This is a genomic window from Burkholderia sp. AU16482, from assembly GCF_002223285.1.
Classification (GTDB): domain Bacteria; phylum Pseudomonadota; class Gammaproteobacteria; order Burkholderiales; family Burkholderiaceae; genus Burkholderia; species Burkholderia semiarida.
The window spans coordinates 55,014-170,356 of sequence record NZ_NKEY01000001.1; the positions used below are offsets into that span (position 1 = coordinate 55,014).

General features: G+C 67.3%; 96 protein-coding genes, 1 tRNA gene, 1 pseudogene and 2 riboswitches (1 of these 100 only partly in view). Of the genes and pseudogenes, 57 read left to right on the forward strand and 41 right to left on the reverse strand.

The genetic code is table 11. The annotated features are described in order from the left end of the window. Nucleotides 1-617: the 5' portion of a response regulator transcription factor gene (locus CFB35_RS00285; protein ID WP_006401494.1), read on the reverse strand. Its footprint begins 76 nt before the window's first position; only the first 617 of its 693 coding nucleotides appear in the window; it begins with the start codon at nt 615-617; its stop codon lies beyond the left edge, outside the window. Between the two features lie 122 nt (nt 618-739). On the opposite strand from CFB35_RS00285, the gene CFB35_RS00290 reads away from it, so the two are divergent. Further along, the gene (locus tag CFB35_RS00290; RefSeq protein WP_006401493.1) at nt 740-970 is read left to right on the forward strand and encodes a DUF3717 domain-containing protein; all 231 of its coding nucleotides are present in this window, start codon (nt 740-742) and stop codon (nt 968-970) included. Between the two features lie 92 nt (nt 971-1,062). Here CFB35_RS00290 and CFB35_RS00295 read toward each other — a convergent pair whose 3' ends face one another. Together CFB35_RS00295 and phhA are read right to left on the reverse strand one after the other, a co-directional pair. Continuing rightward, nucleotides 1,063-1,440 carry a 4a-hydroxytetrahydrobiopterin dehydratase gene (locus tag CFB35_RS00295; protein WP_256939962.1) on the reverse strand — a complete coding sequence of 126 codons (378 nt, stop codon included), beginning with the start codon at nt 1,438-1,440 and terminating at the stop codon, nt 1,063-1,065. A 60-nt stretch (nt 1,441-1,500) separates the two neighbouring features. After that, on the reverse strand, nt 1,501-2,427 hold the full coding sequence (gene phhA / locus CFB35_RS00300) for a phenylalanine 4-monooxygenase (protein WP_089464417.1): 927 nt from the start codon (nt 2,425-2,427) through the stop codon (nt 1,501-1,503). A gap of 106 nt (nt 2,428-2,533) precedes the next feature. Between phhA and CFB35_RS00305 the strand changes: the two genes are divergently transcribed. Next, entirely contained in the window at nt 2,534-3,019 is a 486-nt protein-coding gene (locus CFB35_RS00305) for an Lrp/AsnC family transcriptional regulator (protein WP_006408082.1), read from the forward strand. Nucleotides 3,020-3,073: 54 nt separating this feature from the next. Here CFB35_RS00305 and CFB35_RS00310 read toward each other — a convergent pair whose 3' ends face one another. From CFB35_RS00310 to CFB35_RS00330, 5 genes are all read right to left on the reverse strand, one after another. Beyond that, nucleotides 3,074-3,607, reverse strand: a complete 534-nt coding sequence (locus CFB35_RS00310; RefSeq protein WP_089464419.1) for a class IV adenylate cyclase — start codon at nt 3,605-3,607, stop codon at nt 3,074-3,076. 134 nt (nt 3,608-3,741) lie between these two features. After that, nucleotides 3,742-4,548, reverse strand: a complete 807-nt coding sequence (locus CFB35_RS00315) for a hypothetical protein (protein ID WP_089464420.1) — start codon at nt 4,546-4,548, stop codon at nt 3,742-3,744. Then, on the reverse strand, nt 4,548-5,354 hold the full coding sequence (locus tag CFB35_RS00320; protein WP_059580467.1) for a hypothetical protein: 807 nt from the start codon (nt 5,352-5,354) through the stop codon (nt 4,548-4,550). Before CFB35_RS00320 ends, CFB35_RS00315 begins: the two co-directional genes overlap by 1 nt. 1 nt (nt 5,355) lies before the next feature. Continuing rightward, a complete protein-coding gene (locus CFB35_RS00325) occupies nt 5,356-6,357 on the reverse strand; it encodes a hypothetical protein (RefSeq protein ID WP_059580468.1) in 1,002 nt (333 codons plus the stop codon). A 151-nt stretch (nt 6,358-6,508) separates the two neighbouring features. Continuing rightward, nucleotides 6,509-7,408: a LysR family transcriptional regulator gene (locus CFB35_RS00330; protein WP_089464421.1), complete on the reverse strand. Its 900-nt coding sequence runs from the start codon at nt 7,406-7,408 to the stop codon at nt 6,509-6,511. Nucleotides 7,409-7,572: 164 nt separating this feature from the next. Between CFB35_RS00330 and CFB35_RS00335 the strand changes: the two genes are divergently transcribed. The 26 genes from CFB35_RS00335 (at nt 7,573) to CFB35_RS00465 (ending at nt 36,622) form a co-directional block, all read left to right on the forward strand. Beyond that, entirely contained in the window at nt 7,573-9,258 is a 1,686-nt protein-coding gene (locus tag CFB35_RS00335; protein ID WP_089464482.1) for a GMC family oxidoreductase, read from the forward strand. Between the two features lie 420 nt (nt 9,259-9,678). After that, a complete protein-coding gene (locus CFB35_RS00340) occupies nt 9,679-10,458 on the forward strand; it encodes an ABC transporter ATP-binding protein (protein ID WP_006477266.1) in 780 nt (259 codons plus the stop codon). Beyond that, nucleotides 10,455-11,210: an ABC transporter ATP-binding protein gene (locus CFB35_RS00345; protein ID WP_059580474.1), complete on the forward strand. Its 756-nt coding sequence runs from the start codon at nt 10,455-10,457 to the stop codon at nt 11,208-11,210. Before CFB35_RS00340 ends, CFB35_RS00345 begins: the two co-directional genes overlap by 4 nt. 76 nt (nt 11,211-11,286) lie before the next feature. Next, nucleotides 11,287-12,486 (forward strand): ABC transporter substrate-binding protein, encoded by a 1,200-nt coding sequence (locus tag CFB35_RS00350; protein WP_059580476.1) that lies wholly within the window; start codon nt 11,287-11,289, stop codon nt 12,484-12,486. 128 nt (nt 12,487-12,614) lie between these two features. Continuing rightward, complete coding sequence (locus CFB35_RS00355) at nt 12,615-13,499, forward strand: branched-chain amino acid ABC transporter permease (RefSeq protein ID WP_059580692.1); 885 nt, start codon at nt 12,615-12,617, stop codon at nt 13,497-13,499. Then, nucleotides 13,499-14,476: a branched-chain amino acid ABC transporter permease gene (locus tag CFB35_RS00360; protein WP_059580695.1), complete on the forward strand. Its 978-nt coding sequence runs from the start codon at nt 13,499-13,501 to the stop codon at nt 14,474-14,476. The genes CFB35_RS00355 and CFB35_RS00360 overlap by 1 nt, the downstream gene beginning before the upstream one ends. Nucleotides 14,477-15,274: 798 nt before the next feature. After that, the gene (locus tag CFB35_RS34870) at nt 15,275-15,556 is read left to right on the forward strand and encodes a hypothetical protein (RefSeq protein WP_059580478.1); all 282 of its coding nucleotides are present in this window, start codon (nt 15,275-15,277) and stop codon (nt 15,554-15,556) included. Continuing rightward, a complete protein-coding gene (locus CFB35_RS00370; RefSeq protein ID WP_089464424.1) occupies nt 15,557-16,714 on the forward strand; it encodes an ABC transporter substrate-binding protein in 1,158 nt (385 codons plus the stop codon). 200 nt (nt 16,715-16,914) lie between these two features. Continuing rightward, on the forward strand, nt 16,915-17,970 hold the full coding sequence (locus CFB35_RS00375) for a branched-chain amino acid ABC transporter permease (protein ID WP_059580483.1): 1,056 nt from the start codon (nt 16,915-16,917) through the stop codon (nt 17,968-17,970). Between the two features lie 4 nt (nt 17,971-17,974). Next, nucleotides 17,975-19,759, forward strand: coding sequence for an ATP-binding cassette domain-containing protein (locus CFB35_RS00380; RefSeq protein WP_059580486.1), 1,785 nt, complete (start codon nt 17,975-17,977; stop codon nt 19,757-19,759). Further along, nucleotides 19,759-20,514 carry an ABC transporter ATP-binding protein gene (locus tag CFB35_RS00385; protein WP_059580489.1) on the forward strand — a complete coding sequence of 252 codons (756 nt, stop codon included), beginning with the start codon at nt 19,759-19,761 and terminating at the stop codon, nt 20,512-20,514. Before CFB35_RS00380 ends, CFB35_RS00385 begins: the two co-directional genes overlap by 1 nt. Nucleotides 20,515-20,905: 391 nt before the next feature. Further along, nucleotides 20,906-22,876, forward strand: coding sequence for a tRNA uridine-5-carboxymethylaminomethyl(34) synthesis enzyme MnmG (gene mnmG / locus CFB35_RS00390; protein ID WP_059580493.1), 1,971 nt, complete (start codon nt 20,906-20,908; stop codon nt 22,874-22,876). Next, nucleotides 22,873-23,559, forward strand: a complete 687-nt coding sequence (rsmG, locus tag CFB35_RS00395; RefSeq protein ID WP_059580496.1) for a 16S rRNA (guanine(527)-N(7))-methyltransferase RsmG — start codon at nt 22,873-22,875, stop codon at nt 23,557-23,559. Before mnmG ends, rsmG begins: the two co-directional genes overlap by 4 nt. Before the next feature lie 51 nt (nt 23,560-23,610). After that, entirely contained in the window at nt 23,611-24,390 is a 780-nt protein-coding gene (locus CFB35_RS00400; protein WP_059580499.1) for a ParA family protein, read from the forward strand. Nucleotides 24,391-24,421: 31 nt separating this feature from the next. Continuing rightward, nucleotides 24,422-25,315, forward strand: coding sequence for a ParB/RepB/Spo0J family partition protein (locus CFB35_RS00405; protein ID WP_006482728.1), 894 nt, complete (start codon nt 24,422-24,424; stop codon nt 25,313-25,315). A 10-nt stretch (nt 25,316-25,325) separates the two neighbouring features. Further along, on the forward strand, nt 25,326-26,456 hold the full coding sequence (locus CFB35_RS00410; protein WP_059580501.1) for an SLC13 family permease: 1,131 nt from the start codon (nt 25,326-25,328) through the stop codon (nt 26,454-26,456). 557 nt (nt 26,457-27,013) lie between these two features. Then, nucleotides 27,014-27,538, forward strand: coding sequence for an ATP synthase subunit I (locus CFB35_RS00420; protein WP_059580504.1), 525 nt, complete (start codon nt 27,014-27,016; stop codon nt 27,536-27,538). Nucleotides 27,539-27,648: 110 nt separating this feature from the next. Beyond that, entirely contained in the window at nt 27,649-28,500 is an 852-nt protein-coding gene (atpB, locus tag CFB35_RS00425) for a F0F1 ATP synthase subunit A (RefSeq protein WP_012492242.1), read from the forward strand. A 75-nt stretch (nt 28,501-28,575) separates the two neighbouring features. Beyond that, nucleotides 28,576-28,845 (forward strand): F0F1 ATP synthase subunit C, encoded by a 270-nt coding sequence (gene atpE, locus CFB35_RS00430; protein WP_006482730.1) that lies wholly within the window; start codon nt 28,576-28,578, stop codon nt 28,843-28,845. Nucleotides 28,846-28,974: 129 nt separating this feature from the next. After that, nucleotides 28,975-29,445 (forward strand): F0F1 ATP synthase subunit B, encoded by a 471-nt coding sequence (locus tag CFB35_RS00435; protein WP_006477283.1) that lies wholly within the window; start codon nt 28,975-28,977, stop codon nt 29,443-29,445. Between the two features lie 2 nt (nt 29,446-29,447). Next, complete coding sequence (locus CFB35_RS00440; RefSeq protein ID WP_034188172.1) at nt 29,448-29,987, forward strand: F0F1 ATP synthase subunit delta; 540 nt, start codon at nt 29,448-29,450, stop codon at nt 29,985-29,987. Between the two features lie 44 nt (nt 29,988-30,031). Then, nucleotides 30,032-31,573, forward strand: a complete 1,542-nt coding sequence (gene atpA / locus CFB35_RS00445; protein ID WP_059580508.1) for a F0F1 ATP synthase subunit alpha — start codon at nt 30,032-30,034, stop codon at nt 31,571-31,573. A gap of 119 nt (nt 31,574-31,692) precedes the next feature. Next, on the forward strand, nt 31,693-32,568 hold the full coding sequence (atpG, locus tag CFB35_RS00450) for a F0F1 ATP synthase subunit gamma (protein ID WP_034209645.1): 876 nt from the start codon (nt 31,693-31,695) through the stop codon (nt 32,566-32,568). A gap of 66 nt (nt 32,569-32,634) precedes the next feature. Next, a complete protein-coding gene (atpD, locus tag CFB35_RS00455) occupies nt 32,635-34,029 on the forward strand; it encodes a F0F1 ATP synthase subunit beta (RefSeq protein ID WP_011350527.1) in 1,395 nt (464 codons plus the stop codon). A 151-nt stretch (nt 34,030-34,180) separates the two neighbouring features. Next, nucleotides 34,181-34,606, forward strand: coding sequence for a F0F1 ATP synthase subunit epsilon (locus CFB35_RS00460; RefSeq protein WP_006477288.1), 426 nt, complete (start codon nt 34,181-34,183; stop codon nt 34,604-34,606). Between the two features lie 288 nt (nt 34,607-34,894). Beyond that, nucleotides 34,895-36,622, forward strand: coding sequence for an AMP-binding protein (locus CFB35_RS00465; protein WP_089464483.1), 1,728 nt, complete (start codon nt 34,895-34,897; stop codon nt 36,620-36,622). Between the two features lie 738 nt (nt 36,623-37,360). On the opposite strand, the gene CFB35_RS00480 is transcribed toward CFB35_RS00465, so the two are convergent. Further along, complete coding sequence (locus CFB35_RS00480; RefSeq protein WP_089464426.1) at nt 37,361-38,161, reverse strand: transporter substrate-binding domain-containing protein; 801 nt, start codon at nt 38,159-38,161, stop codon at nt 37,361-37,363. 148 nt (nt 38,162-38,309) lie between these two features. Here CFB35_RS00480 and hemE point away from each other — a divergent pair, with 148 nt between their 5' ends. The 4 genes from hemE to CFB35_RS00500 all read left to right on the forward strand — a co-directional run bounded on the left by hemE (nt 38,310) and on the right by CFB35_RS00500 (nt 47,677). After that, a complete protein-coding gene (gene hemE / locus CFB35_RS00485) occupies nt 38,310-39,404 on the forward strand; it encodes a uroporphyrinogen decarboxylase (RefSeq protein ID WP_059580517.1) in 1,095 nt (364 codons plus the stop codon). 451 nt (nt 39,405-39,855) lie between these two features. Then, nucleotides 39,856-42,117 (forward strand): primosomal protein N', encoded by a 2,262-nt coding sequence (locus tag CFB35_RS00490; RefSeq protein ID WP_089464427.1) that lies wholly within the window; start codon nt 39,856-39,858, stop codon nt 42,115-42,117. A gap of 403 nt (nt 42,118-42,520) precedes the next feature. Further along, on the forward strand, nt 42,521-46,453 hold the full coding sequence (putA, locus tag CFB35_RS00495; RefSeq protein ID WP_060310235.1) for a trifunctional transcriptional regulator/proline dehydrogenase/L-glutamate gamma-semialdehyde dehydrogenase: 3,933 nt from the start codon (nt 42,521-42,523) through the stop codon (nt 46,451-46,453). An 84-nt stretch (nt 46,454-46,537) separates the two neighbouring features. Continuing rightward, a complete protein-coding gene (locus tag CFB35_RS00500) occupies nt 46,538-47,677 on the forward strand; it encodes a branched-chain amino acid ABC transporter substrate-binding protein (protein WP_089464428.1) in 1,140 nt (379 codons plus the stop codon). A 208-nt stretch (nt 47,678-47,885) separates the two neighbouring features. On the opposite strand, the gene CFB35_RS00505 is transcribed toward CFB35_RS00500, so the two are convergent. The 6 genes from CFB35_RS00505 to CFB35_RS00530 form a co-directional block, all read right to left on the reverse strand. Then, nucleotides 47,886-48,296, reverse strand: coding sequence for a hypothetical protein (locus tag CFB35_RS00505; RefSeq protein WP_089464429.1), 411 nt, complete (start codon nt 48,294-48,296; stop codon nt 47,886-47,888). Continuing rightward, nucleotides 48,289-48,957 carry a M35 family metallo-endopeptidase gene (locus tag CFB35_RS00510; RefSeq protein ID WP_089464430.1) on the reverse strand — a complete coding sequence of 223 codons (669 nt, stop codon included), beginning with the start codon at nt 48,955-48,957 and terminating at the stop codon, nt 48,289-48,291. The genes CFB35_RS00505 and CFB35_RS00510 overlap by 8 nt, the downstream gene beginning before the upstream one ends. A gap of 4 nt (nt 48,958-48,961) precedes the next feature. Further along, entirely contained in the window at nt 48,962-49,507 is a 546-nt protein-coding gene (locus tag CFB35_RS00515) for a hypothetical protein (RefSeq protein ID WP_089464431.1), read from the reverse strand. A 10-nt stretch (nt 49,508-49,517) separates the two neighbouring features. Continuing rightward, nucleotides 49,518-50,177, reverse strand: coding sequence for a PAAR domain-containing protein (locus tag CFB35_RS00520; protein WP_089464432.1), 660 nt, complete (start codon nt 50,175-50,177; stop codon nt 49,518-49,520). Nucleotides 50,178-50,347: 170 nt separating this feature from the next. Beyond that, the gene (locus tag CFB35_RS00525) at nt 50,348-51,856 is read right to left on the reverse strand and encodes a class I adenylate-forming enzyme family protein (protein WP_089464433.1); all 1,509 of its coding nucleotides are present in this window, start codon (nt 51,854-51,856) and stop codon (nt 50,348-50,350) included. 50 nt (nt 51,857-51,906) lie between these two features. Continuing rightward, nucleotides 51,907-53,559: an acyl-CoA dehydrogenase family protein gene (locus CFB35_RS00530; RefSeq protein WP_059580533.1), complete on the reverse strand. Its 1,653-nt coding sequence runs from the start codon at nt 53,557-53,559 to the stop codon at nt 51,907-51,909. 118 nt (nt 53,560-53,677) lie between these two features. On the opposite strand from CFB35_RS00530, the gene CFB35_RS00535 reads away from it, so the two are divergent. The 4 genes from CFB35_RS00535 to CFB35_RS00550 all read left to right on the forward strand — a co-directional run bounded on the left by CFB35_RS00535 (nt 53,678) and on the right by CFB35_RS00550 (nt 58,003). After that, nucleotides 53,678-54,346 carry a TetR/AcrR family transcriptional regulator gene (locus CFB35_RS00535; RefSeq protein WP_059580535.1) on the forward strand — a complete coding sequence of 223 codons (669 nt, stop codon included), beginning with the start codon at nt 53,678-53,680 and terminating at the stop codon, nt 54,344-54,346. Nucleotides 54,347-54,554: 208 nt separating this feature from the next. Further along, the gene (locus tag CFB35_RS00540; protein WP_059580538.1) at nt 54,555-55,709 is read left to right on the forward strand and encodes a pyridoxal phosphate-dependent aminotransferase; all 1,155 of its coding nucleotides are present in this window, start codon (nt 54,555-54,557) and stop codon (nt 55,707-55,709) included. Nucleotides 55,710-55,757: 48 nt separating this feature from the next. Beyond that, entirely contained in the window at nt 55,758-56,546 is a 789-nt protein-coding gene (locus CFB35_RS00545; protein ID WP_059580541.1) for an ABC transporter substrate-binding protein, read from the forward strand. Nucleotides 56,547-56,560: 14 nt separating this feature from the next. Next, nucleotides 56,561-58,003, forward strand: coding sequence for an FAD-binding oxidoreductase (locus tag CFB35_RS00550; protein WP_089464484.1), 1,443 nt, complete (start codon nt 56,561-56,563; stop codon nt 58,001-58,003). Nucleotides 58,004-58,055: 52 nt separating this feature from the next. Here the strand turns inward: CFB35_RS00550 and CFB35_RS00555 are convergent, their stop codons facing one another. Together CFB35_RS00555 and cadR are read right to left on the reverse strand one after the other, a co-directional pair. Next, complete coding sequence (locus tag CFB35_RS00555) at nt 58,056-58,628, reverse strand: PadR family transcriptional regulator (RefSeq protein WP_059580544.1); 573 nt, start codon at nt 58,626-58,628, stop codon at nt 58,056-58,058. A 68-nt stretch (nt 58,629-58,696) separates the two neighbouring features. Then, entirely contained in the window at nt 58,697-59,128 is a 432-nt protein-coding gene (cadR, locus tag CFB35_RS00560; RefSeq protein WP_059580548.1) for a Cd(II)/Pb(II)-responsive transcriptional regulator, read from the reverse strand. A gap of 81 nt (nt 59,129-59,209) precedes the next feature. Here cadR and CFB35_RS00565 point away from each other — a divergent pair, with 81 nt between their 5' ends. Next, nucleotides 59,210-61,834, forward strand: coding sequence for a heavy metal translocating P-type ATPase (locus CFB35_RS00565; protein ID WP_089464434.1), 2,625 nt, complete (start codon nt 59,210-59,212; stop codon nt 61,832-61,834). 10 nt (nt 61,835-61,844) lie between these two features. Then, a complete protein-coding gene (locus CFB35_RS00570; RefSeq protein ID WP_089464435.1) occupies nt 61,845-62,186 on the forward strand; it encodes a zinc ribbon domain-containing protein in 342 nt (113 codons plus the stop codon). Between the two features lie 168 nt (nt 62,187-62,354). Here CFB35_RS00570 and CFB35_RS00575 read toward each other — a convergent pair whose 3' ends face one another. Continuing rightward, nucleotides 62,355-63,236: a GyrI-like domain-containing protein gene (locus CFB35_RS00575; RefSeq protein ID WP_089464436.1), complete on the reverse strand. Its 882-nt coding sequence runs from the start codon at nt 63,234-63,236 to the stop codon at nt 62,355-62,357. A gap of 276 nt (nt 63,237-63,512) precedes the next feature. Here CFB35_RS00575 and CFB35_RS00580 point away from each other — a divergent pair, with 276 nt between their 5' ends. From CFB35_RS00580 to eutC, 4 genes are all read left to right on the forward strand, one after another. After that, on the forward strand, nt 63,513-64,976 hold the full coding sequence (locus CFB35_RS00580) for a mechanosensitive ion channel (protein ID WP_059638472.1): 1,464 nt from the start codon (nt 63,513-63,515) through the stop codon (nt 64,974-64,976). Between the two features lie 235 nt (nt 64,977-65,211). Further along, nucleotides 65,212-66,624, forward strand: coding sequence for an ethanolamine permease (gene eat / locus CFB35_RS00585; RefSeq protein WP_059638470.1), 1,413 nt, complete (start codon nt 65,212-65,214; stop codon nt 66,622-66,624). Between the two features lie 100 nt (nt 66,625-66,724). Then, entirely contained in the window at nt 66,725-68,122 is a 1,398-nt protein-coding gene (locus CFB35_RS00590) for an ethanolamine ammonia-lyase subunit EutB (RefSeq protein ID WP_089464437.1), read from the forward strand. Next, nucleotides 68,119-68,916, forward strand: coding sequence for an ethanolamine ammonia-lyase subunit EutC (eutC, locus tag CFB35_RS00595; protein WP_059638465.1), 798 nt, complete (start codon nt 68,119-68,121; stop codon nt 68,914-68,916). Before CFB35_RS00590 ends, eutC begins: the two co-directional genes overlap by 4 nt. On the opposite strand, the gene CFB35_RS00600 is transcribed toward eutC, so the two are convergent. Next, nucleotides 68,909-69,793 carry a LysR family transcriptional regulator gene (locus CFB35_RS00600; RefSeq protein WP_059638463.1) on the reverse strand — a complete coding sequence of 295 codons (885 nt, stop codon included), beginning with the start codon at nt 69,791-69,793 and terminating at the stop codon, nt 68,909-68,911. The genes eutC and CFB35_RS00600 overlap by 8 nt on opposite strands. Before the next feature lie 155 nt (nt 69,794-69,948). On the opposite strand from CFB35_RS00600, the gene CFB35_RS00605 reads away from it, so the two are divergent. Further along, complete coding sequence (locus tag CFB35_RS00605; protein ID WP_089464438.1) at nt 69,949-71,562, forward strand: MFS transporter; 1,614 nt, start codon at nt 69,949-69,951, stop codon at nt 71,560-71,562. A gap of 161 nt (nt 71,563-71,723) precedes the next feature. On the opposite strand, the gene CFB35_RS00610 is transcribed toward CFB35_RS00605, so the two are convergent. After that, on the reverse strand, nt 71,724-72,152 hold the full coding sequence (locus CFB35_RS00610) for a pyridoxamine 5'-phosphate oxidase family protein (protein WP_089464439.1): 429 nt from the start codon (nt 72,150-72,152) through the stop codon (nt 71,724-71,726). A 320-nt stretch (nt 72,153-72,472) separates the two neighbouring features. Here CFB35_RS00610 and CFB35_RS00615 point away from each other — a divergent pair, with 320 nt between their 5' ends. From CFB35_RS00615 to CFB35_RS00625, 3 genes are all read left to right on the forward strand, one after another. Continuing rightward, nucleotides 72,473-73,999 carry an aldehyde dehydrogenase family protein gene (locus CFB35_RS00615; protein WP_059580582.1) on the forward strand — a complete coding sequence of 509 codons (1,527 nt, stop codon included), beginning with the start codon at nt 72,473-72,475 and terminating at the stop codon, nt 73,997-73,999. 178 nt (nt 74,000-74,177) lie between these two features. Further along, on the forward strand, nt 74,178-74,726 hold the full coding sequence (locus tag CFB35_RS00620) for a hypothetical protein (RefSeq protein ID WP_089464440.1): 549 nt from the start codon (nt 74,178-74,180) through the stop codon (nt 74,724-74,726). A 223-nt stretch (nt 74,727-74,949) separates the two neighbouring features. Next, nucleotides 74,950-75,966, forward strand: a complete 1,017-nt coding sequence (locus CFB35_RS00625; protein ID WP_059638453.1) for a helix-turn-helix domain-containing protein — start codon at nt 74,950-74,952, stop codon at nt 75,964-75,966. Between the two features lie 221 nt (nt 75,967-76,187). Here CFB35_RS00625 and CFB35_RS00630 read toward each other — a convergent pair whose 3' ends face one another. Together CFB35_RS00630 and CFB35_RS00635 are read right to left on the reverse strand one after the other, a co-directional pair. Beyond that, the gene (locus tag CFB35_RS00630) at nt 76,188-77,285 is read right to left on the reverse strand and encodes an ADP-heptose--LPS heptosyltransferase (protein ID WP_089464441.1); all 1,098 of its coding nucleotides are present in this window, start codon (nt 77,283-77,285) and stop codon (nt 76,188-76,190) included. Then, entirely contained in the window at nt 77,282-78,985 is a 1,704-nt protein-coding gene (locus tag CFB35_RS00635; RefSeq protein WP_089464442.1) for a thiamine pyrophosphate-binding protein, read from the reverse strand. The genes CFB35_RS00630 and CFB35_RS00635 overlap by 4 nt, the downstream gene beginning before the upstream one ends. A 298-nt stretch (nt 78,986-79,283) precedes the next feature. Between CFB35_RS00635 and CFB35_RS00640 the strand changes: the two genes are divergently transcribed. From CFB35_RS00640 to CFB35_RS00655, 4 genes are all read left to right on the forward strand, one after another. Beyond that, nucleotides 79,284-79,745 carry a hypothetical protein gene (locus CFB35_RS00640; RefSeq protein ID WP_059580590.1) on the forward strand — a complete coding sequence of 154 codons (462 nt, stop codon included), beginning with the start codon at nt 79,284-79,286 and terminating at the stop codon, nt 79,743-79,745. Beyond that, nucleotides 79,742-80,026, forward strand: a complete 285-nt coding sequence (locus CFB35_RS00645; RefSeq protein ID WP_089464443.1) for a type II toxin-antitoxin system RelE/ParE family toxin — start codon at nt 79,742-79,744, stop codon at nt 80,024-80,026. The genes CFB35_RS00640 and CFB35_RS00645 overlap by 4 nt, the downstream gene beginning before the upstream one ends. Nucleotides 80,027-80,145: 119 nt before the next feature. Continuing rightward, a complete protein-coding gene (vapB, locus tag CFB35_RS00650; RefSeq protein ID WP_059638580.1) occupies nt 80,146-80,382 on the forward strand; it encodes a type II toxin-antitoxin system VapB family antitoxin in 237 nt (78 codons plus the stop codon). Beyond that, nucleotides 80,382-80,783 carry a type II toxin-antitoxin system VapC family toxin gene (locus CFB35_RS00655; RefSeq protein WP_089464444.1) on the forward strand — a complete coding sequence of 134 codons (402 nt, stop codon included), beginning with the start codon at nt 80,382-80,384 and terminating at the stop codon, nt 80,781-80,783. The genes vapB and CFB35_RS00655 overlap by 1 nt, the downstream gene beginning before the upstream one ends. Nucleotides 80,784-80,849: 66 nt before the next feature. Here the strand turns inward: CFB35_RS00655 and CFB35_RS00660 are convergent, their stop codons facing one another. The 8 genes from CFB35_RS00660 to CFB35_RS00695 all read right to left on the reverse strand — a co-directional run bounded on the left by CFB35_RS00660 (nt 80,850) and on the right by CFB35_RS00695 (nt 91,323). Continuing rightward, the gene (locus CFB35_RS00660) at nt 80,850-82,238 is read right to left on the reverse strand and encodes an L-serine ammonia-lyase (protein WP_059638442.1); all 1,389 of its coding nucleotides are present in this window, start codon (nt 82,236-82,238) and stop codon (nt 80,850-80,852) included. Between the two features lie 30 nt (nt 82,239-82,268). Further along, nucleotides 82,269-83,411 (reverse strand): alginate lyase family protein, encoded by a 1,143-nt coding sequence (locus CFB35_RS00665; protein WP_059638578.1) that lies wholly within the window; start codon nt 83,409-83,411, stop codon nt 82,269-82,271. 154 nt (nt 83,412-83,565) lie between these two features. Continuing rightward, nucleotides 83,566-86,493, reverse strand: a complete 2,928-nt coding sequence (gcvP, locus tag CFB35_RS00670) for an aminomethyl-transferring glycine dehydrogenase (protein WP_089464445.1) — start codon at nt 86,491-86,493, stop codon at nt 83,566-83,568. 58 nt (nt 86,494-86,551) lie between these two features. Continuing rightward, nucleotides 86,552-86,932: a glycine cleavage system protein GcvH gene (gcvH, locus tag CFB35_RS00675; RefSeq protein WP_060008850.1), complete on the reverse strand. Its 381-nt coding sequence runs from the start codon at nt 86,930-86,932 to the stop codon at nt 86,552-86,554. 127 nt (nt 86,933-87,059) lie between these two features. Beyond that, nucleotides 87,060-88,178 (reverse strand): glycine cleavage system aminomethyltransferase GcvT, encoded by a 1,119-nt coding sequence (gcvT, locus tag CFB35_RS00680; protein WP_089464446.1) that lies wholly within the window; start codon nt 88,176-88,178, stop codon nt 87,060-87,062. A gap of 83 nt (nt 88,179-88,261) precedes the next feature. Then, nucleotides 88,262-88,395: riboswitch (glycine riboswitch) on the reverse strand. Nucleotides 88,396-88,428: 33 nt separating this feature from the next. Continuing rightward, nucleotides 88,429-88,531, reverse strand: a riboswitch (glycine riboswitch). Nucleotides 88,532-88,645: 114 nt separating this feature from the next. After that, nucleotides 88,646-89,011, reverse strand: a complete 366-nt coding sequence (locus CFB35_RS00685) for a hypothetical protein (protein WP_027811833.1) — start codon at nt 89,009-89,011, stop codon at nt 88,646-88,648. Between the two features lie 208 nt (nt 89,012-89,219). Beyond that, a complete protein-coding gene (locus CFB35_RS00690; protein ID WP_059580610.1) occupies nt 89,220-90,272 on the reverse strand; it encodes an oxidoreductase in 1,053 nt (350 codons plus the stop codon). Between the two features lie 343 nt (nt 90,273-90,615). Beyond that, nucleotides 90,616-91,323 carry an SGNH/GDSL hydrolase family protein gene (locus CFB35_RS00695; RefSeq protein WP_089464447.1) on the reverse strand — a complete coding sequence of 236 codons (708 nt, stop codon included), beginning with the start codon at nt 91,321-91,323 and terminating at the stop codon, nt 90,616-90,618. A 313-nt stretch (nt 91,324-91,636) separates the two neighbouring features. Here CFB35_RS00695 and CFB35_RS00700 point away from each other — a divergent pair, with 313 nt between their 5' ends. Beyond that, a complete protein-coding gene (locus tag CFB35_RS00700) occupies nt 91,637-93,724 on the forward strand; it encodes a UvrD-helicase domain-containing protein (protein ID WP_060966419.1) in 2,088 nt (695 codons plus the stop codon). A 111-nt stretch (nt 93,725-93,835) separates the two neighbouring features. On the opposite strand, the gene CFB35_RS00705 is transcribed toward CFB35_RS00700, so the two are convergent. After that, nucleotides 93,836-94,723, reverse strand: coding sequence for a cytochrome c5 family protein (locus CFB35_RS00705; protein WP_059580617.1), 888 nt, complete (start codon nt 94,721-94,723; stop codon nt 93,836-93,838). Nucleotides 94,724-94,974: 251 nt separating this feature from the next. Between CFB35_RS00705 and CFB35_RS00710 the strand changes: the two genes are divergently transcribed. Continuing rightward, nucleotides 94,975-95,050, forward strand: a tRNA-Arg gene (locus CFB35_RS00710). Nucleotides 95,051-95,104: 54 nt separating this feature from the next. Here the strand turns inward: CFB35_RS00710 and CFB35_RS35235 are convergent. Beyond that, nucleotides 95,105-95,263: pseudogene (locus CFB35_RS35235) on the reverse strand (site-specific integrase); the annotation flags it as partial. A gap of 217 nt (nt 95,264-95,480) precedes the next feature. On the opposite strand from CFB35_RS35235, the gene CFB35_RS00715 reads away from it, so the two are divergent. After that, on the forward strand, nt 95,481-95,966 hold the full coding sequence (locus CFB35_RS00715; protein WP_059638428.1) for a hypothetical protein: 486 nt from the start codon (nt 95,481-95,483) through the stop codon (nt 95,964-95,966). 313 nt (nt 95,967-96,279) lie between these two features. Here the strand turns inward: CFB35_RS00715 and CFB35_RS00720 are convergent, their stop codons facing one another. The 6 genes from CFB35_RS00720 to CFB35_RS00745 are packed head-to-tail and all read right to left on the reverse strand — an operon-like array spanning nt 96,280 to nt 104,411. Beyond that, nucleotides 96,280-99,648 (reverse strand): glycosyltransferase, encoded by a 3,369-nt coding sequence (locus tag CFB35_RS00720; RefSeq protein WP_089464448.1) that lies wholly within the window; start codon nt 99,646-99,648, stop codon nt 96,280-96,282. Between the two features lie 2 nt (nt 99,649-99,650). Then, nucleotides 99,651-100,808 carry a dTDP-4-amino-4,6-dideoxygalactose transaminase gene (gene rffA / locus CFB35_RS00725; protein WP_060008829.1) on the reverse strand — a complete coding sequence of 386 codons (1,158 nt, stop codon included), beginning with the start codon at nt 100,806-100,808 and terminating at the stop codon, nt 99,651-99,653. A gap of 58 nt (nt 100,809-100,866) precedes the next feature. Further along, nucleotides 100,867-101,514 (reverse strand): class I SAM-dependent methyltransferase, encoded by a 648-nt coding sequence (locus tag CFB35_RS00730; RefSeq protein WP_059638422.1) that lies wholly within the window; start codon nt 101,512-101,514, stop codon nt 100,867-100,869. A gap of 10 nt (nt 101,515-101,524) precedes the next feature. Next, nucleotides 101,525-102,247, reverse strand: coding sequence for a WbqC family protein (locus CFB35_RS00735; RefSeq protein ID WP_089464449.1), 723 nt, complete (start codon nt 102,245-102,247; stop codon nt 101,525-101,527). Then, entirely contained in the window at nt 102,244-103,629 is a 1,386-nt protein-coding gene (locus CFB35_RS00740; protein ID WP_089464450.1) for an FAD-binding oxidoreductase, read from the reverse strand. The genes CFB35_RS00735 and CFB35_RS00740 overlap by 4 nt, the downstream gene beginning before the upstream one ends. After that, nucleotides 103,626-104,411 (reverse strand): class I SAM-dependent methyltransferase, encoded by a 786-nt coding sequence (locus tag CFB35_RS00745; protein WP_089464451.1) that lies wholly within the window; start codon nt 104,409-104,411, stop codon nt 103,626-103,628. The genes CFB35_RS00740 and CFB35_RS00745 overlap by 4 nt, the downstream gene beginning before the upstream one ends. 405 nt (nt 104,412-104,816) lie before the next feature. Between CFB35_RS00745 and CFB35_RS00750 the strand changes: the two genes are divergently transcribed. From CFB35_RS00750 to CFB35_RS00765, 3 genes are all read left to right on the forward strand, one after another. Further along, nucleotides 104,817-106,604 carry a tetratricopeptide repeat protein gene (locus tag CFB35_RS00750; RefSeq protein WP_089464452.1) on the forward strand — a complete coding sequence of 596 codons (1,788 nt, stop codon included), beginning with the start codon at nt 104,817-104,819 and terminating at the stop codon, nt 106,602-106,604. 241 nt (nt 106,605-106,845) lie between these two features. Then, entirely contained in the window at nt 106,846-109,044 is a 2,199-nt protein-coding gene (locus tag CFB35_RS00760) for a tetratricopeptide repeat protein (RefSeq protein WP_089464454.1), read from the forward strand. Further along, entirely contained in the window at nt 109,041-111,527 is a 2,487-nt protein-coding gene (locus CFB35_RS00765; RefSeq protein WP_089464455.1) for a tetratricopeptide repeat protein, read from the forward strand. Before CFB35_RS00760 ends, CFB35_RS00765 begins: the two co-directional genes overlap by 4 nt. Before the next feature lie 239 nt (nt 111,528-111,766). On the opposite strand, the gene CFB35_RS00770 is transcribed toward CFB35_RS00765, so the two are convergent. The 3 genes from CFB35_RS00770 to CFB35_RS00780 all read right to left on the reverse strand — a co-directional run bounded on the left by CFB35_RS00770 (nt 111,767) and on the right by CFB35_RS00780 (nt 114,528). Beyond that, nucleotides 111,767-112,063: a flagellar protein FliT gene (locus tag CFB35_RS00770; RefSeq protein WP_089464456.1), complete on the reverse strand. Its 297-nt coding sequence runs from the start codon at nt 112,061-112,063 to the stop codon at nt 111,767-111,769. Between the two features lie 33 nt (nt 112,064-112,096). Further along, nucleotides 112,097-113,515 carry a flagellar filament capping protein FliD gene (fliD, locus tag CFB35_RS00775; protein WP_089464457.1) on the reverse strand — a complete coding sequence of 473 codons (1,419 nt, stop codon included), beginning with the start codon at nt 113,513-113,515 and terminating at the stop codon, nt 112,097-112,099. A gap of 194 nt (nt 113,516-113,709) precedes the next feature. Continuing rightward, entirely contained in the window at nt 113,710-114,528 is an 819-nt protein-coding gene (locus CFB35_RS00780; protein ID WP_059580654.1) for a flagellin domain-containing protein, read from the reverse strand. A gap of 542 nt (nt 114,529-115,070) precedes the next feature. Here CFB35_RS00780 and rpsU point away from each other — a divergent pair. Next, a complete protein-coding gene (gene rpsU, locus CFB35_RS00785) occupies nt 115,071-115,283 on the forward strand; it encodes a 30S ribosomal protein S21 (RefSeq protein ID WP_006401410.1) in 213 nt (70 codons plus the stop codon). Nucleotides 115,284-115,343: the final 60 nt, after the last annotated feature.

Consider the following 115,343-nt stretch of genomic DNA (forward strand, 5'->3'; position numbering starts at 1 on the left):
TGCTCGAGTTTCTTGCGGACGCGGTGCACGTAGACTTCGATCGCGGTGTCGCCGAGATCGCCGCCGAAGTGCGTGAGGTGATCCTGCAACTGGGCCTTGCTGACGACGCGGCCGTGACGCAGCAGCAGCATTTCCAGCACCGCGAATTCGCGCGGCGACAGTTCGAGCGGCTTGTCGTCGTTGAAGATGCGGCGGTCGACGCCCGACAGGCGGACGCCGCCGAGCGACACTTCCGGGCGCGGCATGTCGCTGTGCGGGCCGCTGCGGCGCATCACCGCGCGGATGCGCGCTTCGAGCTCGGCCGGCTCGAACGGCTTGAGCATGTAGTCGTCGGCGCCCGAGTTGAGGCCCTGGATCCGGTCGTTCAGCTCGTCGCGCGCGGTCAGCACGATCACGGGCGTGTGGCGGTTGGTCTGGCGAAAGCGCGTGAGCAGCGTCATCCCGTCGATGCCCGGCAGGCCGAGGTCGAGGATCACGAGTTCGTGGCGATTCTGTGCCAGCGCCTGTTCGGCAAAAATGCCGTCATGCACCATGTCGACGGTGAAGCCAGCCTGTTCGAGGCTGCTCTGGATACCGCGTGCGATGGGGCGGTCGTCTTCGATCAGAAGGAGTCGCATGAAGTTCGCTCAAGTACAATGGGTTGGCGGTTCAGGCACGCGGACAGCACGAAGCCGTTTCCACAGGGGCGCCGCATCGCCTGACATCAAGCATGGCGGCCAGCGAACGATTAAATCCAATCATGTCCGATATTTCGATCCACGACCTCGAAGCCGCGATCAATTTCTGGCGCGCCCGCTCGCCGTCGAGCGGCGACGAACTCAAACTCTGCGAAGAGGCTAGCGCGCTTTCCAAGCCGTATGCGCTGCTGATTGTACAGCGCGAAAGCGCGCTGCAACTGGAAGGTTTGGACCCCAAGGCGCGGAAAGCGTACGAGACTTACGTGCGCCTTAAGGATGGCTTGGAAAGCTGAAGGCTTTCGCTGAGTACATCCTAGAAAACGTTCAGCGAAATGAAAAGTTGACGCGCCGCGCAACGAACGATGCGCGGCGGTGCAGGCGGGACTCAGGCACCCGGTTGCGCGTGCGCGGCGGCACCGTCGATGAACCGCGCGAGTTCGATGTCGCGTTCGGTCAGGCCGTCGGCGTCGTGGGTCGACAGCGTGACGTCGACGCGGTTGTACACGTTGAACCATTCCGGATGGTGGTTCATCTCCTGCGCCTTGATCGCGACACGCGTCATGAAGCCGAATGCCTCGTTGAAATCGGCGAAGCGCAGGCGGCGCTGGATTGCGTCGCGGCCCGCCACGGCCGTCCAGAGCGGCAGGCCTTCGAGCCGCGTCTTGCGTTCTTCGGATGTGAGCTTGTGGATCATCTTGCACCTCTCGTTCGGTAACGGCGCCCGCGCGCGGCTGCGCCGCGCGGCGCAGCCGGCATCGTTCATTGTTTCATAGTTGCGCGAAGGACGACGGGCGGGCGGCGGTTCGCGCGGGCGCCCGGCGCGTCACGCGTCGGCGTCGTCGGGCCAGCCTTCGCCCGTGCCGCGATGCAGCACGCGGTCGGTTTCGAGCACCGCGCCGGCCGCGAATTCGGGCAGCGCCGCGAGCCGGTCGGCCAGCGCGCGGCCGTCGACGTCGGCGAGCGCGAACAACTGCGCGAAATCGTCGATCACGAAGTAGGTCTTCTGGAACGTGTCGATCCGGTACTTCGTGCGCATCACGCGCTCGAGGTCGAACCCGAGCCGGTTCGGCGCCGCGCTTTCGAGGCTGTACAGGCTTTCGCCCTTGCTCGACACGATGCCGGCGCCGTAGATCGACAGGCCGTTCGTCCCGCGCGGGTCGCGAATCAGCCCGAATTCCACCGTATACCAGTAGAGGCGCGCGAGCCGCGCGAGCGCTGCTTCGTCGTCGGCGACCGCGAGCGCGACGCGGCCATACGCCTGCATGTAGTCGGCGAACACCGGCTCGATCAGCAGCGGCACGTGGCCGAACAGGTCGTGGAAGCAGTCGGGTTCCTGCAGGTAGTCGAGCTGGTCGGGACGGCGCATCCACCAGGTGACCGGGAAGCGCCGGTTCGCGAGGTGCGCGAAGAACACGCGGTCGGGCACGAGGCCCGGCACCGCGACGATTTCCCAGCCGGTCGCGGGCTTCAGCTGGCGGTTCACGTCGGCAAACGACGGCACACGATCGGCCGGCAGCGCGATCTTGCCGAGCCCGCCGACGAACGCGTCGCACGCACGGCCACGCAGCAGCGCCGACTGGCGCGCATAGAGCTGCTTCCACACCGCGTGGTCGACTGGGCCGTAGCGCTGCAGTGGCTGGTCGATGGTGAAATCGGCACGGGTTTCGAGGCCCGCGTCGAACTGCTCCTGCAGTTTCGCGGTGACGACGGTGGACATGATCAGGCTCTGCACGCTGTGGTTGGTAACCATGCAAGTGTAGAGCGGGATGCGCGCGGATTGGGCGCATAATTGGCGAAGATTGGCATGATGATGCGATAATCGCGCATCAAATCACGAATCAATGCGGAGAACACTCATGCTGGAACTCGATCACTTCGATCTCGCGCTGCTGGACGTGCTGCAGCGCTTCGGTCGCGCGACGCATCAGCAGCTGGGAGAGGAGGTGCCGCTGTCGCCGTCGCAGATCGGGCGACGGCTGCAGCGGCTCGAGGCGGCCGGCGTAATCGAAGGCTACCGCGTGATGCTGCGCCCCGAAAAGCTCGGGCTCGGCGTGACCGCGTTCACGAGCCTGAAGCTCAAGCATCACGGCGATTCGATCATCGAGCAGTTCCAGCAGCAGATCGACGTGTTGCCCGAAGTGCTCGAATGCCACGCGGTGGTGGGCGATGCCGACTACCTGCTGCGGATCGTCGCGCCCGATCTCAACGCGCTGTCGCAGTTCGTGATGAAGAAGCTGATGCGGGTGCCGGGCGTCGATAGCGTGCGCTCGAACATCGTGCTGACGACTTTCAAGCGCAACGGTGCGCTGCCGCTGGCGCACCTGGCGCCGGGGGCCGCGTGACGGCGCGCCGACGCTGACGGCAGGGCGCGCGGCCCCGCCGCTCGTGGGGCCGGATCAGGCCGCTTCGGATTGCGCGTCGGCGTTCAGCAGGTCGACGTAAGCGACCGCGACGAGGTCCTCGTGCGCGACGCCGAGCTTCGCGAACACGTCATGCGCCTCGGCCTCGCCGCCGGCTTCGTCGTCGTCCGGGCCGAGCACGACCTCCAGCTCGATGAAATCGCCGAGGCCGTCGACGCGGTCGAGGTGAATGCGCGTACGGCCCGCGAGGTACACGTGCCGCTCCTTCGTCACGATCCCGCGCGTGGTCAGCGCGGTGGCGAGCAGCGCATGCATCGCGTCGGGGTTCGTCACCGGGCTGCGCGTGTAGTACGACGCTTTCGGGCCGTCGCGGTCGTCGCGCTGGTAGAAGATCAGCTCGGCCGGCGTGCCGTCCTCGAAGCGGCGCAGCTTCAGCCGGCCGCGCGGCACGTCGTAGAAGAAATCCTGCTGGCGGTAGAAGAGCGGCGCTTCGGTCGCGAGCTTCGCCGCCTGTTCGCGCAGCCGGTCGAATTCGCGGGCGTGGGCTTTGATCTCGATGTTGCGGGCCATGCGGGTCTCCTTCAATCGGGGTCTCGCGGTGTGCGAACGCACAATCTAGCAAAAAGCCTGGGAAGGTGGCGTGACGAGCGGGCGGCGAGCCGACTGCTGCGGAGGGTAGGGGCGCAATGCGGGGCTCGCAGGGATCAGCGCGCGCGCCGAAGCGATGCCAGTTTCGCCGACAGGCGGCACAGCAGGAAGGTGCGGCGGAGCGCTTGAACTTTCTCGTATTCCTGATTGATGAAGCGTCGGCCGGTTTGGCGTTCGTACCGGTATAACTCGTACAGGTAGGCCACTCTCGGCCCGATGGAGACGGCAGTGACGTAAGAAAATGTCAGCGTGTACAGCGATGTCACGATCAGAATCGCGCCGCTGCTTTCGCCGATGTAGGTATTCAGCGCAATCGGCAGGTTGACGGTCAAGGCGATGGTCGCCGGTGCGAGCCTGTTGGTGGGAACGGTCTTGCCGCAATTGGGATCGATCGTGAACGAACGGATATCAGCGAGGTATTCGTTATTTCTGAAACGGCGACCGGGATGGCGCTTGAGTTCGCGGAGCTTGAGGGCAAACGGAAACGCGAGCGAGGCCAGCACGGCCGCGTGATAGAGGAAGACGAAAAGTAGGTACGGCTTGGTGGATGCTGGTTTTTCGATGAATGACCACACGCTCAACATAGCGGTACCCATCAGAAGACCGAATACGGCAACGATATAGACTGTGAACGCCGCCAGAAAACGTACGGACAGCGTGGAGCGATACTTGATCTGGTATCCGGCAGCCATCCCTGCGACAAGAATCGCAAGCATGGGCCAGCTCATGATCTGGAACGCGATGCCGTTTGCCTTCGCGATGGCGTACAGGCAGAAGCCGACGATCATGACGCTGCAAGGGCCGAGGCAAAGCGGGGCATGGCAGAGAAGCGGCCGCGCGCGCTCGAGGTCGGGAAACATCATCAGTGCGCGCGCCGAAACGATGCCAATTTCGCCAACAAGCGGCACAGGAGGAAGGTGCGGCGGAGCGCCTGTACTTTCTCGTATTCCTGGTTGATGAAGCGTCGGCCGGTTTGGCGCTCATATCGGTACAACTCATACAGGTAGGCCAGTTTCGGCCCGATGAAGACGGCGGCGACGTAAGAAAATAACAGCGCGTACAGCGATGTCGCGATCAGAAGCGCGCTGCTGTTTTTGCCGATGTAGGTATTCAACGCAATCGGCAGGGTGACGGTCAGGGCGATGGTCGCTGGCGCGAGCCTGTTAGTGGGAACGGTCTTTCCGCAGTTGGGATCGATCGTGAACGTGCGGGTATCGGCGAGGTATTGGTTATTCCTGAAACGGCGATCGGGATGGCGCTTCAGTTCGCGGAGTTTGAGGGCAAACGGCAACGCGAGTGCGGTCAATATGGTTGCGTGATAAAGAAACACGAAAAGCAGGTACGGCATGCTGGACGCCGGTTTTTCGATGAGCGACCACGCACTCAACAAAGCGGTACCCATCAGGAGACCGAATCCGCCAACGATATAAATCATGATCGCCGCCAGCGAGCGTACGGACAGCGTGGAACGGTATTTGATGTGGTATCCGGCAGCCGGTCCCGCGACAAGGATCGCCAGCATAGGCCCACTTATAAGCTTGAACGCGATGCCGTTAGCTTTCGCGATGACGCTCAGGCAGAGGCCGACGAGTATGAAGTTGACGAGGCCGAGGTAAATCGGCGCATGGCGAAGAAGCGGGCGGGCGCGCTCGAGATCGGGAAACATCATGTCAGTTATCCAGCAGGCGTCGGGCTTGCGATTCTGCAAGGTCGGGGCCGATGGAGGCGTTCCAGAGCACTTGTATGCCGAATCCGACTCCGAACGAGAACAGAATGACCGGGAGCGCACTGGCGCCGGCCCAGAGGAGAATAGCGGACGTTGCCGTCGAAAAACCAAACCCGAGTAGATTCCCGCTTTGACTCCGCGCAGACGCGAGCATGAACGCACGACTGTCGAATCTCAACGCGCCCTGCGTATCCCGGCTGATACTCGCCGCCATGTCGAGTGCCAGACTCGGCGCAAACGTCAGAACACCGCTGCCGATCAGGCTGCCGGCGTACAGGTGCCTGAGTGGCGAAATCCTGGGCGTGAGCTGTTTGAGATCCGCCGCCTTGAGCGCGGCAGTCGTGGTTTGCGTGCGCGGATTGTGCTTCGCATGCGGCCCGAGCGCCGGCTGGACGCTCTGGATCGGCAGGTTGCGTATCCGCAGCTTCGGACGGGGTTTTCCCTTTCCCGTGGTGTTGGCGTCATAGAGCGTGACGGAATGGTTGATCTTCACGCTTGGTGCAGCGCGGCGGAGCAACGTCTGCGCGCCCGCGTCGATGTTGCGTTTCAGGGACAGCGCATGCGCAGCATGGGCCGCACCGAGCCCGGTGTTGAGGTTTCCGACGATGCTTCCCGGCCCCACCAGGTTGTTGCGGCCTTCTTCGTAAAGCCGGGCGAGCGTTCCTGGATCGCCGGTATGCCCGCTGTCCGCGACGTCATGCACCCAGTCGGACGCGGAACACTGGCCCGATGTGACGAGCGCGTGCAGAAGCTCGCTCGCAAGATGCGGATCGAGATCGAAATCGCCACTGAAGGAATCGTCGCCGATCAACCAGCCGTTGCGTTGATGCGTGCGAATGCTGGTATGGGGAGGCAGGTTTTCAGCGAGCGTGCGGCGATGGCGTCGCAACGCATCGCATACCGCGAAGCTTTGCGATCGCGCGTGATCGGCGAGCGGACCGGTCATGTCTGGATTTCCCGTGTTCGATAGACGAATCAACGAGATTACAAACGTCTTTCACTCGCTTCAATTGGACCGGAACGAAAGTTGAACCGCCGGTCGATCTATCCGCGCGATCTTTTCACCCGCCAGCCCGATCACGCACGATGAGCGCCGCTCATATCGCCCACTGCGCTTCGATCAGCCGCAGCGCGGCCGCGATCGCCGGCTCGTCGCGCCGCTCGGCGAGCGTCACGAACGTCAGTTCGGTGGGCACCGTCACGCGTTCGACGATCGTCAGCGCATGTGCGTGCGCTTCGGCCAGCGCGGTCGAATCGCGTGCGAGCGTCAACCCGATCCCCGATTTCACGAGGTCGAGCATCGACTGCTCCTGGTCGACCTCGGCCACCTTGACCGGCTGCGCGCCGGCCGCCGCGAACAGCCGCGACAGCAGCCGGTGGTGCGCGGACGCGGGCGGCGTCCAGATCCACGGCAGCGCGGCGAGCGCGCGCCAGTCGTGCGCGCGCTGCACGCGCTCCTTCCAGCCGGCCGGCGCGAGCACGCGGTACTGGAAATGCGTGAGCGTGACGGTGTGGAACAGCGCGTTGTCGCGCGGCGCGTCCTCGTCGGGCCAGCCGATGTAGTAGCCGACGTCGAGCGCCTGCGCGCGCACCTGTTCGAGCACCCAGCCCGACATCCCGTGCCGCAGCGCGGTCTCGATCTGCGGATGGGTCTCGACCAGCGCGCGCAGGAAGCCGCCGAGCCGCAGGAACGCCGGATCGAGGATCGTGCCGATCCGCAGCCGGCCGCGCACCTCGTGACGCAGCGCGGCAGCGGCGCGCTGCACGTCGGCGGCCGCGGCGAGCGCGCGTTCCGCATGCGGCAGCAGCGTCTGGCCGTCGCGCGTGAGCGCGAGCCCGCGCGACGTACGCGTGAACAGCACGACGCCCAGCGTTTCCTGCAGATGCTTGATTTGCAGGCTGACGGCCGGCTGTGTCAGATGCAGCTGTGCGGCGGCGCGCGTCAGGTTGCCTTCGCGCGCGACCGTCGCGAACGCGCGGAGCAGGGTGAGATCCATCGTCGTGATATGAGCGCGGCTTATAACGCAGTTCAGCATAACTCATTGGATCGGCGGACGGCGGCGGGAGTACGCTTCATCGGTCGCGTCGGCCCCGGCGCACTATGCCGAAAATGACGCGCGGGAACACACGCGCGGCACACAAGAACGAAGGAGACAACACCGTGAGTACACCACGCACGCTCGAGGGCGAATTCGACTACGTGATCGTCGGCGCGGGCACCGCGGGCTGCGTGCTCGCGAACCGCCTGACCGAGGATCCCGACATCCGCGTGCTGCTGCTCGAAGCGGGCGGCAAGGACGACTATCACTGGATTCATATCCCGGTCGGCTATCTGTATTGCATCGGCAACCCGCGCACCGACTGGCTGTACAAGACGCAGCCCGAAGCGGCGCTCAACGGCCGTGCGCTGTCGTATCCGCGCGGCCGCGTGCTCGGCGGCTGCTCGTCGATCAACGGGATGATCTACATGCGCGGCCAGCGCGAGGACTACGACAACTGGGCGCAGGAAACCGGCGACGCCGGCTGGTCGTGGGACAGCGTGCTGCCGATCTTCAAGCGCAGCGAGGATCACCATGCGGGCGCGAGCGACGCGCACGGCGCGGGCGGCTACTGGCGCGTCGAGAAGCAGCGGCTGCGCTGGGAAATCCTCGAATCGTTCGCGCAGGCCGCGCAGCAGACGGGCATTCCCGCCACCGACGATTTCAACCGCGGCGACAATGCCGGGGTCGGCTACTTCGAGGTGAACCAGAAGCGCGGCGTGCGCTGGAATACGTCGAAGGCGTTCCTGCGGCCCGCGATGGCGCGCCCGAACCTGACCGTGATCACCGGCGCGCATGCGCAGCGCGTGATTTTCGACGGGCGGCGCGCGGTCGGCGTCGAATACCACGGCGGCGGCACCGATTACGTCGCGCGGGCGAGCGCGGAAGTGCTGCTGACGTCGGGCGCGGTGAATTCGCCGCAACTGCTCGAACTGTCGGGTATCGGCGACGGCCGGCGGCTGCAGGCGCTCGGCATCGACGTCGTGCACGATCTGCCGGGCGTCGGCGAAAACCTGCAGGATCACCTGCAATTGCGGATGGCGTTTCGGGTCGACGGCGTGCGTACGCTCAATACACTCTCCGCGCGCTGGTGGGGCAAGCTGATGATCGGCGCCGAATATGCGCTGCTGCAGCGCGGGCCGATGTCGATGGCGCCGTCGCAACTGGGCGCGTTCGCGAAATCGGATCCGGACGATCCCGCGCTCACGCGCCCCGATCTCCAGTACCACGTGCAGCCGCTGTCGCTCGAACGCTTCGGCGAACCGCTGCACGGGTTCAACGCCTTCACGGCGTCGGTGTGCCACTTGCGGCCGAGCTCGCGCGGCAGCGTGCACGTGACGAGCGCCGATCCGCGCAGCGCACCGGCGATCGCGCCGAACTATCTGTCGACCGATCACGATCGGCACGTCGCCGCGAACGCGTTGCGCCTCACGCGCCGCATCGCGTCCGCGCCGGCGCTCGCGCGCTATCGCCCCGAGGAAATCCTGCCGGGCACGCAGTACCGGACCGAGGCCGAACTGGTCGATGCGGCCGGCGTCGTCGGCACGACGATCTTCCACCCGGTCGGCACGTGCCGGATGGGGCGCGCCGACGACGAGCGGGCGGTGGTCGACAGCCGGCTGCGCGTGCGCGGCATCGCCGGGCTGCGGATCGTCGATGCGTCGGTGATGCCGTTCATCACGTCGGGCAACACCAATTCGCCGACGCTGATGATCGCCGAGCGCGCGAGCGACATGATCCGCGCCGACCGCCGTGCGGCGCGCGAAACGACGTCGGTGCGAACCGAGGCCGCGGTGACGGCGGCATGAAGGCCCGCTGACATGCGCACGAGCGGGCGGTTGCGCGAACGCCCGCTGATTCGCGATGCGAAACAAGCTGCCGGTGCGCAAGATCCGTGCGAGCCGCGCGTCGTCGCGCGGCTTTTTTCGGCGCGTGCGTACCATGTCCTGCAGCAGCTCAACCGGTAATGATGCACGTGTCAAAAAAGCACGGTGAAATTCGCGCGCGGTCGCATCCGACAGGGTGGCCATCCCTATAAGTGCAAATCCCGATGATTGCACTGCACCAACGGCGCGACAATGTTGCGCAATGTGCATACGCGTCGGCGCGGGAGACCACCCTCGAGGCGTACCACGGCGCCCGGGGGCAGCCGGCTGATCCGCTGACCTGTTCGCGGCCGCTTGCGCCAGGCTTCCCGGTGCTTCGCCTGACTTCGTACGGAAGGGAACATGATTCTCGGCGACACGATTCTGGAAACACGCGGACTGACGAAGGAATTCAGGGGCTTCACCGCCGTGAACGGCGTCAACCTGCGTGTGCGGCGCGGTGCGATCCATGCACTGATCGGGCCGAACGGCGCGGGCAAGACCACCTGTTTCAACCTCCTCACCAAATTCCTGACGCCGACGGCCGGCCAGATCGTCTTCAACGGCATCGACATCACCGACGAGCGGCCCGCGCAGGTCGCGCGGCGCGGCATCATCCGCTCGTTCCAGATCTCGGCCGTGTTCCCGCACCTGACCGCGTTGCAGAACGTGCGCATCGGACTGCAGCGCGCGCTCGGCACCGAATTCCATTTCTGGCGTAGCGAACGCACGCTGAAGCGGCTCGACGATCGCGCGATGGATCTGCTCACGCAGGTCGGCCTCACCGATTTCGCGCACGTGCCGACCGTCGAGCTCGCGTACGGCCGCAAGCGCGCGCTCGAGATCGCGACGACGCTCGCGATGGAGCCCGAGCTGATGCTGCTCGACGAGCCCACGCAGGGCATGGGCCACGAGGACGTCGACCGCGTGACCGCGCTGATCAAGAAGGTCGCGAGCGGCCGCACGATCCTGATGGTCGAGCACAACATGAACGTGATCGCGGGGATCTCCGACACGATCACCGTCCTGCAACGCGGCGAGGTGCTGGCCGAAGGCTCGTATGCGGAAGTGTCGAAGAATCCGCTCGTCATCGAGGCCTACATGGGCAGCGCCGACGCGGCGCTCGCGGGGGCGCACGCATGAAGCACAGCGAACGGGAGGAACGCGAATTGAGCGGCGTCGAGAGCGGTACGCCTGCGCTGGAGATCACGGGCCTGGAGGCCTGGTACGGGGAATCCCACATCCTGCATGGCGTCGACCTGACCGTGCATCGCGGCGAGGTCGTCACGCTGCTCGGTCGCAACGGCGCGGGCCGCACGACGACGCTGCGCGCGATCATGGGCCTCACGGGCCGCCGCAGCGGGTCGATCAAGGTCGCCGGCCACGAGACGATCGGCCTCGCGACGCATCGCATCGCGCATTACGGCATCGGCTACTGCCCGGAGGAGCGCGGGATCTTCTCGAGCCTGTCGTGCGAGGAGAACCTGATGCTGCCGCCGCTGATCGGGCCGCGCGAGCATGCGATGTCGCTCGACGAGATCTACGCGATGTTCCCGAACCTCGCGTCGCGCCGGCAGAGCCAGGGCACGCGGCTGTCGGGCGGCGAGCAGCAGATGCTCGCGGTCGCGCGGATCCTGCGCACCGGCGCGAACCTGCTGCTGCTCGACGAGATTTCCGAAGGCCTCGCGCCGGTGATCGTGCAGGCGCTCGCGCGAATGATCGTCGCGCTGAAGGCGCGCGGCTACACGATCGTGATGGTCGAACAGAATTTCCGCTTCGCCGCGCCGCTCGCCGACCGCTTCTACGTGATGGAGCACGGCAGCATCGTCGAGCATTTCCGCGCAGCCGAACTGGAAAGCAAGATGCCGACCCTGCACGACCTGCTCGGAGTATGACGCCCCCCGTTTCCCTTGCCGCTGGCCGTGGCGGCCCTCGAACAACCACAACGCATCAGAACAACAGGAGACGTCAATGAAAATGAAGACCCTCGCACAGGCCTGTCTCGCGCTCGCGAGCGCCGCGTTCACCGCCGGCGCCGCCCACGCGGCGGATACCGTGAAGATCGGCTTCATCACCGACATGTCGGGGCTTTACGCGGATATCGACGGGCAGGGCGGTCTCGAGGCGATCCGCATGGCGGTCGCGGACTTCGGCGGCAAGGTGCTCGGCAAGCCGATCGAGGTCGTCTATGCCGATCACCAGAACAAGGCCGACATCGCCGCGTCGAAGGCGCGCGAATGGATGGACCGCGGCGGGCTCGACCTGCTGGTCGGCGGCACGAACTCGGCCACCGCGCTGTCGATGAACCAGGTCGCGGCCGAGAAGAAGAAGGTCTACATCAACATCGGCGCGGGTGCCGACACGCTGACCAACGAGCAGTGCACGCCGTACACGGTCCACTACGCGTACGACACGATGGCGCTCGCGAAAGGCACCGGCTCGGCGGTGGTGAAGCAGGGCGGCAAGACGTGGTTCTTCCTGACGGCCGACTACGCGTTCGGCAAGGCGCTCGAGAAGAACACGTCGGACGTCGTGAAGGCGAACGGCGGCCAGGTGCTCGGCGCGGTGCGCCACCCGCTGTCCGCGTCGGATTTCTCGTCGTTCCTGCTGCAGGCGCAATCGTCGAAGGCGCAGATCCTCGGCCTCGCGAACGCGGGCGGCGACACGATCAACTCGATCAAGGCCGCGAAGGAATTCGGCATCATGAAGACGATGAAGCTCGCCGCGCTGCTGATGTTCATCGACGACGTGCACAGCCTCGGCCTCGAAACGACGCAGGGCCTCGTGCTGACCGACAGCTGGTACTGGAACCGCGACGCGGCGTCGCGCCAGTGGGCGCAGCGCTACTTCGGCAAGATGAAGAAGATGCCGTCGAGCCTGCAGGCGGCCGACTATTCGTCGGTGACGACCTACCTGAAGGCCGTGCAGGCCGCCGGCACGACCGACTCCGACAAGGTGATGGCCGAGCTGAAGAAGATCAAGATCAGCGACTTCTACGCGAAGGGCTACATCCGCCAGGACGGCAGCATGATCCACGACATGTACCTGATGGAAGTGAAGAAGCCGTCGGAATCGAAGGAGCCGTGGGACTACTACAAGGTGCTCGCGACGATTCCGGGCGAACAGGCGTTCGGCACCAAGCAGGAGACGCGCTGCGCGTTGTGGAAGTAGGCATCGCGTAGCGGCGCGCACGGGCGCGTCGCACGGTGGCGGCTGCAGCGACGTGCCCGCTGCGCCGCCGGCATGCGCGCTGCATGAAAGTTGCGTGCGCAACGAAACTCATTCTGACGGCTAAGTCGATGGAAATCTTTGGCATTCCGTTGCCGGCGATGCTGAGCCAGTTGCTGCTCGGGCTCGTCAACGGCTCGTTCTACGCGATCCTGAGCCTCGGGCTCGCGGTGATCTTCGGGCTGCTCAACGTGATCAACTTCGCGCACGGCGCGCTGTTCATGCTGGGCGCGATGCTCGCGTGGATGGGCCTGTCGTATCTCGCGCTGCCGTACTGGGCGATGCTCGTGCTGGCGCCGCTGATCGTCGGCGTGTTCGGGATCGCGATCGAGCGCTCGATGCTGCGCTGGCTGTACAAGCTCGATCACCTGTACGGGCTGCTGCTCACGTTCGGGCTCACGCTGGTCGTCGAAGGCGTGTTCCGGTCGATCTACGGATCGTCGGGTCAGCCGTACGACGTGCCGTCGCAGCTGTCCGGCGCGACCAATCTCGGCTTCATGTTCCTGCCGAACTATCGCGCCTGGGTGGTCGTCGCGTCGCTCGCGGTGTGCCTCGCGACGTGGTTCGTGATCGAGAAGACGCGGCTCGGCGCGTACTTGCGCGCGGGCACCGAGAACCCGAAGCTCGTCGAGGCGTTCGGCGTGAACGTGCCGATGATGATCACGCTCACCTACGGCTTCGGCGTCGCGCTCGCGGCGTTCGCGGGCGTGCTGGCCGCGCCGGTGATCCAGGTGTCGCCGCTGATGGGCCAGCCGATGATCATCACCGTGTTCGCGGTGGTCGTGATCGGCGGGATGGGCTCGATCCTCGGCTCGATCGTCACGGGCCTGCTGCTCGGCGTGATCGAGGGCTTCACGCGCGTGTTCTATCCCGAAGCATCGGCCACCGTCGTGTTCGTGATCATGGCGATCGTGCTGCTGTTCCGCCCGGCGGGCCTCTTCGGCAAGGAAAAATGATGCAGAGAAAAGTGCTCTACGGCGTGCTGCTCGCCGCACTGCTCGCCGCGCCGTTCATCGGCGCGTATCCGGTGTTCGTGATGAAGGTGCTCGCGTTCGCGCTGTTCGCGGCCGCGTTCAACCTGCTGATCGGCTATACGGGGCTGCTGTCGTTCGGCCATGCGATGTTTCTCGCGACGGCCGGCTATGCGACCGGCTATTCGATGCAGACGCTCGGTTTCACGCCCGAGCTCGGCGTGCTGGTCGGCACCGTCGCCGCGACGCTGCTCGGGCTCGTCGTCGGGCTGTTCGCGATCCGCCGGCAAGGCATCTACTTCGCGATGATCACGCTCGCGTTCGCGCAGATGGTCTACTTCATCTATCTGCAGGCGCCGTTCACGCACGGCGAGGACGGCCTGCAGGGCGTGCCGCGCGGCCGCCTGTTCGGGCTGCTCGACCTGTCGAACGACGTCGCGCTGTACTATGTCGTGCTGGCGGTGGTCGTGGCCGCATGCGCGTTCATCGTGCGGGTCGTCCATTCGCCGTTCGGCCAGGTGCTCGTCGCCATCAAGGAGAACGAAGCGCGTGCGATCTCGCTCGGCTACGACACCGACCGCTTCAAGCTGCTCGCGTTCATCCTGTCGGCCGCGCTCGCGGGGCTGGCCGGTTCGCTGAAGGTGCTGGTGCTCGGCTTCGAGACGCTGTCGGACGCGTACTGGACGATGTCGGGCCTCGTCGTGCTGATGACGCTCGTCGGCGGGATGGGCACGCTGTTCGGGCCGCTCCTGGGCGCCGCGCTGATCGTCGCGCTGGAAGACCGGCTCGGCGACATCGGCGAATGGCTCGCGTCGACGACGGGCGTCGCGTGGTTCCATTCGCTCGGCGAATCGGCGACGATCGTCACCGGGCTGATCTTCATCGCATGCGTGCTCGCGTTCCGGCGCGGCATCGTCGGCGAGATGGTCGCGCGGATCAAGCCGCTCAGGGCGACGTCGTGAGCATGCCGTGCGCGTCGCCGCGCGTTGATGCGCAGCACCATCCGGCGCGCCCGGAAAGGGCGGCGCGGCCGCTGGGGCCTGCACCGCGCGGCCCGCTGGTGCCCCATTTTCGTGCGGCGATGCACCATAGGGGTAAATGCTAAGTTGTCGTGGTGCTTAAGCCTCTTTAAGATTCAACCTAGTTCTGATGCACCGCGAAACGAATTTGCAGGTGGAGAACGAGGAGACAATCGAGGCACAAAGTGCCCGGACCCTAAAGCGCTGTTGGACGGAATCCAACAGCGCTTTTTCATTTGCGTGCACGGATTCCATCGATGGTGCATCGGCCGGCGTGACGGCCGCTTCCCGCGTTTGCGTTCGCACCGCGTCTTTTCCGCGCTTCGCCGCATTCCCCGTTTTTTCCGTTTCCCGCGATCCGTTCGCCGACGATGCGCAATCCTGCACAGGCGCTTCGGGCTTACCCGGTTGGCGTGCGCGAAAGGCGTCCGTTACACTCGGCTTTCGCCGACCGTGCGGTCGGGAAAATCGGTCGGCAGTTCTCCTACAAGCACAATGCAGAACAGGGAGTACGGTTGGATGAGCAGCGCAGCACGGTGGATCGGGGCAGCAGAGGCGGCGGGCGCCGTTCGTTCATCATCGGGTGCGCGACGGGGCATCGCGGCATTTCCGAGCCGCTCCGCAGCCTGTATGCGCGTCCCGGCGCCCGTGCGGGTCGTTGCACTCGCATCCGTCTCTGCATCCGTATTCGCATTCGCATTCGCATTCGCATTCGCATTCGCATGAGCGGCCGGCTTCCCGATGTTGTATCGCTCGCCGCGCGTGCCGACCATCGATGCGCGCGCAACCAGCTTCCGCACGCTTTCTCATTTCTTCGCCTTCTTCATCCTGACGACACCGCTGCTGCGCATCGTGACGGTCGAACGGCCGTTTCGATCGGCATGCGGCGCATGGGTGCGGCGTTTCGCGGGAAAACGAGCATGGGCGCGGATGGGCGAGATAATTAAGATATTAACTTGTTTGGGGACCGGGAGCCGCCCGAGCAACCGTGGTTTTTTCGAGCAGCGTTTGGAGACAACGTAAATGAAGATGAATCGATGGATGGAGGCCCTGCTTGCCGCGGGCCTCGTGTGTGCGGCGGCCACGGCGTCGGCGCAGGTGAAGATCGGCGTGACGCTGTCGGCCACCGGCCCGGCCGCCTCGCTCGGGATTCCGGAAAAGAACACGATCGCGCTGCTGCCGAAGGAAATCGCGGGCAAGAGCGTGCAGTACATCGTGCTCGACGACGCGTCCGACACGAGCCGCGCGGTGCAGAACGTGCGCAAGCTGATCGACGAGGATCACGTCGACGCGATCATCGGTTCGTCGGTCACGCCGAACTCGCTCGCGATGCTCGAACCCGTGTCGCAGGGCAAGACGCCGACGATCTCGCTCGCGGCGAGCGCGCAGATCATCGCGCCGATGGACGCGAAGCGCGCGTGGATGTTCAAGGTGCCGCAGAACGACCAGCTGATGGCCGACGCGATCGCCGGCTACATGGCGAAGCACGGCGTGAAGACGGTCGGCTTCATCGGTTTCGCCGATGCGTACGGCGACAGCTGGTACAAGACGTTCGACGCGGCAGCCGCGAAGAACGGGCTGAAGCTCGTGTCGAACGAGCGCTACAACCGGACCGACGCGTCGGTGATGGGGCAGGTGCTGAAGCTGCTGGGCGCGAACCCGGATGCGGTGCTGATTGCCGGCTCCGGCACGCCGGCGGCGCTGCCGGCCAAGACGCTGAAGGAGCGCGGCTACAAGGGCAAGGTGTACCAGACGCACGGCGTCGCGAACAACGATTTCCTGCGCGTGTGCGGCAAGGATTGCGAAGGCGAGATCCTGCCGGCCGGCCCCGTGCTCGTGACGGACCAGCTGCCCGATTCGAATCCGGTGAAGAAGCCGGCGCTCGGCTACAAGGCCGCGTACGAGAAGGCGTACGGTGCGGGTTCGCTGTCGACGTTCGGCGGCCATGCTTGGGACGCGGGCCTGCTGCTGCAGCGGGCGATTCCGGAAGCGCTGAAGAAGGGCCAGCCGGGCACCGAGGCGTTCCGCGAAGCGCTGCGCGCATCGATCGAAAGCGTGAAGGATCTGCCCGTCTCGCACGGCGTGATCAACATGACGGCGACCGATCACAATGGCTTCGACACGCGTGCGCGCGTGATGGTGCAGATCGTCGACGGCAAGTGGAAGCTGCAGGCCGAGTAAGCATCACGTGAAACCGGCATGCGCGGCGCGAACGGCGCCGCGCATGCCGTCGGCAGGGTGACGCGCATGACGGCTCGCACCCGTGCCGCCTGGAACCCCGGGGCCCGCCGCGTGGCGCGCGACGTGCCGATCGTGTCGCGCGCGCCCCGGCCGTTTCCGCCTTTCGTTTCTCCGCAGCATTCTCTCGATACACGAAACGTATGGATCTCTCGATTGCGGCGATCCTCGCGCAAGACGGCATCACGACCGGCGCCATTTATGCATTGTTGTCGCTGGCGCTCGTGCTGGTATTTTCCGTCACGCGGGTGATCTTCATTCCCCAGGGCGAATTCGTCGCCTACGGTGCGCTGACGCTGGCCGCGTTGCAGGCGCAGAAATTCCCCGCCACCTGCTGGCTGCTGCTCGTGATGGGCATCGCATGCTTCCTGCTCGAGGCCGGCGGCCTGATCCGGCATCGCGAACGCCGCCATCAGCTCGGCCGCACGCTCGCGACGCTCGGCAGCCGCTACGTGCTGCTGCCGCTGGCGGTGTTCGCGATCACGCGCAGCTTTGCCGCGCAGCCGATGCCGATGCTCGCGCAGATCGCGCTGACGCTCGCGATCGTCGTGCCGATGGGGCCGTTCGTCTACCGGCTCGTGTACCAGCCGATCGCCGAAGGCACGACGCTGCTGCTGCTGATCGTGTCGGTGGCCGTCCATTTCGCGATGGTCGGCCTCGGCCTCGTGATGTTCGGCGCGGAAGGCTCGCGCACCAACGGGTTCTCGGACGCGTCGCTCGCGATCGGCAGCCTGACGGTGTCGGTGCAGAGCATCCTGGTCGTCGTCACGGCGCTCGTGCTGATCGGCGCGCTCTACGTGTACTTCGGCCGCACGATCGCCGGCAAGGCGCTGCGCGCGACGTCGGTGAACCGGCTCGGTGCGCGGCTCGTCGGCATCGGCACCACCGAAGCCGGGCGGCTCGCATTCACGTTCGCGGCGGGGCTCGGCGTGCTGTCCGGGATCCTCGTCGGCCCACTGACGACGATCTACTACGACTCGGGCTTCCTGATCGGCCTGAAGGGCTTCGTCGGCGCGATCATCGGCGGGCTCGTCAGCTATCCGCTCGCGGCCGCCGGCTCGCTGCTCGTCGGCGTGCTCGAATCGTATTCGTCGTTCTGGGCGAGCGCGTACAAGGAGGTGATCGTGTTCACGCTGATCATTCCGGTGCTGCTGTGGCGCAGCTTCGTGACGCCGCATGCGGAAGAGGAAGAGGAGTGACGCGATGAAGACGATGGTACGCAACAAGGCCTTCTGGCTGTTTCTCGTGGTGCTGTTCGCGCTGCCGGTGCTGCCCGGCGCGCTGCAGGTGCCCGAGTACTGGATCACGCTGCTGAACTACATCGGCCTCTATGCGATCGTCGCGATCGGGCTCGTGCTGCTGACGGGCGTCGGCGGGATGACGAGCTTCGGGCAGGCCGCGTTCGTCGGGATCGGCGCGTATGCGACCGCGTTCCTGACGACGCGGTACGGCGTGTCGCCGTGGCTCGCGCTGATCGTCGGCGTGGTGCTGACGGCGCTCGTGGCGCTCGTGCTCGGTGCCGTGACGATGCGGCTGTCCGGGCACTTCCTGCCGCTCGGCACGATCGCGTGGGGGCTCGCGCTGTTCTACCTGTTCGGCAACCTCGAAGTGCTCGGCAAATACGACGGGATCAACGGGATTCCAGCGCTGAACCTGTTCGGCATCGTGCTCGAAAGCGGGCGCAGCCTGTATTTCCTGATCTGGGCCGTGGTGCTGGCCGCGATCGTGTCGGTGCAGAACCTGCTCAACAGCCGGCCCGGCCGCGCGATCCGCGCGCTGCGCGGCGGCGGCGTGATGGCCGAGGCGATGGGCGTGAATACCGCGTGGATGCGTGTCGTGATTTTCGTCTACGCGGCCGTGCTCGCGGCCGTGTCCGGTTTCCTGTATGCGCACCTGCAGCGCGCGGTGAACCCGACGCCGTTCGGCCTGAACCACGGGATCGAATTCCTGTTCATGGCCGTGGTCGGCGGTGTGTCGCACGTGTGGGGCGCGGTGCTCGGCGCGGCGATCCTGACCGTGCTGCAGGATTATTTGCAGACGCTGCTGCCGAAGCTGCTCGGCTCGGAAGGCAACTTCGAGATCATCGTGTTCGGCGTGCTGATGGTGCTGCTGCTGCAGTACGCGCGCCAGGGCGTATGGCCGTTCGTCGCGAGACTGTTCCCACGCGGGCCGCGCGCGCACGTGCCGGCGCAGGCCGACCCGCTGCCGCAGCGCGCCAAGCCGGTGGCCGGCGAGCCGCTGCTCGTGGTCGACAACGCACGCAAGCAGTTCGGCGGGCTCGTGGCCGTCAACGACGTCAGTTTCGACGTGAAAGCGGGGCAGATCATCGGGCTGATCGGCCCGAACGGCGCGGGCAAGTCGACCACGTTCAACCTCGTGACCGGCGTGCTGAAGCCGACCGGCGGCGCGATCACGTTCCGCGGCGAGCGTATCGACGGGCTGACGTCGCGTCAGATCGTCCGCCGCGGCATCGGTCGCACGTTCCAGCATGTGAAGCTGCTGCCGGCGATGACGGTGCTCGAGAACGTCGCGATCGGTGCCCATCTGCGGGGTCATACGGGCGTGTGGCGCAGCATTGCTCGGCTCAATGCGCATGAGGAAGCGCAGTTGCTGGCCGAAGCCGCGCGCCAGATCCGCCGCGTCGGGCTCGAGAAGCACATGTACGACGAAGCGGGCAGCCTCGCGCTCGGCCAGCAGCGGATTCTCGAAATCGCGCGTGCGCTGTGCTGCGATCCGACGCTGCTGCTACTCGACGAGCCGGCCGCGGGCCTGCGTTACCAGGAGAAGCAGCAACTCGCCGACCTGCTGCGGCGGCTGAAGGCCGAGGGCATGAGCGTGTTGCTCGTGGAACATGACATGGATTTCGTGATGAACCTCACCGACCGGCTGGTGGTGATGGAATTCGGCACGCGGATCGCGGAAGGGCTGCCGCAGGATGTGCAGCAGGACCCGGCCGTGCTCGAAGCGTATCTGGGCGGGGTGGAGTGATGACGGACACGACGATGCCGATTCTCGAAGTACGCGGGCTGGCGGTGCGGTACGGGAAGGTGGAAGCGCTGCACGGTGCGGCAATCAAGGTCGGGGCGGGGCAGATCGTCAGCGTGATCGGCCCGAACGGTGCCGGCAAATCGACGCTGCTGAACGCGATCATGGGGGCACTGCCGGTCACGGGGCACGCGTCGGGCGCGGTCGTATATCGCGGCAACGATGTTGGCGCCTTGCCGGTCGAGCAGCGCGTCGCGCGCGGGATGTGCCTCGTACCGGAAAAGCGTGAGCTGTTCAGCACGATGACGGTCGAGGACAACCTCGTGCTCGGCGCGTACCGGCGCAAGCAGGCGGGGGAAGCGAACTTCCTCGATCAGCTCGACCACGTGTTCGCGCTATTCCCGCGGCTGAAGGAGCGCCGCAGGCAGGCGGCCGGCACGCTGTCCGGCGGCGAGCGGCAGATGCTGGCGGTCGGTCGTGCGCTGATGGGCAAGCCCGACCTGCTGATGCTCGACGAACCGAGCCTCGGGTTGGCGCCGCTGATCGTGAAGGAGATCTTTCATATCATCAGCGCGTTGCGCGGCACCGGCGTGGCGACGCTACTGATCGAGCAGAACGCACGGGCGGCGTTGCAGATCTCCGACTACGGCTATGTGCTGGAGACGGGCGAGTTCGCGTTGGAAGGGGCGGCTGCCGAGCTTGCGCAGAATCCGCGGGTGATCGAGACTTATCTCGGGTTGACGAAGAAGACGGCTTGATTGCTGATGCGGTGGGGGAAACGGGCGGCGTGTTTCACGTGAAACACGCCGTTTTTGTTTGTGAGGTCGGCCTGGGTGTCGATGCATCGGTCGTTCGGGGGTGTGAGGGATAAGTCCCGAGGTAACCGAGAGAAATACTGTGTGCTCGCCACGGACGCGGATCAGACGAACCGGCGGACTTCTGCACATGCACGACAACGTGTGTCGAACCACGCGTCACACCGCCGAAGCAGGCCCGCCACGACAAATTCGCCCGCCCCCAGCGAAAAAATCGCCGAAATGCACAGACCCTACCATTCGGACGGCCTTCGGGGGAAAAGCGAACCCGCTATAATTCGGCCCATACATTTCTCTGATAGGTTCGTGCGCAGCTCTGCGTGCGGAATCCACCATGCTTTTTCCCACAGAATTTGACGTCATCGTCGTCGGTGGCGGTCATGCCGGCACGGAAGCCGCGCTGGCGTCCGCCCGCATGGGCGCGAAGACCTTGCTGCTGACCCACAACATCGAAACGCTCGGGCAGATGAGCTGCAATCCGTCGATCGGCGGCATTGGCAAGGGCCATCTGGTCAAGGAAGTCGACGCGCTGGGCGGCGCGATGGCCGCCGCGACGGACGAAAGCGGTATTCAGTTCCGGATCCTCAATTCATCGAAGGGCCCGGCCGTGCGCGCGACGCGTGCGCAGGCCGACCGCATCCTGTACAAGGCCGCGATCCGCCACCGGCTCGAAAATCAACCGAACCTGTGGCTGTTCCAGCAGGCCGTCGACGACCTGATGGTCGAAGGCGACCGCGTGGTCGGCGCCGTCACGCAGATCGGCATCCGTTTCCGCGCGCGCGCGGTCGTGCTGACGGCTGGCACGTTCCTCGACGGCAAGATCCACGTCGGGCTGAACAACTACACGGGCGGTCGCGCGGGCGATCCGGCGGCCGTGTCGCTGTCGTCGCGCCTGAAGGAACTGAAGCTGCCGCAGGGCCGCTTGAAGACCGGTACGCCGCCGCGTATCGACGGCCGCACGATCGACTTCTCGAAGCTCGACGAGCAGCCGGGCGACCTCGATCCGATCCCCGTGTTCTCATTCCTGGGCCGCGCGGAGCAGCATCCGCGGCAGTTGCCGTGCTGGGTCACGCATACGAACGAGCGCACGCACGACATCATTCGCGGCGGTCTCGACCGGTCGCCCATGTATACAGGCGTGATCGAAGGCGTGGGCCCGCGCTATTGCCCGTCGATCGAAGACAAGATCCACCGGTTCGCGTCGAAGGAATCTCACCAGATCTTCCTGGAGCCGGAAGGGCTGACGACCAACGAGTTCTATCCGAACGGAATCTCGACGAGCCTACCGTTCGACGTCCAGCTCGAGCTCGTGCATTCGATGCGCGGCCTGGAGAACGCGCATATCCTGCGCCCCGGTTACGCGATCGAATACGACTACTTCGACCCGCGTGCGCTGAAGGCGTCGCTCGAAACGAAGGCGATCAACGGGCTGTTCTTTGCGGGCCAGATCAACGGTACGACGGGCTACGAAGAAGCGGCTGCGCAGGGCTTGCTGGCCGGCCTCAATGCGGGCCGCTATGTGCAGGAGAAGGACGCGTGGTGCCCGCGTCGCGACCAGGCCTATCTGGGCGTGCTGGTCGACGATCTCGTCACGCGCGGCGTGGCCGAGCCGTACCGGATGTTCACGAGCCGGGCCGAATATCGCCTGAGCCTGCGTGAAGACAATGCCGACATGCGCTTGACCGAGATTGGCCGCGAGCTTGGGCTGGTCGACGACGTCCGCTGGGACGCTTTCAGCCGGAAACGCGACGCTGTTTCACGTGAAACCGAACGCCTGAAGTCGACGTGGGTCACGCCGAAGACGCTGCCGGCGGAAGAAGCGACGGCGTTGCTCGGCAAGGCAATCGACCACGAATACAGCCTCGCGGAGCTGCTGCGTCGCCCGGGTGTCAGCTACGACGGTGTGTGCGGGCTGAAGGGCGGAGAGTGTGGCCCCGCGGAGCCGCTGACGGACGACCCGGTGCTGCTCGAACAGATCAAGGAGCAGGTCGAGATCGGCATCAAGTATCAGGGCTATATCGAGCGCCAGGCATCCGAGATCGAACGCAACGACGCGAACGAGAACACACGCCTGCCGGACGGTATCGATTATCGCAAGGTCCGTGGTTTGTCGTTCGAGGTCAGCCAGAAGCTCAACGAGTTCCGGCCGGAAACGATCGGGCAGGCGTCGCGTATCTCGGGCGTCACGCCGGCAGCGATCTCGCTGCTGATGGTGCACCTGAAGCGTCGCGGCCTGGGCCGCCGTAACGGCATGGCCGCAGAGGCCGCGGAGCAGGGGGACGGCACCGTCCCGACACAACGATGACGGCGCGTCGCGCGCCGGCGGTTAATCGGGACGTACTGGAACAGATGCTCGTCGACGGTACGGCGGCACTGGACCTCACGCTGACGGATACGCAGCGCGACCAACTACTCGACTATGTCGCGCTGCTCGGCAAGTGGAACGCGGTCTACAACCTGACCGCGATCCGCGACCCGAAGCAGATGCTGATCCAGCATATCCTCGATTCGCTTTCCATCATCCCGCATCTGCGTGGTCGTGCGTCGGCGCGTGTGCTCGACGTCGGCTCGGGCGGGGGGCTGCCCGGTATCGTGCTGGCGATCGTCGAGCCGGGCTGGCAGGTCACGCTGAACGATATCGTGCAGAAGAAGTCGGCCTTCCAGACGCAGATGCGCGCGGAGCTGAAGCTCGCGAACCTGTCGGTCGTGACCGGCCGTGTCGAATCGCTGCGGCCGGGGGGCGAAGTGCCGGAAAAATTCGACATCATCGTATCCCGCGCTTTCGCGGATCTGTCCGACTTCGTTAAACTTGCTCGTCATCTGGTCGCGCCGGGCGGATCGATCTGGGCGATGAAGGGCGTTCACCCGGACGACGAGATTGCGCGGTTGCCGGAAGGCAGCCGCGTCAAGCAGACGATCCGGCTGGCGGTACCGATGCTCGATGCGGAGCGGCATTTGTTCGAAGTGGCCGTCGACGACGCGAATTGAAGGCGCGCGGTAGCGCGCCGTTTGTTTGAAGGTAAAGGGAACACACCAACGATGGCAAAGATCTTCTGCGTTGCGAACCAGAAGGGGGGCGTCGGCAAGACGACGACATCGGTCAATCTCGCCGCAAGCCTTGCAGCGCAGGAGCAACGCGTCCTGTTGATCGATCTCGACCCGCAGGGCAACGCGACGATGGGCAGCGGGATCGACAAGGCCGCCTGCGAAGCGACCGTGTACGAAGTGCTGGTCGACGGCGTGTCGGTGACCGACGCGCGCGTGCGTCCGGAAGGCGTCACCTATGACGTGCTCCCCGCGAACCGCGAGCTGTCCGGCGCCGAGATCGAACTGATCAGCATCGACAATCGCGAGCGCCGCCTGAAGGCCGCGCTTGAGCGCGTCGCCGACGACTACGATTTCGTCCTGATCGATTGCCCGCCGACGCTGTCGCTGTTGACGCTGAACGGCCTGTGCGCGGCGCATGGCGTCGTGATCCCGATGCAATGCGAGTACTTCGCACTGGAAGGGTTGTCGGACCTCGTCAACACGATCAAGCAGGTTCACGCGAACATGAACCGCGACCTGAAGATCATCGGCTTGCTGCGCGTGATGTTCGATCCGCGCATCACGCTGCAGCAGCAAGTCTCCGATCAACTGAAAGCGCACTTCGGCGACAAGGTGTTCGACGTGGTGATTCCGCGCAATGTGCGCCTGGCGGAAGCGCCGAGTTACGGGTTGCCGGGCGTCGTGTTCGACCGCAGCTCGCGCGGTGCGCAGGCGTATCTCCAATTCGGTGCCGAGATGATCGAGCGCGTGCGCGCGTTCGAGGTGTCGTGATCCGGACATGAGCGAAGCGAGGAAGAAAGACATGAACGCGGTACCAAAGAAGAAGGGCTTGGGACGTGGCCTCGAAGCGCTGCTCGGCGGCAGTGCCGATATCACCGAAGCGGTGAAGATCGAAGGGGCACCGAACACGCTCGCGCTCGGCAAGCTGCAAGCCGGCAAGTACCAGCCGCGCACGCGGATGGACGAGGGCAGCCTGCAGGAGCTGGCGGCAAGCATTCGCGCCCAGGGCGTCATGCAGCCGATCCTGGTACGGCCTATTTCATCAGACAAATACGAGATCATCGCGGGCGAGCGGCGTTTCCGCGCGGCGCGCCTGGCCGGCCTCGACGAAGTGCCGGTGCTCGTGAAGGACGTATCCGATCAGGCTGCCGCCGCGATGGCGCTGATCGAGAACATCCAGCGCGAGGACCTGAATCCGCTCGAAGAAGCGCACGGCATCCAGCGCCTGCTCGACGAGTTCGGTTTCACGCACGAACAGGCGGCCGAATCGGTCGGCCGTTCGCGCAGCGCGGTGTCGAACCTGCTGCGCCTGCTGAACCTCGCGTCGCCGGTGCAGACGATGCTGCTGGCCGGCGATCTCGACATGGGGCACGCGCGCGCGCTGCTGGCCGTCGACGCGGCCACGCAGATCACGCTCGCGCATCAGGTGGTCAACAAGCGCATGTCGGTGCGCGAGACCGAGAAGCTCGTCGCGCACACGACGAAGGAAGCACCGGCCGTGAAGGCGCGCGCGAAGGACGATGGCGGCCGCGATACGCGTCGCCTCGAAGAGGAGTTGTCCGACCTGCTCGCGTCGACGGTGAAGATCAAGCTCGGCCGCCGCGGGCGAGGGCAGGTGCTGATCGACTTCGGCAACCTGGACGCGCTCGAGGGCATTCTCGCGCGTCTGCGCGGCAACGTCGCGACCGAAGAGTAACGGGCAACCCATGACGCAAAAGGGTGCACCGGCGCCGCGCCGGTGGCTCGGCTGGCTTGCGCAGGAACCGGTACTGTCGGTGCTTGCGCTTGGCCTGATCGTGCTGCAATGGGTGCGTCCGCAACCATTTTCGGTGCTCGCGGATCGTGTCGACTGGCAGACGGTCGCGACACTCGCGGGCCTGCTGATGCTGACCAAGGCGCTCGAGCTGTCCGGCTGCCTGATGTGGCTCGCGCATCGCATCGTGCATCACGTGCATTCCGAACGCGGGCTCGCGATGCTGCTCGTCGGCTTCGCCGCGGTGCTGTCGATGTGGCTCACCAACGACGTCGCGCTGTTCGTCGTCGTGCCGTTGATGGTATCGCTGCGCGCGCTGACGCCGCTGCCGTTCCGGCGGCTCGTGATCGTCGTCGCGCTGGCTGTCAACGCGGGGTCCGTCGCGACACCGCTCGGCAATCCGCAGAATCTTTTCCTGTGGCAATTGAGCGGCGTGTCGTTCGGCCGTTTCGTGGTCACGCTCGGCCCGCTCGCCCTCGCGCTGATGGCGCTGCTGCTCGCGCTGACCGCATTGATGTTCCGCGCGAAGCCGCTCGACCTGTCCGGCGACGCCGTTGCGCTTCCCGTCCAGCGCATGCAGGCGCTGATCGCGGCCGTGCTGTTCGCCGCGTTCGTGCTGCTCGCCGATGCGCATCATCTGCTGCCGGGCCTCGTCGGCGTCGCCGTCGTGCTGCTTGCCGTCAAACGCGACGCAGTCCTGAAGATCGACTGGCTTCTGCTGCTGATCTTCGTGCTGATGTTCGTCGTGTTGCGCAGCGCGGCCGCGCTGCCCGTCGTGCACGACGCGATCGCGCACGCGCAACTCGATTCGCCGCTGCGCGTCTATGCGGCCGGCGCCGTGCTGTCACAGGTGATCAGCAACGTACCGGCCGCGATCCTGCTGTCGGAGTTCACGCACGACTGGCGCGCGCTTGCATTCGGCGTATCGGTCGGCGGCTTCGGGTTCGCGATCGGTTCGCTCGCGAACCTGATCGCGGTGCGTCTCGCGAAGGAGCCGCGCATGTGGCTGCCGTTCCACCTCGTGTCGATTCCGTTCGCGCTGGTGAGCGCGGCGCTCGGCGCGTGGCTGCTCGTGCACGGTTGAACGGGGCGGCGCAGGGAAGCCGTTCGAGCGACGGGTTGGGCGCACGGCATTCACGCTGATCAACGGTTGTTGATAAGTGCCGCCATCCACAGTCGAACATCTGTGGCGGCGCGACAACTGACCGGATGAATCGCTGCGTGAACATCCTGTCGAATTTCGCGCGCGGGCGCGATGGTTGGGCCGCGGCGTCTTGCTTGTTCCCGAGCATCGGGGCGAATCGTTTCCGCCGGCTGCGTTGCAGCGAATTCCCGACGGCAATCGCGCCGCTTCGTCCTGGCCCGTATCGGGTATCGTTTCCCGCCGTTTCCCCCGTCACCTGACTTTTTCGCGCAAGAAATACCGGTGCGGAAAACCGACCTTACAACTGTCATCGTACGTCGCCGAATCGCATGTTTTTTCACATCATGAGGCGTCGTTTTATGCAGGTTTTTGTCGCGTCTAAAGCCTTGAATCACTTGCAACTATCGCTTACAATCGCCCGGATTTGTTAGCTAGGCACCCCTGAAAGCTTTCAGAAAGCTTGGGGTCGGGTTCAGGGATTTCAGCGGAAGATTGCGATGGCGGGTCAGGCGCCGGACGACAGGCACGATGATCAGCGCACGCAACGCACCGCTTCGGCGGCCGGCGAGCGGCGTGAACCCGACGATGACTGGGATGTCGAGCAGCAAGATAACAACATCGTTCCGCTGACGCGGGCAGAGGCCGAAAGGCTGTTCGGCCCGAACGTGAGCAAGCCCTCGCGCGTGACCCCCTACAAGGTGGTATTCGCGCAAGTGGTCCTGTCCCTGGTTGCAACGCTGGCGTGGTGGCTGTTTTCGAAGTCGCCGGGCGCCGCTGCGCAATCCGCGTTTTTGGGCGGAGCGATCGGCTGGGTACCCAGTGCGGTATTCGTGGCACGACTGAAGGCAGGTGGCTCGGCCACCGTGATGAGCTGGGTGATGGGCGAAGCCCTGAAGCTCGCTCTGACGATCGGAATGTTCACCGCGGTGGCGTTCGGCTGGGCCGGCGTGCACTGGGTGCCGTTCCTCGTCACGTACCTCGTCGTGCTGAAGACGTACTGGATCGCGCTGGCCTGGCGGTAAGGAACAAGCAGCGTGCGGTTTCGACAACGAACCGCACCGGCCCGTTCCCGCAATAGCGTGTTGCGGAACGGGGCAAAACGATTTTCGACAATTTGGGTGGCATTAACGATATGGCAGCTAGCGAAGGCACGCGCGGTCCGGATCCGTCCGAGTACATTGCGCACCACTTGCAGAATTTCTCCACCTCGCATCAGACGTCGATTTTCGATATCCACGTCTGGAATCTCGACACGCTGTTCTGGTCGATCGTATGCGGCATCGTGACGATCGTCCTGCTGCGTCTTGCCGCCCGCAAGGCGACCTCGGGCGTGCCGGGCCGCTTCCAGTGCGCGATCGAGATGCTCGTCGAAATGGTCGAAGACCAGTCGAAGGCCATCGTCCACGGCAATCGCACCTTCATCGCGCCGCTCGCCCTCACGGTGTTCGTGTGGGTCGCGCTGATGAACTCCCTCGACTTCCTCCCGGTCGACCTGCCGGGCCGCGTGATCGGCCTGCTCGGTCTGTCGGACGTGATTTCCCACCATCGCATCGTCCCGACGGCCGACCTGAACGGCACGCTCGGCATCGCGCTCGGCGTGTTCGTCCTGATGATCTACTACAGCATCAAGATCAAGGGCGCGGGCGGCTTTGTGCATGAGCTGCTGTCGGCCCCGTTCGGCGCCCACCCGCTGCTGTGGATCCCTAACCTCGCGCTCAACATCGTCGAATATCTCGCAAAGACCGTCTCCCTCGGTATGCGGCTGTTCGGCAACATGTACGCGGGTGAGCTGTTGTTCCTGTTGATCGCCCTGCTCGGCAGCATGTGGAGCTTCGGTGGCGACGCAACGTTCCTCGGCTTCGTTGGTCACGTGATCGCGGGTAGCGTCTGGGCAATCTTCCACATCCTGATTGTTCTGTTGCAGGCATTCATTTTCATGATGCTGACGCTGGTGTATCTCGGCCAGGCGCACGACAAGCACTAAGCGCGGCGTGCAACAAAGAGTCTTCGTTTTAGTTTTTTAAATCTCAGTTCCAAGTCTTTTCACAAAGGAGTGATCATGCAAGCTTACATCGCCAACATCCAGGGTCTGACCGCCATCGGTATCGGCATCATCATCGGCCTGGGTGCAATCGGCGCCTGTATCGGTATCGCGCTGATGGGTGGCAAGTACATCGAAGCCTGCGCACGTCAGCCGGAACTCATCAACCCGCTGCAAACGAAGATGTTCCTGCTGGCTGGTCTGATCGACGCTGCATTCCTGATCGGCGTGGGTGTCGCAATGCTGTTCGCGTTCGCGAACCCGCTCCTGTCGAAGCTCGCAGGCTAAGGTTCCTCGGAAATATGCGTCCGGCGTGAGCCGGCGCAGGGCGGAACGGAGACTTGGGGCGCTGATCGAATGCAACTCGATGAGCGCCTTACCGTTTCATTTTTCCGGAATAGCAGATAAGGAAACACCGTGAATCTCAACGCAACTCTGTTTGCGCAAATGGTCGTGTTCCTGGTCCTCGCGTGGTTCACGATGAAATTCGTGTGGCCGCCGTTGATCAACGCCCTCGACGAACGTTCGAAGAAGATCGCCGACGGCCTCGCCGCCGCGGAGAAGGGCAAGGCGGAACTCGACGCAGCGCACAAGCGCGTGGACCAGGAACTCGCGCAGGCCCGCAACGACGGCCAGCAGCGCATCGCCGACGCTGAGAAGCGTGCGCAGGCGGTCGCCGAGGAAATCAAGGCCAACGCCCAGGCTGAAGCCGCCCGCATCGTCGCCCAGGCGAAGGCGGAAGCAGAACAGCAAATCGTGAAGGCGCGCGAAGCGCTGCGTGGCGAAGTCGCCGCGCTGGCCGTGAAGGGCGCCGAGCAGATCCTGAAGCGCGAAGTCGATCAAACGGCCCACGCCCAACTGCTGAATCAACTGAAAGCCGAGCTCTGATCATGGCCGAACTTGCAACCATCGCCCGCCCTTACGCAGAAGCGCTGTTCCGCGTGGCCGAGGGCGGTGACATCGCCGCCTGGTCCACGCTCGTGCAAGAGCTGGCCCAGGTTGCGCGTCTGCCGGAAGTGCTGTCGGTCGCGTCGAGCCCGAAGGTGACGCGCACGCAAGTAGCCGAGCTGCTGCTTGCTGCGGTGAAGTCGCCGCTCGCGGCCGGCGCCGAAGCGAAGAACTTCGTGCAGATGCTGGTCGACAATCATCGCATCGCGCTGCTGCCGGAAATTGCCGAGCAGTTCGAGGCGCTCAAGAACGAACGTGAAGGCGCAGCCGACGCCGAGATCGTGAGCGCGTTCCCGCTGAACGGCGCGGATCTCGACAGTCTCGTCTCGGGCCTCGAACGCAAGTTCAAGCGCAAGCTGAAACCGACGGTCGAAGTCGATTCGTCGCTGATCGGCGGCGTGCGCGTGACGGTCGGCGACGAAGTGCTCGACACCTCGGTTCGCGCGCGCCTCGCATCGATGCAGGCTGCCTTGACCGCCTGAGCGCCACGCCGGCACGCAACAGAATTGACTATCAGGAGCGAATAATGCAACTCAATCCCTCTGAGATCAGCGAGCTGATCAAGAGCCGGATCCAGGGCCTTGAAGCGAGCGCAGACGTTCGCAACCAGGGCACCGTGATCTCCGTGACCGACGGTATCGTGCGTATCCACGGCCTGTCGGACGTGATGCAGGGCGAAATGCTCGAGTTTCCGGGCAACACGTTCGGTCTCGCGCTGAACCTCGAGCGCGACTCGGTCGGCGCGGTGATTCTCGGCGAATACGAACACATCTCGGAAGGCGACATCGTCAAGACGACGGGCCGCATTCTCGAAGTCCCGGTCGGCCCGGAACTCGTCGGCCGCGTGGTCGACGCGCTCGGCAACCCGATCGACGGCAAGGGTCCGGTCAACGCGAAGCTGACCGACGCGATCGAAAAGATCGCCCCGGGCGTGATCTGGCGCAAGTCGGTGTCGCAGCCGGTGCAGACGGGCATCAAGTCGATCGACGCGATGGTGCCGATCGGCCGTGGCCAGCGTGAGCTGATCATCGGCGACCGTCAGTGCGGCAAGACCGCGGTGGCGCTCGACGCGATCATCAACCAGAAGGGCAAGGACCTGATCTGTATCTACGTCGCGATCGGCCAGAAGGCTTCGTCGATCATGAACGTGGTGCGCAAGCTCGAGGAAACGGGCGCGCTGGAATACACGATCGTCGTCGCCGCTTCGGCGTCGGATTCGGCCGCGATGCAGTACCTGGCACCGTACGCCGGCTGCACGATGGGCGAATACTTCCGCGACCGCGGCCAAGACGCGCTGATCATCTATGACGACTTGACCAAGCAGGCCTGGGCATACCGTCAGATCTCGCTGCTGCTGCGCCGCCCGCCGGGCCGTGAAGCGTACCCGGGCGACGTGTTCTATCTGCACTCGCGTCTGCTCGAGCGTGCGGCTCGCGTGTCGGAAGAGTACGTCGAGAAGTTCACGAACGGCGAAGTGAAGGGCAAGAGCGGCTCGCTGACGGCACTGCCGGTCATCGAAACGCAGGCAGGCGACGTGACCGCGTTCGTTCCGACGAACGTGATCTCGATTACCGACGGCCAGATCTTCCTGGAAACCGACCTGTTCAACGCAGGCATCCGCCCGGCAATCAACGCCGGCGTGTCGGTGTCGCGCGTCGGCGGCGCCGCTCAGACGAAGGTCGTGAAGAAGCTGTCGGGCGGTATCCGTACCGACCTCGCGCAGTACCGTGAACTGGCTGCATTCGCGCAGTTCGCATCGGACCTCGACGAAGCGACCCGCAAGCAGCTCGAGCGCGGCCGCCGCGTGACGGAACTGCTGAAGCAGCCGCAGTACCAGCCGCTGCAGGTCTGGGAACTGGCCGTGTCGCTGTACGCCGCGAACAACGGCTACCTCGACGATCTCGACGTCAAGCAAGTGCTGCCGTTCGAGAAGGGCCTGCGCGACAACCTGAAGACCAGCCACGCTGACCTCATCAAGCGTATCGAAGACACCAAGGATCTCTCGAAGGACGACGAAGGCGCGCTGCGCGCGGCGATCGAAGCCTTCAAGAAGTCCGGTGCCTATTGATCCGCGAGTGACACACGGAGGCCGCGTGGGTGCTGATGCGCCCGCGCCGCTTCGGTGAGCGATGCATGAGCCCCGAGTAAAGCGCTAAAGCGCTAATTCGGGGCGCAAAGGAGCAAGCTATGGCTGGAATGAAGGAAATTCGCGGCAAGATCAAGAGCGTGCAGAACACGCGCAAGATCACGAAGGCGATGGAGATGGTGGCTGCATCGAAGATGCGTCGCGCGCAGGAACGCATGCGCGCCGCTCGTCCGTATGCGGACAAGGTCCGTGCCATCGCCGCGCACATGAGCCGTGCGAACCCGGAGTACCGCCACCCGTTCATGGTGGCGAACGACGGCGCGCAGACGGCCGGCATCATCCTCGTCACGACGGACAAGGGTCTGTGCGGTGGTCTGAACACCAACGTGCTGCGTGCGACGGTGCAGAAGTTCAAGGAGCTGGAAGAGAAGGGCCAGAAGGTCGAAGCCACCGCGATCGGCGGCAAGGGCCTCGGGTTCCTGAACCGCTTCGGCGCGAAGGTGATGTCGCAGGTCGTGCACCTCGGCGACACCCCGCACCTGGACAAGCTGATCGGCGCCGTGAAGACGCAGCTCGATCTGTACTCGGAAGGCAAGCTGTCGGCGGTTTATATCGCTTACACGCGCTTCGTCAACACGATGAAGCAGGAAGCCGTGATCGAGCAGCTGCTGCCGCTGTCGTCGGAACACTTCGAAGCCGATGACGGTACGCCGGCGACGTCGTGGGATTACATCTACGAGCCGGACGCGCAGGCAGTCGTCGACGAACTGCTCGTGCGTTACGTCGAGGCGCTGGTGTACCAGGCCGTCGCGGAAAACATGGCGTCCGAGCAATCGGCGCGCATGGTCGCGATGAAGGCCGCGTCCGACAACGCGAAGACGGTGATCAGCGAACTGCAGCTCGTATACAACAAGAGCCGTCAGGCCGCGATCACGAAAGAACTGTCGGAGATCGTCGGCGGCGCAGCCGCTGTTTAAGCGCGCGCCCGGGACGACAACTGCGCCTTTGCGCGAGTAAAGAATCAGGTATTTAAAGGAAAAGCGATGAGTACTGCTGCTTTGGTAGAAGGCAAGATCGTACAGTGCATCGGCGCCGTTATCGACGTGGAATTCCCGCGCGACAGCATGCCGAAGATCTACGACGCGCTCATTCTCGATGGCTCGGAACTGACGCTCGAAGTCCAGCAGCAGCTGGGTGACGGCGTGGTCCGTACCATTTGTCTGGGTGCATCCGACGGCCTGCGCCGCGGCCTGACCGTGAAGAACACGGCGAAGCCGATCTCGGTGCCGGTCGGCAAGCCGACCCTCGGTCGTATCATGGACGTGCTCGGCCGTCCGATCGACGAAGCCGGCCCGATCGAAAGCGAAACGACGCGTTCGATCCACCAGAAGGCACCGGCGTTCGACGAACTGTCGCCGTCGACCGAACTGCTCGAAACGGGTATCAAGGTCATCGACCTGATCTGCCCGTTCGCGAAGGGCGGCAAGGTTGGCCTGTTCGGCGGTGCAGGCGTGGGCAAGACCGTCAACATGATGGAGCTCATCAACAACATCGCGAAGGAACACGGCGGTTACTCCGTGTTCGCGGGCGTGGGCGAGCGGACCCGTGAAGGGAACGACTTCTACCACGAAATGAAGGACTCGAACGTTCTCGACAAGGTCGCGCTGGTGTACGGCCAGATGAACGAGCCGCCGGGCAACCGTCTGCGCGTCGCGCTGACCGGCCTGACGATGGCCGAGCACTTCCGTGACGAAGGCCTCGACGTGCTGTTCTTCGTCGACAACATCTACCGTTTCACGCTGGCCGGTACCGAAGTGTCGGCACTGCTCGGCCGTATGCCGTCGGCAGTGGGCTATCAGCCGACGCTGGCTGAAGAAATGGGCAAGCTGCAAGAGCGCATCACGTCGACCAAGAAGGGCTCGATTACGTCGGTTCAGGCCGTGTACGTCCCTGCGGACGACTTGACCGACCCGTCGCCGGCGACCACCTTCGGCCACCTGGACGCAACCGTCGTTCTGTCGCGTGACATCGCTTCGCTGGGTATCTACCCGGCGGTCGACCCGCTCGACTCGACGTCGCGCCAGATCGACCCGAACGTGATCGGTGAAGAGCACTACTCGATCACCCGTCGCGTTCAGCAGACGCTGCAGCGCTACAAGGAACTGCGCGACATCATCGCGATTCTGGGCATGGACGAACTGTCGCCGGAAGACAAGCTGTCGGTCGCACGTGCGCGCAAGATCCAGCGTTTCCTGTCGCAGCCGTTCCACGTCGCTGAAGTGTTCACGGGCTCGCCGGGCAAGTACGTGCCGCTGAAGGAAACGATCCGTGGCTTCAAGATGATCGTCGACGGCGAGTGCGACCACCTGCCGGAACAGGCGTTCTACATGGTCGGCACGATCGACGAAGCCTTCGAAAAGGCCAAGAAGATCTCGTAAGGGTTCGAGTGAGTCGCACGGCGCGTGCTAGTCGGGATTAACAGTCGGACTGATAATCCCGGCGGGTCGCGCCGACCGCAATACGCTCAATCCGCCGTGCATGGGATCGGCGCAGGCGCGCAAGTGCCCGCTCCGATCGACAGGAGTCGATATGGCAACCATCAAAGTAGACGTCGTCAGCGCGGAAGAGCAGATCTTCTCGGGCGAGGCGAAATTCGTCGCGCTGCCGGGCGAAACGGGTGAGCTGGGTATTCTGCCGGGCCACACGCCGCTGATCACCCGGATTCGTCCGGGTGCGGTGCGCATCGAAGTCGAGGGCGGCAACGACGAATTCGTGTTCGTCGCGGGCGGCATTCTCGAAGTGCAGCCGGGCGCCGTGACGGTGCTCGCCGATACCGCGATCCGCGGCAAGGACCTCGACGCGGCGAAAGCCGAGGAAGCGCGCAAGCGTGCCGAGGAAACGCTGCAGAACGCGAAGTCGGATCTCGACCTCGCGAAAGCGCAATCCGAGCTCGCGACCGCGATGGCGCAGCTCGAGGCGATCCAGCGTCTGGCGAAGATTCGCAGCCGGCACTGAGCCGCGCCGCGTATCCCGCGAAAGAAAGCAGCCTTCGGGCTGCTTTTTTTTCGCCCGCGGTTTCGCCCGCGTTCCGTTCGCGCTTCGCCCGCATTTCGTCGGAGTTTTGCGGGTCCGATCATTCCGTCCGGTCGTGCTATTTCAACCGCCCGTCGCGATTCGATGTCAAAGTATCGTCAGCGGAGCGCGGCATCATCCGCGGTGAGGCCCGCCGTCGCGATCGTTGCGGCGAAGGCGCGCGCAGCAGGCGCGCGCGGGCCGATCAGACAAGAACGGACGGAGACATCGATGGCAGCAGACCTTGGCAAGGGGGCGCTGATCGCGCCCGAGAACGGCTTGTCGTACGTGCGCGGCGCGACCGACGTGCCGCTATCCGACGCGACGATCGGCCGGTTTCTGCTCGACACGGCTGGCCGCTTTCCCGACCGTCCGGCCGTCGTGTTCCGCGAGCAGCAGGTGCGCTGGACCTGGCGCGCGTTCGCGAACGAGGTCGACGTGCTGGCAGCGGGCCTCGCCGCGCTCGGGATCGTGAAGGGTGACTGCGTCGGCATCTGGTCGCCGAACCGCAGCGAATGGCTGCTCACGCAGTTCGCGACCGCGCGGATCGGCGCGGTGCTCGTCAACATCAACCCGGCCTACCGGCTGTCGGAACTCGAATACGCGCTGAACAAGGTCGGCTGCAAGGCCGTGATCGCGGCCGAGCGCTTCAAGAGCTCCGCGTACGTCGAGATGCTGCAGACCCTCGCGCCGGAGCTCGCGACCGCGACGCCGGGCGACCTGCACGCGGCGCGCGTGCCGAGCCTGCGCACGATCGTGTCGATGGGCGACGTGGCGCCGGCCGGCATGTTCCGCTTCGCGGACGTGATGGCGCGCGGCCGCCAGGCCGTCGATCCCGCGCTGCTCGACGCGCTCGGCGCAACGCTCTCGGCCAGCGATCCGATCAACATCCAGTTCACGAGCGGCACGACCGGCAGCCCGAAGGGCGCGACGCTCACGCACCGCAACGTCGTCAACAATGCGCGCTCGATCGCGATGGCGATGCGCTTCACCGAACAGGATTCGCTCTGCATCCCCGTGCCGCTCTATCACTGCTTCGGGATGGTGCTGGCCGTGCTCGCCTGCGTGTCGACGGGCGCCGCGATGGTATTCCCCGGCGAGGCGTTCGACCCGGTCGCGACGCTCGCGGCGGTGGCCGAGGAACGCTGCACCGCGCTGCACGGCGTGCCGACGATGTTCATCGCGGAGCTCGACCATCCGGAGTTCGCCAGATTCGACCTGTCGACACTGCGCACCGGGATCATGGCCGGCTCGCCGTGCCCGATCGAGACGATGAAGCGCGTCGTGTCGCAGATGCATCTGTCGGAGATCACGATTGCGTACGGAATGACGGAAACGAGCCCGGTGTCGTTCCAGAGCTCGACCGACGATCCGCTCGAGAAGCGCACGACGACGGTCGGCCGCATCCAGCCGCATCTCGAAGTGAAGATCGTCGATGTGGCCGGCGACATCGTGCCGGTCGGCGCGACGGGCGAGCTGTGCACGAAGGGCTATTCGGTGATGCTCGGCTATTGGGACGACGACGCGAAGACGCGCGAGGTGCTGGTCGACGGCTGGATGCACACGGGCGACCTCGCGACGCTCGATGCGGACGGCTACTGCAACATCGTCGGCCGTCTGAAGGACATGGTGATTCGCGGCGGCGAGAACGTCTATCCGCGCGAGATCGAGGAATTCCTGTTTCGACATCCGAAGATCCAGAGCGCGCAGGTATTCGGCGTGCCCGATGCGAAGTACGGCGAGGAGCTGTGCGCGTGGATCGTGCTGCGCGCCGACGAGCAGATGACCGAGGATGACGTGCGTGCCTTCTGCCAAGGCCAGATCGCGCACTACAAGATTCCGCGCTATATCCGCTTCGTCGACGAACTGCCGATGACGGTGACGGGCAAGGTGCAGAAATTCGTGATGCGCGAGCGGATGATCGAGGAGCTGAAGCTCGACGTGCAGAAGACGGCTTGAAGCGGGGCGGTGCGGGAAAAACGGGGCGGCCTGCGGGTCGCCCTGTGCAGGTCGCTGCGTTTTCGATGGACGAAAAAAAGCGGGCTTATTAGCCCGCTAAAAACCACACGCTACGGGGTTAGCGCGAGGAGACCAAAGATGAAACCGGATCCGGCGGGGGCCGGAAACGACTCCAACAGGGATGCCCCTCGGAAGGGCTTCGGTACGTGACCGACTGGCTCGCAGCGCTTCGCGTCCGCTCACACTTGGCACACGAGACCGCATCCGTGTTGAAACCGTTGAGGCCCATTGTGGGCGAATTAACGACCCGTCGCGGTAACAAAGTGTTTCAGGTTGTAACGCCCGCCAGATAAGGCTTTCCGGGATTTTTTGCTGTTTTCGGGCTCCTGAAAAAGGTCATTTTTACCCATATTTTCCGCCGCGTTTTCGAGGTATGCGCGCGATGCGTTTTTCACACGTATCGGGCGCGATGAATTGCCGATTTTCACGCGAGAAAGTGCACGGCACGATCGATACCGCGCATGACGATTCATTCGTCAGAAAGATTTTGAAACGTGATCGGGACGCGTGGAAGTCGGCCATTCGGCCAATTTGGCGGGTCGCGCGCCGCGCATGGGCGCGGCGGCGCGACGCGAAGGTGTAACGGCGACGCATGCCGGCGGCCGACGCAGGCGGGATTTCCGCACTTGGCGGCCGCAGCGGGCGGTGCCCGTCATCGGCCGCCGGTTGCACGCGCGCTTACTTCAGCCACTTGTCCGACAGCGCCTGATATTCACCGGTGGACAGCGCGAGATGCAGCCACTGGTCGACGTATTGCTGGAACACGACGTCGCCGCGCGGCACCATGTACGCCTTCTCGCCGAACTGGAACGGCTTGTCCGGATGCACCGAGCAGAGGCCCGGATTCAGCTTTTGCTGCAGCAGCGTCTCCGACGCATCCGTCACCATCACGTCGGCCTTGCCCGCGAGGATCTGCTTGAAGATCGTCACGTTGTCCGGATAGACGGTCAGGTTCGCGTGCGTGAAGAACTGCTTCGCGAAGCGCTCGTTGGTGCCGCCCGGATTCACGATTACGCGCGTCTCGGGCCGGTCGATCTGCGCGACGCTCTGGTACTTGTCGGCATCCGCGCAGCGCACGATCGGCGTCTTGCCGTCGACCACGTACGGCTGCGTGAAGAACACGCGCTTCTGACGCTCGAGCGTGGTCGACACGCCGCCCACCGCGATGTCGCACTTCGCGATGAAGTCTTGGGTGAGGTTCGGCCAGCTCGTCTTCACGTAATCGGCCTTCACGCCGAGCGATTTCGCGAGCGATTCGGCCATGTCGATGTCGATGCCCTCGAAGCGGCCGTCCGCGCGGTAGTACGAATACGGCTTGTAGTCGCCCGTCGTGCATACGCGCAGCGTGCCGCGCGCCAGCACCTCGTCGAGCCGCGAGCCGGTGCCCGGCGCGCTCGTGGCGGCGCCGGCGGCAGTTTGCGCGTGTGCGGCGGTGCAGCACAGCAACGCGGCCGCCGCCAGCGTGGCGAATGTCTTCATCGTCTCCTCCTTCGTTCGATTCGATATGAGCGTCCGATCATAACGGAGCCATCGCGCGCGTCATATGGCCGCCATTGCATCGGCCTGCGCGGTCCGACCGCGGCTGTCCGGTAAAATGCCGCTTTGCCTTCGCATCGTCGCTCCTACCGTGGCCCATAACCTGCTCAACGACACCTTCCTGCGTGCGCTTCTGCGCGAGCCGACCGACTACACGCCGATCTGGCTGATGCGCCAGGCCGGCCGCTACCTGCCTGAATACAACGCGACGCGCGCGCGTGCCGGCAGCTTTCTCGGGCTGGCCAAAAACCCCGACTACGCGACCGAGGTGACGCTGCAGCCGCTCGAGCGCTTCCCGCTCGACGCCGCGATCCTGTTCTCGGACATCCTGACGATTCCCGACGCGATGGGCCTCGGCCTCGACTTCCAGGCCGGCGAAGGGCCGAAGTTCGCGCATCCGGTGCGCACCGAGGCCGACGTCGCGAAGCTCGCGGTGCCGGACATCGACGAGACGCTCGGCTACGTGACGGGCGCCGTGCGCGAGATCCGCCGCGCGCTCACCGACGGCCAGGGCCGCCAGCGCGTGCCGCTGATCGGCTTCTCGGGCAGCCCGTGGACGCTCGCGTGCTACATGGTCGAAGGCGGCGGCTCGGACGATTTCCGCACGGTGAAGTCGATGGCGTATTCGCGCCCCGACCTGATGCACCGGATCCTCGACGTGAACGCGCAGGCGGTGGCCGCGTACCTGAACGCGCAGATCGAAGCGGGCGCGCAGGCCGTGATGATCTTCGATACGTGGGGCGGCGCGCTGGCCGACGGCGCGTACCAGCGCTTCTCGCTCGACTATATCCGCCGCGTGGTGTCGCAGCTCAAGCGCGAGCACGATGGCGAGCGCGTGCCGGTGATCACGTTCACGAAGGGCGGCGGGTTGTGGCTCGAGGAGATCGCGGCGACCGGCGTCGACGCGGTCGGGCTCGACTGGACGGTCAACCTCGGCGCCGCGCGCGAGCGCGTCGCGGGGCGCGTGGCGCTGCAGGGCAACCTCGACCCGACGATCCTGTTCGCGCCACCGGCCGCGGTGCGCGAACAGGCGCGCGCGGTGCTCGACAGCTACGGCAACCATCCGGGCCACGTGTTCAACCTGGGGCACGGCATCTCGCAATTCACGTCGCCCGATCACGTCGCCGAACTCGTCGACGAAGTGCATACCCACAGCCGCGCGATCCGTAGCCGAGCGGCGGGCTGAACGCAAGCGCCGCCATGCTGCGTTGCGGGATGACGGTGTTTCGTTTTTGAAACTAAACAGGACGCAACCCCGCTCCCGTTGCCGATTCGATGCTTGTCAAGACTTGACTTATACACATTTTCCACGTTGCAGCGCGGTAGAGCCCCGTATCGGTCAATTTGTCTCGCTATGGTTGGGTAATTTGAATAGCAGCCTTATGGAATAAGGCTTCGCGGCACACGGCCGGAAGCGGCGGAAAACAGCGAAAAGCACGGCCCTGCGCGCGTTGCGGCTGTTGAGCGGCGAGTTCTCAACAAAGTTATCCACAGGCTGGGCAGGGTATACGGCGATTCCTAATGCGAATCCAAAACTTAGCGCCGAATCTGAAGTTTTACTTTAAGTTCGCCGTCGCGATGCGGGCGCGGGTGCACGTCGTCCGTCCCCTGCGTGTCGCCGCTGCGGGAGCGTGTCGATGAGCGGCACCTACCTGCGCGTGGCGCTCGACCATCCGCTCGCCACCCTGTTCGACTACCGCTGCGACGTGCAGCCCGCGCCCGTGCCCGGCACGCTGGTGCAGGTGCCGTTCGGCAAGCGGCAGGCCGTCGGGCTCGTCTGCGAAGTCACCACTCACACCGATGTGCCGCCATCGCGGCTGCGCGCGGTCGATGCGATCTGTGCCGACCTGCCGCCGCTGTCGGCGGACTGGCTCGCGCTCGTGTCGTTCGCCGCCGACTACTATCAGCGCGGGCGTGGCGAGGTCGCGTTGCCGGCGCTGCCGCAGGCGCTGCGCGACGCCGGGCGCTGGGGGCGGCTGCTCGCGCCGGAAGTGCGCTACCGGCCGACCGAAGCCGGCCGCGCGGCGCTGCCCGATGCGTTGCCCGCGCGCGGCGCCGCGCTGCGCCGGCTCGCGCAGGCGCTGGTCGACACCGGCTCGCTGACGCTGCCCGACGCGCGCGCGCTGCATCCGAAGGCGGCCGCGACGCTCGACGACTGGGCGGCGCGCGGCTGGGTCGACGTCGAGGAGATCGGCTGGGCCGATGTGCCTGTGGTCAACCCTGTGGATAACCTGTCGACAAGCAGTGGACGGGCTGTGCCGCCGGCGTTGACGGACCAGCAGGCCGAGGCGCTCGACGCGATCCGCGCGGCGCGGGGCTTCGCGCCGTTCCTGCTGCACGGCGTGACGGGCAGCGGCAAGACCGAGGTGTACCTGCACGCGCTCGCGTCGCTGCTCGACGCGCGGCCGGATGCGCAGGCGCTCGTGCTCGTGCCCGAAATCAACCTGACGCCGCAATTCGAGGCCGCGTTTCGCGCGCGCTTCGCGGGCGCGCTCGCCGACGACGCGATCGTCACGCTGCACAGCGGGCTTGCCGAAGGCGAGCGCGCGCGCAACTGGCTCGCCGCGCACACGGGCCGCGCGCGGATCGTGCTCGGCACGCGCCTCGCGGTGCTCGCGTCGATGCCGACGCTCGCGCTGATCGTCGTCGACGAGGAACACGAGCCCGCGTACAAGCAGCAGGAAGGGCTGCGCTATTCGGCGCGCGACCTGGCCGTGTGGCGCGCGAAGCACCTCGGCATCACCGTCGTGCTCGGCTCGGCCACGCCGTCGCTCGAAAGCTGGTGGCAGGCCGAGCAGGGGCGCTACACGCGGCTCACGCTGTCGCGCCGCGCGGTGGCCGACGCGACGCTGCCGACCGTGCGGCTGATCGATCTCGAAGAGGAGCGGCGGCGCGGGCGTGCGTCGATGGGCGGGCTGTCGGGGCCGCTCGTCGCGGCGCTGAAGGCGCGGCTCGAACGCGGCGAACAGAGCCTCGTGTTCCTGAACCGGCGCGGTTACGCGCCGCAGCTCGCGTGCGACGCATGCGGCTGGGTGGCCGGCTGCCCGCGCTGCAGCGCGTACGTCGTGCTGCACAAGCCCGAGCACGCGCTGCGCTGCCATCACTGCGGCTGGGAAGCGCGCATTCCGCGGTCGTGCCCCGAGTGCGGGAACGTCGACATCGCGCCGCTCGGGCGCGGCACGCAGCGCATCGAGGAGACGCTCGCCGAAGCCGTGCCGGGCGCGCGGATCCTGCGGATCGACGCGGACAGCACGCGCCGCAAGGGCAGCGCGCAGGCGCTCTTTTCCGACGTGCACGCGGGCGAGGTCGACATCCTGGTCGGCACGCAGATGATCGCGAAGGGGCACGACTTCCAGCGCGTGTCGCTCGTCGGCGTGCTCAACGCCGATACCGCGCTGTTCTCGCACGACTTCCGCGCGAGCGAGCGGCTGTTCGCGCAACTGATGCAGGTGAGCGGCCGCGCGGGGCGCGCCGGGCTGTCGGGCGAAGTGATGGTGCAGACGCGCTACCCGCGTCACGCGCTGTACCACGCGCTCGGGCGGCAGGACTACGTGGGCTTCGCGAATTCGACGCTCGGCGAGCGCCGCGACGCGCACCTGCCGCCGTTCGTCTACCAGGCGCTGCTGCGCGCCGAAGGGCGCACGCTCGATGCGGCGCTCGCGTTCCTGCTGCAGGCCGCGGCTGCGTTGCCGGGGCTGCCGGGCGCGGATCGCGTGACCGTGTACGACGCGGTGCCGATGACGATCGTGAAGGTCGCGAACGTCCATCGCGCGCAGCTGCTGCTCGAAAGCGCGTCGCGGGCGGCGCTGCAGCATGCGCTGCGCGCCTGGCAGCCGGAACTGCGCGCGCTGAAGGGTGTGCTGCGGTGGAGCGTCGAGGTCGATCCGCTGGATATCTGAGCGACGCGCCGCGCGACCATCGCGCGACGCGGTGTCCGATACCCCAAGCGTGGGCCGCGCGGCGCCGCCCCGAACGTCTCCAGCGCGTGCCCAACGCGTGCCCAACGCGTGCCCAACGCGGGCGCCACGGCACGTCACCTCATCCAGTGCAACCTGCTTTCGGCCGCTTTCGCACATGCCGAAGGTTGCACACGCGTGCCGAACCGGCCCGATCAGGGAAAATACCGATCCCCGGACCACGGGCAACCCCTAGGTTGCAACCGCATAAGTGGCTGATTATATTGACTAACTTATGGGTGCAACCCATCTCTTTATTTGGTTGCACCTTTTTATTGCGTGCCGTAGGATTTCGCGCATCCTCTTACACCACACTGCCGGGCTCGCACCGGCGCACGAACCCACCATGGCAAGCACGACTCTCGGCGTCAAGGTCGACGACCTTCTTCGCTCGCGCCTCAAGGACGCCGCCGCGCGTCTCGAGCGCACTCCCCACTGGCTGATCAAGCAGGCGATCTTCGCGTATCTGGAGCGGATCGAGCACGGCCAGTTGCCGCCCGAGCTGTCGGGCCACAGCGGCGTGACGGAGCTCGCCGACGGTCAGTCCGCGGACGGCGACGACGACAATTCGCCGCATCCGTTCCTCGAGTTCGCGCAGAACGTGCAGCCGCAATCGGTGCTGCGCGCGGCGATCACGGCCGCGTACCGCCGCCCGGAACCGGAGTGCGTGCCGTTCCTGCTCGGCCAGGCGCGCTTGCCCGCGAACCTGCAGGCGGACGTGCAGACGCTCGCGACGAAGCTGGTCGAGGCGCTGCGCGAGAAAAGCTCGGGCGGCGGCGTCGAAGGGCTGATCCACGAGTTCTCGCTGTCGAGCCAGGAAGGCGTCGCGCTGATGTGCCTCGCCGAAGCGCTGCTGCGCATTCCCGATCGCGCGACGCGCGACGCGCTGATCCGCGACAAGATCAGCAAGGGCGACTGGCGCTCGCACGTCGGCCACGCGCCGTCGCTGTTCGTGAACGCGGCCACCTGGGGGCTGATGATCACCGGCAAGCTCGTGACGACCAACAGCGAAGCGGGGCTGTCGTCGGCGCTCACGCGCCTGATCGGCCGCGGCGGCGAGCCGCTGATCCGCAAGGGCGTCGACATGGCGATGCGCCTGATGGGCGAGCAGTTCGTCACCGGCGAGACGATTTCCGAAGCGCTCGCGAACAGCCGCAAGTACGAAGCGCGCGGCTTCCGCTACTCGTACGACATGCTCGGCGAAGCGGCGACGACCGAAGAGGACGCGCAGCGCTACTACGCGTCGTACGAACAGGCGATCCACGCGATCGGCAAGGCGGCCGGCGGCCGCGGCATCTACGAAGGCCCGGGCATCTCGATCAAGCTGTCGGCGCTGCACGCGCGCTACTCGCGCTCGCAGCAGGACCGCACGATGAGCGAGCTGCTGCCGCGCGTGCGCGCGCTCGCGCTGCTCGCGCGCCGCTACGACATCGGCCTGAACATCGACGCGGAAGAAGCCGACCGGCTCGAACTGTCGCTCGACCTGCTCGAGGCGCTGTGCTTCGATCCGGAGCTCGCGGGCTGGAACGGCATCGGCTTCGTCGTGCAGGGCTACCAGAAGCGCTGCCCGTTCGTGATCGACTACCTGATCGATCTCGCGCGCCGCAGCCGCCACCGCCTGATGATCCGCCTCGTGAAGGGCGCGTACTGGGATACCGAAATCAAGCGCGCGCAGGTCGACGGCCTCGAAGGCTATCCGGTCTATACGCGCAAGATTTACACCGACGTGTCGTACCTCGCGTGCGCGAAGAAGCTGCTCGCGGCGCCCGACGCGGTCTACCCGCAGTTCGCGACGCACAACGCGTACACGCTGGCCGCGATCTATCACCTGGCCGGCCAGAACTACTACCCGGGCCAGTACGAATTCCAGTGCCTGCACGGGATGGGCGAGCCGCTGTACGAGGAAGTCACGGGCCGCGACAAGCTGAACCGCCCGTGCCGCGTGTACGCGCCGGTCGGCACGCACGAGACGCTGCTCGCGTACCTGGTGCGCCGCCTGCTGGAAAACGGCGCGAACACGTCGTTCGTGAACCGCATCGCCGATAAAACGGTGTCGGTGAAGGAACTGGTCGCCGACCCGGTCGATGAAGCGTCGAAGGTCGTGCCGCTCGGCGCGCCGCACGCGAAGATCCCGCTGCCGCGCAACCTGTACGGCGACGAGCGTCCCAATTCGATGGGCCTCGACCTGTCGAACGAACACCGTCTCGCGTCGCTGTCGTCCGCGCTGCTCGCGAGCGCGCATCACCCGTGGCGCGCGGCGCCGATGCTCGCCGACGACGCGCTCGCCGACGCACCGGCGCGCGACGTGCGCAACCCGGCCGACCAGCGCGACGTGGTCGGCACGGTCAGCGAAGCGACGGCCGAACACGTGAGCGCGGCGCTCGCGCACGCGGTGGCCGCCGCGCCGATCTGGCAGGCGACGCCGGTCGATGCGCGCGCCGATTGCCTGGTGCGCGCGGCCGACCTGCTCGAAGCGCAGATGCACACGCTGATGGGCCTGATCGTGCGCGAAGCCGGCAAGTCGTTGCCGAACGCGATCGCCGAGATCCGCGAAGCGGTCGACTTCCTGCGCTACTACGCGGCGCAGATCCGCGGCGAATTCTCGAACGACACGCACCGTCCGCTCGGCCCCGTGGTCTGCATCAGCCCGTGGAACTTCCCGCTCGCGATCTTCATGGGCCAGGTGGCCGCGGCGCTCGCCGCCGGCAACACGGTGCTCGCGAAGCCGGCCGAACAGACGCCGCTGATCGCCGCGCAGGCCGTGCGGCTGCTGCGCGAGGCCGGCGTGCCGGCCGGCGCGGTGCAACTGCTGCCGGGCACCGGCGAGACCGTCGGCGCGGCGCTGGTCGCCGATCCGCGCACGCGGGCGGTGATGTTCACGGGCTCGACCGAAGTCGCGCGCCTGATCAACAAGACGCTCGCCGCGCGCCTCGACCCGGACGGCAAGCCGATTCCGCTGATCGCGGAGACGGGCGGTCAGAACGCGATGATCGTCGACTCGTCGGCGCTCGCGGAGCAGGTCGTCGCGGACGTGATGCAGTCGTCGTTCGACTCGGCCGGTCAACGGTGTTCGGCGCTGCGCGTTCTGTGTCTGCAGGACGACGTCGCGGACCGCACGCTGACGATGCTCAAGGGCGCGATGCACGAGCTGTCGCTCGGCAACCCCGACCGCCTGTCGACCGACGTCGGCCCGGTGATCGACGCCGAAGCGAAGCAGACGATCGACGCGCACGTCGCGGCGATGAAGGACAAGGGCCACGCGGTCACGCAACTGCCGATGCCGGACGCGTGCGCGCACGGCACCTTCGTGCCGCCGACGCTGATCGAGATCGGCAGCATCGACGAGCTCAAGCGTGAAGTGTTCGGCCCCGTGCTGCACGTGGTGCGCTACCGCCGCAGCCAGCTCGACAAGTTGCTCGAGCAGATCCGCGCGACGGGCTACGGGCTGACGCTCGGCATCCACACGCGGATCGACGAGACGATCGCGCACGTGATCTCGAATGCGCACGTGGGCAACATCTACGTGAACCGCAACGTGATCGGCGCGGTGGTCGGCGTGCAGCCGTTCGGCGGCGAAGGGCTGTCGGGCACGGGCCCGAAGGCCGGCGGCGCGCTGTACCTGCAGCGCCTGCTCGCGACGCGTCCGTCGGGCCTGCCGCGCTCGCTCGCGCAGTCGCTGGTGGCGGACGGCGCGACCGAAAGCGATGCGCGCGGCAACCCGGCGGCGGCGCTCGCGACGCTGCGCGACTGGCTGATCGAGCAGCGCGAGCCGGCGCTGGCCGCACGCTGCGACGGCTACCTCGCACAGGTTCCGGCCGGCGCGACCGCCGTGCTGAGCGGGCCGACGGGCGAGCGAAACACGTATACACTCGGCCCGCGCGGCACGGTGCTGTGTGTCGCGGCGACGCCGGGCGGCGCGCGTGCGCAGTTCGCGGCGGTGCTGGCGACGGGCAACCGCGCGCTGTTCGCCGGCGCGGCGGGCGAGGCGCTGGCGGCCGCGCTGCCGGCGTCGCTGAAGGCGCACGCGGCCGTGCGCAAGCAGGCCGACGCGCCGTTCGACGCGGTGCTGTTCGAGGGCGACAGCGACGAGCTGCAGACGCTCGTGAAGGACGTCGCGCAGCGGCCGGGCCCGATCGTGTCGGTGCAGGGCGTGTCGGCGGGCGCGTTCGAGAACGGCGATGCGGAAGACTACGCGCTCGAACGGCTCCTGACGGAGCGCTCGGTGAGCGTGAATACGGCCGCGGCGGGCGGCAATGCGAATTTGATGACGATCGGCTGATCATCCTTGCCGTTCGGATCAAACAAAGGAAGCGGCAAGGCGATCCCGAAGCTGCTTCATTTACCCTGGTACCAAGGAGATGCTATGCAACACACGATGAAAAAGGTGGCAGGCGCGACGTTCGTCGCGGTCATGTCGCTGGCGGGGACGGCCCATGCGGATGACGTGAAGATCGGTTACGCAGGGCCGATGACGGGCGCGCAGGCGCACTACGGCAAGGATATGCAGAACGGGATCGTGCTCGCGCTGGAAGACTTCAACGCGACGAACCCGAAGATCGGCGGCAAGCCGGTGAAGTTCGTGCTGAGCACGCAGGACGACCAGGCTGACCCGCGCACGGGCACGACGGTCGCGCAGAAGCTGGTCGACGACGGCATCAAGGGCATGCTCGGCCACTTCAACTCGGGCACGACGATTCCCGCCTCGCGCATCTACGCGAACGCGGGCATTCCGGAAATCGCGATGGCGACGGCGCCGGAATACACGCAGCAAGGCTACAAGACGACCTTCCGCATGATGACGTCCGACACGCAGCAGGGCTCGGTGGCCGGCGCGTTCGCATCGAAGGATCTCGGCATGAAGAAGATCGCGATCGTCGACGACCGCACGGCCTACGGCCAGGGTCTCGCCGACCAGTTCGAGAAGGCCGCGAAAGCCGGCGGCGCGACGATCGTCGACCGTGAATTCACGAACGACAAGGCTGTCGACTTCAAGGCGATTCTGACGAAGCTGAAGGCGGCGAAGCCGGACCTCGTCTACTACGGCGGCGCGGATTCGCAGGCAGCGCCGATGGTCAAGCAGATGAAGGCGCTCGGCATCACGGCCCCGCTGATGAGCGGCGAAATGGTGAAGACGCCGACGTTCCTGAAGATCGCGGGCAACGCGGCCGAAGGCACGATCGCGTCGCTGGCCGGGCTGCCGCTGGAAGAAATGCCGGGCGGCAAGGCTTACGCCGACAAGTACAAGAAGCGTTTCGGCGAAGACGTGCAGACCTACTCGCCGTACGCGTACGACGGCGCGATGGCGATGCTGAACGCGATGAAGAAGGCCGATTCGACCGATCCGGCGAAGTACCTGCCGGTGCTTGCGAAGACCGACATGGCCGGCGTCACGTCGACGCACGTCGCGTACGACGCGAAGGGCGACCTGAAGAACGGCGGCATCACGATGTACAAGGTCGAGAAGGGCGACTGGAAGCCGCTGAAGAGCATCGGCGGGAAGTAAGCAGCTCGATGTGATGTGACGCGCGGGCGGCGTTGCAACGCGTCGTCCCGTGCCTCATGCGAAAAAGCCACCGGGCCGTTGGGTCCGGTGGCTTTTTCTTTGGTGGCCCACGGCCGGCAGGGCATAGGGATCTTGCAGGCCGCGGTGCAGCAGGATCGCCGCATGCGTACGTCCATACCGCGTCGCCGTGATCGGCGGCATTGTGACGCTACTTGCCGTCGCAGCACTTGTTAGGGCAATCGGGCAGGAAGGAAATTTCCACACGCCGCCCATTGTCCACGTCGCGCTGCGAATAGACGCTGGTACTCTTGTTGATGGTCCCGCGTAAAAAACCGAGTTGCTCCAACAGCGCATACGCGGTTTGCAATCTCGATTGCGCAAGGGCCAGTGCTGCCGGTTCACTTTCCTCGGCATGGCCGCTGATCAGTGTCGTTTCCTTGGTTAGGTGATTTGCATAATTGAGTTTTTGATCGGCTACCCATTTTGCAATGCGAACGATCTCCGAATTCGATATGTACGAGCTGTCTCTCGAAAAATAGATGTCGAAGTTCTCGCTGGCGATGCATGCGAATGCCGGATTGGAGGTGAGAAGGCTTAGACAGACAATAAACTTAAGCATTGTAAATGACGTACCCTGCAATGCTGTCGGCATTGTTGATTGCTTGATTCGGATTTTCGGCTCCAAACGTCAGACACTCCTCCATGAAATATCTGTGATCCTTGGTTCCCATTGTGTCGTTGAAATGACTAACCTCATGAATCAGAGTGGAAACTACGGAATCTTTTTCCCATGAGAAATCTCGCATTGTACAAAAGTCGGGATGTATTGCAATCGTATGAGTTGCGGTATCCGGCGAACACACTGAGGCCGCGACTCCTGATTTGTTCGGATTTGGAACGCACCCAATATGTTTGAATCGCTCGCTATCCCATCGCGTGAAATTGTATCCTGTGAGTGTCTTTAGTACGCGGACGATTGCGTTCAGGCCTATTAATAGGGTTGCGCGGGTACCTTCGTCAGTTCTACCGAACCACTGTAATACGCGTGCCTTGTCAGCGTTGGACCAACGTTGCAAATCCTTGATTCTTTTTTCGACGAGAGAAACGGCCCGATCGCGTTTACTCAATACCATTTCCCGAAATTCCTTGTTTGTCATGTTATGACATATTTTTTCGGTATTGATCGTTACTTCCACCATCGACCCAGGATTGGTATTGGTGACTGCACCTGAGTGCACGAGGAACCATTCTCCGCCGTCATTCATATCGAAATTCTTCATTGCCTCAATGTTCCGTTGTATAGATTTTCAGAGTTGCCGAGGCATCGGTGGCGATTCGATGCGTTTGCCCGGCCGCGTCCGTGGTGCCCGTGAAAATCTGCCCGGTGTCGGTAACGATTCGGTAGCGGATGCTCGCGAGCGGGCGGCGGTAGCCATCGAGCAAGGTGAATTGCTCGTCGTGTACGACAGCCGACCGAGCAAATGACCGCTTGGTTGCATCCGGTTGGCGCCCAGTCAGCGTCGCTGCCTCTCCCGCAGTAAAAGTCATCCGCATGCCGCGCTCAGCGTAGAAGACCGGCGGTGGGTTGCATCCGCAGACATTGATATCGCCGCTCAATGCCCACTGTTTGCCGTTTGGGCCGGTACCGGGCCGACGCGGCCCTTGCGGTGCGATGTACCCTTCACGCTTGCAGGCCGAACAGTAGGTCTTCATATCGAGCGTGGCGATATGAACCCTCGGCGGCGGATTGGAACAAGTCACGGTGTCGAGGCCTTCGACAATCACCGCCTCCCCGGCGCGGTCGCCTTTAGCAAGAAAGTAGCGGATCATCGGCGCTACCTCAGCGGGGCATAGATGAGCAGGTGACGACGCTGAATACAACGGACGACGCTACGCCTTGTCGCTCGGGACTATCGGTGATCGTGTCGCCGTTATCGAGTTCGCTGCCAACGAATGCGAGCGGCGCGAAGCCGGGCCCGTCGGCCAGACCCAGACCGGTCGTGACGCGCGCGGTTGAACCGTCCGGATAGTGGATCAGGTCGCCCACCGTGGCAGCTTTGCCCAAGTGCGGCGCTACTTCCCATGTGCTGGACGGCTCGCGCAATGCACCGCCGCGCGCTGTTGTCGCGCCACGTACCGCCAGTCTGTAGGTGGGCGGCGCGGGTGGAGGCACATAGGTCGGATCGAACAGGCCCGCAACGCTTTGCCCATCCCGCACGTGAATGCCCCATGAGGTGCGCAGCGTTTCGGTAATGCGGTCACCGTTGCTCAACCGGCTGCCGACCAGCGCGAACGGCTTGCCTCCGCTATGGTTGTTTCCCGCGCCGTCGATAATCGAGGCTTCGCTGCCGTCGTCATAGGCCACTACGTCGCCGACGCAGGCGACTTCCAATCCAGCCAGGGTCAGGCCACTGGTTGCGGTGGTGATGCGTCCACCGCGTTCCGTGAGTGCGCCAACGGTGGCGAAAAGATGGGTCGGTGCTTTGGGTTCGTTTTTCATCCGGCTTCCCTGTCTCAGTAAATGGAATGGCTGCCTATAGACGCTATTCCAGATAAGAAACGTCGATCAATCGGACGAATATGATTCAGAGCTGTTAACTTCTATTACTTGTTCCGTTCGGCCTGTTGCATTGACCGCGCGCGCGAATGCGCTAGCTCAATCGCGGATGCTCAGTCCCTGCGCCCGCGCAGCAAGAACTTCTGCAACTTGCCCGTCGGCGTGCGCGGCAGCGCCTGCACGAACGCGAACTCGCGCGGAATCTTGTACGCCGCGAGCCGCTCGCCGCAGAACGTGCGCAGCGCATCCGCATCGGGCGCTGCGTTCGCCCGCATCACCACATGCGCGACGACCGTCTCGCCCCAGTCCGGATGCGGAACGCCGACGACGGCCGCTTCAACGATGTCCGGATGCGCGCCGAGCACGTCCTCCACTTCCTTCGAATAGACGTTCTCGCCGCCGGTGACGATCATGTCCTTCAGCCGGTCGACGATGAACAGATAGCGATCCTGATCGATCCGCGCGATGTCGCCGGTGCGATACCAGCCGCCCGGCGCGAATGCGGCGTGCGTGGCGGCCGCGTCGTCGAGATAGCCGAGCATCATGCTGTCGGCCTTCAACCAGATCTCGCCGGTCTCGCCCGGCCGCGCATCGACGCCGTCCATCCGCACCACCCTCAGGTCGACGCCCGGGCCGCCGTGGCGGCCTATCGAGCCGGCCTTCGCGATCTGCTCGTCCGGATACAGCGTCGTGCCGGCGGGCCCCGCTTCCGTCATTCCGTACACCTGAAAGAACGCGTGACTGCGATACGCACGGGCAAGCCGTTCGGCCTGCGCGGCGCCGATCGGACCGCCGCCGTACAGCCACGCGCGCACGCTCGACAGGTCGAACGCCGCGAAGCCGTCGATCGTGTCGAGCGGCAGCGTATACGACACCGGCGCGCCGAAATACAGCGTCACGCGCTCGCGCTCGACGGTCTGCAGGAAGCGCAGCGGATGGTATTCGCGCAGCAGCACGACGGTGCCGCCCGCATACAGCGTGCCGCCGAACCAGTTGTTCAGCGGCGACGAATGCCAGATCGGCATCGCCATCAACGTGCGTTCGTCACGGCCGATGCCGGTCGCGAGCGCCGCCTGCATCGCCGCGAGCGTCACCGTGCGATGACTGTGCACGCAACCCTTCGGGCGGCCGGTCGTGCCGGACGTGTAGAGGATCTGCGCGATGTCGCCGTCGGCCGGCTCGATGCCCGCGAGGCCGTCCATCGTCGCGCACATCGTGTCGAAGTTCGGCACGCCGTCGAGCTCGCCCTCGGTCACGAGCCGCCGCGCCGGATGCACGACGCGCTCGACCACCGGCGCGAGCGCCACGTCGAACAGCAGTGCGGTGCTGCGGCTGTGTTCGAGCACGTAGTCGACTTCCGGCGCCTGCAGCTTGTGGTTGATCGGCACGAACGCCGCGCCGAGCCGCCATGCGCCGAACATCAGGTCGACGAAGGCCGGCGTGTTGAAGCACATCGCGGCGACGCGGTCGCCGGCCGCGACGCCGAGCGCGCTCAGCACGGCCGCCGCGCGGTGCGAACGCTCGCGCGCGGCCGCATACGTGATCGTCGCGGATTCGCTGACGAGGAACGGTTTGTCGGGCGTCGCACGGGCGGCGCGGTCGAGGGCGGCGACGAGGTTCATCGAGGCTCCGGGCGAGCGAACGAACGCGAATTCGGGTGAACGGGCCGGCGTCAGGCCGGGTACGCGCGCTGCAGCAGCGCGGCGACGTCGATCGCATGCGGATCGAAGCCGCCCGCGATGCGGCCCCAGTCGGGCGCGACGAGCCGCGTCGCGACGAACGCGTCGGCGACGGCCGCCGGCGCATCGCGGCGCAGCAGGCACCCCTGCGCGACGAGCGCGAGCCGTTGCGCGAACACGCGGCCCGACGCTTCGAGCGTGTCGGCCGGGGCGGCGAGCATCGCGCGCAGCGCGTCGAGCGCCGCGCGAATGCGCGGTTCGCCCGCACCGAGGTCGGCCAGTTCGTCGAACAGCGCTGCGGCCGCGTCGGGCTCGCGCGACACCGCGCGTAGCACGTCGAGGCACATCACGTTGCCCGAGCCTTCCCAGATCGAGTTGACGGGCGCCTCGCGGAAGAGGCGCGCGATCGGGCCGTCGTCGACGTAGCCGTTGCCGCCGAACACTTCCATCACCTCGCCGGTCAGCTCGACCGCGCGCTTGCAGACCCAGAATTTCGCGGCGGGCGTGACGATCCGTTTCCATGCACGTTCGCGCGGCGAGTCGTCGCGCTCGAACGCGTCGGCGAGCCGCATCGCGAGCGACAGTGCCGCCTCGCTTTCGAGCGCGAGATCGGCGAGCACGGTGCGCATCAGCGGCTGCTCGGCGAGCGCGCGGCCGAATGCGTGACGCTGGCGCGTGTACGCGATCGCCTGCACGACGCCCTGGCGCAGCATCGCCGCGCTGCCGAGCACGCAGTTCAGCCGCGTGTACGTCGCCATCTCGATGATGGTCGGAATGCCGCGGCCTTCGTCGCCGAGCATGATTCCCCACGCGTCGTTCAGCTCGATCTCGCTGCTCGAATTGCTGCGGTTGCCGACCTTGTTCTTCAGCCGCTGGATCTCGACCGCGTTCTTCGTGCCGTCCGGCCGCCAGCGCGGCACGTAGAAGCACGACGGGCCGCCGGCTTCGGTGCGCGCGACGACGAGGTGCGCGTCGCACATCGGCGCGGAGAAGAACCACTTGTGGCCGCGCAGCCGGTATTCGCCGCCGCGCCCGCCCGCGCCGACCGGCGTGGCGAGCGTCGTGTTCGCGCGCACGTCGGAGCCGCCCTGCTTCTCGGTCATGCCCATGCCGAACCAGATCGCGCGCTTGGCGGCGATCGGCACGTCGCGCGGATCGTAATCGTCGCTGTAGAGCTTGTCGCGCAGCAGGTCCCACAGCGCGGGTTCCTTTTGCAGCACGGGGATCGCGGCCTGCGTCATCGTCGCCGGGCACAGCGTGCCGGCCTCGATCTGGCCGTGCAGATAGAAGCCGGCGGCCGTCGCGGCCCAGCGGCCGCGGCGCGACTCGCGGAACGCGAGCGACACGAAGCCTTCGCGGCGGTACTGGCCGAGCAGCGCGTGCCAGGCGGGGTGGAAGTCGACGCGATCGATGCGCCGGCCGCGCCGGTCGAACGCGTTCAGCTCCGGTGTGTGCCGGTTCGCTTCGTCGGCGAGTTGCGCGGTGTCGGCGCTGCCGAGCCGCGCGCCGTACGCGTCGAGCTGCGGCACGGCCCACTCGGCGCCGGCCCGGACGAGCGCGTCGCGCAGCGCGAGATCCGTCGCGAAGAGGTTATAGTCGACGAGTTCGTCGAACTGGTTCGTGACGGCGTGAGTCGGGTCGGTCATCGCGGTTGTCTCCGGTCTCGTGCTTCGCGGTCAGCCGGCGTCGTGCCGCGCAAGGCGCTTCGGCGCGGGTTCCGGCTGCCGGTAAAACGTGTTCCCTGCTGAATTCAGAGTAGCAAATATGCCGCCGCGACATGTTCAGGTTCCGGCGCCGCCCGGCTCGCCGGCGGCGCAACCCGCGCCCGCGTTGCGCCGCCGGCCGCGCCAGTCGCGCGCGCAGGCGAGCTCCGACGCGCTGCAACAGGCGTTCGTTCAGCTTTTGCTCGAACGCGGCTACGCGAAGGCGACGATCCGCGAGATCGCGGCCGTCGCGGGCGTCAGCATCGGCACCTTCTACGAGTATTTCGGCGACAAGCAGAGCCTCGCGGCGCTCTGTATCCACCGCCGCGTGCTGGCGCTGGCCGACCGGCTGCGCGACACGGCGCAGCGGCTGCGCGGCGCGCCGCGGGCGGCGCTCGCCGCCGCGCTGGTCGACCTCCAGGTCGATGCGATCGCCGCCGACGCGGCGCTGTGGGGTGCGCTGTTCGCGCTGGAGCGGCAGGTGTCGCCGCTGGCCGCGTATCGCCGGCATTACGACGCCTATGTCGCGCTGTGGCGCGATGCGCTCGCGCACGCGGCCGATCCGCCGCCGGCCGAACGGCTCGACGGGATCGCGCGGATGGCCCAGACGATCTGTTACGGCGGGCTGTCGCAGGCGCTGCTGACGCTCGGGCCCGCGCTCGATTTCGCCGCGCAACGCCGCGAACTGCGGGCCGTGCTGCTCGCGTATTTCGCGACGGCCGACGCCTAGCCTTTCGTAGGGGAAATGCCGGATTTGCATGTCGGCCCGTCGAGCCGGCCGTGCCGTTGCGTGCTTCTCCCTCCAAGCCATGAGAAAAATGCATGGCCTTCATGACGAACTTTCGATTGTCCGCCGATATTGGCTCGGGCTAAATCATGCGGCAGATGCGGTGCCGCGCGTGGCGCGGCCCGCCCGAAGGACATCAGGAGGAGGAGTCATGCGAAGCGCCACCGCGCCCCGTTCGAAACTGCCCGACGTCGGGACGACGATCTTCACGGTGATCGGCCAACTGGCTGCTCAACACGACGCGTTGAACCTGTCGCAGGGCGCGCCCAATTTCGCGCCCGATCCGGCGCTCGTCGAAGGCGTCGCGCGCGCGATGCGCGACGGTCACAACCAGTACGCGCCGATGGCCGGCGTGATCGCGCTGCGCGAGCGGCTCGCCGAGAAGACCGAGGCGCTGTACGGCGCGCGCTACGACCCGGCGACCGAGATCACGGTGATCGCGAGCGCGAGCGAAGGGCTCTATGCGGCGATCAGCGCGCTCGTGCACCCGGGCGACGAGGTGATCTATTTCGAGCCATCGTTCGACAGCTATGCGCCGATCGTGCGGCTGCAGGGCGCGACACCGGTCGCGATCAAGCTGTCGCCCGAGCATTTCCGCGTGAACTGGGACGAGGTGGCCGCGGCCATCACGCCGCGCACGCGGATGATCATCGTCAACACGCCGCACAACCCGACCGCGACCGTGTTCTCCGCCGACGATCTGGAGCGGCTCGCGCAGCTCACACGCGACACGGGGATCGTGGTGCTGTCCGACGAAGTCTACGAACACGTCGTGTTCGACGGCGCGCGGCACCAGAGCGTCGCGCGCCACCGCGAGCTGGCCGAGCGCAGCGTGATCGTGTCGTCGTTCGGCAAGTCGTTCCACGTGACCGGCTGGCGGGTCGGCCATTGCCTCGCGCCGGCCGAGCTGATGGACGAGATCCGCAAGGTGCACCAGTTCATGGTGTTCTCGGCCGACACGCCGATGCAGATCGCGTTCGCGGAAATCCTCGCGCGGCCGGACAGCTACCTCGGCCTGTCGGCGTTCTACCAGGCCAAGCGCGACCTGCTCGCGCGCGAGCTGGCCGAGTCGCGTTTCGAGCTGCTGCCGAGCGAAGGCTCGTTCTTCATGCTCGCGCGCTTTCGCCACTTCTCGGACGAAAGCGACAGCGATTTCGTGCTGCGCCTGATCCGCGACGCGCGGGTCGCGACGATTCCGCTGTCGGCGTTCTATACCGACGGCACTGACGCCGGCGTGATCCGGCTCAGTTTTTCGAAGGACGACGCGACGCTGGTCGAAGGCGCGCGGCGGCTGCGTTCGCTGTAGGACAACCGGCGGCGGAGACGTCGCATCGACCCGACCCAGGAGATCACAATGAAACACACGGCTACCCTCAAACTCGCGTTCGCACTCGCGTGCGCAAGCGGCGCCGGCGCGGCGCTCGCCGATGCGCCGACGCTGCGCTTCGGCCTCGAAGCGCAATACCCGCCGTTCGAATCCAAAGCGCCGAACGGCGACCTGCAGGGCTTCGACATCGACGTCGGCAATGCCGTCTGCCAGACGGCGAAGCTGTCGTGCAAATGGGTCGAGACTTCGTTCGACGGGCTGATTCCGGCGCTCAAGGGCCGCAAGTTCGACGCGATCAACTCGGCGATGAACGCGACCGAGCAGCGGCGCCAGGCGATCGACTTCACGACGATCATCTATCGCGTGCCGACCCAGTTGATCGCGCGTACCGGCAGCGGCCTGCTGCCGACGCCGGAATCGCTGAAGGGCAAGCGCGTGGGCGTGCTGCAGGCGTCGATCCAGGAGACCTTCGCGAAGGCGCACTGGGAGCCGGCCGGCGTCGCGGTCGTCGCGTACCAGGACCAGAACCAGGCGTATGCGGACCTGGTCGCGGGCCGCCTCGACGCGACGCTCGTGCTCGCGCCGTCCGGCCAGCGCGGCTTCCTGTCGCGCCCGGACGGCAAGGGCTTCTCGTTCGTCGGCCAGCCGGTGCACGACGACAGGATCCTCGGCAGCGGCATCGCGTTCGGCCTGCGCAAGGGCGACGACGCGCTGAAGGCGAAGCTCGACGCGGCGATCGACAAGCTGAAGGCTGACGGCACGGTGAAGTCGCTCGGCCTGAAGTATTTCGGCGATATCGACATCTCGACGAAGTGAGCGGGCCGCGCACGATGCCGATCCCGATCCCGATCCCGAACCCGGGCGCCACGGGCAGCGAACCGGGCGGCAGGCCGCCGCCGGACGAGGCCGTCGATGCCGTGCTCGCCGCCGAACTGGGCGACGCGCTCGTCACGCGCGCGGCCGATATCGATCCGCGCTACTTCACCGCGTACAACGAGCCGGCCGGCGTGCGGCCGCGTGCGCTGGTGCGCCCGCGCAGCGTCGACGACGTGTCGCGCGCGCTCGCGCTGTGCACGCGGCTCGGCCAGCCGGTCGTGCCGCAAGGCGGACTGACGGGGCTCGCGCGCGGCGCGGTCGCGCTGGGCGGCGAGGTCGTGCTGTCGATGGAGCGCTTCGCGGGCATCGACGCGCTCGACGCGGCGGCCGGCACGATCACCGTGCGCGCGGGCACGCCCCTGCAGACGGTGCAGGAAGCCGCGCAAGCGGCGGGCTTCACGTTCGGCGTCGATCTCGGCGCGCGCGGCTCGTGCCAGATCGGCGGCATGCTCGCGACCAATGCGGGCGGCACGCGCGCGATCCGCTACGGGATGATGCGCGAGCAGGTGCTCGGGCTCGAGGCGGTGCTCGCGGACGGCACGGTCGTGTCGTCGATGAACCGGATGCTGAAGAACAACGCGGGCTACGACCTGAAGCAGCTCTTCATCGGCAGCGAAGGGACGCTCGGCGTCGTCACGCGCGCGGTGCTGCGGCTGCATCCGTTGCTCGCGGCGCCGGCCACGGCGCTCTGCCGCGTGCGCGACTACGATGCGGTGGTCGCGCTGTGGAATCGTGTCCGCACGCTGCCGGAAGTCGTCAGTTTCGAGGCGATGTGGCCGGCGTTCTACGACTACGTCGCGCGCCATACACCCGGGGTGTCGGCGCCGTTCGTCGGCGCTGGCGGTTTCGTGGTGTTGATCGAATGCGCGACGAGCGCGCCGGGCGGCGATGCGCACCAGGCGCTCGAAACGGAGCTGGGTGCGGGGTTCGATGCGGGGCTCGTCGACGATGCGGTGCTCGCGACTTCCGAGCGGCAGGCGCGGGACTTGTGGACGCTGCGCGAAGGCCTCGCGATCGATGCGCTGCCCAATCTCGTCAATTTCGACGTCAGCTTGCCGACGGGCGAACTCGGCGCGTTCGCCGAACGCTGCGAGGCGGCGTTGCGGGCGCGCTGGCCGGCGCTCACGTGCCTGTTCTTCGGCCATGTCGGCGACGGCAACGTGCATATCGGCGTGTCGCTGACCGACATGACCGACGCGGACGCCGACGCGCTCGATCACTGCGTGTATGCGGTGGTGCGCGACATGGGCGGCTCCGTGTCGGCCGAGCACGGGATCGGCGCGCTCAAGCGTCCTTATCTCGCGCACACGCGCAGCGACGCGGAAATCGGGCTGATGCGGCGCCTGAAGGCCGCGCTCGACCCGCGCGGCATCCTGAATCCCGGCAAGGTGCTGTGACGCGGCCGGCGCCCGTCGCCCGCCGCCGGCAGAAAACGGCCGGCGCGACGCGTCAACCGTCCACCCAGCGCAGCGCGCCGATCTTCAGGTGTTCGACGACGCTGCGTGCCCAGTCGAGCTCCGCATTGAGGAGCACGAGCGCATGTTCGTTCTGCAGCAGGAACAGGCGCGGCACCTGGTCGGCCTGCGCGGTGGCGCGCAGCGCTTCCAGCCGCTCGCGCTCGGCGTCGAGACGCGCGATACGCAATTCGAGCTGGTGGCGCGCATCCTCGGCATCGAGCAGCGGCAGGAATGCGAGACCGGCGCCGAATGCCGGAAATTCACGGGCGGGCTCCGCGAGCAGCGCATGCAGCCACGCCTGCCCCGCCGTGTGCCCGGCTTCGGTCAGCGCATACACGGTGCGCTCCGGAAACGCGCCGTCGCGCTCGGTGTCGTGCACGGCGATCAGCCCGTCGCGCAGCAGGCGGTCGATCGTCTGGTAGAGGCTCGTGCGCTGCCGCACGTTGACGACTTCGTCGTACCCGCGGGCCTTCAGTTGCTGCAGCATCCCGTACGGATGCATCGGCGCTTCGGTGAGCGTCGCAAGGACGGCCAGCGCGAGTGGGGACGGGCGGCTCGTGGACATGAATAGTTAAAGTATGTCTAGTAATAATATAACTATTCTCGAATAGACTATCTGGTTTGACAAGGGTTTCAGCCGAGGTGCGAGCGCTTTGCGGCTGGCGCGACGGTTTCCATCGTCGCGAGACCGTGCACGATGCCGCAATCCTCGACCGAATGCTCGCCCACGCACTGGCGGCGCAATTCGGTGAGCTGGTTGCGCAGATGCGTGAGTTCGGCGAGGCGCGCATCGACGTGTCCGATGTGATCGTCGAGCAGCGAATTGATCGAATCGCAGCGGTCGGCCGGCGTATCGGTGAGCCGCAGCAGCGCGCGGATTTCGTCGTGCGCCATGTCGAGCGCGCGGCAGTTGCGGATGAAGCGCAGCCGCTCGACGTGCACGTCGGTGTAGTTGCGGTAGTTCGAATCGGTGCGCTCCGCGTCCGGCATCAGACCCTCTTTCTCGTAGAAACGGATCGTCTCGGGCGTGCAGCGGGCCGCTTTGGCCAGTTCGCCAATCTTCATGCCTTTCTCCCGTGCAAGGGTTGACCTTGTAGTGGCTTCAGGGTGTTAACTCTACACCGTCAAGCCACAAAGGAGGTTGTCATGACCGACGCCAAGCGCACCCCCGACCCACGACACCGTCATGCCGGCGGCGCCGATGCGTGCTGCGCCGATGCGCGCGACACGCAGACGGCGGCCGTGGCCGATGCGGTGCCGGCGGCCGGCGCGCGCGCGCACGGCCATGGCCACGACCACGGGCACGATCACGCCGCACACGGCGACGCGGGTCATGACCACGATCACGACGACGCGCGTGACGATACGCATCAGCATGGCGCCACGTGTTCGCACGACCACGCCGCGCATGACCATGTCGGCCACGGCCACGGCCACGGCCACGACCACGGCCACGACCACGACCACGACCACGACCACGACCACGGCCACGACCACGACCACGACCACGACCACGACCACGACCACGACCACGACCACGACCACGACCACGACCACGCGGCCGGCGACTGCTGCGCGCCGGCCGCGCTGACGCTGGCGCCGCTGCCGGTCGCGCAGGCGACCGCGTCGGGCCACGTGCGCTCCGCGTTCCGGATCATGCAGATGGACTGCCCGACCGAGGAAACGCTGATCCGCAAGAAGCTCGGCGGGATGAGTGAAGTGTCGGCGCTCGAATTCAACCTGATGCAGCGGATGCTGACCGTCGAGCACGTGCCCGGCGCGCAGCCGGCGATCGAACGCGCGATCCGCACGCTCGGGATGACGCCGGAGGCCGCGACGGCCGATGCACCGTCGGCGCCCACCGCGCCGCCGCCCGCGAAGCCGTGGTGGCCGCTGGCGCTCGCCGGCGTCGCCGCGATCGCGTCCGAAGGCGCGACCTGGGCCGGGCTGCCGGTGTGGCTGTCGGCGGCGCTCGCGCTCGCCGCGGTGCTCGCGTGCGGGCTCACCACGTACAAGAAGGGCTGGATCGCGATCCGCAACGGCAACCTGAACATCAACGCGCTGATGAGCATCGCGGTGACGGGCGCGATGGCGATCGGCCAGTGGCCGGAAGCCGCGATGGTGATGGTGCTGTTTACGATCGCCGAGCTGATCGAGGCGAAGTCGCTCGACCGCGCGCGCAATGCGATCCAGGGGCTGATGCAGCTCGCGCCGGACACCGCGACCGTGCAGCAGGCCGACGGCTCGTGGCGCACGATCGAGGCCGCGCAGGTCGCGCTCGGCGCCGTCGTGCGCGTGAAGCCGGGCGAGCGGATCGGGCTGGACGGCGAAGTCGTCGCGGGCCGCTCGACGGTCAACCAGGCGCCGATCACCGGCGAGAGCCTGCCCGTCGAAAAGGCGAGCGGCGATGCCGTGTACGCGGGCACGATCAACGAATCCGGTTCGTTCGAATACCGCGTGACGGCCGTCGCGGCCCACTCGACGCTCGCGCGGATCATCCACGCGGTCGAGGAAGCGCAGGGCGCGAAGGCGCCGACGCAGCGCTTCGTCGACCAGTTCGCGCGCGTCTACACGCCGATCGTGTTCGCGGTCGCGCTGCTGGTCGCGGTGGCGCCGCCGCTCGTGATGGGCGGCGCGTGGCACGACTGGATCTACCGCGCGCTCGTGCTGCTCGTGATCGCGTGCCCGTGCGCGCTGGTGATCTCGACGCCGGTGACGATCGTGTCGGGGCTCGCGGCCGCGGCGCGGCGCGGGATTCTCGTGAAGGGCGGCGTCTATCTGGAAGAAGGGCGCAAGCTCGCGTGGCTCGCACTCGACAAGACTGGCACGATCACGCACGGCAAGCCGGTGCAGACCGACTTCGACGTGCATGCGGACGACGCCGATGCGGCGCGCGTGCGGCACCTCGGCGCGAGCCTCGCGGCGCGCTCCGATCACCCGGTGTCGCAGGCGATTGCGGCCGCGGCCCGCGACGCCGGGACGACGGCATTCGCCGACGTGCAGGACTTCGAAGCGATCGTCGGGCGCGGCGTGCGCGGCACGATCGACGGCGCGCGCTACTGGCTCGGCAACCACCGCCTCGTCGAGGAGCTCGAGCGCTGCTCGGCGGCACTCGAGACGAAGCTCGACGCGCTGGAGCGGCAGGGCAAGAGCGTCGTCGTGCTGGTCGACGAAACGCGCGTGCTCGGTATCTTCGCGGTGGCCGACACGATCAAGGACACGAGCCGCGCCGCGATCGCCGATCTGCATGCGCTCGGCATCCGCACCGCGATGCTGACGGGCGACAACCCGCACACCGCGCAGGCGATCGCCAAGCAAGCGGGCATCGACGACGCGCGCGGCAACCAGTTGCCGGAAGACAAGCTCGCGGCGGTCGAGGAACTGTCCGCGGGCGGCGCGGGCGCGGTCGGGATGGTCGGCGACGGGATCAACGATGCGCCGGCGCTCGCGCGCGCCGACATCGGCTTCGCGATGGGCGCGATGGGCACCGACACGGCGATCGAGACGGCCGACGTCGCGCTGATGGACGACGACCTGCGCAAGATTCCCGCGTTCGTGCGGCTGTCGCGCGCGACGCACCGCGTGCTGGTACAGAACATCGGCTTCGCGCTCGGCGTGAAGGTCGTCTTTCTCGGGCTCACCGTCGCGGGGCTCGGCACGATGTGGATGGCGGTCTTCGCGGACGCGGGCGCGAGCCTGATCGTCGTGGCCAACGGCTTGCGGCTGCTGTCGTCCTCCGGGGCGTTCGGCGGCGCGCCGGCCAAGCGTTGAGGAGCGGGCGATGAGTTTTCTGAAATGGATCTTCGGCGGCCATGGCAGCGGGCACGGCAATAGCGGAAATGGCGGCCACGGCGGCGGGCATCACGGCGGGTCGCGCCAGGGCGGGCACGGCGGCCACGGCTGGGGCTGGCAGGCGCCGGCCGACGCGGGCGACGGTGGTCAGGGCGGCAAGCTGGCGCTGAGCCAGCTTGCCTGCGCGGGCTGCGGCGCACTCAACGCGGCCGATGCACGCTTCTGCGCGCAGTGCGGCGCCGCGCAACGCGGCAAGGCCTGCAGCCGCTGTCACGCGGCGCTGGCGACCGACGCGCGGTTCTGTCCCGGCTGCGGAACGCAGGTGGCCTGAAGATATCCGCGCGTTCGTGCCGGCCGTGCATGAGCACAGGCCGGCACGCTTCGTTCGACGGCCGGCGCACCGGCATGGCCGATGTCGTCCCGGGCATGCTCGCGCCGGCAATATCGTCGCGGTCCGTCCAGATACGGCTCAGCGACGCACCCTCTACGCACCCTTTACTCAGCGCAACGGCAGGTGAATTTCGGTGCGCAGGTCGGCCGGCGCCGCGTCCATCGGCGTATTGAGGTACAGCTCGAACGGCGGCGCGTCGGCGGCTTCGCGGCCCGAGTGACGCAGCCAGTCGCCGTAGAGCCACTGGTAGGCCGTCTTCAGGTCCGCATACGGCCCGGTATGCAGCAGCACCGCGTATTCGCCGCCTGCGATCGTCGCACGCTCGACCGGCGGCACGGGCGCGACGTCCGGCACGCCGTCGGCCGGCATGATGCACGCTTTCGCGCGCAATTGTGCTTCGGGCGTCGTGTCCGGATCGTCGTAGAAAATCCCGATCATCTTCGCGCCCGGGCCGATCAGCCCGTGCTGCCCGGCCCACGCGCCGATCCGGCCGAACGCGTCGCCGACCTTCAGGTACGCGCCGGTGTGCGCCACCGCGTAGCCGCGCAGTTCCGGCAGACGCCGGATCTCGACCTCATGCTTGAACATGTCTTCCTCTCCTCGCTGTAATGGATAAATCGGCCGGTGTGTGCCCGTGCGGCGATGCTCCGCCGGCAGCACGCCGTACGCGTCGCGAAACGCCCGCGCGAACGCGTGCGTCGACCCGTAGCCCGCGCGCCGCGCGATCTCGTCGAGCGGCCGCGCGGTGCAGACGAGATCCTCGGACGCCTGCACGATCCGCATCCGCCGCACCGTCAGCACGATCGATTCGCCGTACAGCGCGCGGTAGACGCGCTGCCAGTGATACGGCGACAGGCACGCGACTTCGGCGAGCCGGTTCAGGTCGAGCGGGCCGTCGAGATGCGCGCCGATGTACGCATGGACGCGCGCCACGCTGGCCGCGTAGCGGGCCCATGCGGGCGGGTCGGTTTTCGTGTCGGCTGGGGGCATCGGCGTGTCCGGGCTGGAACCGACGCCACGGTAGCACGGGCCGAATGGACAAATCTTGCGGAAATGCGTAGCCGCCCGAACTCCGTCCCCTTTTTATTTCACCGAAATGGGGTCTTGTCCCTCCGCGATCTATGACTAAAGTTAAAGACGGTGAAATCGGATGAACGCGTCATTTTTCTCGGGTAAGTTGCTCGCACGGGGCAGCACGCATTTCGAAGTACGCAGGTAGTTCGTCGATGTTCAATCGCAACGCCACGTTTTTCGGGAGAAGAAGAAATGGATGCTTCCAGCTTCATCACGTCGCTGCAGACCACGCTAGGCGGATACCTGCCGAAGATCGCCGGCGCGATCGGCATCCTGGTGATCGGCTGGCTGATCGCCGTCGCGGTGCGGGCCGGCGCGCTCCGGCTGCTCAATGCGCTGAAGGTCGATCAGCGGATCACCGACAGCACCGGCCAGGGCGCGTGCGTCGAACGCATCATCGCCGGCGGCCTGTTCTGGCTCGTGCTGCTCGTCACCGCGGTGGGCATCTTCAACGTGCTCAACCTGTACGCGGTATCCAATCCGTTCTCGCTGCTCGTCACGCACATCGTCAACTACCTGCCGAACCTGATCGGCGGCGCGGCGCTGACGCTGATCGCGTGGCTGATCGCGTCGCTGCTGCGCAGCCTCGCGAACCGCGCGCTGAAGGCGAGCAAGGTCGACGCCACGCTGTCCGAAAGCGCCGGCATGCAGCCGATGAGCGGCTATCTCGGCGACGTGCTGTTCTGGCTCGTGATCCTGATGTTCCTGCCGGCGATCCTCGCGTCGTTCGCGCTGTCGGGCCTGCTGTCGCCGGTGCAGGGCATGGTCGACAAGCTGCTCGCGATCGTGCCGAACCTTTTCGCGGCCGCGGTGATCGGCTTCGTCGGCTGGGTCGTCGCGCGCGTGCTGCGCGGCCTCGTGACGAACCTGCTGGTCGCCGCCGGCGCCGACCGCCTCACGCAAGGAATCGACAGCCCGACGCCCGTGCGCGTGTCGAGCCTGGTCGGCACGATCGTCTACGTGTTCGTGTTCGTGCCGACGCTGATCTCCGCGCTCGACGCGCTGAAGATCGACGCGATCTCGATCCCCGCCACCAACATGCTGAACCAGTTCCTCGGCGCGGTGCCGGACATCGTCGCGGCGATCGTGATCGTGCTGGTCACGTTCTACTTCGCGCGCTTCGTCGCGTCGCTCGCGCAGAAGCTGCTGGAAGCGGCCGGTGTCGACGGGCTGCCGGCCGTGCTCGGCGTCGAGCGCGTGTTCTCGGGGATCCTGCAGCCGTCGGTGCTGGTCGCGCGGCTGATCGTGTTCTTCGCGATGCTGTTCGCGTCGGTCGAGGCCGCGAACCGGCTCGGCTTCACGCAGGTGCGCGACGTCGTCACGCTGTTCATCGAATTCGGCGGCCACGTGCTGATGGGCGGCGTGATCCTCGTGATCGGCGTGTGGCTCGCGGGCCTCGCGCGCCGCGTGATCGAGCAGGCCGATCGCGAGCACAGCGTGCTGTTCGCGCGCATCGCGCAGTTCGCGATCCTCGGCCTCGTGTTCGCGATGGGGCTGCGCGCGATGGGCATCGCGAACGAAATCGTCCAGCTCGCGTTCGGCCTCGTGCTCGGCGCGATCGCGGTGGCCGTTGCGCTGTCGTTCGGCCTCGGCGGCCGGGAAGCGGCCGGCAAGCTGCTCGACCGCTGGTTCAACCAGCGCGGCGGCGGCCAGTAAGCATGCGCGATCCGGCCCGCATCGGAAGGGCCGGACCGGCGTTCCAGCCCGCGCGGCCGGCGTTTCCGCAAGCCTTCGGCAACCCGCGCGGCTGGCGTTTCAGCGAGCATTTCCGCAAGCGAAATGTCAGCCGCGATCTTTGCCGAATTTCGATAACACGTCGTTTAATGACTCTCTAGCATCGATTCTCAGTCGCGCGGGCCCGCAGGCCCGGCGCCCTTGAGGAGAGAGTCCGATGAAAGCAGAGTCGAATGGCCGGCCCGCCGCCGGCGCCAAGTCCTCCGGCCAGCCCGCGCTGCAGCAGACGCTCGGGACCTGGCAACTGTGGGGCATCGCGGTCGGCCTCGTGATTTCCGGCGAATACTTCGGCTGGAGCTACGGCTGGGCGAGCGCGGGCACGCTGGGTTTCGTGATCACCGCGCTGTTCGTCGCGGCGATGTACACCACCTTCATCTTCAGTTTCACCGAGCTGACGACGTCGATCCCGCACGCGGGCGGCCCGTTCGCGTATGCGCGCCGCGCGTTCGGCCCGACCGGCGGCTATCTGGCCGGCGCGGCGACGCTGGTCGAGTTCGTGTTCGCGCCGCCCGCGATCGCGCTCGCGATCGGCGCGTACCTGCACGTGCAGTTTCCGGGGCTCGAACCGAAACACGCGGCGATGGGCGCGTATCTCGTATTCATGGCGCTGAACATCGTCGGCGTGCAGATCGCGGCGACCTTCGAGCTCGTCGTCACGCTGCTCGCGATCTTCGAGCTGCTGGTGTTCATGGGCGTCGTGTCGCCGGGCTTCGCGTGGAGCAATTTCACGAAGGGCGGCTGGTCGGGCGCAGACCATTTCAGCCTGGGCGCGTTCCACGGGATGTTCGCGGCGATTCCGTTCGCGATCTGGTTCTTCCTCGCGATCGAGGGCGTCGCGATGGCCGCCGAGGAAGCGAAGAACCCGAAGCGCTCCATTCCGATCGCGTACGTGGCCGGGATCCTGACCCTCGTGGCGCTCGCGATCGGCGTGATGGTGTTCGCCGGCGGCGCGGGCGACTGGACCAAGCTCGCGAACATCAACGACCCGCTGCCGCAGGCGATGAAGTACATCGTCGGCGCGAACAGCGGCTGGATGCACATGCTGGTGTGGCTCGGGCTGTTCGGGCTCGTCGCGTCGTTCCACGGGATCATCCTCGGCTATTCGCGCCAGATCTTCGCGCTGGCCCGCGAAGGCTATCTGCCCGAATGGCTCGGGAAGGTGCATCCGCGCTTCAAGACGCCGCATCGCGCGATCCTCGCCGGCGGCGTCGTCGGGATCGCCGCGATCTACAGCGACGAGCTGATCCAGTTCGGCGGGCAGACGCTCACCGCGAATATCGTGACGATGTCGGTGTTCGGGGCGATCGTGATGTATATCGTCAGCATGGCGGCGCTGTTCAAGCTGCGCCGCTCGCAGCCGAACATGGCGCGGCCGTTCCGCGCGCCGCTGTACCCGATCTTCCCGGCGTTCGCGATCCTGGCGGCGCTCGTCTGCCTCGGTACGATGGTGTATTTCAACGGGCTGGTCGCGCTGGTGTTCGTCGGCTTCCTCGCGGTCGGCTACGCGTACTTCCTCGCGACCCGTTCGCAGCGCGCGAGCGCCCCCGGCGACGCGCTGCTGGAGGAGTGAGCAGGATGACGACGGCGAACGTGAAAGGCCGTTCCTGACGGCATCCGGCGCGCCCCGCCGAACGGGCGCGCCGTCGGCTTTTGGCAAGGAGATTCGAACGATGTCCTATACGGAGACGATCGGTCCGCGCACGTACCGCTTCGCGGACCTGAAGACGCTGCTCGCGAAGGCGAGCCCGCTGCGTTCCGGCGATCAGCTCGCCGGCGTCGCGGCGGCGAGCGAGGAGGAGCGCGTCGCCGCGAAGATCGCGCTCGCGGGCGTGCCGCTGAAGGCGTTCCTGAACGAAGCGGTGATCCCGTATGAAGACGACGAGGTCACGCGCCTGATCGTCGACGATCATGACGCGCACGCGTTCGCGGAGATCTCGCACCTCACCGTCGGCGATTTCCGCAACTGGCTGCTGTCGCCCGCGGCCGACGGCGCGGCGCTCGAACGGATCGCGCCGGGGCTCACGCCCGAGATGGTCGCGGCCGTGTCGAAGCTGATGCGCAACCAGGACCTGATCGCGGCCGCGAGGAAGCGCCGCGTGGTCACGCGCTTTCGCAACACGGTCGGGCTGGCCGGCCGGATGTCGGTGCGGCTGCAGCCGAACCACCCGACCGACGACGTGAAGGGCATCGCCGCGTCGATGCTCGACGGGCTGATGTACGGCTGCGGCGACGCGATGATCGGCATCAACCCGGCCACCGACAGCCTCGCGGCGATCGTGAAGCTGCTCGCGATGATCGACGGTTTCCGCGAACGCTACGGCGTGCCGACGCAGTCGTGCGTGCTCACGCACGTGACCAACACGATCGCGGCGATCGAGAAGGGCGCGCCGGTCGATCTCGTGTTCCAGTCGATCGCGGGCACCGAGAAGGCGAACGCGAGCTTCGGGATCTCGCTCGCGCTGCTCGGCGAGGCGCGCGAGGCCGCGCTGGCGCTGAAGCGCGGCACGGTCGGCAACAATCTGATGTACTTCGAGACGGGACAGGGCAGCGCGCTGTCGGCGAACGCGCATTTCGGCGTCGACCAGCAGACCTGCGAAGTGCGCGCGTATGCGGTCGCGCGCAAGTTCGAGCCGTTCCTCGTGAACACGGTGGTTGGCTTCATCGGGCCCGAATACCTGTACGACGGCAAGCAGATCATTCGCGCGGGCCTCGAGGATCACTTCTGCGGCAAGCTGCTCGGCGTGCCGATGGGCTGCGACATCTGCTACACGAACCACGCGGAAGCCGACCAGGACGACATGGATACGCTGCTGACGCTGCTGGGGGCGGCCGGCATCAACTTCATCATGGGGATTCCGGGCGCGGACGACGTGATGCTGAACTACCAGAGCACGTCGTTCCACGACCAGCTCTACGTGCGCGAGGTGCTCGGCCTGCGCCGCGCGCCCGAATTCGAGGAATGGCTGGAGACGATGGAGATCGCCGACGCGCACGGCGCGCTGCGCGCGGCGTCGGCACGCGTGCCGCTGCTCGCGGGCGCGAACGACTGGATGGGGATTTCCGCATGAGCGACGCCGTCGAGAAGAATCCGTGGGCGCAACTGAAGTCGTTCACGAACGCGCGGATCGCGCTCGGCCGTGCGGGCAACAGCCTGCCGACCGCGCCGCTGCTGGCCTTCAACCTGTCGCATGCGCAGGCGCGCGACGCGGTGCACCAGCCGCTCGACGCGGATGCGCTGCGGCGCGAGATCGAGGCGGCCGGCCTGCTGCCGACGCTGCGCGTGCAGAGCGCCGCGCCCGACCGCGACCACTACCTGCGCCGGCCCGATCTCGGCCGCAAGCTGTCGGACGACAGCCGCGGGCTGCTGGCCGGCTACGGCGCGGCGCTCGACGAGGCGCCCGACGTCGTGTTCGTGGTCGGCGACGGGCTGTCGGCGTTCGCGGCCGCGAAGCAGGCGCTGCCGCTGTTGCAGGCCGTGCGGCCGCGGCTCGACGCGGACGGCTGGCGGATCGGCCCGGTGGTGGTCGCGACGCAGGCGCGCGTCGCGCTCGGCGACGAGATCGGCGAGCTGCTGCGCGCGAAGGTGGTCGCGGTGCTGATCGGCGAACGGCCGGGGCTCAGCTCGCCGGACAGCCTCGGCGTGTACCTGACGTGGGCGCCGAAGGTCGGCTGTCACGACGCGCTGCGCAACTGCATCTCGAACGTGCGGCCCGAAGGGCTGCCGCACGCGGCCGCCGCGCACAAGCTGCATTACCTGATGACGCATGCGCGCAGGCTCGGGCTGACGGGCGTCGGGCTGAAGGACGACAGCGACGCGCTGCTGCCGTCAGCGCAGGCGGAGCGGATCGGGGCGACTACCTGAACAGCCGCTCGCACAGGAAATCGACGAACACGCGCAGCTTCGGCGACAGCTGCCGGCTCGACGGCCACACGATCGAGAATTGCCCCGGCGCGATCCGGTAGTCGTCGAGCACGGTGACGAGCGCGCCCTGTTCGAGCGCGTCGCGCGCGAGGAAGTCGGGCATGTAGCCGATGCCGAGCCCCGCGAGCACGGCGCCGCGCAGCGCCTCCATGTTGTTGCAGGTCATCGCGGTGCGCAGCGTGAGCGGCGTGCCGTCGTCGGCCGCGAGCGCCCAGTCCTGCAGCTTGCCGGTGGTCGGGAAGCAGTAGCGCACGCAGTCGTGCGCTTCGAGCTCGCGCGGCGTGCGCGGCGTGCCGGCCTGCGCGAGATATGCGGGCGTCGCGCACAGCACGAACGCGAACGGGCCGAGCCGCCGCGACATCAGGCTCGAATCGGACAGCGGGCCGCTGCGGATCACCGCGTCGAAGCCGCCTTCGACCACGTCGACCATCCGGTCGTTGAAATCGAGATCGAGCTCGACGTCCGGATAGCGCCGCCGGAATTCGGGCAGCACCGGCAGCAGGAAGCGGTAGCCGATCACCGGCAGGCTCACGCGCAGCTTGCCGCGCGGGCGCTGCGCGGACGCCGTCACGGTCGCCTCCGCGTCGCGGAAATCCTCGAGGATCCGCTGGCAGCGCTCGTAGAAGTGCCGTCCCTCGTCGGTGAGCGTCACGCGTCGCGTCGTGCGGTTGAACAGGCGCACGCCGAGCGACTGCTCGAGCTTCGCGATCGTCTTGCCGACCGCGGACGCCGAGATGCCGAGCGTGCGGCCGGCCGCGACGAAGCTCAGCGCTTCGGCGGTGCGGACGAACGCGACGATGCCGGTGAGGTTTTCCATCGAATCGAAGGGCGTGCGGCGACGCACGCCAGCAGGTCAATTGCGGAATTTTAGTCCGTTATATGCGGAGCTTTGCGTGGTTTTTCGCGAATTGAATCCGATTTATCTTCTGTCGCTCTGATGGCGCATCCGCGCCGGCTTTTCGAGGAGCGATGATGGATCACCCGGTTTCAACTGCTTCAGCGCTGGCCGCGCGCCGCAGGGCATGGGTGCTGGCCGCCGTCTGCATGGCCGCCGTCGCGCTGCCGCTGTCGTTTTCCGGCGGCGCGGTCGCGACGCCGGCGATCGGCCGCGACCTGCACGGCAGCCCGGTCGCGATGAACTGGATCACCAACGCGTTCATGCTCGCGTTCGGCAGCTTCCTGATGGCGTCGGGCGCGCTGGCCGACCAGTTCGGCCGCAAGCGCCTGTTCGCGATCGGCGTCGGCGGCTTCACGCTGATGTCGGTCGCGCTCGCGTTCGCGCCGTCGATGCTCGCCGTTGATTTGCTGCGCGCTGCGCAAGGGCTCGCGGCGGCGGCGGCGCTGGCCGGCGGCACGGCCGCGCTCGCGCAGGAATTCGACGGCGCGGCGCGCACGCGTGCGTTCAGCCTGCTCGGCACGACCTTCGGGATCGGGCTCGCGTTCGGGCCCGTGCTCGCCGGCGGGCTGATCGGGCATTACGGCTGGCGCGCGATCTTCGTGACGAGCGCGGTGGCCGGCGTGCTGTCGCTCGCGTTCGGGCTGCCGCGCATGCACGAGTCGCGCGACCCGCACGCGACGGGGCTCGACTGGCCCGGCACGGCCGCATTCACGGCCGCGCTGACGCTGTTCACGTTCGGCGTGATCGAAGCGCCCGCGCGCGGCTGGTCGAGCCCGCTCGTGATCGCGTTGCTGGCCGGCGCGGCGCTCGGCGCGTGCGCGTTCGTGACGATCGAGACGCGCGTCGCGCGGCCGATGCTCGACCTGTCGCTGTTTCGCATCGCGCGCTTCGTCGGCGTGCAGGTTCTGCCGGTGTCGACCTGCTGCTGCTACATCGTGCTGCTCGTCGTGCTGCCGCTGCGCTTCATCGGCATCGACGGCTTCAGCGAGATCGACGCCGGCTGGCTGATGCTCGCGATCTCCGCGCCGATGCTCTTCGTGCCGCTCGTCGCGGCGACGCTCACGCGCTGGCTGTCGGCCGGCGTGATCTCGGGGCTCGGGCTGCTGGTCGCGGCGGGCGGGCTCGTGTGGCTCGGCATCGCGCTGCGCGGCGGCGCGGGGCCGGCGGCGATCGCGCCGATGCTCGCGATCGGCGTCGGCGCCGGCATGCCGTGGGGGCTGATGGACGGGCTGTCGGTGAGCGTCGTGCCGAAGGAGCGCGCGGGGATGGCGACGGGCATTTTCAGCACGACGCGCGTGGCCGGCGAGGGGATTGCGCTGGCGATCGTCGGCGCGGCGCTGGCCGCGCTCGCGCAAACGGGCCTCGCGCAGGCGGCAGGAGCTGTCGGCGCGCCGGACGCGACGCTGCGCGCCGCCGCGCGGCTTGCGACCGGCGATCTCGCGGGCGCGGCTGCCGCGTTGCCGGGTGTCGGCCGTGCGGCGTTGATCGCGAGCTACGCGCACGCGTTCGACCGGCTGCTGATCGGGCTGGCCGTCGTCACGGTGCTGTGCGCGGTGGTGGTGTTCGGGTTCCTCGGTGGGCGGCCGGTTGCCGACGAAGCGGGCGACGATGCGGACGGCCGCGCGCATGCCGAGGCGTCGGCGCGCGGCCGCGTCGCGCCGGCCGGTGCGGAGACGCATGGGCGTTGAGCGTTGCAGCGCGGTGATTCGGCGGGTCGGCCCATCGGCCCATCGGCGTATCAGCACATCAGCACATCAGCACATCAGCACATCAGCACATCAGCACATCAGCACATCGGTCGACGCAGCCCGCATGGTCCTCCGTCGGCGGGCGCGTCACCCGCCGCGCATCACGCCAGCACGAGCGGCGGCAAGTCCGCATCCGTTCGCGCCTGCGCGCATTCCACGTCGATCACCACACACCGCAGCGCATCCGGCCACAGGTCCGCGTGGCGTCGCGCATCCTCGTCGAGCGTCGCGCGGCCCTGCACGAGCCACGTCGTCTGGCGCACGAAATCGACGAACAGCAACGCGATGGCCGGATTCACCAGCAGGTTGCCGATCGTGTTGAGCAGGTTGTTGCCCGCGAAGTCGGGCAGCACCAGCGTGCGGCGGTCCGGGATATCGACGAGCGGCGTGAACGAACCGTCGGCGCGCGGCTGGCGGCCGCGATACGAACAGTCGCCGTTGCCGGCCGCGTCGGCGGTCGCGACGATCAGGAAAGCCTGCTCGCGGATGAACGCGATGGCGTCGTCGGTCAGGGGGCCGCGATCGTTCATGGTGTCGGTCGGCGCGTGCGCCGTGGCGTGTGGATCCGCAATAAGCACGCAAGCGACATGCCACGCGACGCGGCGTTCTCCGCGTGCAGCGCGCAGCCGCGCACTGTGGAAATTCCGAACACCGGCCGCAGCGCTGCGCAACCGCGGTGTTCAGAATCGGTACACCCGTCGTGTTGCGTGCGTGAACACCGCACGGTGCGCACGCGCGCCGGCCGCGATCGACATGCTCCCGTTCCGTTTGGCACGCATGTTGCGTAAACGGGATCAGCGCATTCCAACCGGCGCTGTACTCACACAAGCACGATGAACAGGAGACATGTATGAACCCGTTTGACCTGAAACAACTGGGCCTCGACGTCGAATACCCGTACCGCCAGCAATACGACAACTACATCGGCGGCAAGTGGGTGGCGCCCGTGAAGGGCGAGTATTTCGAGAACGTGTCGCCGATCAACGGCCAGCCGTTCTGCCGCGTGCCGCGCTCCGGCGCCGACGACATCGAGCTGGCGCTCGACGCCGCGCATGCCGCGCGCCGCAAGTGGGGCAAGACGTCGGTTGCCGAGCGCGCGAACCTGCTGCTCGCCGCCGCCGACCGGATGGAAAAGAACCTGAAGCTGCTGGCCGTGGCCGAGACGATCGACAACGGCAAGCCGCTGCGCGAGACGATGGCGGCCGACCTGCCGCTCGCGATCGACCACTTCCGCTACTTCGCGGGCTGCATCCGCGCGCAGGAAGGCGGCATCTCCGAAATCGACGACAACACCGTCGCGTACCACTTCCACGAGCCGCTCGGCGTGGTCGGCCAGATCATCCCGTGGAATTTCCCGCTGCTGATGGCCGCGTGGAAACTCGCGCCCGCGCTCGCGGCCGGCTGCTGCGTGGTGATGAAGCCGGCCGAGCAGACGCCCGCGTCGGTGCTCGTGCTGATGGAACTGATCGGCGACCTGTTCCCGGCCGGCGCGATCAACATCGTGAACGGCTTCGGCAAGGAAGCGGGCGAAGCGCTCGCGACCAGCAAGCGGATCGCGAAGATCGCGTTCACGGGCTCGACGCCGGTCGGCAAGCACGTGCTGCGCGCGGCGGCCGAAAGCCTGATCCCGTCGACGGTCGAACTGGGCGGCAAGAGCCCGAACATCTTCTTCGCCGACGTGCTCGACCAGGACGACGCGTTCCTCGACAAGGCGCTCGAAGGGCTCGCGATGTTCGCGCTGAACCAGGGCGAAGTGTGCACGTGCCCGTCGCGGATCCTGATCCAGGAATCGATCTACGACCGCTTCATCGAGAAGGCCGTCGCGCGCGTCGAGCGCATCAAGGCCGGCCACCCGCTCGACATGCAGACGATGATCGGCGCGCAGGCGTCGCAGCAGCAGCTCGACAAGATCCTGTCGTACATCGACATCGGCCGCGGCGAAGGCGCGCAATGCCTGACGGGCGGCGAGCGCACGGCGCCGGCCGCCGAACTCGGCACGGGCTACTACGTGAAGCCGACGATGCTGCTCGGCAACAACAAGATGCGCGTGTTCCAGGAAGAGATCTTCGGGCCGGTCGCGTCGGTGATGACGTTCAAGGACGAGCAGGAAGCGATCGAGCTCGCGAACGACACGTTCTACGGGCTCGGCGCGGGCGTGTGGACCCGCAACGGCACGCGTGCGTACCGCATGGGCCGGGAGATCGAGGCCGGCCGCGTGTGGACCAACTGCTATCACCTGTATCCCGCGCATGCGGCGTTCGGCGGCTACAAGCAGTCGGGCATCGGCCGCGAGACGCACAAGATGGCGCTGTCGAACTATCAGCAGACGAAGTGCCTGCTGGTCAGCTATCAGGCCGAGGCGCTCGGGTTCTTCTGATCGCCGAAGCCGTGGCGACGTGTCGTGGCCGGTCGGGCCCGGCACGTCGCCCGGTTCGATTTCCTTGTTCGACAGTCGGCGCCGGCTGCGTTTCCCTGCACGGCCGGCGCCGGCAACGCCGCCGGCTGCCGCCTGTTCGCGGCGGCACGGTGCGCCGATGCATGCAACCGCTCCCAGCATGGCAGAACCGCCCCGATCCTTTCCGCGTCACCCGGTATTCCATCCGGGCGAACTCGACGCGCAGCACCGCTTCGGCGTCGCCGACGAAGCCGAGCGGATGAGCGACGCCGTGACCACGCGGCTGAGCGTCGGCGTGCGGCAGTTCGTCGAATCGCAGCCGTTCATGTTCGTCGGCATGGCATCGGGCGCCGGTGCGCCGATGACCTGCGACATCGTGCAGAGCCGGCGCGACGCGAACGGCGATCTGCTGCCGGTGGTGCGCGTCATCGACACGAAGACGCTGCGCTTCGCGCTGCCGGCCGCGCATGACGGCGACGGCGCCCGGATCGACGCGGCCGCCTGCGACGGCCGCGGCGTCGGATTGCTGTTCGTCGATTTCGTGCGCGGCCTGCGCTACCGGATCAACGGTCGCGCCACGCTGCGCGCGGATCTGCCGGAAGCGGACGCGGCGCCGTGGGCGGCCGGCAGCGCGATCGTCGAACTGGCGATCGCGCAGGCATACGGCAATTGCGGCACGCGGGTCGTGCGGCTGAGGCCGGCTCCGTAGCACGCCCCGTAGCCGGCCCGGTACCCGGCCTGCGTATGGCGGCGCGCATGCGCGGTGGCCGCGCGGAGCGCACCGGCGGCGTGCGCGGCATGCCGCGTTCGGGTGCGCCCGCATGGCGCCCATCGGCCGGACAGCGTGCAATGGCGGATGGTTCGCCGGGCCGTGCGGTTCGGCACGGGACTTGCGTGATACGCAGGGTTCCGCGCAGGTGAGGGAGGACACGATGAATCGACATGTGGCGTGTACGGAGGAGCCGACCGCCGAAGACACGCGGCGCAGCGCGCAGGGCGACGACGCGTTCGCCGGGCAGGCCGTCGTTAGCGTCGCGCACGATGCGGACGAGCAGGCGCGCAACCTGATCGGCTGGCGGCAGACCTACGACCAGCTCGCGGCCGGCCGCTTCGTCGGCACGCTGACCGAGCTGCCGCTCGACACGATGAAGCTGTTCCGCGAATCGACCAGCCACCTGCTGCGCCAGGCCTGCGAAGTGCGCGGCGATGCGTACTGGTTCGGCATCCCGCTCGTGTGCGACGGCTCGGCGCGCGTCGATGCGTGCCGCATCGGCCCCGGCGCGCTCGCGTTCCGGCCCGGCAACGTCGAATTCGAACTGGTGACGCCCGCGCAGTTCTCGATCTACGGCGTCGTCGTGCGCGGCGACGTGCTGCGCCGCTATGCGGAGGAAGTCGAGCACCGTGCGCTCGACGAGCGGCTGTTCACGCAGCGCGTGATGCAGGTCGGCGACGCGCGGCTCGCGCGCCTGTGCGCGCTGCTCGGCCGCCGGCTCGACGGCGCGGTGGCGATGGCCGGCCCGCTGCCCGATGCGCAGCGCGACGACCTGCAGGCCGAAGTGCTGGCCGCGCTGTTCGATGCGTGCGCGCAACCGGCCGACGGCGGCAGCGGCGCCGCGCCGTCGACGCGCCGCTGGATCGTCGACCAGGCGCGCGACTACGTGCTCGCGCACCGCACGCGGCCGGTGGGCGTGCCCGAGCTGTGCGAACAGTTGCACGTGAGCCGGCGCACGCTGCAGTACTGCTTCCAGGACGTGCTCGGGATGGCGCCCGCGACCTACCTGCGCACGCTGCGGCTGAACGGCGCGCGGCGCGACCTGTGCGGGCGCGCGGCCGGCTCGGTGCAGGACGTCGCGGAGGCGTGGGGTTTCTGGCATCTGAGCCAGTTCGCGACCGATTACCGGCGCCTGTTCGGCAAACGGCCATCGGAGACGCTGCGCGATCGCGCGTGACGCGTTCGGCGCGGTGAGCCGGGCGGCGCTCGCGGCGGTGGGGGTGCCGTGCGCGCGCTGTTGCCGGTTCGATCGTTCCGCTCGCCGCCGCGCCGGCTTCGCTCAGGCGGCCGGTGCGAGCCTGGCGGGATCAGCCGGGCAGCCGAAGCGGCGCCCGTGCCGGCGCAGTGCGTGTGCCGCTGCCGATTCGATCGCCACGCTCGCCGACGCGCCCACTTCGCTCAGGTGGCCGCTGCCGCCGCGTCGCGCGGCGCGGGCCACGCCAGCGCGTCCCAGTCGATTGCACGGTAAGCGGCGTCGACCGCCGCCAGATCGTCCGGCTGTTCGCTGCGATGCAGCCCGTGCAATTCGGCCGGCACGTCGAGCGTGACCGGCACGCAATGCGGATAGTCGCGCACGCGCAGCGCCGGCCCGATCGTCGTGAAGCACGCGAGCGTCGGCACGTCGAAACCGTCGGCGAGATGCAGCGCCGCCGTGTCCGGCGCGAACAGCAGGCTCGCGCCCTTGATCCACGCGATGAAGCGCGCGGTGTCGGTCGCGTGGCGGCTCACGTCCACGTAAGCCGGATGCGCGATCGGGCCGAAGCCGACCACCGGCAACCCGTAACGTTGCGCGAGCCGTTCCACGAACGCGACGCGCAACGCACGCGGCACGCTGCGCACCGCGGTGCTCGCATTCGGGCAGAACAGCACGTAAGGCCGCCGCCACTCGGCCGGCAGCGCAGGCAGCGGCAGCCGCGCGAGCCAGCGGTTGCGTTTCGCGGCGGCCGGCACGGCGGCCGGATCGACGCCGAGCGCGTCGAGGAAGAAGTCGATCATCGGCAGCCGCGCGAATGCGGGCCAGTACAGGTGATTGCCGACGTCGATGCGGTGCGCGTCGGCGGGCAGCGCGTCGGCGGGGCACGGCAGCGCGCGTGACGGCGCGACGACGTCGGCCGCGAGCGCATACAGCGCCTCGACATAGCGCGGCGCGCGCGCGGGCCGGTACAGCGTGAAGCGCAGGCCCTGATGGGCCGCACGCAGCGCGGCGACGGCCGTCAGCCCGATCACCGAATCGCCGAGCGCGACGCCCATCCCGTTGATCACGTGCACGTGCCGCGCGTCGCCGTAATCGAGCCGGAACGGCCGGTGCGCGGCGTGCAGCAGGCCGAGTGAGGATGCGGCAGGCACGTAGCCGTTGGCGCGCTCGTCGCCATGCTCGAGATCGTACGGCGCGACGAGCGTGCCGTCGGGCGAGAGCAGCGTGCCGGGGCAGGCCAGTGCGTCGTCGTGCGACAGCACGGCGGCGGGCGGTGCGGCGTGCATGTCCATCGCCGTCATGCGCCGCGCGCGCGGCGGCCTTGCTCGCGGATTTGCTCAAGCGTCGCGGCCGGCGTGCTCGCGTCCTGCGGGATGCGGATCTCGATCACCGCGGGCAGCCCGCACGTCAATGCGCGTTCGAGCGCGGGCGCGAAATCGGCGGTGCGCTCGACCGTCTCGCCATGCGCGCCGAACGCACGCGCATAGGCCGCGAAATCCGGGTTCGTGAGCCCGGTGCCGTGCACGCGGCCCGGGTAGTTGCGCTCCTGATGCATGCGGATCGTGCCGAAATGGCCGTTGTTGACGACGATCGCGACGATGTTCAGCCCGTATTGCATCGCGGTCGCGAGCTCGTTGCCGGCCATCATGAAGCAGCCGTCGCCGGCGAGCGCGACGACGGCGCGCTGCGGATACAGCGACTTCGCGGCGAGCGCGGCCGGCAGCCCGTAGCCCATCGCGCCGCTCGTCGGCGCGAGCTGCGAACGGAAGTGCCGGTACGCGAAGTGGCGATGCAGCCAGATCGCATAGTTGCCCGCGCCGTTGGTCAGGATCGCGTCGTGCGGCAGGCGCTCGCGCAACTGCACCATCACGTCGCCGAGCTGCACGTCGCCGGGCATCGGCAGCGGCGCATGCCATTCGCGGTATGCGCGGTGCGCGTCGGCGGCCGTACCGGCCCACGCGGGCCGCTCGGGCGGTTCGAGCGCGGCCAGCGGCGCGGCGATCTCCGGCATGCCCGACACGATCGGCAGGTCGGCGGCGTACACGCGGCCGAGTTCGTCCGCGCCCTGGTGCACGTGGACCAGCGTCTGGCGTGTCTTCGGGATGTCGAGCAGCGTGTAGCCGCCGGTCGTCGCTTCGCCGAGGCGCGGCCCGATCACGAGCAGCAGGTCGGCGTCGCGGATGCGTTTCGCGAGCGCCGGGTTGATTCCGAGCCCGACGTCGCCCGCGTAGTTCGGGTGCGCGTTGTCGATCGTGTCCTGGAAGCGAAATGCGCACGCGACCGGCAATTGCCAGCGTTCGACGAAGGTGCGCAGGTTCGCGCAGGCGTCCGGCGTCCAGCCGCTGCCGCCGACGATCGCGAACGGCCGTTCCGCGCGCGCGAGCCGCTCGCGCAACTCGTCGATCTGCGCGGCCGACGGCGCGGCCGCGATGCGTTTCGCGGCCGGCACGACGGGCTGCGGCGCGCACGCGTCGGACAGCACGTCCTCCGGCAGCGCGAGCACGACCGGGCCGGGCCGGCCGGACGTCGCGACGTGGAACGCGTGGCTCAGGTATTCGGGAATGCGGCGCGGATCGTCGATCTGCGCGACCCATTTCGCCATCTGGCCGAACATCCGGCGGTAGTCGATTTCCTGGAAGGCTTCGCGGTCGAGGTGCTCGCGTGCGCACTGGCCGACGAACAGGATCATCGGCGTCGAATCCTGGAAGGCGGTGTGCACGCCGATCGACGCATGGGTCGCGCCGGGCCCGCGCGTGACGAATGCGATGCCGGGGCGGCCGGTCAGCTTGCCGACCGCTTCGGCCATGTTCGCGGCGGCCGCCTCGTGGCGGCAGACGACCGTCTGGATGCGGGCGGTGTCGTCCGCCAGCGCATCGAGCACGGCGAGGAAGCTCTCGCCCGGCACGCAGAACACGCGTTCGACGTGATTGGCGAGCAACGCATCGACGAGCAAGCGCGCACCGGTGGTGGCGCGCGGCTCGAGATCCTTGGAATGCGACATGGGCTGCCGTCTCCCTGGGTAGCGGGACGTACAGCTTACGCCGGTTGGCGGCGCGCCGGTACGGCGGACGATGAAAAGTGTCGGAACGCTGGGCGGTTCGGCGAGCGCGCACCGGCTTCGGTTGGCCGACTGGCCAGCTTGTGCAGACTGGCGCGACGGCGGAAAGTGAGTGCTATGGATGGCGGGCTGACGCTTGTCTCGATCTGGTGCGGGCATCCCAAATAACAATAAATTGGGATGCCACTCAATAGTAAAATTTCAGCGAATGCGTGGAGAAAGGGGGGGGGCGAGAATCGCCATGACGACCGAAACGATTGATCAAAAGACGCTGACGGAGCTGGTCGCAGCCGGCGCGGTGCGTGCGGCCCGCGTGGTCGGTTGCGGCAACGGTTGGGCGTTCTCGGCCCGGTGCGGCGCACACGAACGTTTCCTGTCGGCCAAGCGCGGCGACGTGCGGGTGTTTCGCCGTTTTGAAACGCTGGTCGGCTTTCTGCGCGATATCGGTATCAGCCGATTCGATGTGGACGCGTCGGCATTCGACCCGGATGCGGCCGGCCGGGCGACCCGGCCCGATCGCGCGGCGGCGCTGAAGGCGGCACACGAGGCGGCGGCCCACGATCGCTGGTTTCGCGAGCAGGTGCAGCAGGCGCTGGACGACCCGCGTGCGTCGATTCCGGACGCCGAAGTCAGCGCCGACTTCGCGTCGCGACGTGCGGCGCTGCGTGACCGGCTTGCCGGCAAGCGCGGGGATGCTTCTTGACCCTTGCGTTGCACTGGAATCCGAAGGCGCACGAGGATCGCGCCGCGATCATGGACACCATCGCCGAGGACGACCCGCTGGCCGCCCTCGAGCTCGACGAACTGCTGGAAGAAAGGGCGGCGGCGTTACCGGCCCATGCCGAGTTGTATCGGCGAGGGCGGGTGGCCGGCACGCGTGAGCTGGTGGTCGCGCCGAACGATGTGCTCGTGTATCGCATCCGGCCGGCCGAGGGCATCGTGGAGATCCTCCGCGTGCTGCATGCGCGACGGCAATGGCCGTGACGCGCGTATTCACTGCCGGCTCGTCAGCCGAAGGAACACCTGTTATGTACACACATGGATTTACATCTCGGCCCGCATCGGATAATGTACATACAATGTACATCCGGGCGGAGATCGACATGCATACCACGAGGGTATTCAGAAACGGCAACTCGCAGGCCGTGCGTATTCCTGCGGACCTTGCCTATGAACGCAGCGATATCGAGCTGGAAATCGAGCGGGTCGGTGACGAAATCCGCATTCGGCCGATGCGGCGGCCTTTGACGCACGTACTCGAGAAGTTCGCGAAATTCGGGCCGGACTTCATGACCGAAGGGCGTGGCGACCATGAACAGGCCGAACGCGAGGGCTTGTGATGCCGCGCTTCATGCTCGACACCAACATGTGCATCTATCTGATGAAAAATCAGCCGGAGCAGGTCGCGAGACGATTTGCGCAGTGCTACACGGGCGACGTCGTCATGTCGGCGGTCACTTATGCGGAGCTCGAGTACGGCGTGACCGCATGCACGGGCCCTGCCCGCGAGCGCCGCAACCTCGCGGCGTTGATCGAGGATATTCCCGTCGCGCCTTTCGACGCGCCGGCCGCGCAAGCGTATGGTCCGATCCGCGAGGCCACCCGCGAACGGAAGAAGGATCACCTCGACAAATTGATCGCCGCGCATGCGGTATCGCTCGATGTCGTCCTGGTGACCAACAACGAGCGGGATTTCGTCAGCTATCCGGGATTGCGCGTGGAGAACTGGCTGAACGATTAGTGCCGGGTGTCGAGCCCGGCGGCAATACGTCGGCCGACCGGCCTCGCATTGCCGCCGGGTCCCGCATCAGCACTCGACGATATTCACCGCCAGCCCGCCGCGCGACGTTTCCTTGTACTTGGTCTTCATGTCGGCGCCCGTCTCGCGCATCGTCTTGATCACCGAGTCGAGCGACACGTAGTGCGAGCCGTCGCCGCGCAGCGCCATGCGCGCCGCGTTGACGGCCTTCACCGACGCCATCGCGTTGCGCTCGATGCACGGGATCTGCACCATCCCGCCGACCGGGTCGCAGGTCAGGCCGAGGTTGTGCTCCATCCCGATCTCGGCCGCGTTCTCGACCTGCTGGGGCGTGCCGCCGAGCACGGCCGCGAGCGCGCCGGCCGCCATCGAGCACGCAACGCCCACTTCGCCCTGGCAGCCGACTTCCGCGCCCGAGATCGATGCGTTGAGCTTGTACAGGATGCCGATCGCGGCGGCCGTCAGCAGGAAGTCGATCACGCCCTGTTCGTTCGCGCCGGGCGTGAAGCGCGTGTAGTAGTGGAGCACGGCCGGGATGATGCCTGCCGCGCCGTTGGTCGGCGCGGTGACGACGCGGCCGCCGGCCGCGTTTTCCTCGTTGACCGCGATCGCGTACAGGTTGATCCAGTCGATCATCGACAGCGGATCCTGCAGCGCGCGTTCGGGGCTGCCCGTCAGCGTGCGGTACAACTGCGGCGCGCGGCGCTTGACCTGGAACGGGCCGGGCAGGTTGCCGTCGGCGTCCGGGTTGCCGATCCCGCACCCGCGCGACACGCACGACTGCATCACGGCCCAGATCTTCAGCAGCCCGTCGCGCGTTTCTTCCTCTGTGTGCCACGCGCGCTCGTTCTCCCACATCAGTTGCGCGATCGACTTGCCGGTCGACGCGGTCAGCGCGAGCAGCTCCGCGCCGGTGCGGAACGGGTGCGTCATCTGCTCGGCCGCGCTCAGCACCTTCGTGTTCGGCGCGCCGGCCGTCACGACGAAGCCGCCGCCGACCGACAGGTACGTGCGCTCGACCAGCACCGCGCCGTTCGCGTCGCTCGCGCGCAGCTTCATCCCGTTCGGATGTTCGGGCAGCGCCTGGCGGTAGAACGCGATGTGCTCCTTCAGCACGAACGGCACCGGGTGCGTGCCGAGCAGCGCGAGTTGCTTCGTCTTGCGGACGTCTTCGAGCCGCGCGTCGATCGTGTCGGGATCGACGGTGTCGGGCGCGTCGCCGAGCAGGCCGAGCATCACGCCGCGGTCGGTGCCGTGGCCCTTGCCGGTGGCGCCGAGCGAGCCGTACAGCTCGACCTTCACGTGAGCCGTCGCGTCGAGCAGCCCGTCGCGCTCGAGGCCCTGGACGAACATCAGCGCGGCGCGCATCGGCCCGACCGTGTGCGAACTGGACGGACCGATGCCGATCTTGAAGAGGTCAAACACGCTGACTGCCATTTCGATACCTGCCTTGCTGTAAGAATGGTGCTAGCGCGCCTGCAATGGCAGGCACGCGGCGAGCCATGCGGGCGGCGTTGGGGAAAGCTGCTGCGCGACGCGGGCATAGCGCCCGTCGAGCCGCACGGCCAGATGAAAGAGTTCGGTGGCGTTTTTCGGGTCCCACTGCCCCGTATAACCCGGCAAGCCGGCCTCGCGGCGCTTCGCATCGAATGGCACCGGCGAATTCACGAATTCCTCGTGCGTCTTTTCGCCGAGCGCGTACGGCACGAGCCAGTCGAGCGCGGCCGCGAGCGTCGCGCCGTTCGCGCCGCGCTCGCGCAGCCAGTTGCGGTTGAAGCGGCGCGCGGCGAGCGCGGCCGTCACCAGCGGCTGGAGATCGTAGACCGCGTAATGCAGCGCATCGCGTTCCTCGAAATCCCAGGTCTTGCCGTCCGGGCCGATGTTGTCGGCGAGATGCTCGACGAACAGCCGCTGCGCGGCGTTCATCATCTTGCGGTCGCCGAGCGTGAACGCGGACAACGCGATCAGCTTGATCCGGTGGCTCTGCCAGTTGTTGCGCCAGGTGCCGGTGAGCGGGCGTTTCTGCGCGTCGACCTGCGCGACGTAGCCGGCGCCGAGCTTCGCGATGAACGCGGCCGTCGCGTTGCGCGTTTTCACCGGCAGCGCGCTCGCGGTCATGTCGTACGCGACGATCAGGCTGTCGAAGCGCGTCTCGTCGATCGGGTTGAAGCTCGGCTGGTAGGTCGAGACCCACGCGGACAGGAAGCGGTCGACGAGCTGCAGATAGCGCGGCGCGTTCGTCACGCGCCACGCGAGCGCCGCGTCGCGCATCAGGTCCATGTCCTTGAGCGCGGCTTCACTCTGGTCGTGGATGCCTTCATGCGGCAGCGTGCCCTCGGTATGCACACGCGCCATCGCCTTCGGCTGCTCGCCGATGCGTGCGTCGACGCTGCGGATCAGCGCCTGCACGCCCGGCTCGGCCTGCGTCGTCTCGCTTGCCTGCAGTGCGGGCGCCGCGCAGAAATTCATCGCCGCGCGCGCACTGCCGCACACGCCGAGGCCGGCGGCGGCCAGCGACAGCGATGCGACGAGCATCGGCACGTAGCGGCCAGCGCGCACGCGCGGCCGCCGCGCGGTTGCGCCATGGCCCGGAAACATCGGACGCACCATGCGGAACTCCTTCATTGGCTGGATCGCGTGTGATGTTAGCCGGATTGGCGCGCAAGCGTGAAACGGTTGGCCGGGCGGCGAACGTAAAAACCGCACGCAACCGGTGGCTGCGTGCGGGGTGGTCACGGTCGGACGCTCCGGTGCGAGACGTGCGTTATGCGTAGTCCGACATCGGCACGCACGAGCAGAACAGGTTGCGGTCGCCATAGGCGTTGTCCGCGCGGCCGACCGGCGGCCAGTACTTGTTCGTGCCGAGCGACGCGACCGGGTACGCGGCCTGCTCGCGCGAGTACGCGTGCGGCCATTCGTTCGCGGTGACGACGGCCGCCGTGTGCGGCGCGTGACGCAGCGGGTTGTCCTCGCGATCGGCGCGGCCTTCCTCGACCGCGCGGATTTCCTCGCGGATCGCGATCATCGCGGCGATGAAGCGGTCGAGTTCTTCCTGCGATTCCGATTCGGTCGGCTCGACCATCAGCGTGCCCGGCACCGGGAAGCTCATCGTCGGCGCGTGGAAGCCGTAATCCATCAGGCGCTTCGCGACGTCGTCGACGGTGATGCCGCTCGTTTCCTTGATCGGACGCAGGTCGAGAATGCACTCGTGCGCGACCAGCCCGCCCGGGCCCGAATACAGCACCGGGTAATGCGGCGCGAGGCGCTTCGCGATGTAGTTCGCGTTGAGGATCGCAGTTTCGGTCGCGGCGGTCAGGTTCTTCGCGCCCATCATCGCGATGTACATCCACGAGATCGGCAGGATCGACGCCGAGCCGTACGGCGCGGCCGACACCGCGCCGATGCCGTCTTCCGCGCGGGCGTAGCCGGTCGAGCGCTGGTTCGGCAGGAACTTCGCGAGGTGCGCGCCGACCGCCACCGGGCCGACGCCCGGGCCGCCGCCGCCGTGCGGGATGCAGAAGGTCTTGTGCAGGTTCAGGTGCGACACGTCGCCGCCGAACTGGCCGGGCGCGGTCAGGCCGACCATCGCGTTCATGTTCGCGCCGTCGACGTACACCTGGCCGCCGTGCGCGTGGACGATCTCGCAGATCTCGCGCACGTTCTGCTCGAACACGCCGTGCGTCGACGGATACGTGATCATGATCGCCGCGAGGTTCGCCGAATGCTGCTCGGCCTTCGCCTTCAGGTCGTCGATGTCGACGTTGCCCTGCGCGTCGCACGCGACGACCACGACCTTCATGCCGGCCATGTGCGCGGACGCCGGGTTCGTGCCGTGCGCGGACGCCGGGATCAGGCACACGTCGCGATGGCCTTCGCCGCGCGACGCGTGGTACGCGTGGATGATCAGCAGGCCCGCGTACTCGCCCTGCGAGCCCGCGTTCGGTTGCAGCGACACGGCCGCGTAGCCGGTGGCCGCGACGAGCATCTGTTCGAGCTGGTCGATCATCTCGCGGTAGCCGACGGTCTGCTCGGCCGGCGCGAACGGATGGATGCCGCCGAACTCGGGCCACGTGACGGGCAGCATTTCCGACGTCGCGTTCAGCTTCATCGTGCACGAGCCGAGCGGGATCATCGAGCGGTCGAGCGCGAGATCCTTGTCCGACAGGCTGCGCAGGTAGCGCAGCATTTCGGTTTCGGAATGGTGGCGGTTGAACACCGGGTGCGTCAGGTACGCGCTCGTGCGCTCGAGGCCGGCCGGCAGCGCGGCGATGCCGGCGAGACCCGCGTCCAGCGCGTCGACGGCCGGCGCGGTGCCGCCCGCGGCCTGCGCGAACACGTCGAGAAGATCGGCGAGGTCGTCGCGCGTCGTCGTTTCGTCGACCGACACGCCGACTTGCGTGTCGCTCACGCGGCGCAGGTTGATGCGCCTGGCTTTCGCGAATTCGTGGATCTGCGCGGTGCGCGCGCCGGTGTCGATCGTCAGCGTGTCGAAGAACGTGTCGTTGACGGTCGCGAAGCCGAGCTGCTTCACGCCGGCGGCGAGCAGCGCCGCGATGCGGTTCACGCGCAGCGCGATCGTTTTCAGGCCGTGCGGGCCGTGGTAGACCGCGTACATGCTGGCCATGATCGCGAGCAGCGCCTGCGCGGTACACACGTTCGACGTCGCCTTCTCGCGGCGGATGTGCTGTTCGCGCGTCTGCAGCGCGAGACGCAGCGCGGGCTTGCCCTGCGCGTCGACCGTCACGCCGACGAGGCGGCCCGGCATCTGCCGCTTGAATTCGTCGCGTACGGCCATGTAAGCGGCGTGCGGGCCGCCGAAGCCCATCGGCACGCCGAAGCGCTGCGTGTTGCCGATCGCGACGTCCGCGCCCCATTCGCCGGGCGGCGTCAGCACCGTCAGCGCGAGCAGGTCGGCCGCGACGACCACGTGGCCGCCGGCCGCGTGGATCGCTTCGGTGAGCGCGCGGTAGTCGCGCACGTCGCCGTTCACGCCCGGGTACTGCAGCAGCACGCCGAACGCGTTCGCCTGCGCGGCGTCGGCGGCCGGGCCCGTCTTGACCTCGATGCCGATCGGCAGCGCGCGCGTGCGGATCACTTCGAGCGTTTGCGGCAGCACGTCGTCGGCGACGTAGAACACGTTCGACTTCGGCTTGCCGGTGCGCTGCAGCAGCGTCATCGCTTCGGCCGCGGCGGTGGCTTCGTCGAGCAGCGATGCGTTCGAGATCGCGAGGCCCGCGAGATCGGCCACCATCTGCTGGAAGTTCAGGAGCGCCTCGAGGCGGCCCTGGGAAATTTCGGGCTGGTACGGCGTGTAGGCCGTGTACCACGCCGGGTTTTCGAGCACGTTGCGCAGGATCACGGCCGGCGTGTGCGTGTCGTGGTAGCCCTGGCCGATATACGAGCGGAACACCTGGTTCTTGTCCGCGAGCGCACGCAGCGCGGCGAGCGCTTCGGCCTCGCTCTTCGGCTGCGCGAACGGGCCGAGCGGCAGCGTGTCGGCGCGGCGGATCGACGCCGGGATCACGGCGTCGATCAGCGCGGCGCGCGACGCGAAGCCGAGCGTGTCGAGCATGGCCTGCTGGCTGGCGGCATCGGGGCCGATGTGGCGTTCGGCGAACGCGTCGTGCGTTTCGAGCGCGGCGAGCGAGAGGGGCGTGCGGTTCATCAGACGGTCCGGGTGTTCGAGCTTCATGGCGTGACTCTGGTCCCGCGCGCGCCGAGGCCGGCGCCGCGCGGTTCGGGTAGGGAAATTAGTCGATCAGCTTGCTGTAGGCGTCGGCGTCGATCAGCTTGTCGGTCGATGCGCCGGCCGCGAGCTTGATCTTGAAGAGCCACACGCCGTACGCGTCGCCGTTCACTTCTTCGGGCGCATCGGTGGCGGCTTCGTTGACGGCGACGATCTCGCCGGACACCGGCGAGTAGATGTCGGATGCCGCCTTCACCGATTCGACGACGCCGACGGCGTCGCCCGCGCTCACCGACTTGCCGACTTCGGGCAGCTCGAGGAAGACGATGTCGCCGAGCGTGCTCTGCGCGTGATCGGTGATGCCGACCGTCAGCGTGCCGTCCGCCTCGGTGCGGATCCACTCGTGTTCGTCGGTGTACTTCAGATCGGCCGGGACGTTGCTCATCGGATGCTCCTGGATAAAAGGGTTTGTTCGTTCTGCTGGCGCGCCGCCATGGTGCGCCGGATGGGGTTGCGCCGGGCGCCATCTCCCGGCTTGCCGGGAGGCGGCCTGCCGGGCCGCTTCTCGGTCGTTACGCAGCGAGGACCTTGCCGTTGCGCACGAACGGCAGTTTTACCACGCGTGCGGGAAGATGCTTGTCTCGAATTTGCACCTGGACGGTGTCGCCGATCTGGACGGCTGCCGGCACGCGCGCGAACGCGATCGATTCCTGCATCGACGGCGAGAACGTGCCGCTCGTGATCTCGCCTTCGCCATGCGGCGTGACGACCTTCTGATGCGCGCGCAGCACGCCGCCCGCCTTGCCGTTTTCCTTCTGCAGGATCAGGCCGACGAACGCGGCGCGCGTGCCGTTGGCTTCCAGGGCGGCGCGGCCGACGAAGTCGCGCGGCGCGGTGAGGTCGACCGTCCACGCGAGGCCCGCGTCGAGCGGGGACACGGTGTCGTCCATGTCCTGGCCGTACAGGTTCATGCCGGCCTCGAGGCGCAGCGTGTCGCGCGCGCCGAGCCCGCACGGGCGCACGCCGTTTTGCTGCAGCGCATGCCACAGCGCCTCGACGTGCACGGCCGGGACGATCACTTCGAAGCCGTCTTCGCCGGTGTAGCCGGTGCGGGCGACGGTGAGATCGCCGAACGGCGTGCCGGCGACCTGCGCGGCGTTGAACGGCTTGAGCTCGCTGGTGGCGGCGCGGGCGGCGGGCACCGTCGCCCAGACCTTTTCACGGGCGTTCGGACCCTGGACGGCGATGATCGCGAAATCGCGGCGCGGCGCGATCGTCAGGCCGTAGCCGCCTTGCTCGTTCAGCTGGTTGAACCACGCGATGTCCTTCTCGGCGGTGCCGGCGTTGACGACCACGCGGAAGAATTCTTCGGTGAAGTAATAGACGATCAGATCGTCGATGACGCCGCCCTGCGGGTTGAGCAGGCACGAGTAGAGCGCCTTGCCGGGCGTCTTGAGCTTGCCGACGTTGTTCGCGATCGCATGCTCGAAGAACGCGCGCACGCGGCTGCCGGTGAAATCGACGACGCACATGTGCGACACGTCGAACATGCCGGCGTCGGTGCGCACGGCCGCGTGTTCTTCGATCTGCGAGCCGTAGTTGACGGGCATGTCCCAGCCGCCGAAGTCGACCATGCGGGCGTTGAGCGCGCGGTGCGCGGCGTTGAGCGGGGTGTGATTCAGTGCAGTCATCGAGGCCTCAGGCAAGGCGCTTGCGCGCGGATCAGAACGGCCATGTGCCGACCGCCCCAGCCGATGGCCTCGAGCGATCCGGTACATGCCCCTCTGTCCTCGATACCTGAGAGATTGCGCTGCGGGCCAGGCCCGGCGAACGCGCGCCCCTTCGGTGGGCAGCTTGCCCGCGCAGCCGATGCGCTGCGGGCTACTGCCGCTCTCCAGAGTGCGGGGAGCGTATGGCCCGCGCAGTGCGCGGACGCGATTCCCCGACGCGGTCGGTCCTTTTGCCTGAGAGTTTGCGGGTGTGCCCCTTCGGCGGCGCAACCGGTGTCGGAACACCCGGTCACACGCTCTCCCGACGCGTGCGGGCGACTGTACGCGAGCGGGGGGGCGTTGTCAATTTGAGCAAAAGAATGTCGCTTCGCGACAAGCGGCGGCAACGGGCGCCGCCGCTTTTCTTCGCTCCGGCAGGCGCCGGCGCGTTATTCGCCGATCGCGCGCGCGGCCGTGTCGAGTTCCTGGTTCAGCACGCGCTGCTCGTCGCCGGACAGGCCGCCGTTGTGCTGGGCCGACATGTCGTTCGCTTCCTGGCGGATCACGTCGAGGCGGTGGTGAAGCTGCGCGCCGTAAGGCGGCGGATAGTAGCCGCCGTTCACGCGCGCGTCGATGCGCCGATGCAGGTTGTCGATCCGGCCCTGGACCTCCTGCATGCGGTCGTTCGCGACGACCTGCGGATTCGGTCGCGGCGGCGGAGGCGCCTGCCGGGCCGGCCGCTGCGGCTGAACAATACATGCCGCGAGCGAGGAAACCAGGACGCAGCATGCCGCTGCGCGAATCAACCGTTGCATCACATTCTCCTGACGGATAGGTGTCGAATCGACTTTTTGAGAAACGCGTCAGACCGGACGACCGCTGACTTTCGTTCCCGCACCATTTGTAACGGAATGTTCCGGCCGTGCCGGTGGGGCGGGCGGCGGCAGACGGCAGCGCCGCCGCCGGCGCGTGGCGGCGTGGCGCGATGGGCGGCCGGGCCGGTGCCGCCCCGGCCGGCGCCCGTCAGACGATGCGGCGCACGAACGGCAGCCGGCGGCCGTCGTGTTCGCTCTGCGCGGCGAGCTCGATGATCGTCATCACGTCGACCGCGTCCTGCGCGGTGACGGGGAAGGGTGCGCCGTCGCGGATCGACGCGGCGAGCGCGCGGTAGAACTCTGCGTACTGGCCGTCGAGCGTCGGCACCGGACGCTCGACCTCGACCTCGCCGTCGAGCACGCGCAGCAGGCCGGGCGGATTGCCGCCGCCGAATTCGACGTCGTCCGCGGTGAGGCCGGCCTTGAGCTGGTCTTCCTGCGTGTCGAGCCCGAATTTCTGATAGCTGCCGCGCGTGCCGTGCAGCGTGAAGCGCGCGGGCTCGATCGCCGACAGCGCGCTCGCATGGAGCGCGACGTCCTTGTCCGGATAGCCGAGCAGCAGGTGCACGAAATCGGGCGCCGTGCCGTTGTCGCGGCGCGTCTTGACGGTGGCGCTCACCGTTTCCGGCGTGCCGAACAGCGCGAGCGCCTGATCGATCAGGTGCGGGCCGAGATCGAGCAGCAGGCCGCCGCCGCGGGCCGGCTCCTCGCGCCAGCGCGTGCGCGGCGTCGGCCGGAAGCGGTCGAAGTGCGATGCGAAGTAGGTGAGGCGGCCGAGCTCGCCCGATTCGACGATGCGGCGCACGGTGAGGAAATCGCCGTCCCAGCGGCGGTTGTGGAACGGCGCGAACAGCCGGCTGCGCGCGTTCGCGAGCCGCGCGAGCGCGAGCGCCTCGTCGGCGGTGAGCGTCACGGGCTTGTCGACGACCACGTGGCGGCCGGCTTCTAGCACCTGGCGCGCGAGCGTGAAGTGGGTGTCGTTCGGCGTGGCGATCACCACGCATTCGATGTCGTCGAGGCCGAGCAGCGCGTCGAGGTCGGGGACGATGCGCGCGCCCGGATACGCGGCGTGCGCGCGATCGGGCTGACCCGTCGCGATCGCCGCGACTTCAGTGCGGCCGCTCGTGGCGATCACGGGCGCGTGAAACGTCGCGCCGGCGAAACCGAAACCCATCAAACCAATCCTGAGCAATGACGACATGGCAATTCCTGGCTGCGAAGGAAACTAAAGGATGGCGCGCCGGAGCGGCGCGAAGACGACCGGCTATTTTGGCATGGCGGCGCCGCTTGCACAGACGTGTCGGGCGAAACGCGCGAGGCGGAGCGGCGCTTGCGCAAGGAATGCCGGCGTTTTGCGCGGGACGGGGCGCAGTGCGGTACGGTTGACCGGGTCGTGGCTGCCCGCTTCCGCTCCCAGCTCCCAGCTCCCAGCTCCCAGCTCCCAGCTCCAGCTCCGGGCTCCGGGCTCCGGGCTCCGGGCTCCGGGCTCCGGGCTCGGCGCGGCTCGGCGCTCCGAGCCGCCAGCGGCCCCAGCGCGTGCCACATCATCCGCCCACCCGTTGGCGCACGGCGGCCGCGACCTGCGCGGCCCACACCGCGCACGCGGATGCGCCGGGATGGAAGCCGTCGGCGGCCATCAGATGGCGTTCGAGCGGCAGGTCGACCCGCAGGAACGTGCAGTGCGGCTGCGCGCCGGCCCAAGCCGCGAGCGCCGCGTTGAGCCGCTTCGCGCGCCGCCCGAGATACCACGCGAGCGGCTGCGGCAGCGCCGGGAAGCGCTCCATCGGCGGCACCGCCGACAGGATCGCGTGCCCGACCTGGAAGCGCGTGCCGAGCAGCTGGACCAGCTCGGCCTGCTGCGCGACCCAGCGTGCGGGCGGCACGCCGCCCGTCACGTCGTTGACGCCGAGCGACGTGACCGCCACGTGGAACGGCTCGGCCGGTTCGGTGGCGAGCCAGTCGACCAGCTCCCGCGTGGTCAGGCCGGTGCGCGCGAGCAGTTTCCAGCTCACGCGGTGCGTGGCCGCCAGCGCGTTCGCCAGTTGCCCGGCGAGCGCATCGTGCTGCGTCGCGACGCCGACGCCCGCAGCGGCCGAATCGCCGACCACCAGCACGCGCAGCGGCGGGCCGTCGCCCGCCACGCCGCTGCGCGGGCCGGCCGCCTCGGGCAGCCGCGGCGTGACGCGGCGCACGTAGCGCCCCTGTGCGAACAGCAGCGGGCCGAGGGCGGCGGTGGCGAACGGGTATCCCATGAGGTCGATCCGGTGAGGGTTCAAGTGAGTCGAAGCGGCGTGGCGCGAGGTGGCGCCGGAGGAGGGCCTATTGTGTCCGATCACGGCGCCGACAGGGCCCGATTGGCCGAGCGGCCAGCCACGACCACGCCGAACGGGCAGGGGGCGCCCGCCCGGCAAGCCCGCGCGCCCCCCGTCCGGCGGTGCGCCCGAAATACACGCCGCCGACGTGTTAACATGCGCGTCCTGCCTGCGTGTCCGCCTGCTTCGCCAGCCTGCCGCGCACGGCATCCTCCCGGCGTTCCGCCGTCAACCAGCAACACCATCCGCCACCATGTCAGCAGGCCTCAATCCCGCTCAGAACGAAGCGGTGCGCTATCTCGACGGTCCCTGTCTCGTGCTCGCCGGCGCGGGCAGCGGCAAGACCCGCGTGATCACGCAGAAGATCGCGCACCTGATCGAAGCCAAAGGCTTCGAGCCGCGCCATATCGCCGCCGTCACGTTCACGAACAAGGCGGCCGCCGAAATGCGCGAGCGCGTGTCGAAGCTGCTGGAAGGCAAGACGCTCACCACGCCGGGCAAGGAAGGCCGCAAGGTGCCCGTCAACCAGCTCACCGTCTGCACGTTCCACTCGCTCGGCGTGCAGATCCTGCGCCAGGAGGCCGAGCACGTCGGCCTGAAGCCGCAGTTCTCGATCATGGATTCGGACGACTGCTTCGGGATGATCCAGGAGCAGCTCGGCACGACCGACAAGGGGCTGATCCGCAAGATCCAGAGCATCATCTCGCTGTGGAAGAACGGCCTGATCATGCCCGACGAGGCGATGGCGATCGCGGCCAACGAGGACGAGCATCAGGCCGCGCTGGTCTACCGCAACTACGTGGCGACGCTGCACGCGTACCAGGCGGTCGACTTCGACGACCTGATCCGCCTGCCGGCCGAATTGTTCGCGAAGAACGAGCAGGTGCGCGACCGCTGGCAGAACAAGCTGCGCTACCTGCTGATCGACGAATACCAGGACACCAACGCGTGCCAGTACGAGCTGCTGAAGCTGCTCGCGGGCCCGCGCGCCGCGTTCACGGCGGTCGGCGACGACGATCAGGCGATCTACGGCTGGCGCGGCGCGACGCTGGAGAACCTCGCGCAGCTCGGCAAGGATTTCCCGAAGCTGCACGTGATCAAGCTCGAGCAGAACTACCGGTCGACGGTGCGGATCCTGACCGCCGCGAACAACGTGATCGCGAACAACCCGAAGCTGTTCGAGAAGAAGCTGTGGTCCGAGCATGGAATGGGCGATTCGATCACCGTCACGGCGTGCAACGACGAGGAACACGAGGCCGAATCGGTCGTGTTCCGGCTGTCCGCGCACAAGTTCGAGCGGCGCGCGCAGTTCCGCGACTACGCGATCCTGTACCGCGGCAACTTCCAGGCGCGCATCTTCGAACAGGTGCTGCGGCGCGAGCGGATCCCGTACGTGCTGTCGGGCGGCCAGTCGTTCTTCGACAAGGCCGAGATCAAGGATCTGTGCGCGTACCTGCGCCTGATCGCGAACGCCGACGACGATCCCGCGTTCATCCGTGCCGTCACGACGCCGCGCCGCGGCATCGGCAACACCACGCTCGAGGCGCTCGGCTCGTTCGCGGGGCAGGCGAAGGTGTCGCTGTTCGAGGCCGTGTACATGGGCGGGATCGAGGCGCGGCTGTCGGCGCGCCAGGTCGAGCCGCTGCGGATGTTCTGCGACTTCATCCAGCGCCTGACCGAACGCGCGGACAAGGAGCCCGCGACCGTCGTGCTCGACGACATGATGGAGGCGATCCACTACGAGGCGTACCTGTACGACGCGTTCGACGAGCGGCAGGCGCAGTCGAAGTGGCAGAACGTGCTCGAATTCCTCGAATGGCTGAAGCGCAAGGGCACCAAGCCGGAGACGGAGGCCGTCGACGGCGAGGCCGAAGGCTTCCACAACGCGGACGGGCTCGCCGATACGGGCAAGAACCTGCTCGGCCTGATCCAGACCGTCGCGCTGATGTCGATGCTCGAGGGCAAGGACGAGGACCCGGACGCCGTGCGGCTGTCGACCGTCCATGCGTCGAAGGGCCTCGAGTATCCGCACGTGTTCTTGGTCGGCGTCGAGGAAGGCATCATGCCGCACCGCGGCGGCAGCGAGGACGACGGCCCGATCGACAACGAGCGGATCGAGGAGGAGCGCCGGCTGATGTACGTCGCGATCACGCGCGCGCAGCGCAGCCTGCACCTGAACTGGTGCAAGAAGCGCAAGCGGGCGCGCGAGACGGTCGTGTGCGAACCGTCTCGCTTCATTCCCGAGATGGGGCTCGACGAAGCGCCGCCGCCGACGCCGGAAGAGGCGCCGATGTCGCCGAAGGATCGGCTCGCGAGCCTGAAGGCGTTGCTGCAGAAGTGATGCGGCGGCGCTGCCGCGCGCACGATGGCGCGGCGAACCGGCAACGCGAAAACGAAACCCCCGCGATGCGCAGGCGCCGCGGGGGTTTTTTACGGATGGCCGGGTGAGGCGTTACTTCGACGCGTTGACCATGTAGTCGACGGCCGCCTTCACGTCGGCATCCGACGCGTTCGACCCCCCCTTCGGCGGCATCGCGCCCTTGCCGTGCAGCGCGTAGTTGTAGACCGTATCCATCGATTCCTTCAGGCGCGGCGCCCAGTCTTCCTTGCTGCCGAACTTCGGCGCGCCGAGCACGCCGGCCGCGTGGCAAGCCTGGCACACCTGCGTATACAGTGCCTTGCCGGCCGATGCGGCGTCGGCGCTGGTCGGCGCGGCCGCGGGCTTTTCGCCGGCCTTCGGGATCGCGGCGATCGCGGCCATGGCCGCGGCGGCCTGTGCGTTCGATGCGTCGGCGCCCGACGCGGGTGCGCCGCTGGCGGGTTGCGCCGCGTTGGCGGCCGGCGCGGCCGGTTCGGGGAAGTTCGCGCCGTCGTTGTTCGCCATGTAGACGATCGCGCGGGCGATTTCATAGTCGCTGACGTCGTCGGGGCTCGTGCCGCCGCGCGGCGGCATCGCGCCCTTGCCCGCGAGGGCCGTCTTCAGCAGCGTGTCGAAGCCTTGCGAGATGCGCGGCGCCCAGTCGTCCTTGTTGCCGAATTTCGGCGCGCCGGCGGCGCCGGTGCCGTGACAGGTCACGCAGACGGCCTTGTAGACTTCCTCGCCGGTCTTGTACGTGCGGGGTGCGTTGGCGTCCTTCACGTCGACCTTCGCGATCGGCGCGATACGGGCGGCGACCTGCTCGTCGGACAGCGCGTCCGTGCCGGCGCCGGAACGGAATGCATGGTTCGCGTAATTGGCGAACAGGACGATCAGGACGATCGGAATCGCGAACGACGCGATGATGACGGCAATCAGCTGCCCGGGGGTTTTGACGGGAGATTCGTGGGGTGCTTCGCTCATGCTTGCCTCGTCTCCGTGAATAGGAATTGTGAGCGCGGTGCAACGGCAAAATGGCAGTCCAATGAAGCACGGACGATTATAGACGGAACGTTTACATCACGGCGAGCGGCGCGATGGCGCGTGTTTACCCGCACGGATCGCGCTCTGACGCCGATTCGTTGGGCAAGGTGGACGCGTCATGGGAAACCGGGTATCCTTGCCGTCTTGCCAATCGTGGACGGCCTGTATATGGGGTCGTTTCACTGTCTCACGCGCCCGTAGCTCAATGGATAGAGTACTGCCCTCCGAAGGCAGGGGTTGCTGGTTCGATCCCAGCCGGGCGCGCCAAGCCTAGTCAGGCTCTCAGCGGTTTCCTTCCTTCGTCGTGCATTACCGTTGCAGCTAGATTGCAGCCGGAATCGGCGCGGGCTCGGCCGTGGGCGGCGCGACGCTGTGCGCCAGATGATCGACTGATAGGTGGGCGTACCGCTGTACCATTTCCATCGTCTCCCATTCGCACGGTCCCTTCAGCACTCGCAGCGGCGTGTCGCGTCGCACGTGGTCGGCATCGAATATTCAATCGATCTCGATTTTCGTCCATGTGTAATCAAGTGTAATTGAGCTCGAGAGGCCATTTGTCTATTTTATATCCAGGTGAGAACCGATAAGGGTGGCTTGCCGATACCTTTGGATTGCGGGGCGCTCTGGCCTTGCAATTCAAGGGGGTTTTAAGAAGGACGAGGCCGATTATTTTCTCAATTATATTAAGGAAAATATCATGAGTGACGTGATCATTGAATTCGCCGCGGATCGGAGCCGCTGCATCGGCGTTGTGCCCGATTCTGGCCAGAGCGGCTTTGTAGGTCCCAACTCGCCGTTGGCACTACGCTATCTGACCGAACAGGATGTACTAAACGTGTGGCATTTTCGTGCCAGCCCAGGGTTCTTCATTCTCGATTTCACCAGTCCTGACTCTCCAGCGGACCAGTTGGCGATCGATTTTAAGGACGGAAAGGTTGCTGCCGAGACACCGCTCGTCGTGCGTAAATTTACCGGTGCGGTATCTCAGCGGTGGAGCCTGACTATGCGCCCGGGATATATCACGTCGGTGGCAAATCCGAATCTCGTGATCGACGACCACTTCGACAGTTTGCAAGGCAACAACGTCATTTGGGCGTTTGCCTATAACGGGACTCAGGCGCAGCACTGGAGAGTCACCAAGGTGCTGGATGCGTTAGCCGCCAAAGCGCCCCAATACGCGTAATTGATTTTTCGGGCCACGGTCGTCGCCGTTCCGGCCGAAATTGCTATCGCATCACATCGAAGGGGCTCTTGGGCCCCTTCGATCGAGTGAATTAATCGGCGAGCCTCCATTTGGGCGAGGCTTTGCGCTTTCATCGACACGTTGCAAGGAGTGGTGCGTCGAACTCGGTCAGGCGCGAGCTGCGCGGGCCTCTCCGTCATCTGACGCTTCGGATGGCCTTGACCTTGGCCTGGGTTTAACTGAGCACCGGGCGCACTGCCGGGATAGCGCGCCGTGCCGCCAGCGTCAGACAAGCGGCACGGCGCGCGCCGAACTACGCGATCTCGGCATCCGCAGGCGTTCGTGCCTGCGCAGCGCGCCCGTCCCCCGCCTCGAGGATCAGCGTCCAGTCGAACGCCGGCAGTGCGCAGAGATGCTCGACGGTGGCCGTGTACTCGTGCGCGGGCGCGTGCAGATAGCGCACCTTGTCGGTCCATTCGGGAAGCGGCGCCTGCGACGTCGTCAGCACGACCGCCAGCAGATCCTGTTCCGGCCGCCTCGCGATTTCCTGCAGGCTCAGCCGGACCTTGTCGAGGTCGCCTTCGGCGTCCAGGATCAGCGCGCCGGCGATCGGCGCATCCGGCCGGCCGGGCGGGTGGCCGACCGCGCCTTTGTCGATGCACTGCTGATACACATGACGATAGCGCGGCAGCGCCTGCTGCAGCGCGTGATGCTTGCGGACCTTCGCCTGCGCCGTGCGCGCGAGCCCGCGGCGCAGCGCCGGGTTCGCGATCAGCCGGTCGAGCGCGTTGACCCAGGCCTGCGGCGTATCCGGGACCAGCAGGCCGTCGCAGCCGTCGTGCAGCGCGAAGCGATAGGCTGGCCGGTCGCTGACGATCGACGCGATGCCGGCCGCCGCGTATTCCTGCCACTGGATCGTGCTCGTGCAGGCGTTGTAGTCATGGTCGGCGAGCGGCAGCAGCGCGATGTCCCAGCGCCGTTCCGGCAGGCGTCGTGCGTGCGCGTCGTAGTCGTGAAGCTCGGGCTCGCACCCGGCGGCCGGGTGGCCGGCCCAGCCCGGCGGGACGTCCGCGCCGACGAAACTCACCTTGACCTTGCCGGGATGGCGTGCGCAGATCGCGTGCAGCGCCGCGTCGACGAGTGCGAAGTTGTCGGCGCGCAGCGACGCACCGGCGACGCCGATCGTCACGCAGTCGTCGTCGCGCGCCGTCACGGGGCGGTAGAACCGGTCGAAGTCCACGCTGTCGGGCAGCACGTGAACGCGCGGGTGCGACAGCCGGTAGCGGCTGGCGATGAACGGCGTGGATACGATCACGGCGTCTGCGTTGCGCAGCATGAGCTCGATCCCCGCGCGGGCCATCCCGCCTTGCGCGGCGAGCGGATGCGCGGGCGGCAGGTCGGTCAGCAGGTCGTCGGTCTCGTAGATCACCGGCTTTTCATGCTTGAAGATCGTGTACAGGTCGTTGCCCGTCAGCAGGCCGGGCGTCAGCCGATGCAGCAGGACGGCGTCGGCCGTGGCCAGCACGCTGCTGTCGATCTGGCCGTCCCGGATGCCCGGGACGAGTTCCCATTCGTCGCTCAGCAGACCGAACGGCAGCGTGAGGCGAATTCGCGACGACGCGCATGCGTCCGGATCGATCGAATACACGATCAGGCGCTTGCGGCGCGGTGCGGCGTCCGCGGTCGCGGCGACGGGCGCCAGCGTGCGGTTCTCCGCCAGCAGCCGCGCGTACAGCGCACCGTGGCGCGCGGCGTTGCGGCCGATGTCGTGCTGCGCGCGGATTGCATCCTGCGCGGCCGCGGCGAGTTGCGAGCGGGTGTGCGGATGCTCGATCAGGTGCGCGATCGCGTCGACCCACGCGTCGGCGGTGTCGGCGACGAGCCAGCCTGTGCGGCCGTGGACAACCGGGCAGCCTTCGGCCGGCGTGGCGACGAGCACCGTGGCCGCGCCGGCCGCCGAACATTCGAGCCATGCGCGCGGCGGCGCATCGTCGCGCAACGTGACCGGCGCCGCGACCAGCGCGATGTCGAGGTCCGCGCGCTTCAGCGCGTCGGCGTAGCTGTCGTAAGGGGCAGGCTCCACGATCAGCGTGACGTCCGGTTCACCGTCCCAGCCGGCCGGCAGCGCCGCGCCGACGAACGACACCCGGAGCTTCCCCGGAAATCGGCGGCGGAGCTCGGCCAGCGCCAGGCGGACCTGCTCGAGACGCTCGCCGTCGAGACCGGTGCCGGAAACCGCGAGGTTCACGTGGTCACGCGCGCCGGGCGCCGCGCGGTGCAGACGCTCGAGATCGACGCCGGTCGGCAGCACGTGGACCGATGCGTTGACGTGACGGTATTCCCGCACCAGCGTTTCCGACGGCACGACGAGCGCATGCGCGCGCTGCACGGCGCTGCGGATGCCCGCCTTGCGGCGCGCGTTGTCGGCCGCGCCGGGGATGTCGGCGAGCAGCGTGTCGAGCGGCGCGTCGATCTCGAGGACGACCGGCTTGCCGAGCGAGAACAGGTGTTCCAGCGTGGCGGCGGACAGCAGGCCCGGCGTGTCGCCCTGCAGCACGATCAGGTCCGCGCGCTGCAGCGCGTCGGGATCGATGCCGGCTGGCGTGACAGGGAACGTCAGTGCCCATTCGCGGTCCAGCCGCGCGAACGGCTGCGCGAAGCGCAGGCTGGCGCGCGCGTGGTCGGCCGGTTCCGCGGTGACGACCGCGATGCACGAGCGCGGCGCGGACGCGGCCTGTTCCCGGGCGGCGGCGCCCGGCGCGACGGCTTGCGCATCGAGCTTGTCCGCGTGGGCCTGGGTTCGCTCGACGAAGTTCTGCAACTGCTGCCAGAACGTCTCCTCTTCCTTCAGGTAGACGCTGCGCGCTTCGTGAACGGTGGCCTTCGCGTGGGCGATCTCGTGTTCGTCGAGGCCCCACGCGATACCCTTGCCGTCCATCACCCACCGGGTCGGCTCCGACAGCGATGCGTCATTCATGATGCACACGACCGGGCAGCCGCACAGCAGCGCCTCGAACACGGCGGTGGACCATTCGTACGTGTACAAGCACTCGACCTGCCGGAACAGCGCCGCGAGTTCGTGCGCCGAACGTTCCGGCACGCGGGTCGAGATTTCGATCGACTCGGCGGTGACCGGATGCAGCGTGCCGCCGCGCCGCAGGTGGCGATTGATGAAGACGGCCGTGCCGTTGCGGCGGGCGTCGTCGACACCGTCGCTGTTGAAGATGCGCGTGTCGACCAGCGGCATGCGCAGCAGGTCCGCGTTCCATTCTTCGGGCACCAGCGACGGCCCGAACGTGAAGATGAGGTCGTCCGGCTGCAGGGCGATCGGTTCGCCGTTGATGCGGCCGGGCTCGGCCAGCAGGTAGCGCACGACGCAGCGCGCGTTGAACGGATTGCCGGTGACGACGTCCGGGTAGACGACGATCGGGCTGCGATTCGCGCGGGCGTGCGCCTGCACGATGTCGTTGGTCAGCGGCGGCGTGCGCAGGTCGGGATGCACGACCGGCGTGCAGACGTACGCTTCGTGGCCGAGCAGGTTCAGCACGTGGCACAGGTAGTGCATCGCGCGGATCCCGCCGGAGGTTTGCCGGAAATTCGGCGCGAGTATGTAGTACGGGTGGTCGAGTCGCGTAAAGATGCGCGAACCGCCGTGCGCCAGGCCAGATTGGGGAATCGTCATCGTTATCGGGTGCGGTAGAAATCGAAGACCACGTCGAGGATGCGATCCTGTTCGGCTTCGGTCATGTCGTGGTACAGCGGCAGCCGGACGAGCCGGTCGGCGACGAGGTCCGTCACCGCCATGCCGGACCCGCAGCGCCCGTAGCGCTGGCCGGCCGGCGAACTGTGCAGCGGCACGTAGTGGAACACCGCGTTCACACCCACCGCGCGGATCTGCTGCAGCAGCGCGGTGCGTTCGGCGAGGTCGCGTGCGAGGAAATAGAACATGTGGCCGTTGCCGCGCTCGGCGAGCGAAATCGCGGGCAGCTCGATCAGCCCGTCCGCGTGCAGCGGCTGCAGCGCGTCCTGGTAGCGCTGCACGGTCGCGCGCCGCTGCGCGGTGATCACGTCCGCGTGCTCGAACTGCGCGTACAGGAACGCCGCGATCAGCTCGCCCGGCAGGAACGACGAGCCGACGTCGACCCAGGTGTACTTGTCCACCTGCCCGCGGAAGAACTGACTGCGGTTGGTGCCCTTCTCGCGGATGATCTCCGCGCGCTCGACGAGGCGCGGGTCGTTGACCAGCAGCGCGCCGCCTTCGCCGGAGATCACGTTCTTGGTCTCGTGGAAGCTGAGGCACGCGAGGTGGCCGAGGCCGCCGAGCGGCTTGCCGTTCCACGTGGACTGCAGCGCCTGGGCGGCGTCCTCGATCACCCACAGGTCATGGTCCGCCGCGAGCTGCCCGATCACGTCCATGTCGCATGCGACGCCCGCGTAGTGCACCGGCACGATCGCGCGCGTGCGCTTGGTGATCGCGGCGGCGATCTGCGTCTCGTCAAGGTTCAGCGTGTCGCGGCGAATGTCGACGAACACCGGCGTCGCGCCGCGCAGCACGAACGCGTTGGCGGTCGACACGAACGTGTAGGACGGCATGATCACTTCGTCGCCGGGCTGCACGTCGGCGAGGATCGCGGCCATCTCGAGCGCGGCCGTGCACGAGTGCGTGAGCAGCGCGCGCTGGCAGCCGATGCGCGCTTCCAGCCAGCGGTGGCAGAGCTTCGTGAACGCCTGGTCGCCGGCGAGGCCGCCCTGCTCGACCGCTTTCGCGATGTAGTAGAGCTCCTTGCCGACCACGAACGGGCGGCCGAACGGAATGCTGTCGAGATTGGGTGGGCCGAACATGGTCAGGCTCCGCGGTAAGGGTGGGACGTTCGGCCGCGCAGCTTGCGCGCGGCACCGCTCAGATGTCCTTGCGGACGAGAATCGTGAATTCGTACAGGCCGTAGTCGTGCAGCAGCGCGACGTGGCGCGAATAGCGGCGCTTGCAGCGATCGAACAGCGCGCACGGGTCCGCGTAGTACAGGAGGTCCGGGCGCATGAACGGCGGATCGGAATACGACGTCAGGCAGTTGAACGCGAAGCCCAGCCGGCTCGTCGCGTGCAGCGTGTCGAGCGTCGCGTGGATGTAGTCGAGCCACGCGTCGTCGCCGTGACCGCGCCTGACGTTGAAGATGCCGGATGCGATCCCGTAGTCCGACGGGGCCTGCGGCTGCGCGCCGACATGAAACGTGACGTTCGCGTCGTCGCGGTAGCGCTGCCGCGCGGCGTCGACCATGTCGGACGAGATGTCGTAGCCCGCATACGCGAAGCCGTCCGGCAGCGCGCGCGCCTTCAGGAAATCGACCAGCGCGCCGTAGCCGCAGCCGATATCGTTCACCGAGTGTCCGCCGGACGCGGGCAGGATTCTGGTCAGTTGTTCGAAGCGCAGGAACTGGCCGGATTCGCCGTTCCAGTCGACCCCACGCGCGGTCGCGCCGTGCTCCGCCAGCCGCGCGCTGTAGTACGCGGCCACTTCTTCCAGCAGGCTCGCATGCCGGGATTCGCTCATGGACATCACCTCAATCTTTCGAGGTCAGCGCGTACCGGCGCGCTTCGGGACCGCAGTTGAACAGCACGTCGAGCACCGTCACGCCGTGGACGAAATCGCCCCACTGCTGCGGATACTCGGGATAGGCCGGATAGTCGAACCAGCGCACCGCGATGCCGGCATCGGCGAACAGGTTCTCGTCGAGGTAGCTGCGCGCGGCCGGGCCGGACAGGTACTCGGTCGCGCCCGCCTGCACGCACAGGTTCAGCAGCTTCTCGGTGCGGTCGCCGTGCAGCGCATAGTCCGACGTCGACGACACGCGCGTGCCGATCTCCAGTTGCCGGAGGACCCACGTCAGCATCGCGACATTCAGCTCGCTCAGCATCCCGTAGGTGCGGCCGGTGTAGAGTGCCTCGAGCTCGTCCGCGTAGCGCGCGAAGTGCGGCGCGCGCGCGTAGTTCTGCTGCAGGGCCTTCCAGTGCAGCGGCGCCCAGTCGGCGCCGTCGATCTCGGTTTCGCGGATCGACTGGTGATACTTGCCCTTCACCTTCACCGGCACGCTCAGCCATTGCACGCCCTGCGGCGTCTTGATCTGGTTGCGGTTGCGCCAGTCGCGGCGCGTGTACTGCGCGTCGTCGTAGAGGATGAACTCGTCGCTGGCGGCGATCAGGTCGAAGTAGCCCTTCCACGGAATGTAGTTGGACTGGACGATCGCCACCCGCTTCGCGTCGCGGTTCATGGTCGCACCGCTCATGCCGGAATGTGGCCGTACCGGTACATGTCGACGAGCTCGGGCGGAATGCCCCAGTCCGTTGCGCCCAGCTTGTCGTGCAGCGCCTCCAGGTCCGCGCGCATCGCGTTCCGGAGCTGGTCGACCATGCGGTTGCGCGCCGGCACGAAGTCGTGCTGGTACGCGGCATTGATCTGATGGCGCACCGTCTTCGCGATCGCGGCCTCGCGCGTCATGTTGCGGATCAGCGGCCGTTCGGGCGCCAGTTCCGCGTAGCGCGGATCGATCGGCTCGCCGCGTATCGCCGCGACGAGATCGCGGCACAGTACCGGCGACAGGTGGAAGCCGTCGCGCTTGGTGCCGCCGAGAATCCACAGGTCGCGCACGCTGGTTTCGCCGAACAGCGGATACAGGTCGGACGTCGTCGGCCGCCAGCCGACGTTGACGTTGACCAGGTTCGCGCGCGAGAAGCGGGTGTTGATCTGGTCCATCGCGGACTTGAGCAGCGTGTACGCGCTGCCGGCGTGGCCGTGCTCGTGCGGCACCGGGCTGATGTAGTTGCTGGCGCCGACGAGGGTCCGGTCAGGCCCGTACGGCGCCGAATACACGCCGCACGCGAGGCCGCGGTTGGTCGTGCGCACGCAGTGCGTGTGCACGTTCTCCGCGCTCTGCAGTTCGATCGACATGCCGATGCCATAGAACATCCGCTGCACCGGCAACTCGGGCAGGCTCGCCTGCAGCACGCGCGTCACGTTGGCGCCGTTGCAGAGGATGAAGCGGTCCGCGCCGAGCACGCCGCCATCGGACAGGCGCGCCCCGGTGACGCGTCCGGCCGCGGTCTCGAGCCGCTCGACCTCGGCGTCGATGAAGCGCACGTTGCCGGCTCGTGCGACCGACTCGGTCAGCGCGTCGAGAAACTGTTTCGGATTGACCCAGCCCTCGCGCTTCAGGAAGACTGCCTTCAGCGCGCGATAGCGCGGGTCCGGATGATAGTTCGGGATGCCTGACGGATCGACCGCCTCGCAGGGCTCCTCGAATTCGCGGCAGAACCGCTGCATGGCCGCGAAGTTCTCGTCGTCGAGTGCGTCGGTCGCCGCGTTGTTCAGCACGAAAGTGCCGAAGCCGTACGCGATCGCGCGCTCCGGCGTGCAGATTTCGGCGAATACGGCGGGCCAGGCCGCCGTCGCACCGCGGCTCAGCTCGAACTTGAAGCGGTCGATCGGCGTGCCGAGCGAATCGCCTTCCAGTTCGGTGAACGAATTGAGCATCGCCGCCGCGGCGCGCGTGGCCGAGCCGGGCCGATGCGCGTGGCCGACGATCACGAGCTCGACGCCCGGGTCGGCCTGCTGCCATGCGCGGGCCGTCATCAGGCCAAGAATGCCGTTGCCGAGGATCGCGATCTTCATTTGCGTGCGCCCCCGCCTTCGGGGAACGACAGGTAGCAGAGCGACGGATAGGCCGCCGCCTTGTGGATCTGGTGCGGACGGTTGCCGAGCAGGTCGCGCAGGTAATGGATACCTTCCGCGGGCAGCTGGCCCCCGCGGGTGAGCTGCCAGAACGCGACGACGCCGCCGGGCACCAGCCGCTTCATCACCGCGTCGAACGCGTGCCGGGTCGGCTCGATCACGTTCAGGTCGAACCACGCGAGCGCGACCATCTCGCCGGGATGCGCTTCGTCGAACGCCGCCAGCGTGTCGCGGCAATCGCCTTCCCACACGTGGTGCTTGTCATGCACGTGCCCCATCGCGTTGCTGCGCTCGTGCAGGTTCAGCAGCTTGCGCAGCAGGTCCGCGTACTCGCCGGACAGCGAGTACGTGCCGTCGGAGAACAGCTTGCGGTCGCGCGTGTCGTGCTCGGCGAAGCCCGTGTAGCCCGTGAACGTATCGAATGCGTGGATGCGGCGCTGGAAGTTCAGCGGTTCGAGAATCGCGCGGAAGTTCTCGCACAGCACGGCGGTCTGTCCGCGCCACGTGCCGAGATCGAGGATCGCGCCCGGCAGCGGCACGATTTTTTGATAGATCTCGAAGGTCGCGAGAATGCGTGCGAGGAGCGAGCCGCGCACGAACAGGCCGAGCGACCGTTCCAGTTCCTCGCGCGTCGCGGGGTAGGTCTGCATCAGGTCGAACAGTTCGCGGCGCGCCGCGAGCTGATCGCCATCTGCGTTGGTGATGATCGCTGATTCGTGCATACACAGGGCTCCAGGCACAAAGGGTGTGACCGGACGAGCGCGCGTCGGCGCGGCGGCATCGGAATGCGCAGCCGTCCGAGCGTCGCAGGTCGGACATCTTTCTGCGATCAAGTCTAGCGAGCGCCGCCAGGATCGAATGTCGGATTAGCGGGTGGTTTCACCCCGCATTTCGATGGATTCGCGGGTGTCCGGCGCGAATTCGGGGCACCCGCCGGTGCGGCTCGCAGTAGCGGGAATAGCGACCAATTCCAGCACTTGCTCGCCAGATTGGAACGCGGCGTGCGCGAGGAGAATTCGGACACGTCGGAGACCGTCGGTGCGTGCGTCCGCGGGCGAAGGCGTGCGCCGACGCAGCGGAGCCGGCCGCGATTCGAATCCGTATTGGCTACCAGGACGACATAGCTCATGATGCCCACCTCCCCCGCCGCCGCCACGATCGAACAGGCGCTGGCACACCATCAGGCCGACCGGCTGGAAGAGGCCGAGACGCTGTACCGGCAGATCCTCGACACCGATCCCCGGCACGCGGACGCGCTTCACCTGCTCGGCCTGATCGGCCATCGGTACGGGCGCTATCAGGAGGCATCCGACCTGATCATGGCGGCGATCGAGATCAGGCCGGACGCGATGTACTACTACAACCTCGGCAACGTCATGCAGGCGGACAATCGTCACGCCGCCGCCGCCGAGTGCTTCCGTCTCGCAATCGAGCTGCGGCCCGACTACGTCGATGCGTACAACAACCTCGGCAACGCGCTGCGGCTCGCCGGCGACGCCCGCGCGGCCGTCGATGCGTTCTGCCACGCGATCTCGCTGAAGCCGGACAACGGCCAGGCCTACAACAACCTTGCGAATGCGCTGTTCGACGTGAACGAGATTCCGGCCGCGCTCGAGGCTTACCGGCACGCGGTGGCGCTGCGCCCCGAGCTGCCGGAGCCGCGCAGCAACCTGCTGTTCGCGAGCCACTGCAGCGAAGCGTTCGACCACGACGCCTATCTCGCCGAGGCCGCGCGCTACGACGAAGTCGTCACGCGCTGCGCGACGCCGTGGACGGACTGGCTCGTCGACCTGACCCCGCGCGCCGGGCGGCCGCTCAAGGTCGGCATCGTGTCTGGCGACCTGAAGGCGCATCCGGTCGGCTATTTCATCGAGAGCATGCTCGAGCATCTCGACGCGAACCGGATCGAGATGCATGCGTACCCGACGCGCGACGTCGAGGACGACGTGACCGCCCGCATCAAGCCGGCCTTCGCGACGTGGACCTGCATTGCCGGCCTGAGCGACGAAGCGGCGGCCGCGCGCATCCGTGCGGACCGCATCGACGTGCTGCTCGACGCGGCGGGCCACACGGTCTACAACCGCCTGCCGCTGTTCGCGTGGAAGCCGGCGCCGCTGCAGGCGAGCTGGCCCGGTTATTTCGCGAGCACCGGCGTGCGCGCGATCGACTACGTGATCGGCGACCGTCACGTGCTGCCGCCCGCCGAGGCCGCGCATTTCACCGAGCGGCCGTGGCATCTGCCGGACAGCTATCTGTGCTTCACGCCGCCGGCCGAGCCTGTCGACGTCGGCGCGCTGCCGATGCTCGCGAACGGCCATCCGACCTTCGGCTATTTCGGCAAGCTCGCGAAGATCACCGCTCACGTCGTCGCGGTCTGGTCGCGCGTGCTGCAATTGGTCGCGGGCGCGAAGCTGTTCGTGAAGGCGGAGCATCTCGACGATCCGCGCGAGCAGCAGGCGCTTGCCGCGCGCTTCGCGGCGCACGGCATCGATGCGCGGCGCCTGATCCTCGAAGGCCGCTCGCCGCGCGCCGAATACCTGGCCGCCTACCGGCGCGTCGACCTGATGCTGAGCCCGTTCCCGTATCCGGGCGGCACGACGACCGCCGAAGCGCTGTGGATGGGCGTGCCCGTTCTTTGCCGGCGCGGCGAGCGCTTCCTGTCGCACATCGCCGAGAGCCTGCTGCATTCGGCGCGGCTGCCTGAGTGGATCGCGGACGACGACGACGCGTATGTCGCGAAGGCCGTCGTGCAGGTCGGCCAGCCCGCCGGGCTGGCGGCGCTGCGCACGACGCTGCGCGCGCAGGTGCTCGCGTCGCCGCTGTGCGACGCGCCCCGCTTCGCGCGCCACTTCGAGGACGCACTGCACGGCATGTGGGCGCAGCACGTCGAAGCCGCGGCGGGCGCATCCGTGTGAGGCCGCGCACGACGTGACGTGCGGGGTCATTTCCACGCCGGCGGCAAGCGGAACATGGCGCCCGTCGCGCTGAACGCCGCGCCGGCCGGCGTGATCGGCGTTCCGACCGGCGGCGCGTGCGCGGCGCCGTCGTCGGGATGGCGCGCGACGGGAGGGCGGCGCCGGCGGTGACGATCGGGCACGGCGGCAGGCTGATCGACTTCGGACGCGCACCGCATCCCTATTGAGCAGAGCAGACGAGATGGACGGAACAGGACAGGCATTGCAGGCGGCGCTCACGCATCATCAGGCGGGGCGTCTCGCGGAAGCGAAGACGCTGTACGACGCGATCCTCACCGCGCAGCCGGGCCAGCCGGACGCGCTGCATTTCCTCGGGCTGCTGGCGTGCCAGTTGAAGCAGTACGACGCGGGGCTCGCACTGATGGAGCAATCGCTCGTCGAGCGGCCGGACGCGTCGTACTTCAACAATCTGGGCAACATGCTGCGCGAAAGCGGGCGGCTCGACGACGCCATCGCGCACTATCGGCGCGCGGTGGCGCTGCGGCCGGACTATCCGGAAGCGCACAACAACCTCGGCAACGCGTTGCGCGACGCACGCGAACCGACGGCCGCGATGCAGAGCTGCGCGCGCGCGATCGAGCTGCGCCCCGGCTATGCGCAGGCGTACAACAACCTCGGCAACGCGCTGCAGGATCTGGGCGACCTCGACGGCGCCGCCACGCATTACGGCCGCGCGATCGAGCTGGACGCGTCGATGGCGATGGCCCACGCGAACCTGAGCGCCGTGCGTCACAAGCAATTGCGCTGCGCGGAGGCGCTCGCGCATGCGCTGGACGCGATCCGGCTCGCGCCAAACCTCGGCGACGCACACAACCACGCGGGCAACGCGTACCACGGACTGAACCGGCTCGACGACGCGCAAGCGTGCCATCGCACGGCGGTCGCGCTGAATCCGGCGGACGCCGGCGCGTGCCACAACCTGTCCGTCGTGCTGCTGAAGCTGCAGCGGCTCGACGAGGCGCTCGTGTATTGCCGGCAGGCGTTGCAGGCCGGCCCGCCGGCCGTGTTGATGCACGTCAATCTCGGCGACATCCTGCGCGCGCAGGGCAACGTCGATGCCGCGGTCCACGCGTATCGCGATGCGCTTGCGCTGGTGCGCGACGACGCCGACGACGTCGCGGCGACCGTGCTGAACCGGCTGCTGTTCAGCGCGGCGGCATCCGCTTGCGTGAACCCCGCCGACTATCTGGCCGACGCGCGGCGCTACGGCCGGCACGTGGCCGCGCGTTCGACGCGCCATGTGCACGATCCGCGCGAGCGGGCCGCGCGCGCGCAAGGGCGGCCGCTGCGCGTCGGCTTCGTGTCCGGCGACCTGCGCCTGCACCCGGTCGGCATCTTCCTGGAAAGCGTGCTTGCGCACCTCGAGCGCACGCGCATCGACCTGCGCGTGTACGTGACCACGGACGACGAGGACGCGATCACCGCGAAACTGAAGCCGCACGCGAACGGCTGGCGCTCGATCGCCGCGCTGGGTCCGGAGGCGGCCGCGCGGATGATTCACGACGACGAAATCGACGTCCTCGTCGACCTCGCGGGCCATACGCAGTCGAGCGGGCTTCCCGTGTTCGGCTGGAAACCCGCGCCGGTGCAGGCGAGCTGGCTCGGCTTCTTCGCGTCGACCGGCTGCGACGCGATCGACTACTTCATCGGCGACCGCTACACGCTGCCGGATGCCGAAGCGCATCACTTCGTCGAGAAGCCGTGGCGGCTGCCGGACAGCTTCCTGTGCTTCACGCCGCCGGCCTGCGACGTCGAGGTCGGCCCGCTGCCGATGGCGGCGAGCGGCCATCCGACGTTCGGCTGCTTCGGCCAGCTCGTGAAGATCGGCGACGACGTCGTGCGCGCGTGGTCGCGCATCCTGCACACGCTGCCGGACGCGCGGCTGCTGCTCAAGGCGCACGAGCTCGGCCGCGAGGGCGTGCGCGATGCGACCGTCGCGCGCTTCGCGCGGCATGGCATCGACGCGGACCGGCTGATCCTCGAGGGCGGTTCGCCGCGCGCGGAATACTTCGGCGCATACAACCGCATCGACGTCGCGCTGAGCCCGTTCCCGTATCCGGGCGGCACGACCACGGCCGAAGCGCTGTGGATGGGCGTGCCGGTGCTCGGGATGAAGGGCAGCCGGTTCGTCACGCACATTTGCGAAAGCGTGCTGCACGCGGCGGGCATGGGCGAATGGGTCGCTGACGGCGAGGACGCCTATGTCGCGAAGGCGATCGCGGCGATGCGCGATCGCGAGCGCCTCGCGGCGCTGCGCGCCGGGCTGCGCGCGCAGTTGCTCGCATCGCCGTTGTGCGACGCGCGCCGGTTCGCCGCGCATCTCGAAGCGGCGTTCGTCGCCATGTGGCAACGCTATACGAACTCGGAGCAGGAAGCATGAACGATATCCACGACACGCTGCAGTCCGCGCTGGCGCATCATCAGGCGGGGCGTCTCGCGGAAGCGAAGACGCTGTACGACGCGATCCTCACCGCGCGGCCGGGCCAGCCGGATGCGCTGCATTTCCTCGGGCTGCTGGCGTGCCAGTTGAAGCAGTACGACGCAGGGCTCGCGCTGATGGAGCAATCGCTCGTCGAGCGGCCGGACGCGTCGTACTTCAACAACCTGGGCAACATGCTGCGCGAAAGCGGGCGGCTCGACGACGCCATCGCGCACTATCGGCGCGCGGTGGCGCTGCGGCCGGACTATCCGGAAGCGCACAACAACCTCGGCAACGCGTTGCGCGACGCACGCGAACCGACGGCCGCGATGCAGAGCTGCGCGCGCGCGATCGAGTTGCGCCCCGGCTATGCGCAGGCGTACAACAACCTCGGCAACGCGCTGCAGGATCTGGGCGAGCACGACGCGGCGGCGGCGAGCTACGCCAAGGCGGTCGCGCACCAGCCGCAATACGCGGAGGCGTACTGCAATCTCGGCAACGCGCTGCATGCGCAGGAGAAATTCGACGAGGCCGCGGATGCCTATCGTCGCGCCATCGCACTGCAACCGGGCCTGCGCGTCGCGCACCAGGGGTTGAGCGCGACGCTGCGCGCGGCAGGCGATCTGCGGGGGGCGGTCGACCATGCGCGCGAGGGACTCGATCCGGGCGACGCGGACGCGCACTGCGTACTGGCAAGGCTGCTGCAGCGCATCGGCGATTTCGACAAGGCGCTCGAACTGCTCGAGCAGGCGATCGCGATCGACCCCGCGCATGCACGGGCATGGGCATGGCTCGGCGATTTGCGCAACCAGCAGGGCGAATACGGGCAGGCGGTGCAGGTGTGCCGGCACGCGATCGAGCTTGATCCCGAACTGGCCGACGCATACAACTTCCTTGGCTTCGCGTATCACAACCTCAACTTGCTGGCCGCCGCGGAGTTGAGCCACCGGCATGCGATCGACCTGAACCCGGACGATGCCGACGCGCATCACAACCTCGCCGCCGCGCTGTTTCGGCTCGAGAAGCTCGACGAGGCGATGAAGCATACCGAGATCGCGCGGAAGCTCGGCATCGATCCGCTGAAGGTCCAGATGACGCTCGGCGACATCCTGTGGGCGAAAGGGGATCTCGCCGGCGCGCTGGATGCGTTCCGCTCGGCGATCCGGCACGACGTGCATCGCGCGTACTCGCGGATGCTGTTCAACATGTCGAGTTCGCCCGCGTTCGAGCCGCAGGAGTGGGTCGCCGAAGCGCGCCGCTACGGCGAGCATCTCGAGCGCGACGCGCGTCCGTTCGAGCACGACCGCGCGCAGCGCGTCGCGCAGGCGCAGGGGCGCCCGCTGCGCGTCGGCTTCGTGTCGGGCGACCTGCGGCAGCACCCGGTCGGCATCTTCCTTGAAAGCGTGCTCGCGCGGATCGACCGGTCGCGCATCGAGCCGCATGCCTATGTGACGTTCGTCGGCGAGGACGATGTGACGGCGCGGCTCAGGCCGAACTTCGCGAGCTGGAAGAAGGTGGTCAGTCTGGGCCGCGAGGAGGCCGCGCAACTGATTCGCGACGACGGCATCGACATCCTGATCGACATGGCGGGCCATACCAACTGGAGCGGCCTGCCGATCTTCGGGCACAAGCCCGCGCCGGTGCAGGCGAGCTGGCTGGGTTTCTTCGCAACGACCGGCTGCCGCGCGATCGACTATTTCATCGGCGATGCGTATACGCTGCCGGCCGACGAGGCGCATCACTTCACCGAACGGCCGTGGCGACTGCCGGACAGCTACCTGTGCTTCACGCCGCCGCCGTACGATGTCGCGGTCGGCCCGCTGCCGATGGCGGCTCATGGCGGCGTCACGTTCGGCTGCTTCGGCAAGCTGATCAAGATCAGCGACGCGGTCGTCGCGCTGTGGTCGCGCATCCTGCACGCGCTGCCGGACGCGCGGCTGCTGCTGAAGGCGCATGAGCTCGGCGCCGGCGACGTGAACCAGGCGACGCTCGACCGCTTCGCGCGGCACGGCATCGGCGCGGACCGGCTGATCCTCGAAGGCGGCTCGCCGCGTGCGGAATACTTCGCCGCATACAACCGCATCGACATCGCGCTGAGCCCGTTCCCGTACCCGGGCGGCACGACCACCGCCGAAGCGCTGTGGATGGGCGTGCCGGTGCTCGGGATGAAGGGCAGCCGGTTCGTCACGCACATTTGCGAGAGCCTGCTGCACGCGGCGGGCATGGGCGAATGGATCGCGGAAGACGAGGCGGCGTACCTCGAGAAGGCCGTCGCGTTCGCGCGCGACCGCGACGGGCTGGCGACGCTGCGTGCAACGCTGCGCGAGCGCGCGCTGGCGTCGCCGCTGTGCGACGCGTCGCGCTTCGCACGCAACCTCGAGGACGCGCTGCACGGCATGTGGGCCCGCTACGCCAGCGGCGACACGGCGCCCCGGGACGCGTGACGAGCGGGATCGCGCCGCGGCGGGAAGCCGCGCGCGCATCGTCGGGCCGCCCGCCCGGGATGATCGAGGCGGCCGTCGGGCGGGCGACGCGGGCGTGGCCGGCGCGATCCGGCTCGCGCGCCCGCCTGCAGGCGAAAAAAAAGCCGCATTGAAGCGGCTCGACGGTACGGCGACGACGGACCGCTCGACTGGCGGCGTCTTTTAATTCGAAATGCGCGGCGGGCGAGACGCCCGGCCGGTCACAGCATGCCGGCTTTCTGGTACTGGCTCGCGGCCTTGATCCGCGCCTGGGACTGCGCAAATTCCGCGGCCAGGCGGTCACGGTCGGTCTGCGCATGCTCCGTGATCGACGCGTCGATGGCCATGATCTGCCGCACGCGGTCCAGCGCGTCTGGCGTCTGCTCGCCGGACAGGTTCATCAGCAGCGGCGAGCGTTCGTCGGCGAGGGCCGCGACGCGCACCCAGTCGCGTGCGTCGGCCGCCGACTGCATGGCACGGGTCAGGTCGAAGGCGCGGGACAGGGTGTCGTTCGTCATGGTTCGGCTCCGAAAGGGCGGTGCGGCCAAGGCTTACTTGTTGTTGGCCAGCGCGCCGGCGCTGTTCTGGCCGCCGAACAGCTGGGTCAGGTAACGGGTGTTGTTCGCCATCGTCGCCATCAGCGTGTTCAGCGCGGTGAACTGCGCATTGTATTGCGTGGTCAACTGGTCCGAGTAGCTCTGCAGCTGCGTCGCCTGGGCCTGCACGCTCTTCAGGTCGGCGTTGATCGCGTTGGTGCGCTGATCGATCAGGCCGGACGTCTGCGTGTACGAGTTGATGTTCGCATTGAGCGCCTGGGCGACGCCATTCGTCTGGTTGAAGATCGCCGCCACCGCGGAGCCGTTCGACTTGAGCGCGGTGGTCAGCGCGGCGGTGTCGACCGACATCGCGCCGGTCGAGTCCACGTTGATGCCGATGCTGCCGAGCGCATAGGTCGTGCCGCCCGTCGTGACGCCGCTGCTGAGCGTCGTCGCGAGCGTGTTCCTGATCGTGTTCAACATCGCGTCGCCGAGCAGCGGGCCGGCGGTCTTCGCCGTCGGGTCGTAGCTCGACAGCGATTTCGCGGTAGTCACGAAGTTGGTATACGCGGTCGCGAAATTGTTGATCGCGGTCGTCGCCGCGGCCGTGTCCTGCGACAGCGTGATGGTTTGCGTCGTGCCGACAGCGGCCTGCGACAGCGCCAGCGTGACGCCCGTCAGCGCGCCCGACACGTTGTTCGACGCGCTCGACACCGGCGTGCCGTCGATCGTCAGCTGCGCGTCGGCGGCCGGCGTGACCGTCGTGTACCCCGACGTCAGTTTCGAGTTGACGCCCGTGCCCGTGATCGAGATCGTGTTGGCCGCACCGGTGAGGTTCGACTGCATCACGAGATGCTGGCCGTCCGAACCGGTGATGACCGATGCGGTGACGCCGGCATTGCCGGACGCGGAGTTGATCGACGACGCGATGTCGGACAGCGACGCGCCGGCCGCCACGTTGACGTTGAACGCGGGGTTGCTGCCGAACGTGATGCTCAGCGAGCCGGCCGAGATCGTGTCCGCCGCCGTCACGCCGGCCGACGACAGCTTGTTGGCGGTCGCGAGCTGCGTGACATTCACCGAATACGAACCGGCCACCGCGCCGCTGCCGCTCTTGATCGACGTCGTGATGCCCGTGCCGCTCGCCGTCGCGGCGAGGCTGCTGAGCGTGGTGCCGTTCGAGAGGCCGGTGAGCGCGGTCTGCAGCGCGGACAGCGCACCCTTCAGTTGGCCGATGGCGGACAGCTGCGTATTGTCGTTCGTCTGCCGGGTCTGCAGGGTCTGCAATTGCCCGGCCGTCTTCGCGTTCACCAGTGTCGTGACGAGCGTGTTGACGTCGAGCGACGAATTGGTCGCGCCGCTGATGATCGATTGACCTGCATTCGCCAGGATGGTGCTGATGTCCGTGCTGCTGACGGGGGTCGTGGTGGCCATGCCGTTGCTCCGGTCGTCCGCGCAGTCGACGTGCGCGATGCGGCGGGGCGCCGCGGTTCAATGCAAAGAGGGAGGCGCGCCTCCCTGGAGAATTCTGATCAGGGCGGTTGCGGCGGAGTCGCATCGAGTGCCGATGGCGACGCCGCCGTGCCCGGAGGCGGACGGGCCCGTGGCCCGCCGCGGGTGCTGCTCGATTAGCCGAGGAGCTTCAGGACTTGCTGCGGCAGCGAGTTCGCTTGCGCCAGAACCGAGATACCGGCTTGTTGCAGCACTTGCGCCTTGCTCAGGTTCGCCGTTTCCGTCGCGAAGTCCGCGTCGGTGATCTGCGAGCGAGCCGCGGTCATGTTGGTTGCCTGGGTTTGCGTCGTCGAGATCGCAGCCTGGAACGTGTTCTGTGCTGCGCCGAGCGTTGCCTGGAACGTGTTGACTTGCTTCAGTGCCGCGTCGATCGCCGTGATCGCCGATTGCGCGCCCGACTGGGTGGCGACGCTCAGGGTGTTCACGCTCATGCCCGTGCTGTTCCAGTTCGCCGTGCCGAAGTCGACGGTCACGACCTGGTTCGCTGCTGCGCCGATCTGGAACGTGACGCTGCCGGCGCCGCCCAGGATGGTCTGGCTGTTGAACGTCGTTTGCGATGCGACACGGTCGATTTCGCTGAGACGCGTCGACACTTCAGCTTGCAGGTTCGCGCGAGCGCCCGAATCCAGCGAGCCGTCGCCCGCTTGTTGCGCCAGCGTACGGATACGCTGCAGGTTGTCGACCGTCGATTGCAGCGCGCCGTTGGCGGTCTGGATCATCGAGATGCCGTTGTTCGCGTTTGCAACACCTTGCGTCAGCGCATTGATTGCCGCCGTTTGCGACGTCGAGATCGCCAGGCCTGCTGCATCGTCGGCAGCGGTGTTGATGCGCTTGCCCGACGACAGGCGGTTGATTGCTTGCGACAGTGCGCTTTGCGAGCCCGACAGATTCGTCTGCGTCGTCAGCGAAAGGATGTTGGTGTTGATGTTCAGCATTTGCTTCCTCGTTTTGGAAAATGCCTGGGATACAGACAGGTTCTGATTTCGGCGTTGCGCTTTATCGCGACTGGCGCTGCCCGCCTTTCCTGGTTGACGGCGGCACCCGGCGAAAACTTTAGAGGGATGCGCAAGGAAATTCGGGACCGAAGGGGCGGTTCGCCGCGACGTCCTCGCCCGGCATGGCCCGCAGCGATTCCCGGCCAACCGCGCGCCGGCCTCGCGGGGCGGCATGCGCGGCCGCGTCGCACGGGGCGACGAGCCGGGATCAACAAAAGGATGGTTTTGTCTGTGATTTCCTGCTATGATGGCGGGCTGAATTGAGATTTCTGTCACGCCTTTGCCGTTTTCGGCATGTCTGCTGGCAGTCAAACGCGGCGCTGCACGCGGTTGTGAAGCGTACTCGCGGTGCTTTCCGCCTCTCTTTTCCGGCCTCCGAGGCCGTATTTCCGCTCGTTTCGCCTGTTGTGGGAACGCTCGGATGGCCGGTGCGTGGCGCTTGGCCGCTACGTTTTTGACCGTTTAAGCAATTTAGGAACGACATGACGACGATTCTTCTGAAAGAAAACGAGCCGTTCGAAGTGGCGATTCGCCGCTTTCGTCGCGCTATCGAAAAAAATGGCCTGATCGCTGAACTGCGTGAGCGCCAGTCTTACGAAAAGCCGACCGCAGTCCGCAAGCGCAAGAAGGCAGCAGCCGTCAAGCGTCTGCACAAGCGCCTGCGCAGCCAGATGCTGCCGAAGAAGCTCCACTAAGCGCTTCTGACGGTTCGCCGCGAAACGGCGGAGTGTGCCTCGAAAGAGGCCGCTCCGCCG

Coding starts and splice junctions, on each gene's coding strand:
- CFB35_RS00290 (WP_006401493.1), top strand. CDS start 740: ATGTCCGATATTTCGATCCACGACCTCGAAGCCGCGATCAATTTCTGG.
- CFB35_RS00295 (WP_256939962.1), bottom strand. CDS start 1,440: ATGAACGATGCCGGCTGCGCCGCGCGGCGCAGCCGCGCGCGGGCGCCG.
- phhA (WP_089464417.1), bottom strand. CDS start 2,427: ATGGTTACCAACCACAGCGTGCAGAGCCTGATCATGTCCACCGTCGTC.
- CFB35_RS00305 (WP_006408082.1), top strand. CDS start 2,534: ATGCTGGAACTCGATCACTTCGATCTCGCGCTGCTGGACGTGCTGCAG.
- CFB35_RS00310 (WP_089464419.1), bottom strand. CDS start 3,607: ATGGCCCGCAACATCGAGATCAAAGCCCACGCCCGCGAATTCGACCGG.
- CFB35_RS00315 (WP_089464420.1), bottom strand. CDS start 4,548: ATGATGTTTCCCGACCTCGAGCGCGCGCGGCCGCTTCTCTGCCATGCC.
- CFB35_RS00320 (WP_059580467.1), bottom strand. CDS start 5,354: ATGATGTTTCCCGATCTCGAGCGCGCCCGCCCGCTTCTTCGCCATGCG.
- CFB35_RS00325 (WP_059580468.1), bottom strand. CDS start 6,357: ATGACCGGTCCGCTCGCCGATCACGCGCGATCGCAAAGCTTCGCGGTA.
- CFB35_RS00330 (WP_089464421.1), bottom strand. CDS start 7,408: ATGGATCTCACCCTGCTCCGCGCGTTCGCGACGGTCGCGCGCGAAGGC.
- CFB35_RS00340 (WP_006477266.1), top strand. CDS start 9,679: ATGATTCTCGGCGACACGATTCTGGAAACACGCGGACTGACGAAGGAA.
- CFB35_RS00345 (WP_059580474.1), top strand. CDS start 10,455: ATGAAGCACAGCGAACGGGAGGAACGCGAATTGAGCGGCGTCGAGAGC.
- CFB35_RS00350 (WP_059580476.1), top strand. CDS start 11,287: ATGAAAATGAAGACCCTCGCACAGGCCTGTCTCGCGCTCGCGAGCGCC.
- CFB35_RS00355 (WP_059580692.1), top strand. CDS start 12,615: ATGGAAATCTTTGGCATTCCGTTGCCGGCGATGCTGAGCCAGTTGCTG.
- CFB35_RS00360 (WP_059580695.1), top strand. CDS start 13,499: ATGCAGAGAAAAGTGCTCTACGGCGTGCTGCTCGCCGCACTGCTCGCC.
- CFB35_RS34870 (WP_059580478.1), top strand. CDS start 15,275: ATGTTGTATCGCTCGCCGCGCGTGCCGACCATCGATGCGCGCGCAACC.
- CFB35_RS00370 (WP_089464424.1), top strand. CDS start 15,557: ATGAAGATGAATCGATGGATGGAGGCCCTGCTTGCCGCGGGCCTCGTG.
- CFB35_RS00375 (WP_059580483.1), top strand. CDS start 16,915: ATGGATCTCTCGATTGCGGCGATCCTCGCGCAAGACGGCATCACGACC.
- CFB35_RS00380 (WP_059580486.1), top strand. CDS start 17,975: ATGAAGACGATGGTACGCAACAAGGCCTTCTGGCTGTTTCTCGTGGTG.
- CFB35_RS00385 (WP_059580489.1), top strand. CDS start 19,759: ATGACGGACACGACGATGCCGATTCTCGAAGTACGCGGGCTGGCGGTG.
- mnmG (WP_059580493.1), top strand. CDS start 20,906: ATGCTTTTTCCCACAGAATTTGACGTCATCGTCGTCGGTGGCGGTCAT.
- rsmG (WP_059580496.1), top strand. CDS start 22,873: ATGACGGCGCGTCGCGCGCCGGCGGTTAATCGGGACGTACTGGAACAG.
- CFB35_RS00400 (WP_059580499.1), top strand. CDS start 23,611: ATGGCAAAGATCTTCTGCGTTGCGAACCAGAAGGGGGGCGTCGGCAAG.
- CFB35_RS00405 (WP_006482728.1), top strand. CDS start 24,422: ATGAACGCGGTACCAAAGAAGAAGGGCTTGGGACGTGGCCTCGAAGCG.
- CFB35_RS00410 (WP_059580501.1), top strand. CDS start 25,326: ATGACGCAAAAGGGTGCACCGGCGCCGCGCCGGTGGCTCGGCTGGCTT.
- CFB35_RS00420 (WP_059580504.1), top strand. CDS start 27,014: ATGGCGGGTCAGGCGCCGGACGACAGGCACGATGATCAGCGCACGCAA.
- atpB (WP_012492242.1), top strand. CDS start 27,649: ATGGCAGCTAGCGAAGGCACGCGCGGTCCGGATCCGTCCGAGTACATT.
- atpE (WP_006482730.1), top strand. CDS start 28,576: ATGCAAGCTTACATCGCCAACATCCAGGGTCTGACCGCCATCGGTATC.
- CFB35_RS00440 (WP_034188172.1), top strand. CDS start 29,448: ATGGCCGAACTTGCAACCATCGCCCGCCCTTACGCAGAAGCGCTGTTC.
- atpA (WP_059580508.1), top strand. CDS start 30,032: ATGCAACTCAATCCCTCTGAGATCAGCGAGCTGATCAAGAGCCGGATC.
- atpG (WP_034209645.1), top strand. CDS start 31,693: ATGGCTGGAATGAAGGAAATTCGCGGCAAGATCAAGAGCGTGCAGAAC.
- atpD (WP_011350527.1), top strand. CDS start 32,635: ATGAGTACTGCTGCTTTGGTAGAAGGCAAGATCGTACAGTGCATCGGC.
- CFB35_RS00460 (WP_006477288.1), top strand. CDS start 34,181: ATGGCAACCATCAAAGTAGACGTCGTCAGCGCGGAAGAGCAGATCTTC.
- CFB35_RS00465 (WP_089464483.1), top strand. CDS start 34,895: ATGGCAGCAGACCTTGGCAAGGGGGCGCTGATCGCGCCCGAGAACGGC.
- CFB35_RS00480 (WP_089464426.1), bottom strand. CDS start 38,161: ATGAAGACATTCGCCACGCTGGCGGCGGCCGCGTTGCTGTGCTGCACC.
- CFB35_RS00490 (WP_089464427.1), top strand. CDS start 39,856: ATGAGCGGCACCTACCTGCGCGTGGCGCTCGACCATCCGCTCGCCACC.
- putA (WP_060310235.1), top strand. CDS start 42,521: ATGGCAAGCACGACTCTCGGCGTCAAGGTCGACGACCTTCTTCGCTCG.
- CFB35_RS00500 (WP_089464428.1), top strand. CDS start 46,538: ATGCAACACACGATGAAAAAGGTGGCAGGCGCGACGTTCGTCGCGGTC.
- CFB35_RS00505 (WP_089464429.1), bottom strand. CDS start 48,296: ATGCTTAAGTTTATTGTCTGTCTAAGCCTTCTCACCTCCAATCCGGCA.
- CFB35_RS00510 (WP_089464430.1), bottom strand. CDS start 48,957: ATGAAGAATTTCGATATGAATGACGGCGGAGAATGGTTCCTCGTGCAC.
- CFB35_RS00515 (WP_089464431.1), bottom strand. CDS start 49,507: ATGATCCGCTACTTTCTTGCTAAAGGCGACCGCGCCGGGGAGGCGGTG.
- CFB35_RS00520 (WP_089464432.1), bottom strand. CDS start 50,177: ATGAAAAACGAACCCAAAGCACCGACCCATCTTTTCGCCACCGTTGGC.
- CFB35_RS00525 (WP_089464433.1), bottom strand. CDS start 51,856: ATGAACCTCGTCGCCGCCCTCGACCGCGCCGCCCGTGCGACGCCCGAC.
- CFB35_RS00530 (WP_059580533.1), bottom strand. CDS start 53,559: ATGACCGACCCGACTCACGCCGTCACGAACCAGTTCGACGAACTCGTC.
- CFB35_RS00535 (WP_059580535.1), top strand. CDS start 53,678: ATGCCGCCGCGACATGTTCAGGTTCCGGCGCCGCCCGGCTCGCCGGCG.
- CFB35_RS00540 (WP_059580538.1), top strand. CDS start 54,555: ATGCGAAGCGCCACCGCGCCCCGTTCGAAACTGCCCGACGTCGGGACG.
- CFB35_RS00545 (WP_059580541.1), top strand. CDS start 55,758: ATGAAACACACGGCTACCCTCAAACTCGCGTTCGCACTCGCGTGCGCA.
- CFB35_RS00550 (WP_089464484.1), top strand. CDS start 56,561: ATGCCGATCCCGATCCCGATCCCGAACCCGGGCGCCACGGGCAGCGAA.
- CFB35_RS00555 (WP_059580544.1), bottom strand. CDS start 58,628: ATGTCCACGAGCCGCCCGTCCCCACTCGCGCTGGCCGTCCTTGCGACG.
- cadR (WP_059580548.1), bottom strand. CDS start 59,128: ATGAAGATTGGCGAACTGGCCAAAGCGGCCCGCTGCACGCCCGAGACG.
- CFB35_RS00565 (WP_089464434.1), top strand. CDS start 59,210: ATGACCGACGCCAAGCGCACCCCCGACCCACGACACCGTCATGCCGGC.
- CFB35_RS00570 (WP_089464435.1), top strand. CDS start 61,845: ATGAGTTTTCTGAAATGGATCTTCGGCGGCCATGGCAGCGGGCACGGC.
- CFB35_RS00575 (WP_089464436.1), bottom strand. CDS start 63,236: ATGCCCCCAGCCGACACGAAAACCGACCCGCCCGCATGGGCCCGCTAC.
- CFB35_RS00580 (WP_059638472.1), top strand. CDS start 63,513: ATGGATGCTTCCAGCTTCATCACGTCGCTGCAGACCACGCTAGGCGGA.
- eat (WP_059638470.1), top strand. CDS start 65,212: ATGAAAGCAGAGTCGAATGGCCGGCCCGCCGCCGGCGCCAAGTCCTCC.
- CFB35_RS00590 (WP_089464437.1), top strand. CDS start 66,725: ATGTCCTATACGGAGACGATCGGTCCGCGCACGTACCGCTTCGCGGAC.
- eutC (WP_059638465.1), top strand. CDS start 68,119: ATGAGCGACGCCGTCGAGAAGAATCCGTGGGCGCAACTGAAGTCGTTC.
- CFB35_RS00600 (WP_059638463.1), bottom strand. CDS start 69,793: ATGGAAAACCTCACCGGCATCGTCGCGTTCGTCCGCACCGCCGAAGCG.
- CFB35_RS00605 (WP_089464438.1), top strand. CDS start 69,949: ATGGATCACCCGGTTTCAACTGCTTCAGCGCTGGCCGCGCGCCGCAGG.
- CFB35_RS00610 (WP_089464439.1), bottom strand. CDS start 72,152: ATGAACGATCGCGGCCCCCTGACCGACGACGCCATCGCGTTCATCCGC.
- CFB35_RS00615 (WP_059580582.1), top strand. CDS start 72,473: ATGAACCCGTTTGACCTGAAACAACTGGGCCTCGACGTCGAATACCCG.
- CFB35_RS00620 (WP_089464440.1), top strand. CDS start 74,178: ATGGCAGAACCGCCCCGATCCTTTCCGCGTCACCCGGTATTCCATCCG.
- CFB35_RS00625 (WP_059638453.1), top strand. CDS start 74,950: ATGAATCGACATGTGGCGTGTACGGAGGAGCCGACCGCCGAAGACACG.
- CFB35_RS00630 (WP_089464441.1), bottom strand. CDS start 77,285: ATGACGGCGATGGACATGCACGCCGCACCGCCCGCCGCCGTGCTGTCG.
- CFB35_RS00635 (WP_089464442.1), bottom strand. CDS start 78,985: ATGTCGCATTCCAAGGATCTCGAGCCGCGCGCCACCACCGGTGCGCGC.
- CFB35_RS00640 (WP_059580590.1), top strand. CDS start 79,284: ATGACGACCGAAACGATTGATCAAAAGACGCTGACGGAGCTGGTCGCA.
- vapB (WP_059638580.1), top strand. CDS start 80,146: ATGCATACCACGAGGGTATTCAGAAACGGCAACTCGCAGGCCGTGCGT.
- CFB35_RS00655 (WP_089464444.1), top strand. CDS start 80,382: ATGCCGCGCTTCATGCTCGACACCAACATGTGCATCTATCTGATGAAA.
- CFB35_RS00660 (WP_059638442.1), bottom strand. CDS start 82,238: ATGGCAGTCAGCGTGTTTGACCTCTTCAAGATCGGCATCGGTCCGTCC.
- CFB35_RS00665 (WP_059638578.1), bottom strand. CDS start 83,411: ATGGTGCGTCCGATGTTTCCGGGCCATGGCGCAACCGCGCGGCGGCCG.
- gcvP (WP_089464445.1), bottom strand. CDS start 86,493: ATGAAGCTCGAACACCCGGACCGTCTGATGAACCGCACGCCCCTCTCG.
- gcvH (WP_060008850.1), bottom strand. CDS start 86,932: ATGAGCAACGTCCCGGCCGATCTGAAGTACACCGACGAACACGAGTGG.
- gcvT (WP_089464446.1), bottom strand. CDS start 88,178: ATGACTGCACTGAATCACACCCCGCTCAACGCCGCGCACCGCGCGCTC.
- CFB35_RS00685 (WP_027811833.1), bottom strand. CDS start 89,011: ATGCAACGGTTGATTCGCGCAGCGGCATGCTGCGTCCTGGTTTCCTCG.
- CFB35_RS00690 (WP_059580610.1), bottom strand. CDS start 90,272: ATGTCGTCATTGCTCAGGATTGGTTTGATGGGTTTCGGTTTCGCCGGC.
- CFB35_RS00695 (WP_089464447.1), bottom strand. CDS start 91,323: ATGGGATACCCGTTCGCCACCGCCGCCCTCGGCCCGCTGCTGTTCGCA.
- CFB35_RS00700 (WP_060966419.1), top strand. CDS start 91,637: ATGTCAGCAGGCCTCAATCCCGCTCAGAACGAAGCGGTGCGCTATCTC.
- CFB35_RS00705 (WP_059580617.1), bottom strand. CDS start 94,723: ATGAGCGAAGCACCCCACGAATCTCCCGTCAAAACCCCCGGGCAGCTG.
- CFB35_RS00715 (WP_059638428.1), top strand. CDS start 95,481: ATGAGTGACGTGATCATTGAATTCGCCGCGGATCGGAGCCGCTGCATC.
- CFB35_RS00720 (WP_089464448.1), bottom strand. CDS start 99,648: ATGACGATTCCCCAATCTGGCCTGGCGCACGGCGGTTCGCGCATCTTT.
- rffA (WP_060008829.1), bottom strand. CDS start 100,808: ATGTTCGGCCCACCCAATCTCGACAGCATTCCGTTCGGCCGCCCGTTC.
- CFB35_RS00730 (WP_059638422.1), bottom strand. CDS start 101,514: ATGAGCGAATCCCGGCATGCGAGCCTGCTGGAAGAAGTGGCCGCGTAC.
- CFB35_RS00735 (WP_089464449.1), bottom strand. CDS start 102,247: ATGAGCGGTGCGACCATGAACCGCGACGCGAAGCGGGTGGCGATCGTC.
- CFB35_RS00740 (WP_089464450.1), bottom strand. CDS start 103,629: ATGAAGATCGCGATCCTCGGCAACGGCATTCTTGGCCTGATGACGGCC.
- CFB35_RS00745 (WP_089464451.1), bottom strand. CDS start 104,411: ATGCACGAATCAGCGATCATCACCAACGCAGATGGCGATCAGCTCGCG.
- CFB35_RS00750 (WP_089464452.1), top strand. CDS start 104,817: ATGATGCCCACCTCCCCCGCCGCCGCCACGATCGAACAGGCGCTGGCA.
- CFB35_RS00760 (WP_089464454.1), top strand. CDS start 106,846: ATGGACGGAACAGGACAGGCATTGCAGGCGGCGCTCACGCATCATCAG.
- CFB35_RS00765 (WP_089464455.1), top strand. CDS start 109,041: ATGAACGATATCCACGACACGCTGCAGTCCGCGCTGGCGCATCATCAG.
- CFB35_RS00770 (WP_089464456.1), bottom strand. CDS start 112,063: ATGACGAACGACACCCTGTCCCGCGCCTTCGACCTGACCCGTGCCATG.
- fliD (WP_089464457.1), bottom strand. CDS start 113,515: ATGGCCACCACGACCCCCGTCAGCAGCACGGACATCAGCACCATCCTG.
- CFB35_RS00780 (WP_059580654.1), bottom strand. CDS start 114,528: ATGCTGAACATCAACACCAACATCCTTTCGCTGACGACGCAGACGAAT.
- rpsU (WP_006401410.1), top strand. CDS start 115,071: ATGACGACGATTCTTCTGAAAGAAAACGAGCCGTTCGAAGTGGCGATT.